The sequence below is a fragment of the Frankia sp. CgKIO3 genome, assembly GCF_977946435.1.
In genome coordinates, this window is the sequence record NZ_CDWTMO010000001.1 from 9,875 (window position 1) to 91,509 (window position 81,635).

Below are 81,635 nucleotides of genomic sequence, written 5' to 3' on the forward strand. Positions count from 1 at the left end.
GTCGCGACCGGCTCTCGGACGCCCAGCTCGACGATCTGCTCGATGCGGCGGTGAACTACTCCGATCGCCTCTCCCGCCTGCTGGAGAACATGCTCACGGCCGCCACGGCCACCGGCACGGACGAGACCACCATCGCCGATCTGCCGGAGGTCGTCCGGCACGTGCTCGCCACGCTCTCGTACACCGGGTCGCCGAGCAGCGTGACGGTGGATCTTCCGCTGGAGCTGCCGGTGCGGATGGCCCGACAGGCCCTCATCCAGGTGGTCGCGAACCTCGTCGACAACGCCCTGGTGCACTCCTGGCCGGGAGCGCCGGTACGGCTCATAGCCGGCCGGGTGGGCGACGAGGTCGTCCTGCGCGTCCGTAATCCCGGGCCCGATCTCGACCCCGACACCATCCGCCAGCTCTTCGAACTGTTCACCCAGCGGGACGGCACGGCGACCCGCCCCACGGACGGGGCCGGCATGGGGCTCTACGTCGTGCGACGCCTCGTCGAGGTACACGGGGGACGGCTGCGGATGTCCTCGGAGAACGGCGAGATCATCGTCGAGGTGGACCTGTGGGCGGCGACCAGCCTGGCGGCGCTCGCGCCGGAGCCTGAGGCGGAACTGCCGGTTCCGATGCCCCTGCCGCGCAGTATCCGGGTCGACGAGGAGCCGGGTAAGCCACGGCTTACCGGCGGGCCGCTCGCTGGTCCCCGGAACGACATCCGCTCGTTGCCCATGGACCGTCTCGGCTGAGCGGGGCGGGAAGACCGTTCCTCGTGCCGGGCTGATCCCCGTGCCGGGAAGGCGCCGGGACCTGCCCAGGCGGCGGCCCGATGGTCAGGCGTTCAGTTCTTGGCCGTCGATGTCGGGGTCGGGGCCGGGGCGGACGCCGGGGGCTTGGTGCAGGCCAGGGTCAACGTCACCGTCGTGGAATGGCGTGGGCGCTGTCCGGTGGGGGAGTACGCCGACACCTTACTGGTCTCGCCGTTGGCGCACGACCCGTTGACCGCGGTGGAGGTGAAGCCGGCGAAGCTGAGCTGCCACTTGGCGTCCGACTCGGTCATTCCGATGACGCCGGGTACCTGCGCGCAATCCTCGACCTGCAGGTTGATCGTGGTCGTTTTGGCGATCTTTCCCGACTTCGGGGACTGCTGCGCGACGGTGTCGACCGCACCGGCACCGTAACACCCGAAGGCCTTACTGAGGTGCGTGAAGCCCGCCGACCTCAGGGTGTGCTCCGCCGTGGTGAACGAGCTGCCCTCGGTGTTGGGAACGGTCGCCGTGCCGTCGTCGGTGGGCGACGGGGACGGGCTGCTCCGCGCCGTCGGGCTGTTCGTCGGCGTGGCCCCTGTGGGGCTAGCCGCAGCCGCCGTACCGGCGCCGGGGGAGGGAGATCCCTTCGCGCTGGGCCGCGGGGTCGCCCCGCCCCCGGAGAGGCTCGTCGGGTTGACCCCAACGGCCACGCCCGGAGCGGCGGCTCCGCTGGTTCCGAAGCCGGAACCGCCCGAGGCTGCCGCGGCGGACACCCCGGTGGGACCGTCCGCGCTCAGTTCCGCGCCGGTGCCCCCGCTGGAGGCGAGCGCCCAGCCGCCGGCACCGGCGACGAGGGCGACGACAAGGCCCGCACCCGCCGCGATCCGGCTACGCCGCCGCCGGTCGGCGGCCGCCCGCGAGGCGGCCGCGGCCCCACCGATCGGGGGGCCGGGTTGGTGGTTCGCCGGGATCGCCGACATGACTGTGTTCGTGTCCGCGGCCGGAGCGTCGGAGCGGGCCGGGATCCGCAGCGCCGGCTGTATGCCGGTCGGGGCGTCACCGTCCCACCCTCCCCGGCCGCCGGTGGCCGGGGCCATCCGGGTGCGCTCGACGCCGCCATCCCGTCCACCGGTCTTCGTGCCACCGGTCTTCGTGGCGGTGGTCAGCAGACTGCCCGCGATCTGCGTGTGCTCCAGGTCGGACCAGTCAGGCGCGGCGGATGCGCCGACCACGCCTCCCGTGCCCGTCGCCGCGGCCACGGCGGCGGAGCGCACCACGCGCTGCGTTCCCGTGGCGGGGGAATGATTGTCGGCCCGGGCCGCGGACGCGCCGGCGAGTGCGGAGAGCTGGATTCGGTTGTCATGGTCGGCATGGCTGCCTGGCCTGGACGCGTAGCCGGTCCCCCAACGGCTGGCCTCGAGCGCCTCGACCAGGTCCTCGGCCGCATCGGCGGCGCTCACGGGCCGCTGCCTCGGGGACTTGGCGAGCATTCCGGCCAGCACACCCCACACCGGCGCCGGCACACCCTGAATGGGCTGGGGCTGTTTTTCGCGGTGCGCCTGCAGGAGCTCGGTCGGGTTGGGGGAGTCGAACGGCGGCGAACCCGCGAGAAGCTCGTACAGCACGACTCCCGCCGAGTACACGTCCGCTGCCGGGGTCGGTGGCGCGCCCGTGCTCAGCTCGGGGGCCATGTAGAGCGGGGTCCCGATCGGTCCGGTGGTGCTGGTCCGGGACGAACCATTGATCATCTGGGCGATCCCGAAGTCGGTCAGGCGCACGATCGGATGAGCCGGATCGGAGGTGTCGATGAGTATGTTCTCGGGTTTGACGTCCCGGTGGATGACGTCGGCGGCGTGCACGCTGTCGAGCGCCCACAGGGTGCCGACGACGAGCCGGACCGCCTCCTCCACCGGCCGAGGCCCGAACTCGCGCAGATGGGCCCGCAGGTCGGGACCGTCAACCAGATCCATGACTATGGCGAGCACATCGGGTTCGTTCACCAGATCGCGTACGGCGACGAGATCCGGGCTGTCGAGGTCGATCAGAAGGTCCCACTCACGCAGGAAGCGCTCCACGATCTTGGGATCGTCGGCGAGCTCGGGGCGCAGCACCTTGATGGCCACGGGAGCACCGTCCGAGACGGCGGCGCCCCGCCAGACTTGGCCGGTCGTACCCTGCCCGAGTACCTCGTGCAGCACGTACCGCGAACCCAGTTTGCGCACCGCGCGTTGTCCCCTTCTTTGGCGCCGCCCGGGGCGGCCGAGCCTACGGCGGCGCCGCTGCGGGCGGCGGCGGCCCGTGGGCGGAGCCCGGAGCGTCATCCGGACGAGCGCACCAGTGCGCGGGCGAGCTGTATCGCTTGCACTAGATGCCAATACCCGCATGGGTCATCCGGCCTACTGTTCCGATCATCCGAGACGGATGACTCGAACAGGCTACGACGTAGGGCGGCGAAGCCGCGCGGCGGGGGATACCCCTGCGCGGTAGAGCCGCCGCCCGCCACCGGCAGATGTAGCCCGGGCAGTCGCGGGCGTGGGGTCCGAATGGGGGATTCAAAATGGCGAATGGCAAGAACGGCCGACGAAAAAGGTCTGGTCGCGTGTTTTGTGGCCGAGGAAAAGTTGTGGCGGTCCACCGTTGGTGACCGACATCCGGTGGTCGGCGGTTGGTGGCGGGTGGATGCAGGCGGGTGGGTGTGTCAGCCGACGGTCGGTGTCGAGAGCCGGGCCGCCGCGGGCGAGGACCGCCGCGCCGTGCCGGCGTCCCGGCGACCGGGTGAGCCGCTCCACCGGCCCCGACAGGGACACTGCCGCGATCACTGTTCCCGGGCCGTCGTGCACCGGGGCGGACACGGACGCCAACCCCCTCTCGCGTTCCCCGATGCTCTCCGCCCAGCCACGATCGCGCACCCGGCGGAGGACGGCTTCGTCGAACAGGGCGCCGGCGAGCAGTTCCGGCTCGGGATGTGCCGCGAAGGCGAGGAGGACCTGAGCGCCGGATCCCGCCGTCATCGGGAGCGTGGCGCCGACGGGCACGGTGTCGCGCAGGCCGCTGGCGCGTTCGGAGGCGGCGACGCAGTGGCGCAGGGCCCCGCGCCGCACATAGAGCTGGGCACTTTCTCCGGTCATCTCGCGAAGCTCGGTGAGAACCCGGCCGGCCCGATCCAGCAGGTCCCACGGCAGGGGGGTCGGGGTCCCGGCGGCGAGCCGCGGCCCGGGGACGAAGCGGCCGTCGGCGGTCCGGCCCAGGAGGCGGTGGACCTCGAGAGCGTGTGCCAGCCGATGCGCCGCCGCGCGGGTGAGCCCGGTTCGGGCCACCAGATCAGCGAGTGACGCCGGTCCCGCCTCGACGGCGGTCAGCATGAGGGCTGCTTTGTCCAGGACTCCGACTCCGCTAAGCTGTTTCACACATTGATACTGTCATCCCACATCATGAGACAACAGGCTGTGGGGCAGGGAAGCTCATCGCCACGCCAGAAGACAGGGAAGCTTATCGCCACGCCAGAAGAGGGGAGAATGGGTCGACCATGGGGCGCACACTTGCGGAAAAGGTCTGGGACGCCCACGTGGTGCGGCGCGCTGACGGCGAACCGGATCTGCTGTACATCGATCTGCACCTGGTTCACGAGGTCACCTCGCCGCAGGCGTTCGAGGCCCTGCGGCTGGCCGGGCGGCCCGTGCGGCGTCCGGAGCTGACCCTCGCCACCGAGGATCACAACGTCCCCACCACCGACACGCTGGCGCCGATCGCCGATCCGATCTCGGCGGCTCAGGTGGAGGCGCTGCGGAAGAACTGCGCCGAGTTTGGGGTGCGGCTGTACCCGATGAACGACCCGGGTCAGGGCATCGTGCACGTCGTCGGCCCACAGCTCGGGCTGTCCCAGCCCGGCATGACGATCGTTTGCGGTGACAGCCACACCTCCACCCATGGCGCGTTCGGAGCGCTGGCTTTCGGGATCGGCACCAGCCAGGTCGAGCACGTCCTCGCGACCCAGACATTGCCGCAGCGCAGGCCGAAGACGATGGCGATCACCGTGGCAGGCGACCTGCCCGTCGGGGTCACCGCGAAGGATCTCATCCTGGCGATCATTGCGCGGATCGGCACCGGCGGTGGTGCCGGCCACGTCATCGAGTACCGCGGTGCGGCGATCCGGGCCCTGCCGATGGAGGGCCGGATGACGGTCTGCAACATGTCTATCGAGGCCGGCGCGCGCGCCGGGATGATCGCGCCCGACGACGTCACGTTCGAGTATCTCGCCGGGCGGCCGCATGTCGCCACTGGTGCCGCTTGGGAGGAAGCGGTGGCCTACTGGCGTACCCTCGCCTCCGACTCCGACGCGGCCTTCGACCGGGAGGTCGTGATCGATGCCGTGAGCCTCACGCCCTACGTCACCTGGGGCACCAACCCGGGCCAGGCCGCACCGCTCGGATCGCTGGTTCCCGCGCCCGCCGACTACCCGGACGCGGCCGCGCGGGCCTCGGTCGAACGAGCGCTGACCTACATGGGCCTCACCTCCGGCACCCCGTTGTCCGACGTCGCCGTCGACACGGTGTTCATCGGATCGTGCACCAACGGGCGCCTGAGCGACCTGCGCGCCGCCGCCGACGTGCTGCGCGGCCGGCGGGTGAGCGAGGGGGTCCGGGTCCTGGTCGTTCCCGGCTCCATGGCGGTGAAGGCGCAGGCCGAGGCGGAGGGGCTCGACGAGGTCTTTCGGGCTGCGGGAGCGCAGTGGCGCAGCGCCGGCTGTTCGATGTGCCTCGGCATGAACCCCGACACGCTCCGGCCCGGCGAGCGCAGTGCCTCGACGTCGAACCGCAACTTCGAAGGCCGGCAGGGGCCGGGTGGGCGCACCCATCTCGTCTCGCCCGCGGTCGCCGCGGCCACCGCCGTGACCGGTCGGCTGACCGCTCCGGCGGATCTGTAGCGCGCCCGGCGTGGATCGTCGGTCCACGCACGACGGCGATCGTCGTTCATCCACGACTTCTTCGAGAGGGGAGCGTTTCCGCGATGGAGGCGTTCACGATTCACACCGGGCGCGCGGTGCCGCTGCGCCGCAGCGACGTCGATACCGATCAGATCATTCCGAGTGAGTGGCTCAAGCGGATCGAGCGGACGGGGTTCGGCGCCGGCCTGTTCGCGCAGTGGCGCGCCGACGACGGCTTCGTGCTGAACAACCCGGTGTACGCCGCGGCGTCGATCCTGCTGGCCGGCCCGGACTTCGGCACCGGTTCCTCGCGGGAGCACGCCGTCTGGGCGCTGCAGGACTATGGGTTCCGTGCCGTGCTCTCGCCCCGGTTCGCGGACATCTTCCGCGGCAACGCCCTCGGCAACGGACTGTTGCCGGTGCAGCTGCCGGCTGAGACGGTCGAGGCACTCACGTCCGCCGTCGAGGCCGATCCCACGATCGAGATCACTGTTGATCTCGTTGCGCGCGAGGTCCGGGGCGCGGGGCTGGTGGCCACCTTCGACCTCGACGACTTCACCCGCTGGCGGTTGATGGAGGGGCTCGACGACGTCGGGCTGACCCTTCGCCACGAAGAGATGATCATCTCTTTCGAGGCTGGCCGGCCCGCCTGGTCGCCGACCACCGCCTAACGCCCGGGGCTGTCACCCGGTCACCGGTGTCCGGGTGCGCCGGTTCCCGAGTACGCACCATCCGCCGGGACAGGGTCGGATCCGGTCCTGGCCGAGGGTTCACGGTGGCGCGTGTCATATCTCACATTCGGGAGGGTGAGATGGGTGGCGGGCGCATCGGGGGGAATTGATCGTCTCCGAGGGGGATGAATCGACTGTCGCGGCTGGCGTCCGGGCAGCTACCCATCGGAGTGGTATCGGCGAGGCCGGGGGCATCCGGCTACCAAAGGGTGACATTGCATCCAAACCGAAAGGCAATTCTCGCTACTGAACGTAATGAATCTGCCGAACGGGCTATGCCGGCCGGACCCTACGCATCCCCTCGCCCACCGGAGCGAACCCGTTGACGTGCGGGTTTGTGTGACGCGACACGCTCACGGGAATTGCCCTCGACAGTGGAGATGCCTACGGTGCAGCGCAGTGTGATGCCCGATCTGCTCCCCACCCCGCGCCCGCGGGGGGCGTCCGGAGGTTGTTGTGAACAAGTCCCAGTTGGTTGACCGCATCGCCCAGCAGATCGAGGGCGGGCGGTCGAACGCCACCAAGGCCGTCGACGCGGTGTTCGACGCCATTCAGGAGGCCGTCGCGAGCGGAGAGAAGGTGACCATCACCGGCTTCGGCGTGTTCGAGCGGGTGGAACGTGCCGCCCGCACGGGTCGTAACCCGGCGACGGGTGAGCCCGTGCACGTCGCTGCCTCGGTCGTGCCAAAGTTCCGGCCCGGCTCCGAGTTCAAGTCGAGCGTCTCGGCGAGCAACGACTGACCATCGGTGCGGGCGCCGGGCTTACCGGTGCCCGCACCGCATGGCGTCGGCCAGCAGGTCGTGCTGGTAGTCCGACAGGCGAACGTCGTCCGGCCCGGTCGTGCGTCGTTCCCAGTGGCCGTCGGACTGCAGCACCCAGGCGGACACCTCGTCGGAGAACGCGTGGTCGAGCATCTGCCGCAGGGTGTCTCGCCGGTCCGGGTGCGGGACGCGCACGAGTGCCTCGATACGACGGTCGAGATTGCGGTGCATCATGTCCGCACTGCCGATCCAGAACTCGCCGGACGAGGTGAACTCGAGGACCCGGCTGTGCTCCAGGAACCGCCCCAGGATCGAACGCACGTGGACCGTTTCCGACAGGCCCGGCACTCCGGGCCGTAGGGCGCAGATCCCGCGGACCAGGCAGTGCACGGGTACCCCGGCGATGGAGGCGTGATACAGGGCGTCGATCACCTGCTCGTCGACGAGGCTGTTGACCTTGATGCGGATCCCGGATTCCCGGCCCTCCCGGGCAGCCTGGGCCTCGGCTTCGATCCGCTGCAGGATGCCGTCCCGCATGTGCTGCGGGGCGACCAGCAGCGAGCGGTACTCCGTCTGCCGGCTGTAGCCGGTGAGGACGTTGAACAGGTCGGTGAGATCCGCGCCCACGTCCGGGTCGGCGGTCAGCAGCCCGAGGTCCTCGTAGAGCCGAGCGGTCTTGGGGTTGTAGTTGCCGGTACCCACATGGCAGTAGCGGCGTAGGCCGCCGTGTTCCTGGCGTACCACGAGGCAGGTCTTGCAGTGGGTCTTCAGGCCGATGAGACCGTAGACCACGTGGCAGCCGGCCCGTTCCAGTTCGCGGGCCCAGCGGATGTTGGCGCTCTCGTCGAACCGGGCCTTGATCTCGACGAGGACGACGACCTGCTTCCCCGCCTCGGCCGCGGCGATGAGGGCATCCACGATGGGGGAGTCCCCGGACGTGCGATAGAGCGTCTGCTTGATGGCGAGAACATGCGGATCGGCCGCCGCCTGCTCGATGAACCGCTGGACGGACGTGGTGAACGAGTCGTACGGGTGGTGGACGAGGACGTCGCCCTCCCGGAGCACGCTGAAGAAGTCCGGTGTCTCGCCCTCATCGGTCGTCAGCCGCGGATGTGTGATCGGGACCCGCGGCGTATCCCTCAGCTCCGGGCGGTCGAGGTCGTAGAGAGCCCACAGGGTCGACAGGTCGAGCAGGCCGGCGACCCGATGTACCTCGCGTTCGGTGATCTCCAGCTCCCGCATCAGCAGGATGAGCAAATCATCATCGATGTCGGCGTCCACCTCCAGGCGGACGGCGGGACCGAACCGGCGCCGGGCGAGCTCGCGCTCCAGGGCCTGGAGCAGATCCTCCGCCTCGTCCTCCTCGACCTCGAGGTCGGCGTTGCGGGTGACCCGGAACAGATGGGAGTCGATCACTTCCACGCCCGGGAACAGCTGGGAGAGATGGGCGGCGATCACTTTCTCCAGCGGGACGAAGCATGCGCTCGCCTGGGGGGCCAAGCCCCCCGGGACACCGGTCGTGCCCGTGGGCTCCACCGCCACGGGGATCAGCCGAGGAACGTTCTGGGGCACCTTCACCCGGGCGAAGCGGTCGACCTCCCCGCCCGGCTCACGGACCTGGACGGCCAGATTGAGCGACAGCCCGCTGATGTAGGGGAAGGGATGCGCCGGATCGACGGCGAGGGGGGTGAGCACCGGGAAGATCTGCTCGTGGAAATAGTGGTGCAGCTGATCACGCTGGGTCTCGGTCAGCTGGGACCAGAACCGGATGCTGATCCCGGCATGGGCCAGTGACGGCCCCACCTCTTCGGTGAAGCACCGCGAATGCCGCTGGGCGAGCTCGGCCGTCATCTTGCTGATGAGATCGAGTTGTTCCCGGGAGGTCAGCCCGTCGGCGGAACGGACGGCCAGTCCCGTCGCCTCGCGTCGCATCAGCCCCGCGACCCGGACCATGAAGAACTCATCCAGGTTGCTGGCGAAGATCGCCAGGAACTTCGCGCGCTCCAGCAGGGACGTGGACACGTCCTCGGCGAGCGCGAGGACCCGGGCGTTGAAGTCGAGCCAGGACGCCTCCCGGTTGATGAAGCGGCCGGCGGGCAGGTCGGACGGCGCCGGCTGGCGCGGCGCCTCCAGAGGCTCGAGCAGGCCACTGCGGGCCTTGCGCTGAGGCTGTTCAGGATGGGTCGCCAGCAGCTCGCTCATGCCTGTAGATGGTGCCAGCCCCCGATGGACTCGGCAGCGTCGATCCGGCATCTCTGACAGCGGGGGGCCGGATGGGACCCGTATCGCCGGTCTGGCCCCGATCCGGACGCTGGCAGAGACCGCGCGGCACGCGAGGTATCCGCCTACTCTTTGTGATATAGCGATCACGCGCTACGGTGTCGAGGGGTGCCGTCGCGCTCGTTTGTATCTTGTCGTGATGTAGCCGGCCGTTTCCGTGGTCCGGTCGGATCCCTCTGCCCCAGGCGGCCGACTGCCCCAGGCGGCCGGCGCAGGGGGAGGAGGACGGGACGAGGGATGCTCGTCGACGCCGCCGCGATCGCCGCGGTCCTGACCGCGACACTAAGTTGTGCCCGGGCCGGTCGCCGTCTCGGTCGAGTACGGGGCCGCTGGCTGGTATGGCTGTCCTTCGCGCTGACGACCTGGACGGTCGGGCAGGCCGGATGGATGCTGCACCGCTGGGACGGGGCATCGGTCGGAGGGCGGACCGCGACGGATGCCGGGTATCTCACCGACGTCGGCCAACTCGCCATGCCGGTCCTCGCGCTCGTCGCCTTCGCGGCTGTTCCCGCGGGTCGGGCGCGTCGATCACGACCGCGCGCGGGCGTGCTGGCGCCGGCAGGGATGGCTGGCCTCGCTGGGGGCACCAACCGCTGGCCGCCGAGTTCCCCGCGGCTCACCCGCGTCGCCGGGGCGGGCGGCGAGGGGGCGGGCGCCGCCTATCCGCGCGCCAGTCCGGCCACCGCGTTCGACGAGGTCATACTCGGCAACTCCCTGTTCCTGCTCGCCTGGTCCGGGGTGCTCGCCGGGATCGACGAAGTGGACTCCTCCCGCCCGCCGCAGCCGGTGGAGCATCTCCTCGCGGTTGCGCATCCGATCGTCGTGCTCCTGCTGATCCTCGTATTCCTGCACGTGGCAGGCTTCCGGCAGCCGGTGGATCTGCCCGCCATCGCGATCGCCGGAACCGGACTGGTGTGCCTCGCGGTCGTCGGTGTGTGGATCGTTCAGCTCGACGACGGTGATCCCACGATGACGGGTTCCTGCTCGGTCGCCGGCGCCCTGTTGATCGTTCTTGCGGCATCGCGTGCCGGCCGGGAGGACGGCCGGGAGAACGGCCGCCGGCCCCGCCGATGGCCTGTTCGCGGCGAACTGCTCGGATGGCTGTGGCCGGCGGTACCCTATGTCGCCGCGGCCGTGGTCGCGGCGCTTCTGCTGGGGCGGGCCCACGGCGGAGTCGTTCTCGATCCGATCGAGATCATCGGGGGTGCGACGCTCGTCCTCACCGTCCTCGTCCGGCAGCTGACGACCCTGCGGACGAGTCAGCGGTTGGCGAGCCGGGTCTGCGAGGCCGAACACGAGGTGCGGCACTGGACATCCCATGACCCGTTGACCGAGCTGGCCAACCGCACCCTGTTCCAGCAGCGGCTCACCGACGCCCTCGCCGCGAGCCGCCACGACGGCCGTGACGTGGCCGTTCTGTACTGCGACCTCGACGACTTCCGGGTCGTCAACGACAGCCTCGGGCACGCCGCGGGTGATTATCTCCTGCGCGCGGTCGGGCAACGGCTACGACACTGCGTAGGCACGTCGGACACTGTGGCGAGGCTCGGCTCCGACGAGTTCGCCGTGCTGTTGGACGGTGGGCGGGAACTGCCCGAGACCGTTGCCGAACGGGTCCTGGCCGCGCTGCGCCAGCCGGCGCCGGCCGCCGGTCACCTCTGGCCGGTCCGCGGGAGTGTGGGGCTGGTCGTCGCGCGTCGGACCCAGGAGACCACCGAGGCGCTGCTCCGGCGGGCCGACACAGCCGTCCACACGGCAAAACGAACGGGAAAGAACCGTCTGGTGGTCTACCGGCCCGGGCTGTGCCCGCCCAGCGCCGGCACGCACCTCGCCGACGCCCTCGCCACCGCCCTGCGCAGGGGAGGACGGTCGGCCGGCTTCGACGTGCACTACCAGCCCATCGTGCGGCTGCGCGATCGCAGTCCGGTCGCCTTGGAGGCGCTCGCCCGATGGACGGAGCCGGGGCGTGGACCGGTGCCACCGGGCACCTTTGTTGCGGCCGCGGAGGACGGCGGCATCGTCGGCGCCCTCGACGACATGGTCCTCACCCAGGCCTGCGCGGAGGTCGCCGTGGCGTACCCGGCCTCGGCACTGCGGCTGCACGTGAACGTCTCAGCCAGCAGGGTTGCCGACACCATGCTGCTCGACAGCGTCGCCCAGGCACTGGCGGCCAGTCGGTTCGACCCGGGCAGGCTGGTGGTCGAGATCACCGAAACGAGCCGGATCGACGATCTGCGCGGCGCACGCGAGGTGCTGAACGAGGTTCGTGCGCTGGGGGTGGCGGTCGCGCTCGACGACGTCGGTGCCGGCCACAGCACATTGGCCGCCCTCCATCAACTGCCGGTGGACGTCGTGAAGCTCGATCGGACGCTGCTCGAACTGCCCAGGGACGGACACCGGGTGGCGACGATGCGTCGATCGATGATCAGTCTCGCGCACGCCCTCGGTGCCGTCGTCGTGGCTGAGGGCATCGAGCGGGAAGGACAGATCGCCGAGCTCGAGGAGCTGGGTTGCGAGCTGGGTCAGGGATACTTCTTCGCCCGACCTGGTCCGCTCGCGTCGCTCACGATCCGGCGCTGGGTTCCGCCTACGATCTCCGGCGGTACGGACAGCCCTGGCTCCGCCGAGGTGCCCGGTTCGCCGCCGGGTCCGCCGGAGTCCTCCGCCGCGAGCGGGGAGTGATACCCGGCGGTCAGCGCCGCCCTGGTGGCCCAGCCCACCCCCAGGTCCCGGGCCTGCGCCAGATCCGCCAGCGTGTCGACGTCACGTCGCAGTCCCGGTACCGAGCCACCGAGGGTTCCCGTCAGATCCACCGCTCCGGAGCGACGGTGCGTGGCGTGACTGTGTGGTCCGAATGCGGGCTGCAGGATGGCGCCGGCCGACGCGGTCAGCAGAACGGTTCCCGTTCCGGCCGCGTCGGCGAGAACCGCGCGACGGTGCTGGCTCGCCTCGGACAGCGCCTGATGCAGCTCGGGGGGGCGCAGCGCGGGAAGGTCGGCGGAGAGGGCAGCCACCGCACGGGTGGGCCAGCGGGCCGAGGCCAGCGCGGCGCCGTGCACCAGGGCGGGATTGAGACCTCGGTCGGGTTCGTCCGGAATCACGACGAGCCGAGCACCCCTCGCAGCCGGGGAAAGGTCCGGTTGATCTGCGCCGATATAGTGGAGATTGGGGAGAGCCGACAGAGCGTGGTCGGCCGTCTGATCGTTCGTCACGATTATCACGGCGCCGACCAGACTGGTCTCGGACTCAAGTACCGCCGTCACCGTGTCCAAGGCCATCGCAAGGGCCAGCCGGCTCCGGTCGGGGCGGTCCAGCCGGGTCTTCGCCCGGGTGAGGTTCTTCAGCGGCAGCACGACTGTCCAGGACACTCCGTTTCGTGGGAGCCACACGAAGGCGACCATAGGCCATGCCGACCCCGTGGTGCCCCGGGTCCTCCGGGCGCGGGCTGAACGCCGGAGCCGTGGCGCGTCCCCAGCATGCGGCGCATCCTGCGTGGTACCCGTCAGATCGGCGTCTACGGTCAGAGTGAGGACGCGGCGGACGCGGCGGGATGCGAGGTGCGAGGTGTCCAGCCGGCCGGACGTCGGTACCATGCGCGCGATCCATCCGGAGGGCACAATTATTGTCGATTCCCGCCACAAGGTAGAAAACGCCTCGATCGGTGTCGCCTTCCTCGTACCCATCGTCGGGGTTGCGATCGCTCCCCGCGCTCGGCCGGACGTTTCCCGGGGGACGAGGTGAGACGGGCCGCGGTGCTTACGGCCGGGTCCTGGGGAAGCGTGTTCGCGAAGGTCCTCGCGGATGCCGGAGCGCGGGTCAACCTGGTCGCCCGTGACCCTGAGATCGTCCGGGCGGTCAACACCCGCCATGTCAATCCGCGCTATCTGCCGGCGATCCAGCTGCCGGACCGGGTGCGCGCGATGTCCGACGCGGGGGAGGCGCTGGCCGGCGCGGAGTTCGTGGTGCTGGCCGTACCGTCTCAGGCGCTGCGCTCCGTCCTCGCGGGATGGGCGCCCCTGATTGGGCCCGACGCCGTCTACGTCAGCCTGATGAAGGGGGTGGAGGTGGGCAGTCAGTTGCGGATGAGCGAGGTCATCACGCAGGTCACGGGCGTGTCGCCGGACCGGATCGCGGTGGTGAGCGGTCCGAATCTGGCGCCCGAGATCGCCGCCGAGCAGCCGGCGGCGACTGTGATCGCCAGTACCTCGACGAGCACGGCGGAGGCCGTCCAGGCGGCGTGCTGGACGGCCTATTTCCGCCCCTACACCAACACCGACGTGATCGGCTGCGAGCTGGGCGGAGCGATCAAGAACGTCATCGCGCTGGCTGCCGGCATGCTGGAGGGAATGGGTTTCGGCACCAACAGCCTCGCCTCGTTGATGACGCGCGGCCTGGCCGAGACCCTCCGACTCGGGGTCGCGCTGGGTGCCGATCCGATGACCTTCGCGGGACTGGCGGGACTGGGGGACCTCGTGGCGACCTGCGGCTCCCCGCTCTCGCGCAACCGCACCTTCGGCGAGAAACTCGGGCGTGGCCTTACGCTCGCGCAGGTGGAGGCCGAACAGCAGCAGGTCGCCGAGGGGGTGCGCTCCTGCCGCCCCCTGCTCGCCATGGCCGATGACCTGGGCGTCTCCATGCCGATCACCCGTCAGGTCGAACGGGTCCTCTATGAGGGTCTTCCTCCGATGGAGGCCGTCAAGGATCTGATGAGTCGGGAGCCGGGCCCGGAGTACCGGCTCCGTCTCTGACCTGCCCGCGCGCCTGACCTGCCCGCGCCTGGCCCGGCAGCACCATCGTTCCGGTCAGGCCGGGGCGTGGTCGGTGCCGGGGGGCGAACCCACGGCCTGCGTGTCGATGAGCGCTCCGATCGAGCGCAACTTACCCACCGGGCCCTCGTAACCGCGTTCGAGGAAACGGGTCCCGCGGATGACGCTGGTGCCGTCGGCCACCAGCGCGGCCAGCACGTAGGCAAAGCCGGCGCGCAGGTCGGGGATCGCCAGATCACCGCCGGTGAGGGAGGTCGGCCCGCTCACGACCGCCGAATGCTCGAAGTCCCGGGACGCGAACCGGCAGGCCTTCCCACCGAGGCACAGGGTCGACAGGGCGATGTCGGCGCCCATCTCGGCCAGCTGTCTGGTGTACCCGAACCGGTCCTCGTAGATCGTCTCGTGGATCACGGAGGCACCCCCAGCCTGGGTGAGCAGGACGACCAGGGGCTGCTGCCAGTCGGTCATGAACCCGGGGTGCACGTCGGTCTGCACATGTGACGCGGTCAACGGCCGGGCCCGGAAGAAGGTCATTCCCCGCGGGGTGACCTCGAACTCGCCACCGAGCCGGCGGAGGTGGTTGAGGAAGGTCGCCAGATGTTCCTGGCGGGCACCGACCACCTCCACCCTGCCGTCGGTGGCCACCGCGGCCGAGGCGAAGGACGCCGCTTCGATGCGGTCGTGGATCGGGGCGTGGGTGGCTCCCCGCAGTGCGCCGACCCCCTGCACCACGATCGTGCGGTCGACTTCCACGTCGACGAGGGCGCCCATCTGCTGCAGGAACATGATGAGGTCGATGACCTCGGGTTCCACCGCCGCATTCGAGATGACGGTCGTACCCTGTGCCCGGACCGCGGCCAGGAGCAGGTTCTCGGTCGCGCCGACGCTCGGGAACGGCAGTGCGACATGGGTGCCCCGTGCAGACCCAGCGTCTTGACCTGGACGGAACGTATCTGCTCGACGATCTCTGCACCCATGGCACGCAGGCCGGTGAGGTGGAAGTCGACGGGGCGCTTGCCGATCCGGCAACCGCCGGGCAGTGGGATCACGGCTTCGCCGACGCGGTGCAGGAGCGGGCCCATCATCAGGATCGGTATCCGGTTGACCCCGGAGTAGGCCTCGGACAGCGACGCGTCGATGATCTTTTCGGTGGCGAGTCGCACAGTGTGCTCGTCCAGCCACTCCACCTGAGTGCCGAGTTCGGCGAGCATGCTCAAGACCACGTCGACCTCGGCGATCCGAGGCACCCGGGTCAGGGTGCACGGCTCTGGCGTGAGGAGGGTGGCGACGAGCAGCTTGGTGACCGAGTTCTTGGCCCCGGACGCCTCGACCGAGCCGGTGAGCGGAGTACCGCCGACGATGCGGTACCATCTTCGGTCCGTGCTGGTGGATGGTACCACTCCCGAGCTGTGCGCCCCCACGGGCTACCTCCACGGTGATGATGCGGATGCGTGACGTGCGTCAGGTCACGTGCGGCGGGGCGATTGAATCAGACGCCACCGGCGCGGCCCGAGCCCGACTCTCAGGCCGCTACCTACGGTGACGATAGCCATGGTCTACCGGGCCGATCCCCGCGCCGAGCGGAAAGCCGCTGGCCAGGGCGCCACTGACGTAGGCCTTGGCGGACTGTGCGGCCTCGGCGTGACCACGCCCCTGCGCCAGGTGCGCGGCGATCGCGGAGGCCAGCGTGCAGCCGGTGCCATGGGTGTGCCGCCGGTCCAGGCGGGGGCTTCGGAGGACGACCTCGGTGGTCCCGTCGGTGAGCAGGTCGACCGCGTCGCCGGGAAGATGCCCGCCCTTCACCAGCACCCAGCGCGGGCCCAGGGCAAGCATCGCCTCGGCGGCTCTGGGCAGGCCGGCGACGTCCCGCACCTCCACCCCGGTCAGCAGACGTACCTCGTCGAGGTTCGGTGTGGCGATGGTGGCACGGGGCATGAGCTCCGTACGGACCACCTCGACCGCCTCCGGGGCCAGCAGGGGGTCGCCGTGCTTGGAGACGCTGACCGGATCGACCACGACGGGCACGTCGAGCCGCGAGAGCTCGGCGGCGACCAACGAGACCAGTGCGGCGGAGGAGAGCATCCCCGTCTTCACCGCGTCGACCCCGATGTCCGCCACGACCGCTCTGATCTGGGCTCGGACCGCTTCCGGAGGGAGATCCCACACACCATGGACGCCCAGGGAATTCTGTGCCGTCACCGCGACGATCGCACTCATGCCATGGACGCCGAGGGCGAGCATCGTCTTGAGATCCGCCTGGATGCCCGCGCCGCCGCCCGAATCCGATCCGGCGATCGTCAGTACGCGGGGCGGGGCGGGGCTCGGTCCCGGCGGCGGCTCGCTCCGGATACTCCGAGCGTTCACGTGTCTCCTATTCATCGCTCTGGGTAGCGTCGTCGTGGTTGCCATCACAACCGGGTACCGAGCCGACCAGCTGACCCCCACGATTGGGGTTCCGGATGAGGCCTGGCGACCCCTCGGTCGGTCGCCGCTGGCCGATCTGAGTAAATTCCTCGACCTCGGAGGCTCTCATCCGGGCCGTTTGCCTGTTATCTTCTGTCGGCCCGTAGTTCTGCTCGACGGGCTGTCGACGTCCGACGAGGGAGCGTCTGTGGTCCACGCGTACATCCTTATCCAGACCGAGGTCGGCAAGTCCTCCTCGGTTGCCAAGGAGATCGAGCAGATCCCCGGGGTCACTCAGGCCGAGGACGTCACCGGCCCCTATGACGTCATCGTCCGGGCGGAGGCGGCCACCGTCGACGACCTCGGGAAGATGGTCATGGCGAGAGTGCAGTCGGTCGACGGCATCACCCGCACGCTGACCTGCCCGGTTGTTCACTTCTGAGCTTCTCCGTCCCGACGTGGGTCAGGTCGGCTCCGGGACGGGGGGACCCGGTGACGCCGGTGGCGCGCCAGAATCGGGACATGGCCACCGGTGGTGAGCAAGCCGAGTGGGGCGGGCGCCCGGCACGGGGCAGGCGCCGGCCGGGGCGGTCAGGTCGGTCTCCGGTGTTCGTCGCCTCGTGGGTCCTGCTCGCGCTGGTCGGATGCGGCGGTCCCGGATCGATCCGGCTGACCAACGTGCCGATTCCCGCGGAGTCGGCCCGCTCGTCGTGCGTGGACCTGGTCCACGACCTTCCCCCGTCGCTCGGGGACGACCTCGACCGCCGGGCACTGGACCCCCCGCAGACCACGGCAGCGGCCTACGGCGCGACGCCGGTGGTGCTCACCTGCGGCGCGTCGGGTCTTCCGGCAAGCTACCGTCCCGATGCGATGCTGTCCGTCGTCGACGATGTGGGGTGGTTTGCCGAGGACCTGGGCGGGACGACGGTGCGCTATTCCACTCCGACGCGGCAGCCCCAGGTGGTTCTTATCCTGCCCGCCGACGTGCAGGCGTTCGAGGTACTCGTCTCGGTCGCCCCCGCCGTGCGGGCGCACAGCAGGTCAACGACATCCTGAGACGAGCTCCCGGCCATTCCGCCCGGCGGAACGCCTCTGCGCCGTCACGGGCCCGGGTGGCGTGAGGTGCCGGGCGGTCAGCGCAGCCCCGCTCCGTCGCGCAGGGCCAGCCTGACGAGCCGGTCCACCAACTGCGGATAGGTGACCCCGCTCGCCTCCCACATCCGCGGGAACATCGAGGTAGGGGTGAAACCGGGCATCGTGTTGACCTCGTTGATAATCACATGGTCGTCAGCCGTGACAAACATGTCAACCCGCGCGAGCCCGGCGCAGTCCAAGGCCTCGAATGCCGCGATTGCCACTCTCCGCACCTCCTCCCGTACCGCGTGGGGCAAATTGGCCGGGACGTCGAAGTGGGTGGCGTCGGACATGTACTTGGCCTCGAAGTCGTAGAAGCCGGCCGAAGATGTGACGATGATCTCGGCGGGCACGCTCGCCTCGACACCGGGGCCGTCCAGAGTTCCGAGGACCCCGCACTCGATCTCGCGGCCGACGATCGCCGACTCCACCAGGACCTTGGGGTCGCTGGCGCGGGCTGCCTTGATCGCGGTGTCCAGGTCCGCCCAGGCATCGACCCGGCTGATCCCGATACTCGACCCGCCGCGCGCGGGCTTCACGAAGACGGGCAGCCCCAGCCGTTCCTGGTCGGCCCCGGTGAGCGTGTCACCGGCCCGCAGGACGGCGTAGGACCCGACGGGAAGGCCGGCGGCCCGCAGCAGTGCCTTCATGTGTTGCTTGTCCATGGCGGCCGCGCTGGCGAACACCCCGGAGCCGACGTAGGGCAGGCCGGCCATCTCCAGGAGGCCCTGGACCGTCCCATCCTCCCCGAAGGGGCCGTGGAACAGCAGGAAGACCACGTCGATGTCCCCGAGGGTGTCGCCGCTCCCGAGGGTGCTCCTGGCAGCGTCGGGGCCGCCGCGGGGGCGGCGCGGCAGCAGACCGGGCGTCGTCGGATCCGCGGCCAGGACGACGCTCTCACCGCGGGCCGCGACGACGGCGGGCAGCCGGTCTCCCGTCACCGCGAGGGCGGTCGGGTCGTCCGGCAGCATGACCCAGCGGCCATGCATGTCGATGCCGACCGGGACGACGTCGTAGACGTCACGATCCAGGGCTCGCAGTACGCCGCTGGCCGATACACAGGAGATCGCGTGTTCGGTGCTGCGGCCACCGAACAGGAGGGCGAGCCGAATCCGACGCCTGGAGCCTGCCATGCCGGGATACTAACGGATCGGCAACGGATCGGCGTCGGTGACCGGCACCGTACCCGACGTGGATGTGGCCGTGCTCCGCCTCGACGTCCGCGGGAGGCCCGCGTCCGGTGTCGCCCCCTCCGGCCGGAGGGCTCAGGCGCGAGAGACCTTGCCCGCCTTGATGCAGGAAGCGCAGACGTTCAGCCGCTTGGGGGTCCCGCCCACGACCGTGCGCACGGTCTGGATGTTGGGGTTCCACCGACGGCGCGTGCGTCGGTGGGAGTGGGAGACCGACATACCGAAGCCCGGCCCCTTGCCGCAGACGTCACACACCGAAGACACGAGAAACACTCCGTCGAAGTAGTAGCCGAAGTCGAAGTAGTATCGGTCCCGGTAGGCGTGCCCGGGACGTCAGGGGACTCAGAACCAGGATCGTACGCAACCCGCAACCCGCAACCCCGACGGCGCCGCCGGGGGACGCGCGTAGCGATGACCCGCTTGAGGTTACCCCACCTTCTGTGGTCCAGATGATGCGGCGGGAGCCGGTGGGTCTCGGTACTGTCGGTGGTCCGGTGCACTATCGGTGATGTGGTCGACCTCGACACGCCCCTGAAGGCTCTCGTCGGCGCGCGTGCCGCCGTCCTCTTGGCCGATGGCCTGGAGCTGAGGCTGGTTGGTGATCTGCTGGGGCACCTGCCCCGCCGGTACCACGAGAGAGGCGAGCTGACGGACCTCGCGGACCTCGTCGTCGGTGAGACGGTGACGGTCCAGGCCCGGGTCGAGAAGACAGAACGCCGCCCGATGCGCGGCACCCGGAAGTCGATGGTGCGCGTGACGGTGACGGACGGCCGGCATTCACTGTCGCTGACCTTCTTCAATCAGAGCTGGCGGGAGCGTGACCTCCGTCCCGGGACGACCGCGCTGTTCGCCGGCAAGGTCGACGAGTTCCGCGGGCGGCGTCAGCTGACCAACCCGGAGGTCCAGCTCCTCGAACCCGAGGAGAACGGGGAAGCCGCCAGCGGTGCGCCGTTCGCGAACGCGCTGGTTCCGATCTACCCCGCCTCCGCCAAGGTGCCGAGCTGGACGCTGGCGAGGTGCGTCCGGCTGGCGTTGGACTCTCTCGATCCCGTCGAGGATCCGCTGCCGGACGATCTCCGCAGCCGGTACCGCCTGCCCGCTCTGGCCGAGGCCTTCCGGCTGGTTCACCAGCCCGCGAACCGTGGTGAGATCGCCTCCGGTCGTCGGCGCCTCACCTGGGATGAGGCGCTGGTGTTGCAGGTGGCGTTGGCCCAACGGCGTCGTGAGGTGGAGGCGATGGCGACGACACCCCGGCCGCAGCGTCCGGATGGTCTACTGACGGCGTTCGACGCCGCTCTGCCCTTCCCCCTCACGACGGGCCAGCGCGAGGTGGGGAAGACGATCGCGGCCGAGATCGGTCGGCCCGTTCCGATGCATCGCCTGCTGCAGGGAGAGGTGGGTTCGGGCAAGACACTGGTCGCCCTGCGGGCGATGCTCACCGTGGTCGACACGGGCGGTCAGGCGGTACTCCTGGCGCCCACCGAAACTCTTGCCGCTCAGCACAGCCGAAGCCTCCGGGAGATGCTCGGCGACCTGGCCCGGGCAGGAGAACTAGGAGCCGATCATCGGGCCACGCGGGTGACGTTGGTCACCGGATCGATGGGGGCGCGTGCGCGGCGGGAGGCTCTGGCGGAGATCGCAGACGGTTCCACCGGTCTGGTGGTCGGCACTCATGCCCTGCTGCACGATGAGGTGATCTTTAGCGATCTTGGTCTGATCGTCGTTGACGAACAGCATCGTTTCGGCGTCGAACAGCGGGACACGCTGCGAGCGCGTGGACGACGTCCTCCCCACCTTCTTGTGATGACCGCGACGCCGATTCCCCGGACGGTCGCGATGACCGTGTTCGGTGATCTCGAAGTCTCCGAGCTCACTGAACTGCCGGCGGGACGCTCTCCCATCGGGACGTTCGTGGTGCCGGCGAGCCAGAGATCCTGGACGGATCGGATGTGGGGACGAATCCGCGACGAGGTGGCCGCCGGGCATCAGGCCTATGTCGTGTGTCCCCGGATCGGTGCGAGCGGGGAGGATGAGTGCGGGGAGGATGACCCCGCCGGATCCTCGGCGGCTGGTCCGGATCCGCGAGCGTCCCGACCAGCTGCGACAGTGTGTGAGGTGCTGCCCCTGCTGGTGGATGGCGATCTTGCGGATCTCAGGGTTGAACCACTGCACGGTCGTCTCGCACCCGGGCAGCGGGAGGCCACCATGAACCGATTCGCGGCCGGCGAGGTCGACGTGCTGGTCGCCACCACCGTCATCGAGGTGGGAGTGAACGTACCGAACGCAACAGTGATGGTCGTCCTGGACGCGGACAGGTTCGGCGTGTCCCAGCTGCACCAGTTGCGCGGGAGGGTCGGCCGGGGCACCGCGCCCGGCTGGTGTCTTCTGCATACAGCGGCCGAGCCGGGATCCCCCGCCTGGGAGCGGCTCAGCGCGGTCGCCGCCACCAGCGACGGGGCGAAGCTGGCCCGTCTCGACCTCGCGCAGCGTCGGGAGGGCGATGTGCTTGGGGCCGCTCAGTCCGGCGGGCGACGATCCCTGAAGCTCCTGGAACTTCTTCGTGACGAGGACCTGATCCGCGACGCACGCGCGGAGGCCGGTCGCCTGGTTGACGACGACCCCGGGTTGGACCGGCATCCCGCACTGCGCCGGCTGCTCGACGCGGTTCTCGACGACACCAGTGTCGCCTTCCTCGAGAAGGGATGACCGGGTGGCCCGATGACGCGCATCATCAGTGGGACCGCGGGTGGTCGGCGGCTCGTGGTTCCACCCGGGACAACCACCCGTCCGACCTCGGAACGTGCCCGTGAGGGATTGTTCAACACCTTGTCGACCTGCCTGGATCTGCGGGGCGCTCGGGTTGCCGATCTTTATGCCGGATCTGGTGCGGTCGGTCTGGAAGCGCTGTCTCGGGGTGCCACTCATGCCCTTCTCGTTGACCGCGATCCGGTCGTGATACGCACTCTGCGGCGGAACGTGACAGCGCTGGGACTGTCGGGCGCGAAGATCGTGCAAGCCGTGGTAGAGCGTGTGGTGCAGAACGCCTTGGGTAATCCCTACGACATGGTTTTCCTCGATCCGCCGTACGCGATGCGCGACCCGGAACTCGGCGAAGTGCTGTCAAAGCTGCTGGCGGCCGCCTGGTTGACTGCGGACAGTGTCTGCGTTGTCGAAAGATCGCACCGCTCGGGCCCGGTCGCCTGGCCTGACGGGTTGTGTGCGCTGCGCGACCGGAGGTACGGGGAGGGCGCTCTCTGGTACGGTATTCGATCATGAGGAGGGCGGCCTGTCCCGGTTCATTTGATCCGATCACCAACGGTCATCTCGACATCATCGTCCGAGCGAGCAGACTCTTCGATGAGGTCGTGGTCGCCGTATCGATCAACAAGAACAAAGTCACCTTGTTCACCGTCGACGAGCGGATGGAGCTCATCAGGGAGGCCCTGCGTGATCATCCGATGGCGCCGTCCAACGTCCTGGTGGATGCGTCCCACGGGCTGATCGTCGATTTTTGTCGGAGCAGGGGTATCCAGTCGATCGTCAAAGGACTGCGTGCGGTCAGCGACTTCGACTATGAGCTTCAGATGGCGCAGATGAACAATTCGCTTGCGGGCGTGGAGACTCTTTTCATGAGCACGAACCCGCAATACGCTTTTTTGTCCTCCAGTCTGGTGAAGGAGGTCGCGCGTTACGGGGGTGATGTGTCGGGGCTGGTACCCGATGTGGTACTCAAACAGCTCCGTGAGCGTCTCGCTCAGTAACTCCCGCCGGGTGGGTAGCCGCCGACCGACTTCCGCCGGGCTCTCCCGCCGTTCCCGACCGTCCGGGCTCCGGGCCGGTCGCGGGGGGGGGTGAGCGGTGCCCGAGTGGGTTCCTGGGCGGAGGTCCGCCGCCCGCCGGGCTCGGGTGCCCGGAGATCTCGGCAGCCTGATCGGATCGTCCGCGGCGCCGATCGGATAGGCTAGGATCGCAGTAGCTGACCGGCTGGAGTCTGTTCGTCGATCCTCTGGGAGGGTCCAGGCCTCTGGGAGGGTCCAGGGCGCCGTCGATGCCGGGCCGCCTCCGTCGTCAGCGACGCCGGGTAGCTATACCACCACGAAGGCCCTGTTTCGGCCGGGCTTCCTGACATTGACGTAGATGTGAATTTGACTGCCGCGATGACTGGATCCCACTCTCGCCGTCGGACCCCGAAGGGTCCCCTTGTGCTGGACACCCGTGAGCTCGGTCGGCGGCCCGGGTCGATGCGGCTTGTCCGGGCGGAGGCGGAACTTCCCGCCGGTCTCGGAACCGAGATGATGTGGGTGCCGGCTGGCGCGAGCGCCACCTTGGACCTGCGTCTCGAATCGGTGATCGAGGGTGTTCTGGTCAGCGGGACCGTCGTGGCGCCGCTTCGGGGTGAATGTGCGCGCTGCCTGGACGACGTGTCTGAGGCCAGCATGGTCGAGTTTCGCGAGCTATTCTACTACCCTGACCGAGCCGTGGACCTGGGTGACGACGAAGACGCTCGGGTACTAATCGATGATCATGCGGACATCGAGCCCGTGGTGCGGGATGCCCTGGTGCTCAACCTTCCGCTGTCACCCATCTGCCGCCCGGACTGTGCGGGACTCTGCGTGGATTGCGGGGTGCGTCTCGACGATGTCGAGCCTGGACATTCCCATGCGCGATCCGACCCGAGATGGGCGGCGCTGTCCGCGCTGGCCGACAGCGGAGCAACGGGAACCGAGAAGGGTCGCACCGACCCTCATGAGAGCAAGGAGAAGGAATAGTGGCCGTCCCGAAGCGGCGCACCTCGCGCAGCAACACCCGGTCCCGGCGTTCGCAGTGGAAGGCCAAGGTGCCGACCCTCGCAAAGTGCTCGCGGGGGCACGTGATCCGGCCGCACACCGTCTGTGGCACGTGCGGCCGGTACAACGACCGTCAGGTGCTTGACGTCTGACCCGGTGTGACACGTATCGCTGTTGACCTGGTGGGGGAGGGGTCCCCTTCCGGGCCTCTCCTCGAGGCATTGCCCAGTGCGCTCGACGCCGATCCGCATCTGGTGCTCACTCTGGTGACATCCGGTGACGCCGTCCGGGATGACCTTGCTTGCCTGGGAATTGTGCCAGGCGAGCGCGTTCTGCTCGCCACGGCCGCTCGCGGCGTTTCGGCGGGCCCGGAGGCATTGCGTGAAGTGCGAGCACGTCGGGACTCCGGCGTCCGGGTAGCGGCGCGCCTGGTCCGCGACGGACATGCCGATGCGATGGTCTCGGTAGCCCCGGCCGAAGCCGTGGTCGCCTCGGCTCAGTTCACCTACGGTCTGCTACCCGGGGCGACGCGGGCCACCCTCGCCTCGATTGTCGGCGGGTCGAATGCCCCCGTCGTGCTGTGTGACGCGGGGGCGACGGTTGATGTGACGGCGGACGAACTCGCCCAGTTCGCGGTCGCGGGCAGCGCGTACGCCGCGGTTCGCTTCGCCGTTGACGCTCCTCGCGTCGGGCTTCTGACGGCGCGTCCAGCGCTCCCCGGCACCTTGCGGCGAGCCGCCGACGAGCTGCTCCGATCGCTTGATCTGCACTATGTCGGCCCGCTGACGGCTGATCGGCTCCTCGCGGCTCCGTGGACGGGCGAGCCGGGCGACGGCCAGAGGATCGATCATCGCCGCGGAGTCGACGTGGCGGTCACCGACGGATTCACCGGAGATGTCCTGATGTCCGTCATCCGGGGGATGCGATGGTGGGAATCTCATCGGGGTACGGGGCACCCGCCCAGGGCCGGTCTGGATCCGGGATGGGGAACGTTGGAAGATCCTGATGTGCGGGGGGGAACGATCGTGCTGGGGGTCGATGGTGTCGCGGTCCACGCGGAGCGGGCGCCGGGTGAAGCCGGCGACAGCCAGGCAGTCGGGCTGCTCGCGGCGCTGAGGGCGGCGTCGGCCGCGGTCCATGCGGACCTGGCTTCTCGGACCCGAGCGGCGATGGCGACCTTGGTGGCGCATCGCCGGGCCTTGGCCGGGCTGGTCGGATGACCCGCCAGTTGCCACCCCCGCCGCCGCGGGACGGCCTGATCGAGGTACTCGAGGTCGCCATCGACCCCGAGCTGCTCGACCGCGCACTCACGCACCGCTCCTACGCCTACGAGAAGGGCGGCCTGCCCACCAACGAACGCCTGGAGTTCCTGGGCGATGCGGTGCTTGGTCTGGTGGTGACGGCGGCATTGTTCATCCGCCACCCGGATCTTCCCGAGGGGCAGCTCGCCAAGCAGCGGGCCTCGGTTGTGAACATGCGGGCTCTCGCGGACGTGGCACGGGGGATCGGACCCACCGGGCTCGGTCCGTACCTACTGCTGGGCCGGGGGGAGGAGACCACCGGGGGGCGCAACAAGGCGAGCATTCTCGCCGACACCCTCGAGGCCATCATCGGGGCGGTCTATCTGTCCTCAGGCTTCGACGTGGCCTCCGGTTTCGTGCACCGTCTCTTCGATCCCCTGCTGGACGAGGCCGCCGGCCGGGGCGCAGGGCTTGACTGGAAGACCTCACTGCAAGAACAGACGGCGGTGCTGGCTCTCGGACCGCCTGAATATGTCGTCGAGGAGGCCGGTCCGGACCACGCGAAGCGGTTCACCGCCTACGCGAGGATCGCGGGAGAGCCACTGGGCGAGGGCGAAGGGGGAAGTAAGAAGGAGGCTGAGCAGCGGGCGGCCGCCGCGGCTTTCGCGGTTCTCGAGGAACGGTCGGCCCTGGGGCGGGAGGACGGTTCGGGCGTGGATGTCGTCGGCGGAGATCACGAGAAGTCCGCCATCGGCGGCCTCGATCACGATCGGGTCTCGGGCCCGTGAGAGCGGGTGATCACCCGTTGCCTCGATTCGCTTCCTCAGTGGTGGCGACAGGCTCAGCGGTGGCGACAGATTCATCGAGCCACGTCGAGGGTCCGGTGTCATCCCACTGACCCGGCCCGATGACCGGAGATCATGCCAGAACTCCCCGAAGTAGAGGTTGTTCGCCGCGGTCTGGAACGTGGTGTCGTCGGTCGCGTCATCGCATCGGTTGACGTCCACCATCCTCGTGCGGTGCGCCGTCATCTGGCCGGTGCCGCCGACTTCTCGGCGCTGCTCGTCGGCCGCCGGATAACGGCGGCACGACGTCGCGGCAAGTATCTGTGGCTGGTGATTCAGCCGCCGGTAGACCATGCGGCGTGCGCTCCGGTGGTTCCAGAAGAACCACCGGAGGAGGAATCAGCTGCCGTGCTGGCCGAGATGTCTCCGCCTGCCCTGCCCCCAGGTCATCCGGCCCAGGGGGATGCGCTGATCGCCCATCTCGGGATGAGCGGACAGTTGCTCGTCGTTCCACCCGCCACCCCCGACCAGAAGCATCTGCGGATCCGGTTCGTCTTCACGGACGGAGGACGCGAACTGCGATTTGTGGATCAACGTACCTTCGGTGGCCTGGCGGTCGCGGTGGGGGAAGCGGATCTGCCTGCTCCCGTCGCGCACATCGCCAGGGATCCCCTGGACCTCGCCTTCGACGAGCGTCTCGTCACGGAGAGGATGCGTCGACGCCGTACCGGCGTGAAGCGGGCCCTGCTCGATCAGACACTTGTCAGCGGGGTCGGGAACATCTACGCGGACGAGGCCCTGTGGGCCGCGAAGCTGCACTACGCGCGGCCGACCGAGACCCTCACTCGGGCGGAGGTCGGCAGGCTGCTGGATTGCGCGCGGACGGTGATGACCGCGGCTCTCGAGGCGGGCGGTACGTCCTTCGACCGCCTGTACGTGTCGGCGGACGGAGTCAGCGGGCTGTTCGAACGGTCGCTACAGGTGTACGGCCGTGCGGGTCGGCCGTGCACACGATGCGGAGACGCGGTGCGCCGGGACGCTTTCATGAACCGGTCGAGCTTCACCTGCCCCACCTGCCAGCCGCACCCAGGGCGGGCCAGATGGTAAGGTTAGATCACACGTTCGAATCCCGCGACTCTCGGGTGGGGTGCCGGGCGTGGCGTCCGCGATAGTCGGTGGGGAGCCAGACCTGCCGCGGCGTTCACAGTTATCGCCTCGTCCAGGGCCGAGACCGGGCTGCCGGGATCGGTGAGGCATCATCCGACACGTCGGTTGGCTGGCCTGCCCCCGACGCGACATGGACGGAGGCGCGATGAATCCGGATGCCCTGCTCGGTCGTATACGGAAGCTGTTGGCGATGGCGGAGGCGGAGGGGCTGAGCGAAGCCGCCCGCGAAACCTATAACAGCAAGGCAGCCGAGCTGATCGCCCAGTACGGGATCGACCGCGCGCTGGTCGAGGAGGCGTCGCCGCACCGCGTCGAGGCGGCTGACCTGGTGGTGGCCGTCGATTCGCCCTATGCCCGGGACAAGATCTCGTTGCTCGCGGGCATTGCCGCACCGCTTGGTTGCCGGCTCGTGTACCGGACCGAGCAGCGTGCAGTGGGGACGGGGCACTCCGCTCATCTGTTCGGGATGGATGCGGATATCCACCGCGTGCAGATGTTGTTTACCTCGTTGCTGGTCCAGCAGGCACAGGGGTTGGCTCTCGCCCGTCCACCACGCCGGGAGGACCCGCGGGCGTTTCGTCGGTCGTGGATGGCCGGCTTCGCGGTGGCGGTGGCGGAGAGACTGACCAGGACGGAGCGGATGGCCCGGGAGCGGGCGCAGACCCAGCAGAAGCAGACCCGGGAGAACAGATCAGACGGGCCCTCGACGACGCCGTCGGTGGCCGTCGTCCTGGCGAATCGAAGCCAGCGGGTGGATGCGCACCTGGCAAGCGTCTACCCCAGGTTGCGAGCGCCAAGGACACGCCAGCTCTCCGGGAGCGGCGGTCGTGCGGGCTACCAGGCCGGCGAGCAGGCTGATCTTGGTTTGGGTAACCGGGTGTCCAGCCGCGTCTCACCGGCGATCGGCATGAGGTGAATCGTAGGGGTGGTAGTTATGAGTGGTACTGACTACTATTTGCCGCCCGGCAGATTGGGCACCGCTGTCTGGGTAGGCCCTGCGGTACGCGGCGGGGCGTAGCCAGGACCAATAATCTTGTCTGCGCTGTCGACCGGCTCCGGGGTCACCTGGCGGTCACCATCGGTGCTCGCGTGCGGGGCGGGTAGCGTGCCGCCGTCCTGGGAGAAGTTCTGGCCGCAACCGCTGAGAAGGAGTGCCGAGCCGAGAGCTCCACACGCGAGTAGCACGGCAGCGGACCGGCGGCGGAAACGTGGCCGGTCCGGCCGTTCCAGTCGATGATCATCCTGCCGCCGTGTCCCTCTCGGTCGGCCTGCCATGTCTGGGAAGTATGTGGTATCCACAATGGCCAGTACCCTACCGTGCTGATGAGCGATGTATCCGCGGAGCAGAGGGAGTCCGGACACGCCGTGGTCCGATTCACTGCCCGGGTCGCCGGCCTTGTCCAGGGCGTCGGCTTTCGTGACTACGTGCGTACCCGGGGCCGGCGCCTGGGCCTGGTCGGATCCGCCACCAACCTCCCGGACGGGGCGGTCGAGGTGGTTGCGGAAGGGCCGGAGCCGGCCTGTCGTGACCTTCTGCACTTGTTGATGACGGGTCACACCCCTGGGCGGACGGACAGGGTGGAGGCTGTGTGGCAGGTGGCGCAGAGCGATCTGACCGACTTCCGGCGAAAGTGACTGGTTGCAGACGCTGTGTTGTCGGAACTGTCGTGGGAATGACCGTCCGCTTTTTACATGTTCACCGGACCGGCTCGGGAGCATGTGGCATGCTCTTGACTTTCGGTCACTCGACGTGGGAGCCTGGAGTCATTGTTTGGGGCGCACTCTGATCTATTCGGATCTTGTGCTGTCTGACACCCACTAGGTCACTCATCGTGGAGGACCATCACTATGGCGAAGGCCCTTTTTGGCCACGTCGGTTCCGGCGGCGGCTTGCGTCTCTCTTACGAGATGCGTCGGCTTCGTGCCCGTGTAGCGGAGCTCGAGGCAGAACTGGCTCGAGTACGTGAAGTCAACGAGGCGTTGGTGGGTGGTGTCGACGTGCCGGAGGATGTCCGGGCGCTCGACGCTGAACCGGCGTTCAGCTGAGCTGGCGGGGCGTTTCCCGGGGAGGCGCCCCCTCATAGTGGGTATGCCCGGTTACGTGGGCAAGGCTCCGTTTCTACGGGTGTCATGATCATCGAGGTCGCTGAGATCGTCGGATCGGTCGTTCTCTTGCCGGCTCGTCTCTGTCCAGTGATGTTGCCTGTGTGTCTCGGATCACTTTGGCGGCTCTATGCCCAGGAAGAGCCGGGCAACCTCGCTCCTCGCCTTTTTTGTGCTTTTTTCGGAGCGTAGCCTGCTGGGTGCTTCGGGTTGCCGACTAGGATGGCTCTGTCGAACGTCGGCTGAGTCCGGCCATCCCGGGTCGAGCCGGTGAACCCTTCCAGCGCTCCGGAGACTGGTGCATCTCAAGAACTTGACCCTGCGGGGCTTCAAGTCCTTTGCGAGCTCGACCTCCCTGCATCTCGAGCCGGGAATAATCTGCGTGGTCGGGCCCAACGGGTCGGGCAAGAGTAACGTCGTCGACGCCATCGCCTGGGTACTGGGGGAGCAGGGTGCCAAGGCCCTGCGTGGCGGCACCATGTCCGATGTCATCTTCGCGGGCACGCCCGCTCGCCCGGCCTTGGGGCGCGCCGAAGTACTCCTGACGATCGACAACTCGGACGGCGCGCTCCCCATCGAGTACACCGAGGTGACCATCGGGCGGCTGATGTTCCGCAGCGGCGAGAGCGAATACACGGTCAACGGTACCGGTTGTCGCCTGCTGGATATCCAGGAACTGATGAGCGACTCGGGTATCGGCCGAGAGCTGCACGTGATCGTCGGCCAGGGTCAGCTCGACGCGGTCCTGCACGCGCGCCCGGAGGATCGCCGCGCCTTCATCGAGGAGGCCGCCGGCGTCCTCAAACACCGTAAACGCAAGGAGAAGGCACTCCGCAAGCTCGAGGCGATGTCGGCGAACCTCACCCGCCTCACCGATCTGTCCGCCGAGCTGCGTCGGCAGTTGGGGCCGCTCGGTCGCCAGGCGGAGATCGCACGTAAGGCCGGTGTGATTCAGGCTTCGCTCCGGGACGCCCGCCTGCGCCTTCTCGCCGACGATCTCCATCGTGCCCGGGCCGCGATCGCCTCCGACCTCGCGGACGAGGAGGCATTGCGGGCGCGGCTGACGACCACCGAAGCCGCTCATGCCGCGGTCGCCCGCCGGGAGGAGCAGCTGCAGGCCGACCTGACGGCGATCGTTTCGCGCGCCACCGGCGCCCAGGAGACCTGGTACGCCCTGGCATCCCTGCGGGAACGGCTGCGGGGCACCCGTTCGCTCGCCGTCGAACGGGGTCGCCTGTTGCGTACCGCGGCCGACGACGTACGTGGGCGCCGCGACCCCGAGGAACTGGAACAGGAGGCCACGGCGGTCCGGGAGCAGGAAATCGCCCTCACCGAGCGGCTGGAGCGTGATCGGGACCTGCTCGCCGAGGTGGTCACCAGGCGTGCCGATCTCGAGGCCGCGCTCGCCCGGGAGGAGAAGGAACTGATCGCCGCGGCACGCGCGGCGTCTTTTCGCCGTGAGGAGATCGCGCGCCTTGCCGGCCAGGTGGAGGCTGCCAGGTCCCGTGTCACCAGTGCCGAGAACGAGATAGCACGGACGACCGAGGCACTCGACGCCGCGCGGGAGCGGGAGACCGAGACCTCGGCGTCACGTTCGGCCCTCGAGATCGAACTCTCCCGGATGGAGAGCGCACGGGAGGATCTCACCGAGCGGCACAGCGCGGCCGTGGCGGTGCATGCCGCTGCCGCCGAGCGGCTCGAGGTCCTGCGCGGTGAGGAGCGTAGCGCCGAGCGTGACCGCGCCTCCTGGGCTGCGCGACGTGACGCGCTGCATCTCTCCCTCGCGCCGGCCGACGGAGCCGCGGCACTGTTGAGGGCTGCTACCGGCGCGCAGACCGCGCAGACCGGGCGGGGCGCCTCGAACACGGCGGAGGACCCGGCTCCGGCACTGGATCCGACCCTCGAGGTGATCGGCCGGCTGGCCGGCGTCCTGAGCGTGACCGCCGGCGCGGAGGCGGCCATCGCCGCGGCGCTGGGCGCGGCGGCGGACGCCCTGCTCGTCGGCACGTCGGAAGATGCCATGGCGGCCTTTGCGTGGCTGCGGGAAACGGGCGCCGGCCGAGCAGCGCTGGTGGCCGCCGTCACCGTCGCGGATGAGCCTGACGCTTGCGCCGATCCCGCCGCCTGCGCCGGCCCTGTCGGCAGCGCGGCGACCGACCCGGGGGCGGCCAGCGCCGACGGTCCGCTCCCGGCCGGTGCCGTTGCCGCGCTGGATCTGGCGGAGATCGGTGACGACCGGTTCCGTACCGCCGTGTCGTCCCTGCTCGCCCGGACTGTCGTGGTCGAGGATCTGGCAGCGGCCGAGCGGGCCACGGCGTTGCGTCCCGACCTGCGGGTGGTCACCCGCGCCGGCGACGTCATCGGTGCGCCCCTCTCGATCGGTGGCAGCGCGAACCCGCCGTCTGCGATCGAACTGCAGGCCGCGGCGGACGAGGCCGAGGCCGGCGTGGCGGAGGCGACCCGTCGCGTCGAGTCCGCCCACGAGGCGTTCGAGCCCGCGCGTGCCGAGGTGACCCGGGCCCGTACCGCCATCGACGCGGCACTGGCGGCGCTGCACGGGACCGATGCCCGGCACCGGGCGCTGTCCGAGCAGATGGCGCAGCTCGATCGTTCGGGAGGGGCCGCGGCATCCGAGATCGCCCGATTGGAGGATACCCGATCACGGGCCGAAACAGCCCGTGATCGGGCATACGGAGCGTTGACCGAGCTCGAGGCGTCGCTCGCCGCGACATCTGAGCAGCCGGAGGCGGGGAAGCGTGCTCCGGATGAACGGGACCGGCTCGTCGCGGTCACCTCCGCCGTGCGCGCCGCCGAGGTCGAGGCCCGGTTGGCCGTCCGTACCAGCGAGGAGCGGGTGCGAGGCCTGCAGGGACGCGCCGACGGACTGATTCGCGCGGCGGCGAACGAGCGGGCGGCACGGGCCGCGGCGGCCCGTCGGCACGAGGTCCGCGAGCGGCAGGCGGCCGTCGCGACGGTGATGGGGGAGGCGGCCCAGGTCGCTCTCGACCGACTGGACCATTCGCTGGCTCGCGCCGCGGCGGAGCGGGAGGAGGCCGACGCACTGCGCAAGGCCGCCGAGACGGAGCTGGTCGGGGTGCGTGACCAGGGGCGCGCCCTGGCCACCGAACTCGCGGCGCTGCGCGACGCCGCCCATCGCGACGAGCTGGCCCGAGCGGAGAAGCGGCTGCGGGTGGAGACGCTGGAAGCCAAGGCTCTGGAGGAGCACGGCATCGACGCGGACGACCTGGTAGCGGAGTTCGGGCCGGGCACGCTGGTCCCGCCGGATGAGCCCGACGGCACCGCGGTGCCGTTCGATCGAGCCGAGCAGAGCGCCCGGGCTGCCACCGCGGAGAAGCAGCTGGCCCGGCTGGGGCGGGTGAATCCCCTCGCCCTCGAGGAGTTCGCCGCGCTTCAGGAGCGGGCGGTGTTCTTATCCGCGCAGCTCGAAGACATCAAGAGCACCCGCCGGGATCTTCTACTGGTCGTCGAGGAGGTTGATCTGCGGGTGCGTGAGGTCTTCGCCGTCGCGTTCGCGGACACCGCTCGTGAGTTCGAGATCGTTTTCTCGACGCTGTTCCCGGGCGGTGAGGGCCGGCTGGTGCTTACCGATCCTGATGACATGCTCACCACGGGCATCGAGGTCGAGGCGAGGCCGCCGGGAAAAAAGGTGAAGCGTCTGTCGCTGTTGTCCGGCGGGGAGCGTTCACTGACCGCACTCGCTCTCCTGCTCGCGATATTCCGGGCCCGTCCTTCGCCCTTCTACGTGCTCGACGAGGTCGAGGCAGCTCTGGACGACCGCAACCTCGGCCGGCTGCTCGATGCTGTCGAGGGTCTGCGCGAGAAGTCGCAGCTGATCATCGTCACCCACCAGAAGCGGACGATGGAGATCGCTGACGCCCTGTACGGCGTGGCCATGCGGGGCGACGGGGTGACGACAGTGATCAGTCAGCGGCTGCGGGAGCGGGCGGCGCTCTGACGCCGCCGCCCTCCCGCCGGGCGAGCGCCACGGCCTTGTGGCGTCATCTGTCAGGATCGGTACGTGGAGCTCCTCATCCTGATCGTCGTCATCGCCGTCGTCGTACTGGCCACCGTGGGCCTGGTGGCCGGCACGGCCCTGCGCCGACGCCCCCGCCGATCCGTCGAGGAAGGCCCGCGCCCGGGCGCCGACTACCGTCCCGGGGTCGGTGACGATGCCGAGGTACCCCGAGATTCGGCGACCAGGACGGTCGACGACATCGGTCTTCCCGATGTGCTGCCGCCGTCCCCGACGGAGACCGAGGGCGTCGGCGCCCCGCCCGCCGAGATACCGGCCGCGCCGGGGATCCCGGTCCAGGAGCGGATCCCGCCGGAGGCACCGCCGCCGGCCGCCGGCCGCCTCGTCCGGCTGCGCCTGCGGCTGGCTCGTTCGCAGAACGCGCTCGGTCGCGGATTGCTCTCCCTGCTGTCCGGCGACAATCTCGACGAGGACGCGTGGGAAGACGTGGAGGCGACCCTGCTCCTCGCCGACGTCGGGGTTACGGCGACCACCGAGCTGGTCGCCGCGCTGCGGGAACGCACGAAGGTGCTCGGTGCCCGCACGCCTGCGGATGTGCGGGCGATGCTGCGCGACGAGCTGCTTGCCCAGATCGGTACGACGACCGACCGATCGCTGCGCACGACGGCCCCGGATCGTCCCGCCGTCGTACTCGTCGTCGGTGTCAACGGTACGGGCAAGACCACGACCTGTGGAAAGATCGCGCGGCTGCTGGTCGCGGACGGGCGTACGGTCGTGCTGGGCGCGGCGGACACGTTCCGTGCCGCGGCCGCGGATCAGCTTCAGACCTGGGGTGAACGGGTCGGCGCGATCACGGTCCGCGGGGCCGAGGGGGGTGACCCCGCGTCGGTGGCGTTCGATGCGGTCCGACAGGGCACGCAGAGCGGTGTGGACACCGTGTTGATCGACACCGCCGGCCGGCTGCACACCAAGGCAGGCCTGATGGACGAGTTGGCGAAGATTAAAAGAGTGGTGGGCAAGCACGGTCCGGTCGATGAGGTGCTGCTCGTGCTCGACGCCACGACCGGTCAGAACGCGCTTGTCCAGGCACAGGTGTTCACGCAGGCGGTTGATCTCACCGGAGTCGTGCTGACCAAGCTGGACGGTACGGCCAAGGGCGGGATCGTCATCGCCGTGCAGCGCGAGCTCGGCATGCCGGTGAAACTGATCGGCTTGGGAGAGGGTCCAGACGATCTTGCTCCCTTCGAGCCGGAGGCGTTCGTCGACGCCCTGTTGGGCGAAGCTGGCTGATCGATCGAGTGGCCGCCGGATCGGCGAAGACCACAACGTGCTCAGCGTCAAGGCCTTCCGGTCGTTCGGCATGTGACCTAAGCTTCATCACTGAGCGGAGCTGTGGGGCTCCGTGGTCAGCCGCGCCATGTTCCTCGGTGTTCTCCTGGCCGGGGGGTGAGCGTCCGGCGAGGCGTCTCGCCCTCCTCAGCGCAGAGGGCGGGCCCGGCAGGTGAATGACCAGGTCGGTGTCCGTGCGGGCATGCCTCGCCGGGCCGCGCACGTCGCGTCCGCGTCGATCGGCCGATGCGTGACGTCGTCGGTTGATCGGACGCGGGAGTGTGCTGTCCTCGTCGTCGGGTGCGTACGCTGGTGCCTGCGGTCCGTCTGCGATCTCGGAGTGTGTGCGCGTGTTCGACACCCTTTCCAGCCGCCTCGACAAGGTCTTCGCGTCGCTGCGTGGCAGAGGGCGCCTTACCGATGCCGACATCGACGCCACTGCGCGGGAGATCCGGGTGGCTCTGCTCGAGGCGGACGTCGCGCTCCCGGTCGTCCGTGGCTTCGTGGCCGCGGTGAAGGAGCGTGCCCGCGGCGCCGAGGTCAGTGCGTCGTTGAACCCTGCCCAGCAGGTAATCAAGATTGTCAATGAGGAGCTCGTCGCGATCCTCGGCGGCGGCACGACGACGCTGCGGTACGCCAAGACCCCGCCGACGGTGGTCCTGCTCGCCGGCCTGCAGGGAACGGGTAAGACCACCCTGGCCGGCAAGCTCGGGCGCTGGCTCAAGGCCCAGGGTCACATCCCGCTGCTGGTCGCGGCCGACCTGCAGCGTCCGAACGCGGTCAACCAGCTGCAGGTGGTCGGGGCGCGGGCCGGGGTGGAGGTCTTCGCGCCCGAGCCCGGCAACGGGGTCGGGGATCCGGTGCGCGTCGCGCGCGACGCGCTCGCGCACGCGCGCCGGCAGGTCTTCGATGTGGTCGTCGTCGACACGGCCGGGCGGCTCGGCGTCGACGAGGAGATGATGCGGCAGGCGGCCGACATCCGCGACGCCGTCTCACCGGATGAGATTCTCTTCGTCCTGGACGCGATGATCGGTCAGGACGCGGTCGCGACCGCGAGCGCCTTCGCCGATGGCGTGGGATTCAGCGGAGTGGTCCTGACCAAGCTTGATGGCGACGCGCGCGGTGGTGCGGCCCTCTCGGTCGCCCAGGTGACCGGTCGGCCGATCATGTTCGCCTCCACCGGCGAGGCCCTGGACGACTTCGACGTCTTCCACCCGGAACGCATGGCGTCGCGGATCCTCGGTATGGGTGACGTCCTCACCCTCATCGAGCAGGCCGAGAAGGCGTTCGAGGCCGAGCAGGCCGAGGCCATGGCGGCGAAGATGGTCGCCTCCGAGTTCACTCTCGAGGATTTCCTCGAGCAGATGCTCGCGGTCCGCAAGATGGGCCCGATCGGCAACCTGCTCGGCATGCTGCCGGGTATGGGCCAGATGAAGGATCAACTGGCGCAGGTCGACGATCGGGACGTCGATCGGGTGGTTGCGATCATTCGGTCCATGACGCCGACGGAACGGCGTGATCCCAGGATCCTGCAGGCGTCCCGCAAGGCTCGGGTCGCGCGTGGATCCGGGGTCACGGTCACCGAGGTCAACCAGTTGCTGGACCGGTTCGCCGAGGCCCGCAAGATGATGCGGCAGATGGCCGGCGGCATGGGGATGCCGGGGGGGATGGGTCGAGCGAAGGCCGCCTCGGCTCGCAAGGCCGCGAAGAAGGGCAAGGGAGCCAGCCGCAAGGGTAATCCGGCGGCACGGGCGGCCCAGGCCAAGGCGCAGAAGTCCACTGCGCAGGAGCGGCTGGCGAAGGGCCCCGCGCTTCCGGACGGCATGCCGGATCTCTCGGCGCTGATGCGGCAGCAGGACGGCTTCGGTGGGATGCCGCCGCGCGGCCCCCGCGGGGGCCGTTGACCCGCGCGAGGCGGCCGTGGTGGATGCACGGGCTCCCCGGTCGTGCGCGGCGGTCACGATCTGGCAGACTGTAAGCTCAATACAGGCCCTGCCTGCCAGCGCCGGTGTCGCTGCCCTCATTCCTCGCGGTGTCGCGGTTCCTCGCGGTGTCGCGCGGGAGATGTGTGAGTGGTTGTCCGGCGCGGGTGCTTCCCACCACCGGGGCTCCATGCGCAGCCGTGGAAAACCAGTGGTCATCGACATGTCTGGAGCCGTTCGACCACCGTGGCAACCAAGATTAAATTGCAGCGTCTCGGCAAGATGCGCGAGCCGCACTACCGCATCGTCGTGGCCGATGCCCGTACCAAGCGGGATGGTCGGGTCATCGAGTCCATCGGGCAGTACCACCCCAAGTCCGACCCGAGCATCATCAAGGTCGACGCCGAGCGGGTGGGGCACTGGCTCTCGGTCGGTGCACAGCCCACCGAGCCCGTCCTCGCGATCCTCAAGGTCACCGGGGACTGGCAGAAGTTCAAGAACCTGCCGGCGCCCCCGCCGATGAAGGTCGCCGAGCCAAAGGCGGACAAGCGGGAGATCTTCCAGGCGGCCGCGCGGGCTGCCGCGGGCGCCGAGGACCGGCCGGCCACCACGCCGAAGAAGGCCAAGAAGTCCGGGTCGGCAGAGTCGGCAGAGGAAGCCGCCCCGGCCACGGACGCACCGACGACCGCGGGGCAGTAGGTGCTGGAGGCGGCCCTCGAACATCTTGTGCGAGGCATCGTCGATCACCCCGACGACGTCCGGGTGGACCTGAACAACGGTCGGCGTGGACGTACCCTGGAGGTGCGGGTGCACCCCGAAGATCTCGGGAAGGTCATCGGTCGGCGAGGCCGTACCGCTCGTGCGCTGCGCACGGTGATGGGCGGTGTCGGAGGCCGGGGCCTTCGGATCGACGTTGTCGATATGGATCATTAGCATCCGCCGATGTTGTCGCGAGCTTCGTCCTGATTGCTCGAGAAGTCGTGGCTGAGGAGATCGTCGTCGGGCGGATCGGCCGGCCGCATGGCATCCGCGGTGAGGTCACGATCGAGATTCGCACCGACGTGCCCCACCGCAGGTTCGCCGTAGGGGCAGTCCTCGGTCGCGAAGGGGGCGGAACTCCGCTCACCGTCTCCGGTGCTCGTTGGCACTCGGGTCGCCTGTTGCTTCACTTTCGCGGGGTGGACGATCGTGGCGCCGCGGAGGCGCTGCGCGGCGTGCTCCTGGCTATCGACGCGGATCAGGCGGGATCGCCGCTCGACGACGATGCCGCCGACGGCGAGGCCGTGGAGATGTGGTGGGATCGGGACCTGGTCGGCCTGCGGGCGGTGACCACGGCGGGCATGTTGTTGGGGCACGTCACCGACATCATTCACTCCCCTGCGGGAGACCTGCTCGCGATCGGCGGCCCGGACGGTGGCGAGCATCTCGTCCCCTTCGTCCGTGACATCGTGCCGACCGTCGACCCCCCCGCCGGCCGGATCGTCGTGGATCCGCCGCCCGGCCTGCTCGATCTCGATTGACTCGGGTCCTGCGCCGGAAGTTGGCTGCGCCGCCTCGGCCCGGTCTTCGGCTGGCGGGCAGGTCGGGTTTCCCGGCAGGCAGCCGATACCTCTGAGAACCGATATCTCTGAAAGCAGCCGATGCGCGCCGACATCGTCACCATCTTCCCGGCCTATCTCGAGCCACTGCGTCTGTCGCTCGTGGGCCGGGCCCAGGAGCGCGGAACCCTGCAGATCCATACACATGATTTGCGGATGTGGACCACGGATGTTCATCGCACCGTGGATGACGCCCCCTACGGGGGAGGCCCGGGAATGGTCATGCGGCCCGAGCCCTGGGACGCGGCGTTGTCGGAGATCACCGCACGAGTGGCCGGTAGCCGGCCCCGGGTCGTCGTGCCGACCCCGGCGGGGACTCCGTTCACTCAGCGCTATGCCGAAGAGTTGGCGCGCGAGCCCTGGCTGGTGTTCTGCTGCGGGCGCTACGAGGGTATCGACGCCAGGATGATCGAGACCTGGGCCGATGACGAGATCTCCATCGGAGACTATGTGCTGGCCGGGGGCGAGGCCGCGACTCTGGTGATTCTCGAAGCGGTTACGCGGCTGCTGCCCGGAGTCCTCGGTAACAGTGCCTCGGTCGTCGACGACTCTTTCTCCGACGGCTTGCTGGAAGGCCCGGTCTACACCCGTCCGCCGGTATGGCGGGGGGCCGAGGTGCCGTCCGTTCTCCGCTCCGGCGATCATGAGGCGATCGCCCGCTGGCGTCGTTCCCAGGCGCTTCGTCGTACCCTGTTGCGGCGCCCGGACCTCCTGGAACGCCGCGAGTTCGCCGAAGCGGACCGAGCCGTACTCGCTGCCGCCGCTGCCGAGGCGGCCGGGCGGATGGTGCCGGGCCCCCACCGAGGGGACTGGCCTGATCCATCGTCGTGACGTCGAGGGGTAGGGCGGTCCGGTCTCTCTCCTAGGTGTGGCACAGTAGGATGCAGTGTCCGTCGGTTTGTGACCGGTTCGGGCGGCCTCGGGTCGCATGTCTTCCCCGCGGGACACCTCGCGGTGATTGCGTCCACCCATGCCGGCCAGATCGGCCTCGACCATGGATTGTCCGTCTCGGTGCGTTCCGGGGCCGCGGACGATCCATTCTCAACTCTTCAGGAAGCGACTGCCATGCACACCCTGGACAGCCTCGACGCCGAGTCGCTGAGGACCGACGTGCCCGAGTTCTGGCCGGGCGACACCCTCAAGGTCCACGTGCGGGTTGTCGAAGGAAACCGTCAGCGCATCCAGGTCTTCCAGGGTGCCGTCATCCGCCGCCAGGGTGGCGGGGTGCGGGAGACCTTCACCGTCCGTAAGGTCAGCTTCGGCGTGGGCGTGGAGCGGACCTTTCCCCTCCACAGCCCGATCGTCTCGAAGATCGAGGTCGTGAGCCGCGGTGACGTCCGACGGGCCAAGCTGTACTACCTGCGTCAGCTGCGCGGTAAGGCTGCCAAGATCAAGGAGAAGCGTGAGCCGGTCGCGCGCTGAGGTTACCGCCACCCCGTGACGCGTCCGGATTCTCCATCCGCGACTTGCCGGTTGCCCGTGCAGGTGCCGTCGCCGTTGATGGAAGAAGATAGGCGGCACGGTCCGCAACGCTGTCGCAAGGTGCGGCTGGTGGCACGTCGACCGGTCCGATGAGGTTTGGCGGTCGATCCTGCGAGGTGGCGGCGTGAACGCATCCGATCCCAGTGGGCCTCGGGTACCGGGAAGGACCGAGTGCGGCCAGCCGGACGGCGCGCAGTCGAGCCCTGCGACCGAGCCAGACGGCCCGAAGGACCAGGCGCAGCCCGACAGTCTGGAAGCCACCGGTCGTCGGGTTGCCCGGCCCGAGGCGGCGCGGGCCCGTGGCCGTGGCTCGTTCCTCCGCGAGCTCCCGGTCCTTGTGCTGATCGCCTTTCTGCTCGCCCTGCTCATCAAGGCTTTTCTGGTCCAGGCGTTCTGGATCCCCTCGGAGTCGATGGAACGGACACTGCTCGTCGACGACCGGGTTCTTGTCAACAAGGTCGTCTACCACTTCCGCGACGTGCACCGGGGTGAGATCGTCGTCTTCAACGGCAAAGGAACCGGATTCGATCATGCCGAGTCCGTCGTCCCGCCGCCGAGCAACGCGTTCAGCAGGTTCGTTCGTGGCGCGCAGAACCTGTTGGGTCTCGGGGCTCCGAGCGAGACCGACTTCATCAAACGCGTCATAGCGGTCGGCGGCGACACGGTCGCGTGTTGCGATACCGCGGGCAGAGTCTCGGTCAACGGCCATCCGCTCGACGAGCCGTACGTCTACCAGAACGACTATCAGCGGTTCGGCCCGCTGACCGTCCCGGCTGGCTACCTGTGGGTGATGGGTGACCATCGCGGGGCCTCCTCGGATGCCCGGCAGAACGGGCCGATCCCGAAGCATGCGGTGGTGGGACGGGCCTTCGTCCGTGTCTGGCCACTCGGCCGGTTCGGATTCCTGGGCGTTCCAAACGATTTCGCCGGGATTCCCGTCGAGTCGGTGGTGCCTCCGGCTCCTCGTGCGCCGGCCGGGTCGGCTACATCAGCCGGGTCGGCCACATCAGCCACATCGGCCGCGTTGTCTTCCGCCGACGACGCCGCGGTGCCGCTGCCGGGCTCCCCGGCCACGGATGACGCATCCCTGTTCGCCCTTGCCGTGCTAATCCCCCCGGCGTGGACCGCCACCCGTCGGCCCCGCCGGATGCCACGAGGCCCCACGCGCACGCGCGCGTCAGGGACGGCTCGGCGCCGCGGTCCGTCATGAGACACTACGGTGCCGCTCTTCGCCGGGATGCGGGGCTGTTCGGTTACGAGCGCGCTCTGAACAGGCATGGTCTCGGTCCGGTCGCAGGGGTCGACGAGGCGGGTCGTGGGGCATGCGCCGGACCCTTGGTCGTCGCCGCGGTGATTCTGGCTCCGGAGGCTCGTCGACGGCTGGCGCGGTTGGCCGACTCCAAGCTCCTGACCGAGCAGATCCGTGAGAGTGTTTTCGAGGACGTGACGGCCGCCGCCGAGGCGTGGTCGACCGTCGTCATCTCCGCGGCCGAGATCGATCGGGTCAGCCTGCACGTAGCCAACATCACCGGAATGCGACGCGCGGTGGCGCGCCTGCCTGTGCGCCCAGGGTACGTGCTCACGGATGGATTCGCGGTCGCCGGTTTCGGAGCGGAGTCGTTGGCGGTGGTGAAGGGAGACCGGGTGGTCGCGTGCGTGGCGGCAGCCTCGGTCGTGGCGAAGGTGACGAGGGACCGGATCATGCGTGCGTTGCACACGCGCTATGCCGAGTACGATTTCGCGCAGCACAAGGGATACGTCACCGCGGCCCACGCGGCGGCGCTGGCGCGCTGCGGACCGTGTGACGAGCATCGGATGTCGTACGTCAACGTGGCTGCGCATGCGGCGACGACGAGGGAAGCACGATCATTGCGGCTGGAGGACAGGGTGCTTGTGACCAGCCGGCATGGCGTCACGGAGACTGTATGAGCGCGGAAGACCTCGAGAAGTACGAGACCGAGATGGAGTTGCAGCTCTATCGCGAGTACCGCGACGTGGTGGGGCTTTTTTCGTATGTGATCGAAACCGAGCGCCGCTTCTACCTCGCGAACGACTACCAGATCGAGGTCAGGAACAGCACGGACGGCGAGGTCTTCTTCGAGTTGATCTTACGGGACGCCTGGGTGTGGGACATGTTCCGTCCTGCGCGTTTTGTTAAAAATGTCCGAGTAGTCACCTTTAAAGATATCAACGTCGAGGAGTTGACCAAGGCCGAGCTCTGACGCCGACTCTCGGCGTCACGCTTTCCAGCCCCGGCCGCTTGATCGCTTCGGCGTTTTGATCGTCTCGGCGGTATGTTCGGCAGATCGGCATCTCATTCCGGTCGGTCGTCGCCTGGATCGACAGTGCGAGTCGGCCCGTCACCGAAGCCCGTGATGCCCCGCTGAGATGTCCGCCCAGCTCGTTCCTGTGGAGAAACCCTCGCCATCCACATATCGATCATGTGGATGGCTCTCCGGCCCGCCCACGTCCACGCTGGTCACGACCGGCGGGCACCCGTCCCCCGGCGAACGGGAGCGGCGATGCGGGCAAAGGACGCACTGGGCAGGTTCGGCGAAGATGTCGCCGCCCGCCATCTGGCGGCGGTCGGCGCCGAGATCCTCGACCGTAACTGGCGCTGCCGCGAGGGCGAGCTCGACCTCGTTGTGCAGGACGGTGAGAGCCTGGTGTTCTGCGAGGTCAAGACCCGATCCGGGACGCGTTACGGATCGGCCGCCGAGGCCGTCGTGGGTCGCAAGGCGGCTCGGATCAGACGCCTGGCTGTCCGATGGCTCGCAGAGCACCCCCACGCCTCGTCGTTGGTGCGTTTCGACGTCCTCCTGGTGTCCCGCCCTCCGGCGGGTCCGGTTCGTGTCGAGCACATCCGGGGAGCGTTCTGATGGCCCTCGCGCGGGCCCGGGGGGTGGCGGTCGTCGGGGTCGAAGGTCACATCGTCGAGGTGGAGGCGGATCTCGCCAATGGTCTTCCGCGGCTGACTCTCATCGGTCTGCCCGATGCCGCGTTGCATGAGTCGCGGGATCGGATTCGCGCCGCGATCGTGAACTCGGGCCAACGGTGGCCTGATCGGCGCATCACGCTCGGGTTGTTCCCCGCCACCCTCCCGAAATCGGGCAGTGGTTTCGACCTGGCTATGGCGGTGGCGATCCTCACCGCGGCCGGTGTGGTGCCGCGCGCCGCCCTGCTCCGTCGGGTACTCATCGGCGAGCTGGCGCTGGATGGCCGGGTGCGCGGTGTCCGCGGGGTGCTCCCGGCGGTACTTCGGGCGGTGGCTGCCGGTATCGAACGGGTCGTGGTACCGGCGGGCAACGCCGCCGAGGCGGCGCTGGTACCGGGCGCGGTGGTAGAGCCCGCTGTCGATCTCACCAGTGTGCTGGCGCTCCTGCGGGGAGAGATCGCCGCCGAGCCCGTGGCGGCCCCCACGGCCGAAGCTGCCTCCACCGACGGTCAGGTCGGGGATCTGGCGGACGTGGCGGGGCAGAGCAGGGGCCGGCTGGCCGTCGAGGTCGCGGCGGCCGGTGGCCATCACCTGTTCATGCAGGGGCCGCCCGGCAGTGGCAAGACCATGCTGGCCGACAGACTGCCCGGGCTGCTGCCGAACCTCGGTACCGAGGCCGCTCTCGAGGTGACCGCGGTCCATTCGGTCGCCGGCCTGCTGCCCGCGGACTGCCCGCTCGTCACCCGACCGCCGTATCGTAGTCCGCACCACAGCGCGACCCCGGCGGCACTCGTCGGGGCAGGCTCGACGGTGATTCGGCCCGGGCTGGCCAGTCAGGCGCACCGGGGCATCCTGTTTTTGGACGAGGCGCCAGAGTTTACCCGTCAAAGTCTCGATGCGCTACGTCAACCGTTGGAGAGCGGCGAGATCGAGATCGCCCGCGCTCGCGCGACGACACGGTTTCCCGCCCGCTTCCAGCTGGTTCTGGCCGCGAATCCCTGCCCGTGTTCGAAGGCCCGTGGCCCACGCGCGGTGGGCTGCGAGTGCCCGAGCCTGGTCCGTCGGCGCTATCTGGCCCGTTTGTCCGGGCCGCTCCTGGATTGGATCGACATCCAGGTGGCGTTGAGCGCTCCCAGCCGGGCGGAGCTACGGGCGGACCGTGGCCAGGGTGATTCGTCCGCGGTCGTCGCGGCGCGGGTCGCCGCGGCCCAGGAGGCGACCCGGGTCCGGCTGGCCGGAACGCCGTGGCGGCTCAACGCGGAGGTGCCGGGGCCGGCGATGCGCCGACTGTGGCCGCTGCCGGCGAGGGCGACGGCCGTGGCCGAGCGGGCATTCGAAAGAGGCCTGCTCACCGCGCGCGGTCTCGACCGTGTCCTGAAGTTGGTGTGGACCTTCGCCGATCTCGCCGGACGGGGCACGCCCGGTCCCGAGCAGTTCGGTGCCGCGCTGGATCTGAGATTGCCCGGGTGGTCGGCATGAGCATGGGAGGCCCCCGTGGGGACGCTCCTGACCGTGACGTGAACCGTGTCGCGCAGGAGACCGTGTCGCGCAGGAGGAAGAAGCCGCATCCGGTGCCGTCTTCAGGGAGTGGGACATGAGCTCGACGACTCCGCCGGATGCCCGGGGGGCGGATCCCGGTCCCGCGCCCGGGAGGGTGGCACCGGGTGACACCGACTGGTCGGATCCCGAGCGGTTGGCCCGTGTCGCCCTAGCCCGCGTCTTCGGCCCGGAACATCGTCGCGTGGCCGTCGAGGTCAGGCGCCGGGGTGCGTCCGAGGTGTGGAATGCGCTCCGGGCGGCGCACCCGAGTGTCGATCCGGTTCGGGACCTGGACGCGGCATGGCGCGCCGGCGCCCGGCTGGTCTGTCCCCAGGACGCCGAGTGGCCCCTCGAACTGGATGCCCTGGACCGTTTTCGGGACGAGGGAGACGGTTCGATGATCGGCACTCCACTGGCTTTGTGGGTCCGTGGTCCGGTCAACCTGAGCGAGCTCCCACCCCGGGCGGTCACTGTCGTGGGCTGCCGGACCGCGACCAGCTACGGGCTGTACCTCGCCGGAGAGATCGCGTTTGCGATGGCGGAACAGGGATGGGCCGTGGTGTCGGGAGCCGCGTTCGGCATTGACGCAGCAGCACACCGGGGGGCGTTGGCCGCAGCCGGATCGACGGTGGCGGTGCTCGCCGGGGGTGTCGACGTTCCCTACCCGACTGCCCATGTGGAACTGCTGGAGGAGATCGCCTGTACCGGGGCGGTAGTCAGCGAGGTGTCGCCGGGCACGCCTCCGTACCGACGCCGATTCCTCACCCGTAATCGCATCATCGCGGCTCTGTCCCGGGGGACGGTCCTGGTTGAGGCGGGCCACCGTAGCGGCGCGCTGAACACGGTCGCCCACACCCGTAGGCTCGGTCGTCCCGTCATGGTCGTTCCGGGACCGGTGACCAGCGCCATGAGCGCAGGCTGTCACCGGCTGCTCCGGGACTTCCGTGAACAGACGGTCCTGGTTACCGGAGCCGAGGACATCAGGGAGGAAATCGCGAGTATCGGATCGTTCGCACAGCGGCCGGCGAGCGGGGATGGCCCGCGGGACGGGTTGTCCGAGGCGGTGCGCGAGCTTCTCGACGCGATGCCGGCCCGCGCTGCCGTCGGGGTGGCTGTGCTGGCGCGCCGCACCGGCCTGCGCCCCGAGGCGGTGCTGGCGATGCTGGGCCCACTCGCGGTGGAGGGGCTGGTCGAGAACGTGGCGGGCGGTTACCGCCTCACGAATCTGGGCCGAGCGCCGTCGAACCCGTCCCATCCCGCCACGTCCGGCAGGCGGTCCGGTACCCGACCGGGTGCCGCCCACGGCGGGGCCGATCGTTCCCCGACGCGCAGTACCGCGGATCCGGGACTCGACGGCGAAAACCCCGATGGGGAGACCTGAGGCAGCTTGGGTGCAATGTCCTCGGGTGCAATGTCGCGGACGCCGCGGCGTCTTGACGAGAACCGCCGATGCCGCCACGGTCGTCGCATGGCCCTGCGAGGCGAGAGCACCGAGGAGCCCGCCGACGGTCGACTTCCGCCGCGGCAGCACCCCCGATCGACGCGTGGATCAGACGCCCGGCCAGGCGAGATAGTCGAGACACCCGAGTCCGGCTGGGAGACGGCGGTCGCGGGTTTTCTCCGCCATCTCACCGCGGAGCTGGACCGATCTCCTGAGACCGTGCGTGCCTACACCGCCGACCTCGCTAACCTGCGCGCTCACGCGGAGCGGATGGGCTGTTCGGTCCTCGCCGACCTCGATCTGGCGCTTCTGCGGAGCTGGCTCGCCTCGATGCGCGCCGCCGGGGCGGCGCCGGCAAGCCTGGCCCGGCGCGCCTCGATGGCCCGGGTCTTCTCCTCCTATGCGGCGCGCCGTGGCTTCCTCGACACCGACGTCGCCGCACGGCTCGTAGGTAACCGTACGGTCAGAAGGGTGCCTGAGGTGCTCACCGCCGCGGCCGCGCGTCAGCTCCTTGAGAACCCTTCGCCTGATGTGTCGCCCCCGGGCACGTCGCAGCCGTCCGGGCTGCCGGACTCGACGGCAGACTCCGAGCGGGCCGTACGGCGGGCGGTGGAGCTGCGGGACGCACTCGTTCTCGAGCTCCTGTACGGCAGCGGAATCCGGGTGTCCGAGCTGTGCGGTCTTGACCTGGGGCACATTGATGACAACCGGAGGTTGCTGCGGGTTCTCGGTAAGGGCGGCAAGGAGCGCAGCGTGCCGTTCAGTGTGCCGGCGGTGGCCTCCCTGCGGTCCTGGCGATCAACGGGACGGCCGCGGCTGATGACCGCCCGTAGCGGGCGTGCGCTGCTCCTCGGCCTGCGCGGAGGTCGCCTCGACCCGCGCACGGTACGGCGGATTCTGACGACGAGGGTGGCGGCCGGTGTTGCTCCGGCCGGTCGGACTCCGCATGGTCTGCGACATTCGGCGGCGACGCACATGCTGGAAGGCGGGGCCGATCTGCGCTCCGTCCAGGAGTTTCTCGGCCATGCAAGTCTCGCGACCACGCAGATCTATACCCACGTGACGCCGGAACGGTTGCGCGCGGCCTTTGAGCAGGCTCATCCCCGGGCTTGAGAGAAGGCCGGGGACCCAGGGGAGCGATCTGCTAGGGGGAGGAGGGGCAGGAGGCGGGGCGGAGTTCTGCGGAAGAACAGCAGAGGATTGAGGTAGTCCGTCCGGCGCAGAAGCCCCCAGTGCAGGCATGCGGCCACCGGACAGCCTGGATGGCCATCGCTCATCCAGCCGAGCAGGTCCCCGGCTCGGACCGCGGTTCCGGGACTGATCGCCGGCGTCAGTGGTTCGTAGGTCGTGCGGAGGTCGCCATGCGTGACGGTGACGATGCCGCGGTTCGCCACGGACCCGGCGAAACTCACCACCCCGTCGGCTGCGGCGAGAACCGGGGCGGCCGGAGAGGCTTTGAATTCGTAATGAAGTAATTAATGCAAGCCAATATGCGTCTTCGCAGGTCACGGGCTCGCGAGGATCCCGAAGTGAACAAGTTATTTCATTCCGAATCCTTTGAGGTCGATTCCGCGATGACCCGGTCCGTAGGGCGAAAGCGGGCGTTCGAAACCGCGGCTCACCGTGACGGCCCCCGACAACGTCCATCGCAGAGCCCGGACCCTGCCGCCGTGGGCCGGCGGTGCCGCGGAGTTCTCCGGTCCGACGTCGCCGGGTGGCGGGTCCGGGTGCTCGTCCCCTTCTCCGCCGCCCGGCGGGCCGGCGGCCGGCGGGGTCACGGCCGGCCGCGTTCGTTCCCCGGCTCGGCGGTCCGCCGGCCGGGGAGATCGTGGGGCGGAGGGAGGCCGGACGGTGGGAGTCGCCGGTCGTCGAGGTGACGAGGTTGCCTTCGGCGAGGGGGCGCGAGGCGAGGGGGCCGGATGCGCCGCCGGCGTCGACCGCGCTGTGGACGGAGCAGGTGTCGTCGAGGGTTCCGCCGACGTGCCGGGGGTGAGCCTGAGAGGAGGTGGGACCGGGGTCCCCACCACGGCCCGAACCTGGCTGACCCCCAGGGCCTGCTCGATGACGTCGTGGCGGGGCGCGGTACCGAACCCGTCACCGGGGCCGAGCCCACCGGCGGAGTCGGTCGCACCGGACGGGGCGGACCGCCCGGGCTCGGACAAGGGCTCGGACAAGGCGGTGGTGCTCCGTTGCGGATCACGTGCGGCCAGGACGAGGTGTGGCCCGTCGGCGTGCGGCTTGATCGGCATCGTAGTGGGCCGTCCCAGGGCGATCAGGATGGCGACCACCGGGATGACGAGCCAGAGCGGGTCGAAGCGTGGCAAAGGGGGCATGACGGTGACACCTCCGGGTCCGGGGGAGGCGCGGCGGCCGGACCCGGTCCAGGTCCGCTCGTCCGGCCGCCGCTGTGCCGATCCGAGGGGGGAGCGGACCGGCCTCGTCCACGGTGCGGCGTTTTGGTGCCGTTGGGTAGACCGGCCGTGTGATCTGTGGATAACTCCCGCCGCATGCTGTCGGTGCCCGCGCTCTGTGGACATCGCCGGCCGGTCCGTTGATCCGATCCGATGTGGTCGCCCGATGGATCCTCGTACCCGGCAGGTATCATCGCTCGCAGGGCCCGTCCACCGGGCCCAGTTCGCACGCCCACTTCCGATGATCCGATCCGGATCATCGGAAGGGTCTCCTCGGTCCGCCGCACAGCGACGGCCACGACCAATCGGGCGTCAGGGGCTGCCGTCGTCAGATGGCGCCGTCACAACCGAGGCGTCCCGGCCCAGGCCGGGCGGGAAGGAGCGACGTCCGATGGCCGTCGTCACCATGAAGCAGCTGCTGGAGAGCGGTGTGCACTTCGGGCACCAGACCAAGCGCTGGAATCCGAAGATGAAGCGGTACATCTTCACCGAACGTAACGGCATTTACATCATCGACCTGCAGCAGACGCTGTCCTACATCGACCGCGCCTACGACTTCGTCAAGGAGACCGTGGCGCACGGTGGGACGGTCCTGTTCATCGGGACGAAGAAGCAGGCCCAGGAGGCAATCGAGGAACATGCGGCCCGAGTCGGGATGCCGTACGTCAAGGAGCGGTGGCTCGGTGGCATGCTGACCAACTTCTCCACGGTCTACAAGCGTCTTCAGCGGCTCAAGGAGCTCGAGGAGATCGAGGTAACCGGCGGCACCGAGGTGCGCACGAAGAAGGAACAGCTCGTGCTGACCCGGGAGAAGGTCAAGCTCGAGCGCACCCTCGGCGGTATCCGCGACATGAGCCGGGTGCCGAGCGCGGTGTGGGTCGTCGACACGAAGAAGGAGCACATCGCCGTCGGTGAGGCCCGCAAGCTCGGCATTCCCGTCGTGGCGATTCTCGACACGAACTGCGACCCGGACGAGGTCGATTACCCGATCCCCGGCAACGACGACGCGATCCGCAGCGCTGCGCTGCTCACCCGGGTGGTCGCCGATGCGGTCGCGGACGGTCTGATGGCCCGTGCGGGCGCCTCGAGCTCTGCCGATGCCAAGCCCGAGCAGTCTGCGGGTAAGGAGCCGCTCGCCGAGTGGGAGCAGGCACTGCTGCGTGGTGAGGCACCTGTCGAGGCCCCGGGTGCGGTGGAGCCGGCGACGGCGGGGCCCGCGGACGGGACACGACCGGACGCCGCGGTCGGCACCACGGTCTGACCCGCTACCGCGTCTCATTCGCCCGCGGTGATGGCGATCGACCAGCGGTGACATCGTGTGAGGAAGACGGTGGTTCCCCGAGTCGGGTCGGGGACCACCGCTCCCGAATGTCAGGCCTGGTTCCGGTGGTCGGACCCGGGCCCCGGGCCGCTCGGGTGGGCGCTCCCGCGACGCCCGAAGGGCACCGCGGGGCCGGGGCCGGTAGAACTACGACAGCATCCAGACCCACACCGACGAGAAGAGCACCATGGCAGAGATTTCAGTCGCTGACATCCGGAAGCTCCGGGAGCTCACCGGCGCTGGGATGAGCGACGTCAAGAAGGCGCTGGTCGACAACGCCGGGGACTTCGAGAAGGCCAAGTCCTGGCTGCGGGAGAAGGGCAAGGCACAGGTCGCCAAGCGTGCGGCACGCAGCGCCGCCAACGGCCTGGTCGAGTCCTACCTGCACCGGACCGGCCCGCAGCTCCCGCCTACCCTCGGCGTGCTCGTCGAGCTTCGCTGCGAGACGGACTTCGTGGCCAAGACCGAGGACTTCAAGCAACTCGCCCGCGATCTCGCGCAGCACATCGCCGCGGCGGACCCGCTGTATGTCACCGCCGAGCAGATCCCGAACGAGGTCCTCGAGGCGGAGCGAAAGATCTACGAGGCCGCGGCCCGCGAGGAGGGCAAGCCCGAGCAGGCGATCGCGAAGATTGTTGAAGGACGTGTCAACGGGTATGTGAAGAGTAGCGTGCTGCTTGACCAGCCATGGGTGAAGGACGGCAAGGTGACCATCCGAGCTCTGCTTGACCAGGCCGGCGCGTCGCTGGGTGAGAAGATCGAGGTCGGTCGGTTCTCCCGGTTCAACATCCGCCAGGCCTGAGCGTCGTCGGATCGCCGGCTCCCTGATCGGGCGGCCGGCGGCTCCGAGGCTTCTCGGTGGGTGCGGTGGTCCGGCACGCCACCGGCATCGGGATGGCCACGCCTCGAGATGACAAGATGATGCTTCCCGGCCCGGTCGGCGTGCCGTGTCGGCCCAGGTCAGCGGGGACGCCGTGGTAAGGCACACTGCATGCGGCGGCTGTGCGATCTCGGTCAGGCGAATCCGGGACCGGGCGGGACGGCTTCGCCTCTGGGACGACGAACTCGGCTGCGCTCGGCCGAACTGCGATGATAACAGGACCGGCGCCCGGTGGACGCCGGCGGACCAGGAACAGACGGAAGGAAATGCGGTGATCGACGACACGCTTCTCGAGGCCGAGGAGAAGATGGAGAAGGCGGTCTCGGTCGCCAAGGAGGACTTCGCGAACATCCGCACGGGGCGTATCACTCCCGCGGTCTTCTCCAAGATCCTGGTGGATTACTACGGCGCTCCGACACCGGTGCAGCAGCTCGCGTCGTTCCATATCCCGGAGCCGCGTATGGTGATCATTACGCCTTACGACAAGTCGTCTCTGGGGGCGATCGAGAAGGCTGTGCGCGATTCCGATCTCGGGGTCAACCCGAGCAACGACGGCACGATCATCCGGTGTGTTTTTCCGGAGCTGTCCGAGCAACGGCGTCGCGATCTTGTCAAGGTAACTCGGACTAAGGCCGAGGAAGCCCGGGTGAGCATCCGCAACGTCCGACGTCACGCCAAGGACACGATCGATCGGATCGTGCGGGACGGCGATGCCGGCGAGGACGAGGGCCGGCGGGGTGAGAAGGATCTCGACGAGGCAACCCACCGATACGTCGGGCAGGTGGATGAACTTCTTCGGCTCAAGGAATCGGATCTTCTCTCGGTTTGATCATTCCTGCGTCCGTTCTCGATGCCGGCCGCCTGCTCCGATGTTCGATTCCCATGGTCTCGGAATCGTCTGGACGGTCCCCGGATCCGCGCATGACGCGTGCGCGATGCGGCGGTCGCTGCCCACGGCCGGGCGGCCATGACGACTGTCGACGGCCGCGCGGTGGCTGAGTCCGGGTCATCCGCGCCGCCGGGATCCTCGCATGGGCCCGGTAATCCGCTTGAGTCCGGTAATCCCCGCGGGCCCGGTAATCACGGTCGGCCCGCCGGGATGGTGCCCCGGCCCTCACGTGCCGGCCGCAACCTGCCGGCCGCCATCGGTGTCGGCATCTTTCTCGGTGCCGTCATCCTCGTTCCGCTGTTCACCCTGCGGGTGATCTTTGTCGGGGTGATCAGTGTTGCGATGGCCCTGGGCACCCACGAGGTGGTCCGCGCGATCCGACTGACGCAGGTACGGGTTCCCCTGGTTGCCGGGGCGGCGGCCATGCCGGTCGTCGCGTACGTCGATGGGACCACCGGCCTGCTGCTGACTCTCGCCGGCACCATCGGCGTGGCGGCGCTGGTCCGTGCTTTCGGGCCGTCCACGGGTCTGCTCCGCGACGTCGCCGGCGCCGCCTTCGTGGCCGGCTACATCGGCTTTCCGGCTGGCTTCGCCGCGCTGCTCACCGAACCCTCCGATGGTCGCTGGCGAGTCGTCGCCTTTCTGGGAACGGTGGTGGCCAGCGACGTCGGTGGTTACACGGCCGGTGTCCTCTCCGGCGGTCGGCACAAGATGGCCCCTACCGTCTCCCCGGGGAAGTCGTGGGAGGGATTCGTCGGTTCGGCGGTGACCTGTGTGATCGTCGCCGGGATCGTGCTGGCCTGGCCGCTGGGGGCCGAGGCCTGGCAGGGCGTTCTGCTCGGGCTGGCGGTCGCGTGTACCGCGACGATCGGCGACCTGGGTGAGTCCCTGCTCAAGCGCGACATCGGCATCAAGGACATGAGCAGTCTGCTGCCCGGCCATGGTGGCCTGATGGACCGCTTGGACTCGTTGTTGTGCACCGCCCCGGTCGCCTGGCTTCTGATCACTTCCTTCCTGAACTGATCGGAACCGGGTTCAGCCGACCGGTCTCGCCTCTCGTGGGTCCCTTCGGACAGATCCGTGCATTCGTCTCGGTCGCGGTCACCTGGCAGACTGGATCCGCGATGACTGCCACGACCGCCGAATCCGGACGTCCGGACCAGCCCTCACCTGCCGAGGCGGGCTGGCCCGTGCGGCTGACGCTCACCCGGCGAGCGGGCCGAGTGCCGCGCCACCTCGCCGACCTGACCCGTCAGGAACGACGTGACGTCGCGGTGTCGCTGGGGCAGCCGGCCTTCCGCGCCGATCAGGTGGCCCGGCACTATTATGCCCGGTTGATCGCCGCCGATGAGCCCGAGGCGATGACCGACCTGCCGGAGCGGGACCGCCAGCCGCTCCTCGACGCCCTGCTGCCGAGGCTGCTCGTCCCGGTGCGGACGCTGAGCTGCGACGACGGTCTGACCCGCAAGACGGCGTGGCGGGCCGTGGACGGCGCATCTCTCGAGTCTGTGATCATGAGATATCCGGGTCGCGCGACGGTCTGTGTGTCGAGCCAGGCGGGCTGCGGCATGGGCTGCCCGTTCTGCGCCACCGGTCAGGGCGGGCTGACCCGCAACCTGTCGACCGCGGAGATCGTCGAACAGGTCGTGCACGCCGCCCGGGTTCTTCAGCGCCGTGAGCTCGCGGGCGGCGCGACCAGGTTGTCGAACGTGGTCTTCATGGGGATGGGCGAGCCGCTGGCGAACTACGCCGCGGTGATTGTCGCGCTACGCCGCCTCACCGCTCACCCTCCCGACGGGCGGGGCCTGTCGGCGCGCGGCCTGACGGTCAGCACTGTCGGCCTCGTTCCGGCGATCCGTCGCCTCGCCGGAGAGGGCCTGCCGGTGACTCTGGCGGTGTCCCTGCACGCCCCGGACGACGTTCTGCGGAACGAACTCGTCCCCATCAACACCCGTTGGCCGGTGGCCGAGGTGCTCGCGGCCGCCTGGGAGTACGCCGAGGTGACCGGCAGACGGGTAAGCGTCGAGTACGCGCTGATCGATGGGGTCAACGATGACGTGGAACGCGCCGACGCCCTCGCGGACCTGCTCGTAGGCCGGCTCGCGCATGTGAACCTCATTCCGTTGAATCCAACCGGTGGATCCTCATGGCGCGCCAGCGTCCCGGCCGGCCAGCGCGCGTTCGTCCGCCGGCTCCGTGACCGCGGCATCGTGACGACGGTGCGCGACACCCGGGGCCGGGAGATCGCGGCAGCCTGCGGACAGCTTGCGGCCGAGCCGGCCGGGAAGCCGGAGCGGACGGACCAGCCGGAGCAGGTCGGATCCGACCGTCCCGCCGAGTTCGGTGGCGCGGGGAGCGCGACGTCTGACGGTGACCGTGTCCTTCGGTAGTCCGACGAGCCGACGCCGGGGGGCCTCCCGCCCGGATATCCGGGCGACGAACACCGTATGGCTGCCGATCACGGCCGCTGCCGGGGTGTTGCTGCTGCTCCTGTGGTACGCGATGTCCCAGGAGCCGGGGCCGGCGAAGACCTCGGCGACCCAGGCCGCTCTCGGGGCGTCCGGCGGCCGTGCCGCCGGTGCCGCCGTGGCGTCGGCCATACCGTTGCCCACGGTCCCACCACCCCCCGAGAGCGGCTGCGTCACCGGGAAGACCCTGCCGTCCGGGATCGGTACCCGCACGCTGCGGGTGGGAGGAGCCGAGCGCGGCTACGTCCTCGCCGTACCGGCCGCGGGTCCTCGGGTCAGGCCACTACCGCTGATCTTCAATTTCCATGATCTGAACCAGGCGCCGGAAGATCTGGAAGCGTACACGCGGCTCGCCGATCAGGGGACGAAGGCGGGCTTCGTGGTCGCCGCCCCGATCGGGATGCAGGGGCGGTGGAACTTCACCAGATCGAAGGCGGTGGGACCCGACGACGTGCTCTTCGTCGGCGCGCTGCTCAACGACCTCGTCGGTCAGATGTGCCTGGAGGCGGGACGCGTCTTCGCCGTGGGCTACGCGGACGGCGCGAACATGGTGCTCACGCTGGCCTGCGCGCTGCCGGGCCGTCTTGCGGCGGCGGTGACCGTCGGGTCGAGCGTGCTGCCCGGCTCCTGCGCCAAGCCCGCCACCAACGTCCTGGAGATCCATGGGACCTCGGACCAGATCGCGCCGTATACCGGCGGAGGCGCTTCGCGGCCGGCCCCCTTCACCGGAGTCGTCGCCCAGCCCGTGGAGGACCGGCTCGCCCGGTACGCCTCCGCTCTGGGCTGCAGCGGAGCCCGCCAGACCTCCCGGGACACGGCTGCCTGGCAGCGCACCGTGTGGAGCGGCTGCCCAGCCGGCCATGACGTCGGGCTGTTGGCCATGCAGGGCGCGGGGCACACCTGGCCGGGGGCGCAGGCACGTCCGGCGCTGGGTCCGACCTCCGTCAGCCTGAGTGCCACCATCGTGGCGTTGACCTATTTCGGTTACACGCCTACGTCCGCGACGAGTGGCCTGCCCGGCCCTGCCGTCTCCGCCGGTCCCGCCAGCCCGGGCGTCGCCACCAGTCCGACTCCCGCGGCACCGGCGGCTGGATCCTCTGGACCCGCCGCATCCTCCGGACCCGCCACCACGTCGGCGTCGTCCGCCTCCCCGGATGCCATCCCCGGTGCCGAACCGTCCGGGCAGCCGGCAACCGGCGCCACACCTTCTTTCTCGCCCGGCCGGGGATGAGCAGACGTCGGAGCCGTCGTCGACGTGACCGACCGGGCCGACGTGCCACCCGGATCGGGGTGGCCGATCGGGGTGGGCGGCGACCGCAAAGTCCTGCCCACCAGACCTGACGAAACGTAGTTGTCACCGGACCCATTGCGCATCTTCGGGTGGCACCTGTCATGAACCAAACAGGGCGGTGCCGAGCGGTCGGTGGGCCTGAGAGAATGGGTGACGTGGTGGAGGCTTCGATCCTGCGTGAGGTTGTCCTGCTCGGGTCCACCGGTTCGATCGGAACCCAGGCGATAGATGTCGTACGCCGCAACCCGCAGCGGTTCCGGGTGGTGGCGTTGATGGGCGGCGGGTCCCGGGTGGACCTGCTCGCCGCTCAGGCACTGGACCTCGGCGTCCAGGCCGTGGGAGTGGCGGCGGCCTCGGCCGCTCAGGACCTCCAGTTGGCCTTCTTCGCCGAGGCGTCGCGGCGGGGCTACCGTCGGGGTGAGTTCCCCGTGCCAAAGATTCTCGCCGGTCCCGACGCCGCGAGCGAGATCGCGGCGTGGCCGTGCGACATCGTCCTCAACGGCATCACCGGCTCGGTCGGGTTGGCCCCGACGCTCGCGGCGCTGGCCGCCGGCCGGACGGTGGCGTTGGCGAACAAGGAATCGCTGGTCGCCGGGGGGCCGTTGGTGCTCGACGCGCTCGGTGGCGACCCCGACCGCCTGGTGCCGGTGGATTCCGAGCACTCCGCACTGGCGCAGTGCCTGCGGGGCGGGCGACGGGACGAGGTACGCAAGCTGGTGCTGACCGCCAGCGGAGGTCCCTTCCGCGGGCGCCGCCGCGACGAGCTTGCCGCCGTTACCCCGGAGCAGGCGTTGGCCCATCCCACCTGGGATATGGGACCCCTGGTGACGATCAACTCGGCGACCCTGATGAACAAGGGGCTCGAGCTGATCGAGGCGCACCTGTTCTTCGGGGTTCCCTACGACGACATCGAGGTCGTCGTGCACCCCCAGTCGTTGGTGCACTCGATGGTCGAGTTCACCGACGGCTCGACGATCGCTCAGGTCTCCCCGCCGGACATGCGGCTGCCCATCGCGCTGGCGCTCGGCTGGCCGGACCGGGTGGCGCAGGCGCAGCCGCCGATGGACTGGTCGCGGGCGCAGGCGCTCACCTTCGAACCGCTGGACGAGGTGGCGTTCCCGGCGGTGGAGCTCGCCCGCACGGCCGGGCGGCGCGGCGGCACCGCCCCCGCGGTCTTCAACGCCGCGAACGAGGAGGCGGTGGCCGCCTTCCTCGCCGGGCGGCTGCCCTTCATCCGTATTGTCGACCTGGTGGCCGAGGTCATCGCCGAGCACGAAGTGATCGATCATCCCAGCGTGGAGGAGGTGTTCGCCACCGAACGGGCCGCGCGGGCGGCGGCCGGGCGGCTGATCCGGCGCGAGACCGAACGGGACATGGTGTGAGTCGCCCCCCCGGCGCCGAGAGGGCGGTCTGATGGAGCTTCTCGGCATTGTGGCGTTCGCACTGGCCCTGCTGGTGTCGGTCGTCGCGCACGAGGCCGGGCATTTCGTGACGGCCCGGCACTACGGTATGAAGGCCTCCAAGTTCTTCGTCGGTTTCGGGCCGACTATCTGGTCCTGGCGACGGGGGGAGACCGAGTACGGCATCAAGGCCATTCCGGCCGGCGGTTTCGTCAAGATCGAGGGGATGACTCCGCTCGAGGAGATCGATCTGGCCGATGAACCCCGCGCCTTCCACAATGCGCGGGCGCGAGCCCGGCTCGTGGTCATGTCGGCTGGTTCTTTCGTGCATTTCGTCATCGCCATCGTGTTGGTCTACGGAGTGCTTGTCGTCCTGGGCACGACCACGATCAGCGAGTCGAGGGTCGGCGCGACGAGCTGCGTCGCCACGACCGCGACCTGTTCCGGACCGGGGCCGGCCGCGGCGGCCGGTCTGCGGCCGGGCGACCGGATCGTCAGCTTCGGCGGAGTTCCGGTCACGACTTGGGCGCAGTTCACCCGGCAGGTGCGTGCGCACGGAGCGGGGCCTGCGGTGATGGTCGTCGAACGGGACGGCCGCACCCTCACCCTCACGCCGAACCTGGTGGAGGTCAGGCGCGATCGGGAGACCGGGCAGGTGGGCGACGACCGGGTCGGCGCCTTGGGCGTCAGACCGGGAACCGAGACAGTGCACTACAACCCGATCGAAGCCGTGCCCCGCACCTTCGATGTCATCGGGTCCGGGTTCACCGGTATGTACGAGACGCTGACCGGCCGGATCGGTGATATCGCTAATATCTTCAGCGACGACCGCGACCCCCAGGGTTTCATCAGCGTGGTGGGAGCGGCGCGTATCGGTGGTGATGTGGTCTCGGCCGAGGGCAGTTCGGCCGTGGACCGGGTGCGGAATCTTCTCATTCTGGTCGCCGCGATCAATCTCGCGGTCGGAATTTTTAACCTGTTGCCCCTACTCCCGTTGGACGGCGGTCATATTGCCGTGCTGGGCTTCGAGCAGGCCCGGCATGGCCTACGCAGGCTCCGGGGTTATCGCGGTCCGGTACAGAAGGTGGATTTCGCCAAACTGTTACCAGCCACGTACGCCACGGTCGTCGTACTGCTCGGGTTCAGTCTGCTTGTCCTGTCCGCCGACATTGTCAATCCCATTCGCCTGAATCAGTAATTCCGTATGAACATGCGCGACGGTGTGCCTCCTGCCTCCTGCCTCCTGCAGCCGACAGGCCGAGTCAGTCGCACGTCGATCTTCGTCTCCGATTCGCCAGTGAGGACAACGTGACCGTAACTCTGGGCATGCCAACCGCTCCGGCCCGTCCGCTCGGCACGCGGCGGCACAGCCGGCAGATCCACGTGGGCAACGTCCCGGTCGGGGGTGACGCTCCGGTCTCCGTTCAGTCGATGTGCACCACGTTGACGTCAGACGTCAACGCCACGCTGCAGCAGATCGCACAGCTGACAGCGTCGGGATGCCAAATCGTCCGGGTCGCGGTGCCAAGCCAGGACGACGCTGACGCCCTCGCCGCGATCGCCCGCAAATCCCCGATCCCGGTGATTGCCGATATCCATTTCCAGCCCAAGTACGTCTTCGCCGCGATCGACGCGGGCTGCGCCGCGGTCCGGGTCAACCCCGGCAACATCAAGGCTTTTGACGACAAGATCGGGGAGATTGCTCGCGCGGCGAAGGCCGCCGGCGTTCCGATCCGGATCGGGGTCAACGCGGGTTCGCTCGACAAGCGGCTGTTGGCGAAGTACGGCAAGGCCACGCCGGAGGCGCTGACGGAGTCGGCCCTGTGGGAATGCTCGCTGTTCGAGGAGCACGACTTCCGTGACATCAAGATCTCGGTGAAGCACCACGACCCGGTCGTCATGATCCAGGCGTACCGGCTGCTCGCCCAGGCCTGCGACTACCCGCTGCACCTCGGTGTCACCGAGGCCGGGCCGTCCTTCCAGGGCACGGTCAAGTCCGCGGTCGCCTTCGGGGCCCTGCTCGCCGAGGGAATCGGTGACACGATCAGAGTGTCGCTGTCGGCACCGCCGGTCGAGGAGGTGAAGGTCGGCACCGCGATCCTGGAGTCCCTAGGACTTCGGCAGCGTAAGCTCGAGATCGTATCCTGCCCCTCCTGCGGTCGGGCTCAGGTTGACGTCTACACCCTTGCCAATCAGGTCAGCGCCGGTCTCGAGGGCATGGAGGTCCCGTTGCGCGTCGCCGTCATGGGCTGCGTCGTGAACGGGCCGGGCGAGGCCAGGGAGGCCGATCTCGGCGTCGCCTCCGGGAACGGCAAGGGTCAGATCTTCGTCCGAGGTGAGGTCGTGAAGACCGTTCCGGAGGCACAGATAGTGGAAACCCTCATTGAGGAAGCCATGCGGCTGGCCGAGGCGATGGCGCCGGACGGCACCCCGTCCGGCGAACCCTCGGTTTCCGTGGGTTAACGTTCGACCGGATGGGCCTACCTCTGCGGTCCGCGCCGACCCGTCTGCTTGACGACAGGGATCTTCCGGCCGTCCGCGAGCTCTTGGCCCGCAACCCGGTCGCCGATGTGTTCGTCGCATCTCGGGTCGAGGCGGCCGGGCTCGACCCGTGGCGTCTCGGCGCCGAGATGTGGGGGCACACCGTGGATGGCTGCCTGGTCGCTCTGTGTTATTCCGGCGCCAACCTCTGGCCCGTGGCGGCAGGCCCCACCTCGGCGAGACTGTTCGCCGAGCGGGCTCGCCTGCAGGGACGGCGCTGCTCGTCCATCGTCGGCGTCTCCTCCTCCGTGACGGCGATGTGGAAGCATCTGGAGCCGACCTGGGGGCGGGCCCGGGAGGTACGGGCCGACCAGCTCCTGCTCGTGATCGACCGCCCGCCGCGGGTCGCCCCAGATCCGGCGGTGCGCCCGGTGCGCCCGGACGAGCTGGACGTCATCCTGCCGGCCTGCATCGCCATGTTCACCGAGGAGATCGGGGTGTCCCCGGTGCTCGCTGACGGCGGTGCCCTCTACCGCGCCCGCGTCGCCGAGTTCGTCGGTCAGCGGCGTTCCTTCGCCCACATCGCCGACGGCCGGGTGCTGTTCAAGGCCGAGATCGGCGCCGTCGCGGGCGACGTCTGCCAGATCCAGGGCGTCTGGGTCGACCCGGCGCTGCGTGGGCGCGGCCTTGGCGCCGCGGGAACCGCGAGTGTGGTCGCGCTGGCGCGGGCCGCCTTCGCCCCACTGGTCAGCCTGTACGTCAACGACTTCAACCATGCCGCCCGCCGGGTCTACGACCGGGTGGGCTTCCAGCGGGTCGGGACCTTCGCGTCGATCCTGTTCTGATGTTGATCTTGTCCTGAGATCGATCCCGGTCTGAGACCATCCCGGACCCGCTCCGATGGTGTCCGGGGCCTCTTTGATCCCCAGCAATGTCCGTTTTGTCGGCTATGTGCATCTGGCCGGTCAAAGATATTGCAGAACGATGTCATCGCGATGAAGTCACATGGCCAGGATGGGCACCATCTGGCATGCTTACCATCCCGATGACTTCGATCGACATGCATGGCGCGGGCGTCAGCCTGCGTGAGGGGGTATCTATGAGACCGAGCAGACTGTGGCGTGCAGCGACGCCACTCATCGCCGCGGGGGCGCTCGTACTGGCGGTGGTGGGCTGCTCGAGTGACGACGGGGACTCCCAGACGGTCGCCTCGGACGGCCAGGTCACCGGCACCCTGCGGCTCGGGTACTTCCCGAACCTCACCCACGCGCCAGCTCTCTACGGCGTCGAGAAGGGGATCTTCGCCAAGGACCTCGGTTCTGGAGTCACGCTCAAGACGTCGACCTTCAACTCCGGCGTGCAGGAGGCGGAGGCGATTCTGTCCGGCGCCATCGATGCCGGCTATATCGGTCCCAACCCGGCGGTCAACAGCTTCATCAAGTCGCACGGGGAGGCGGTTCGGATCGTCTCCGGCGCCACCTCGGGTGGTGCGTCGCTGGTGGTCAAGCCTGAGATCACCTCCGTCGCGCAGCTCAAGGGCACCACGCTCGCCACCCCGAGCCTGGGCAACACCCAGGACGTGGCGTTGCGGTACTTCCTCAAGGAGAACGGGCTGAAGACCGACCCCCAGGGCGGGGGTGATGTCTCCATCAAGCCCCAGGACAACACCGTGACGGTGGACGCCTTCGCCAGCAAGGCCATCGACGGGTCCTGGGTGCCCGAGCCGATAGCCTCCCGGCTCGTCGCCGCGGGGGGCAAGGTGCTCGTCAACGAGGCCGACGAGTGGCCGGAGACCAAGGGCCAGTTCGTCACGACGGTGCTTCTGGTGAGCACGGACTACCTGAAGAAGAACCCGGAGATCGTCCGCCGGCTCATCACGGCGAACGTGGAATCGATCAACGCGCTCAACGCCGACCGTGACGCCGGCGCGAAGGTCACCAACACGGCACTGGGCAAGCTGAGCGGCAAGCCGCTGTCCGACAAGATCCTCACCTCGGCCTGGAAGGGGCTGACCTTCACTCCGGACCCGATCGCGGCGTCCCTGTTCACCTCAGCGAAGCACCAGGAGGAGCTCGGCCTCATCGAGAACCCGAAGCTCGACGGTCTGTTCGATCTGACGGTCCTCAACGAGATCCTCGCCAAGCAGGGCACACCGACGGTCTCCGACTCCTGACCCGCGGCACCCCCGGTAGCCGGGCCGGCTGAACCTCGGTCCGAGACCACAGGGCGACGACCGGACCGGGGTGTCGATCATCGATGCCCCGGCTTGGTCCATCCGTCCGTCCGTCCATGCACACCGGCCGCATACACCGCGACGGGGGAATGAACCATGACCGCTGTACTCACCGACACCGCTGTACTCACCGACACCGCGCTGCGCATCCACCGCGTCAGCCGGGTCTTCGGATCCGGGCCCGCCAGCGTCAAGGCGCTCGACAACGTCTCCCTGGATGTCCGGGCGGGCGAGTTCGTCTGTCTCCTCGGTGCGTCCGGCTGTGGGAAATCGACCCTGCTCGCCCTGATCGCCGGTCTCGACCAGCCCTCCGTGGGCGTCGTTGACACCACCGGCCGGCGGGTCGGGATGATGTTCCAGGATTCGGCGTTGCTGCCCTGGCTGACGGCGGGCGGCAACGTGGAGGTGCCGCTGCGGCTGCGGGGGATCGGCAAGGCCGAGCGGCGGGACCGGGTCGAGAGCCTGCTCGCGATGGTCCGGCTGGCCGGCCTGTCCGCGAAGCGCCCCCATGAGCTGTCCGGCGGCATGCGCCAGCGGGTGAGCCTGGCCCGGGCCTTCGCGCAGGAGGCCGACATCCTGTGCATGGACGAGCCGTTCGGTGCGCTCGACGCGATGACCCGCGATCTGCTCCACGACGAACTCGAACGGATCTGGCGGGAGACGGGGGTCACCGTCATCTTCGTCACCCACGATGTGCGCGAGGCGGTCCGGCTCGGTGACCGCATCGTGCTGCTGTCCTCCCGGCCCGGCCGGGTCGTGGAGATCTTCGACGTCGATATCGACCGCCCCCGCCGGCTCGACTCCACCCACGTTTCGGAGCTCGCCACCGAGGTGACCGCGCGGCTACGCGAGGAGGTTGGCCGCCATGGCCACTGACGTCAGCGTCCCCAGCCGTAAGAGTGCCGGGCGCGTCGAGGCCGGCGAGCCCCTCGACGTCGACGTGGCCCTCGCCGGCCTCGACGCGCTGGACATCCCGACCGCGCAACGGCGGCCGTTCGCGGCCCGCGCCTGGGCGGCCACCTGGCCGAAGCTCGGCGCTCTGCTCCTGTTCCTGCTGTTCTGGCAGATCGTCGTCTGGAGCGGCTGGAAGCCCAGCTATGTGCTGCCCGGGCCGGGCGAGGCGCTGGGCGAGTTCGTCGACCAGCTGGGCAGCGGACACTTCTGGGACGCTCTGGCCCGCACCCTGGTCCGGGCCCTGGAGGGATACGCCCTCGCCGTGCTCATCGGCACCGTGGTCGGGATCGCGGTGTCCCGCTTCGGGGTCCTGCGTACCGCGGTGGGATCGTTCATCACCGCGGTGCAGACGATGCCCTCGATCGTCTGGTTCCCGCTCGCCGTCCTGCTGTTCAAGCTCAGCGAGTCCGCGATCATGTTCGTGGTGGTGCTCGGGGCGGCGCCGTCGGTGGCCAACGGCGTCATCTACGGCGTGGACTACGTGCCGCCTCTACTGGTCCAGGTCGGCCGCAGCATGGGCGCGCGTGGTCTGTCCCTCTACCGGTACATCGTGGTACCGGCGGCCCTGCCCTCGGTGCTCGCGGGCCTGAAGCAGGGCTGGGCGTTCGCCTGGCGCAGCCTGATGGCCGGCGAGTTGCTGGTCATCGTTCCGGGGCATCCGTCCGTCGGGGCCGACCTGCAGAATGCCCGCGAACTGCTCGACACGGTCGGGGTACTGGCCTCGATGATCACGATCTTCGTGGTCGGGGTGCTCATCGATGCCGGATTCAACGCGGTGGACCAGCGGATGCGGCAGCGCCGTGGGCTGGTTGCGGAGGATACGACGGCGGTCCGGGCGGCTCGGCGTCGCCGGGGCGGCAGCGCCGGCGGGTCCGCCGCGGCTGGTACAAAGGAAGTGGCGGCGGTCGGAGCCGCCACCACGGCCACCTCCTCCGCCGACGGCGGCACGGACGCCCCCCATCCCGAGAGGGCTGGCTGAGGAAGTCCCCGATTCCCCGGCCGGCAGGTTCGTTGGCCGGCAGGCTCGTTCGACCGAGCCGGCGGCGGGAACAGCGCCCGTTGGCGCGGGGCCGCGCCTCGCCCGCTGCCGACCCGGCCCACCCATTCGGCGAGGACCGGCGGCAGAATGGATGCATGCAGATCTCCGCTCGCGCCGACTACGCATTGCGCGCACTCCTGACGTTGGCCGCGAGCAACGGTCGGCTCGTCAAGGGCGAGGCGCTTGCCGCGGCGCAGGATCTGCCGCTGCGCTTCCTCGAGAACATCCTCACCGATCTACGCCGGGCGGGGCTGGTCCAGAGCCGCCGGGGCGCGGACGGGGGATACCAGCTGAGCCTTCCTCCCGACCGGATCACCATCGCCACGGTGATCCGGGCGACCGACGGTCCGCTCGCCAGCGTGCGAGGCCGGCGTCCCGAGGACACGAACTACGACGGCGCGGCCAAGAACCTGCAGGATGTGTGGATCGCGGTTCGGGTGAACCTGCGGCGGGTGCTGGAGGCCGTGACCCTCGCTGACGTGGCGAGTGGTCAGCTTCCGGACATCGTGACCACCCTCGGCGGCGACCCCGACGCGTGGGTCACCCGCTGACGGGAGCGGCCCGCTTCCTGGAGCGGGCCCGGCCTCCCTGGACACCAGGTCACGTCCCCGGTAGCGCGCGGCTCGCGGCCGCCAGCGGCATGCCGGCCGCGATGCGGGCCCGCTGCGCGCGTACGGCGGTGCCGGTCAGCGCGTCCAGGGCCAGCGCACGGACGTCCCCGACGAGCACGGTGACGGCGTCGTGGGCCGCCATGGCGCAGGCGTCCTCGATCCTGGCCAGGAGGGCCAGTGCCGCCCCGATTCCCTCCGGTGCGACGGGGAGTCGATAGGCGGGCAGTGCCGGTGGCGCCTCCCCGCCGCGGGCCCGGATCGCGGTGATGAGGTCGTCGCGCAGCGCCTGGTGCGCCAGATAGCTCAGTCGTGCGAGCTCGCGCGCCTGCGCCGCGGCCGGGCCGAGCGGCGCGAGGGCACCTCCCGCCGCCGCGGCGGCGTAGACGGCGGCATACGTGGCCGTGAGCATCGTGACCAGCGCCGCGACACCCGCGGGATCCGGGTGGTCGGTTGCGGCGGTCGATTCCGTGGGGGTCGCCGACGCCGGATCGCCCGGTGGTGTGCCGGCGGTCATCCGGACACCCGGCTCGCAGAGAGGGCCAGCAGCTCCGCATGTGCGGTCCCGGCGGCGCACATGCTCGCCAGCAGGGACGCGAGCGGACCGCCCGCGCGCAGGCAGTCGGTGCGGGCCGCGTTCGTCGCCGCACCCTCCATCCCGGTCAGGGAGGCGATGGTGGCGGCGCGGGCCGTGGGTGACTCGTCGACGAGCTGCGCCGTTCCCGCCGTCCCGGCGCCGTCGCGCCCGATCGTCCGGGTCGGCATGGCCGCCTGGGTCGGTATGGCTGCCTGGGCCGGCGTGGTCGGTGCGGAGCCCGGGAACTGTTCGGCCAAGGTCCGGAGCTGGACTTCGTGATGGGCCCGCAGCGTGTCGAACAGGGGACGCAGGGACGGGTGGCGCTCGGCCGCCGTCCGGTATGCCGCGGCCAGCGCGGTCGCCCGGACGGCGGCGGCCCTCGCCGCCCGGCGGTCGTCGCCGCCCAGGCCCACTGCGGGACCGGTCCGGTTCGTCGCGACCGTGGTGCTGCACCCGGCGGCCTCGAATCCGGTAAATCCGGCAAATCCGGTGAGGGTGAGGCCGGTCAGCCCGGCGAGGACCCGTCGTCGGGAGGCGTGGGTGAGGTTCGCCGGATCCACCGTCGCAGCTTCGCACATCCCCTGCTGTCGTCCGGATCGCCGTGTGGTCCGCGCGGCCTGATCCGGTTACCCCCGGGTCGCGACGGACTCCGGTCGGGGCGGACGTAGGCTATGGATCTCACCCGGGATGCCGTTCGCCCCTGTGACGGCCCAGCCCGGCGGGACCGTCGGCGGTCGGTCCTCGTTGTTCGACGGTGCCGCAGGTCGGGTCGACGAGGGTCGCACGGCTTGATGGCGCCGGCCGAACCTGGGTATCGCCCCCGGGAGATGACAATGTGGCGGCCGGCCTACGGCGTGGGGAGCGGCGTCGTGGGTCCGGCGGATGATCAGGCATCGCGGATGCGGGAAGGGACGGTCGAAGTGGCAGGGGCGGGGGAGGCCGGCCGCGCGCGCGACCGGAGCCCATCCGGATCGGCCCGCGGGCGCGGCGGCGTTCGGACGGCGCTGCGGGCTCGGCTGGCGGCCGGCTTCGCCGACGCGGGTTTCGATCTCGAGGATGTGACGGTGGCACGGGCCGGATCGCGCAGCGTGGTGCGGGTGGTGGTGGACCGCGACGGCGGAGTCGACCTGGACGCGGTCGCGGACGCCAGCCGGCTCGCCTCCGAGCTGCTCGACGCCGCCGAGACCAACGGCCAGGGCCTGGTCGCCGGGCCTTATGTTTTCGAGGTCACCTCACCGGGCGTCGAACGGCCGCTGACCGAGCCTCGGCACTGGCGCCGCGCGATCGGCAGGCTTGTCACGGTATGTGATCGAGACGGCATCGTTCTCGCCGGGCGTGTCCTCTCCGCCGACGAATCGGGGGCGGACCTGGCGGTGGCGACGGATCCCGCGCGGCCCGGACGCCCCCCGCGCCGGCGGCTTGCGCGGGTGACCTTCGCACAGGTGGCCCGGGCTACTGTCGAGGTCGAGTTCTCGGCCGAGGCGTATGATGATCTTTCTGTCGAGTCGGTGGAGACGCCGTCTTCGTCCGCCGCGTTGGTGGAACCCGGCGAGACAGCCGATCTCGGGTCTGGGGAGCCGAGCGACGATCTTCCGGCGGCGCCGGGGAGGGAATCCTAATGACGACGGCCGGGAGGCCGGCCCCCGGGGCGCGGCCGGTAAGGAGATGACCCGGTGAAGCTCGACGTGGCCGCGCTGCGCGGAATCGAGCAGGAGAAGGACATTGCCTTTGACACCTTGGTGCAGGCGATGGAGACGGCACTGCTGACGGCCTATCACCACACGGCCGGGTCCGCGCAGGACGCCCGGGTGGTGATCGACCGGACGACCGGAGATGTCTCCGTCCTCGCCCGGGAACGGGGTCCGGACGGCACCAGCCGGGAGTACGACGACACCCCGGCGGACTTCGGGCGGATCGCGACTATGACCGCTAAACAGGTGATCATGCAGCGGCTGCGCGAGGCCCAGCAGGAGGTCACCTACGGCCAGTACGCTGACCGGGAGCACGAGATCGTCTCCGGTGTGGTGCAACATCACGAACAGCGGGCCGGCTCCAGGGTCGTGCTCGTCAATCTCGGCACCGTCGAGGGTGTCCTGCCGCCGGCCGAGCAGGTTCCCGGCGAGCGGCTCGAGCACGGTGACCGGATCAAGTGTTATGTGGTGCACGTCGCGCGGGGGCAGCACGGACCCACGGTGACGTTGTCCCGCACCCATCCCGAGCTGGTGAAGGGGCTGTTCCGGCTGGAGGTGCCCGAGGTCGCCGACGGCACCGTGGAACTCGCCGCGATCGCCCGCGAGGCTGGGCATCGCAGCAAGATAGCGGTGCGGTCCCGGGTGGCCGGGGTCAACCCCAAGGGCGCGTGCATCGGGCCGATGGGCAGCCGGGTGCGTGCCGTCATGGCCGAGCTGCGGGGCGAGAAGATCGACATCGTCGACTGGTCGGCCGACCCGGCAACCTTTGTCGGGAGCGCGCTGTCCCCGGCCCGGGTGGCCCGGGTCGAGGTGACGGACCCGGCGAGCCGCTCGGCGCGGGTGGTGGTGCCCGATTACCAGCTGTCGTTGGCCATCGGTCGCGAGGGGCAGAACGCCCGGCTCGCCGCCCGGCTGACGGGGTGGCGCATCGACATCCACTCTGACACCGAGGACTCCGGCGAGGGCGGTGGGAGCGGATCCGAACGGGGCTCCGCTGGTGCGCCTCGACGATCGGGACCAGCTGCGGTACCGTGGCGATCGCCTGCCGCGGGTGGCCATTCTCGGGGCCGAGCGGGATAGACTTGCGATGGCGCGTCGTGCGGAGCCCGTTCGTACCTGTGTCGGATGTCGAAGCCGTGCGCCGAGTTCTGACCTACTGCGTATCGTTGTAGAAGGCGGCGAGCTTCTGCCGGATGCTCGTCGTCGGATGCGCGGTCGGGGTGCGTACGTGCATCCCGATCTTGCATGCCTCGATCTCGCGGAGCGTCGCAAGGCGTTCCCACGAGCATTGCGGGTGTCGGGCCCGCTCGGATCGAAGCAGGTCAGGCTGTATCTGGAGCGGCTTTGCCCGCGGTAGCCGGTCCCTCCGGGGCCGGTCCGCCGTAGTCGCGCCAGGCACAGGGAGATATCAGGCACAGGAGATACCAGGTAAAGATGGATGGATGGAACGGGCGGACCGCGGCAGCGGGCCGGCCGGGTCAGACGGAGTGGGTACCCGCGCCAGCGGCACCCCCTCCCACAGGCGGCGCCAACAGACGTCGACAGGGAAGTCAGGTCGAGACAGCGATGACCGCTCAATGAGCACCCAGCCATGATCACGACCAGCAGGTAGCGAGGTCACGCGGGCACGGACCGCGGGCCGAACGAAGGAGCACCGTGGCAGGAAAGGCCCGCGTACACGAGCTCGCCAAGGAGCTTGGTGTCGACAGTAAGACCGTGCTCGCCAAGCTCAAGGATCTCGGTGAGTTCGTGAAGTCCGCTTCGTCCACTGTCGAGGCACCCGTCGTCCGCAAGTTGAAGGAAGCGTTCCCCGCCGACGGCGCACCCACCTCCCCGGGCCGGACCACCGGCCGTCCGGGACCGCCGGGCAGCGGTGCCCGTCCGACCTCGCCGCCCCGTCCTGGTCTGGCGCCGCGGCCCGGTCCGCGTCCGGTTCCCGGGCGGCCTGGTCCCGCCGGCCGGCCTGGTCCAGTGACCCCGGCGCCGTCGCCCGCGTCCCCGCCGGTACCGGCCTCGTCGGTGCAGGCTTCCCCGGTGGAGGCCTCGCCGACGTCTGCACCCGCCGCTCCCCGTCCGGCCGCGGCCTCCGCCGTACCCGCGCCGCCGCTGCCGTCCGCGCCGTCCGCCCCTTCCGGGCCGCGACCCGGGCCGAGCGTTCCGCGTCCCGGTGCACCGCAGGGCGGTGGCCGCCCGCGTCCCGGCACCCCGGTTCCTCCCTCGGGTCCCACCGCTGGCGGTCCCACCCCCGGCGGCCCCCGGCCTGGCCCGCGCCCCGGACCCCGGCCGGCTGCGCCCGGTAACAACCCCTACACGACGCCGTCCGCCGGGCCCCGTCCATCCGCTGGGCCGCGCCCGTCCGCTGGGCCGCGCCCGTCGGCCGGTCAGTCGGGTCCGCCGTCGGCGTCCACTCCCCGGCCCAGCGCCCCGGGGCCGGGCACCCCCAGGCCAGGCACCCCCCGGCCGGGTGGACCGCGACCCGGTGGCGCCGGCGCCGGTGGTCCACGGCCCACTCCCGGCGGGATGCCGCCACGCCCCGGTGGCCCACGGTCCGGAGCGGAGGGTGGCATGCCGCCCCGCCCAGGTGGCACCGGGGGGCCGCGCCCCAACGCGAACATGTTCCAGCCTCGACCCGCCGGTGGCCCTCCCGGGCGCCCGGGAGGTGGGGGCGCTCCTGGTCGTCCCGGTGGCGGCGGTCCGCGTCCCGGCGGATTCGCCGGGCGGGGTGGCGCGCCCGGTCGTCCCGGTGGCAGCGGCGGCGGTGGCGGTGCGCCCGGTCGTCCCGCGGCCGGCGGCCGTGGCCGCGGTGGGACCACGGCGGGCGCTTTCGGCCCCGGTGGCCGTGGTCGCCCCGGTCGCCAGCGCAAGTCCAAGCGCGCGAAGCGGCAGGAATGGGAGAGCGGGCTCGAAGCGCCGCGCATGGGCGCGATGGTGCCCCGCGGCAACGGGCAGGCCATCCGGCTTCCGCGTGGCGCCTCACTGGCCGATTTCGCCGACAAGATCGATGCGAACCCGGGCGCTCTGGTCCAGGTCGTGTTCACCCAGCTCGGCGAGATGGTCACCGCGACCCAGTCCTGCACCGACGAGACGCTGCAGCTGTTGGGCGTCACGCTCGGTTACGAGGTCCAGATCGTCAGTCCGGAGGACGAGGACAAGGAGCTCCTCGAGAGCTTCGACCTCTCCTTCGGCGGGGAGTACGGCGACGACGTCGAGCTCAGCTCCCGGCCGCCGGTCGTGACCGTCATGGGTCACGTCGATCATGGTAAGACGAAACTGCTGGACGCCATCCGCTCCACCGACGTGGTCGGGGGCGAGGCCGGTGGTATCACCCAGCACATCGGTGCCTACCAGGTGCGGGCCAAGGTCGACGGCGACGAGCGTCCGATCACCTTCATCGACACTCCGGGCCACGAGACCTTCACCGCCATGCGGGCCCGCGGTGCGCAGGTGACGGACATCGTGGTCCTGGTCGTGGCCGCCGACGACGGGGTGAAGCCGCAGACCATCGAGGCGCTGAACCACGCCCAGGCGGCCGGCGTCCCGGTCGTGGTGGCGGTCAACAAGGTCGACAAGGAGGGCGCCGACCCGGCCAAGGTACGGGGCCAGCTCACCGAGTACGGCCTGGTGGCGGAGGAGTACGGCGGCGACACGATGTTCGTCGACGTCTCCGCCCGCAACCGGACGAACATCGACGGCCTGCTCGAGGCGATCGTCCTGACCGCCGACGCCTCCCTGGACCTACGGGCTCCGACCGAGGTCGAGGCGCAGGGTGTCGCCATCGAAGGCCGGCTTGACCGGGGCCGGGGTCCGGTGGCGACCGTGCTGGTCCAGCGCGGCACGCTGAGGGTCGGTGACTCGGTCGTCGCCGGCGAGGCGTTCGGTCGGGTTCGGGCGATGCTCGACGAACACGGTGGTCAGGTGGTCGAGGCGGGCCCGGCCCGGCCCGTCCAGGTCCTGGGGTTCACCAGCGTTCCCGACGCCGGTGACAACTTCCTGGTGGTGCCCGAGGACCGAGTGGCCCGTCAGATCGCCGAACGTCGTCAGGCCCGCGAGCGTAACGCGGAGCTGGCGCTGAGCCGAGGCCGTCCGACATTGGAGACGATCCTCGAGCGGATGAAGGAGGGCGAGAAGACCCAGCTCAACCTCATCCTCAAGGGCGATGTGTCCGGTTCGGTCGAGGCGCTCGAGGACGCCCTACTCAAGATCGATATCGGCGACGAGGTCGGTCTGCGGATCATCGACCGTGGGGTCGGTGCGATCACTGAGACCAACGTGATGCTGGCGTCGGCTTCCGACGCGGTCATCATCGGCTTCAACGTCCGGCCGCAGGGCAAGGCGACGGAGTTGGCCGACCGTGAGGGCGTCGAGGTCCGCTACTACTCGGTGATCTACCAGGCCATCGAGGACATCGAGAACGCCCTGAAGGGCATGCTCAAGCCCGTCTACGAGGAAGCGCAGCTCGGTACCGCCGAGGTTCGCGAGGTCTTCCGCGTGCCGCGGATCGGCAACGTGGCCGGCTGTCTGGTCCGTTCCGGCGTCATCCGGCGGAACACCAAGGCCAGGCTCATCCGCGACGGCGTCGTCGTGGCCGACAACCTCACGGTCGAGTCGCTCAAGCGTTTCAAGGACGACGCGACGGAGGTCCGCGAGGGCTACGAGTGCGGTATCGGTCTCGGGTCGTTCAACGACATCAAGATCGATGACGTGATCGAGACGTTCGAGCAACGGGAGGTTCCCCGCGCCTGAGCACGCCCGCGACCGGTGACGATCGAGCTGCCTGCTCGATCGTCACCGGCGGTGTGTGCCCGGCGGCGGGAGACGACCATGTGGATCGGAACCCTCAACCTTGATCTGCTGCTCGGTGACGTGCACTCGTTGAAGGAGAAACGGTCGGTGGTGCGGCCGATCGTGGCGGAGCTGCGTCGCCGTTTCGCCCTCAGCGTGGCCGAGACCGGCCATCATGATCTGTACCGGCGAGCCGAGATCGGGATGGCGGTCGTCGCCGCGGACCGGGCGCACTGCGTTGAGGTCCTCTGTTCCTGCGAGCAGCTGGTGGCCCAGCGACCGGACGTCGAGGTGCTCGCCGCGCGGGCGCGCTACTTCTCGGCGGACGACGCGGACGACGAACCGCATGCACCCGGCGAACCGCACACACCCGGTGCATCTGCCGCGGTGAGCGTGCCGCCGACGGGACCGGCGAACGAGGAGGTGGACGGTGGCTGATCCGGCCCGGGCACGGCGGCTGGCCGTGCGTATCCGCGAGGTCGTGGCGTCCATGCTGGAGCGTGGCGTCAAGGATCCTCGACTCGGCATGGTGACCGTCACGGAGGTGCGGCTGACGCCGGATCTGGTCGACGCGACGGTCTTCTACACCGTCTACGGCGATGAGACGGCGCGGCAGGCGTCGGCCCAGGCGCTCGAATCCGCTCGGGGGCTGCTGCGCAGCCAGGTCGGCCGGGCCACGGGGGTGAAGGTGACCCCGACGCTCACCTTCGTTCATGACCGGCTTCCCGACGACGCCCAGCATCTGGAGAAGCTGATCAGCGTTGCCCGGGAACGCGACGCGTATCTGGCCGAGGTCCGTCGGGATGCTCGCCCGGCGGGCGACGACGATCCCTACCGCCGGCCGCGCTCCGCCACCGACGAGCCGGATGAGCCCGATGAGCTGGGCGAGCTGGATGAGGTGGGCGAGTATGGCGGGACGGCCCGGCAGGAGGGATGACGGGTACGGGCCCGGGACACCGCGGTGACAGGCACGAGACAGCGGCGATGGGAACTGACGATGAGCGATGCGACCGATCTCGTGGACCCGTCGGCGGCGCCGGTCAGCCGCTCCTGCCCGGGCGGTGCCGGTCCGACCGGTGATTTCCAGGCCGCGGTGACCGCACTGACCGGCGCGATCGACGCCGGTGACGACATTCTGCTGATCGCCCACGTGAACCCCGACGGGGACAGTCTCGGATCGGCGTTGGCGCTGGGGCTCGCGCTGCGGTCGCTGGGCGGAAGACCGCGGGTATCCTTCGACGCCGATCCCTTCGTCGTTCCCCGGGTGCTTCGCTTCCTCGCCGGTCAGGATCTGTTGGTGGCTCCCGAGGCCGTCACCGGCCGGCCGGGTCTCGTGGTGACCCTGGATGCCGGCAGCCGGTCCCGGCTGGGCAGGCTCGCCAACACCACGGCCGGTCGCCGGGTCCTGGTCGTCGACCACCATGCCTCCAACACCCGGTTCGGCGATCTCAACCTGGTCGACCCCGAGGCGGCCTCGACCAGCGCCATGGTCGTCGACCTCATCGATGCCCTGGGCGTGCGGCTCGACCGGGACATCGCGACAGCGATCTACACCGGTCTGGTGACCGACACGGGATCGTTCCGTTTCGCCGCGACGACACCGGCGGTGCACCAACTGGCCGCCCGGCTGCTGGCCACGGGCATCCGTCCCGACCTGATCAGCCGTGCCCTGTGGGACACCCACCGCTTCGGCTATCTCAAGCTACTCAGGGAGGTTCTCGACCGCGTCCGGCTGGAGCCCGAGTACGACCTCGTCTGGTCCTGGTGCAGCCAGGCCGATCTGCGCGCCGCGGGACTGGAGTACGACGAGATCGAGGGGCTCATCGACACGGTGCGCACCGTGTCGGAGGCCGAGGTCGCCCTTGTCTGCAAGCAGGATGGTGACGTCTGGAAGGTCTCGGCCCGTTCCAAGGGGGACGTCGACGTCGGCGCGGTCTGTACGGCTCTCGGTGGTGGCGGCCATCGCTTCGCCGCCGGATTCTCCCGCGGGACGACGCTCGACGAGCTGATGGGCGTGCTCCGGGACGCGCTGGCGCAGGCTCCGCGCCTGGGAGGCCCGGGGAACGCGGCCCGGAGCCCGCGGTGAGCACCCGGGGGGGATCCACCCGGGGACCCGCGCGGCCGGGGGGAGCCGCATCCCGCCGGGGATCCGGGACCGGTCCCGGGCCACAGGTCGACGGGCTCGTCGTCGTGGACAAGCCGGCCGGCTGGACGTCGCACGACGTCGTTGCCAGGGCGTGGCGCATTCTCGGGCAGCGCCGGATCGGCCACGCGGGCACCCTCGATCCGATGGCGACGGGTGTGCTGGTGCTGGGAGCCGGCCGGGGAACCCGCCTGCTCGGGCATCTCGCCCTCACCGGCAAGGCGTACGACGCCACGATCCGGCTCGGCCGGACTACCACGACCGACGACGCCGAGGGCGCGCCGGTCGAGGACCGTCCGGTGGACGTCGACGCCGACCGGCTCACCCGGGCCATGGCCGCCCTCACCGGGGTGCTCGACCAGGTTCCCGCCAGCGTGAGCGCGGTCAAGGTGGGCGGGGTACGCGCGTACGCCAGGGTCCGGGCCGGCGAGGTGGTCGATCTCGCCCCACGCCGGGTGACGGTCCACCGCTTCGACCTGCTGGCGCGGCGGGCCGCGGGCGATGGGGCGGTGGACCCGGCCGGAACCGATCTGGAGGTCACGGTCGGTTGCTCCAGCGGAACGTACGTGCGGGCGCTCGCCCGTGATCTCGGGGCGGCGTTGGACTGCGGGGCGCATCTGACCGCCCTGCGGCGCACCGCCGTTGGTCCCTTCGACCTGGCGGGCGCAGTGACTCTCGACACGTTCGCCGAGCTGGGGCCGCGGGCGGTCACGTCGCTGACCGACGCGGTCGCGGCCGGCTTCCCGCGCCGCGACGTGACGGCGGAGGCGGCGGCGGACGTGTCCCATGGCCGGCGGTTGCCCCCGGTAGGACGGCCGGGCACGTACGGCGTCTTCGGTCCCGACGGGACCGTGCTGGCCCTGGTCGAGGAGACTGAGCGTGCGGTCCGGTCGCTCGTCGTCTTCGCCCCGGTCTAGTCTGGCGGCACCCGGCCGGGGCTCGGCGGCCCGACAGCGCCCCACGAGAATGTCCTAGGCTTCGCACGTGCGAACGTGGCGAGGGGCGGAGAACACGCCTGTCGAGTGGCGGGGCGGGGTCGTCACGATTGGCTTCTTCGACGGGGTGCACCTCGGGCACCGGCAGATCATCGGCCGGGCGGTTCGGCTGGCGCGGGAACGCGGTGAGCGTTCGCTGGTGTTGACCTTCGACCCGCATCCCGGTGAGGTGCTGCGACCCGGCAGCCATCCCGCCCTGCTCACGACGCTGCGTTTCAAGGCCGAGCTGTTGGCCGGAACCGGGGTGGACGCGCTCTGCGTCGAGCCGTTCACGCTGGAGTTCAGCCGGGTCTCCCCGGCCGACTTCGTGCACGGGATACTGGTCGAGCGGCTGCGGGCGAGCGTGGTCGTGGTGGGGGAGAACTTCACCTACGGTCACCGGGCCGCCGGGACGCTCGCGACGCTGTCGGAGGCGGGCGCCCGGGAGGGATTCGAGGTCGACGGGGTCCGTCTCGTCCGCTCCGGCGAGCAGGTGCTTTCCTCGACGGCGATCCGTGCCCGGGTGGCCGAGGGCGACGTAGCGGCCGCGGCGGCCGCGCTGGACCGGCCGCACCGGGTCGAGGGTGTCGTCGTGCACGGCGACGCGCGTGGCCGCACCATCGGCTATCCTACGGCGAACATCCAGGTGACGCCCTGGGCCGCCGTTCCGGCGGACGGCGTGTACGCGGGCTTTGCCTGCTGGTCCGGCCGCCGTCAGCCCGCCGCCATCTCGATCGGCACGAATCCGACGTTCGAGGGACGCGACCGGCGCGTCGAAGCGTTCCTCCTGGACTTTGACGAGGATCTCTACGGCGAGTACATGGCCTACGAGTTCACCCATCGGCTGCGTCCGACCCTGCGCTTCGACTCGGTGGCCGAGCTCGTCACCCAGATGGCCGCCGATGTGGAGGCCACCCGCGCGGCAACCCTGCTCGTCTGAACTCGTCTGAACTCGGCTCACTCCGCCGGGGGCCGAGCGGTTCCCCTCGGGTTGATAAGCTTCCCGGTCAGGCGGGTGCGGTGTGTCCGGACCGGACGGCGATGATGCCGAGGTCCGGTGATCGGTCCGGGTGGGGAAGACCCCGGACGCGCGCCGTCCCGAAACAGAAGGAGAAGGTGGAGCGTGCCGCTCGCGAGCGACGTCAAGCAGAAGATCATGTCCGATTACGCCACCGTCGAGCGGGACACGGGCTCGCCTGAGGTGCAGGTCGCGATGCTGACTCGTCGGATCAGTGACCTGACCGAGCATCTCAAGGCGCATAAGCACGATCACCACAGCCGCCGCGGTCTGCTGCTGCTCGTCGGCCGTCGCCGACGGCTGCTGAACTACCTGGCGAAGACGGATATCAACCGATACCGCGCTCTGATCGAGCGACTCGGGCTACGGCGATAGCGCGAAGAGGGAGCGGCCCGGGCGGGACGCTCCCTCTGACGCATTGGGGGTAAGTACCGAATGCGTCGAGCCGTCGGCGGAGTCGTCCGCTCGGCGGTGTGGAGGACCTGGCCGGGTCCATGGTGGTGCGAGCCGCCGGTCCTCGGTCGTGGTCGCCGGGATGGGTACGGGCACCGGACCCGGGGGCTTCGACTGAGCACCGGCATCCTCGTTGGCATGGACCCGGCCGCAGAAGAGGATCGGCCGCGTGGATCCGGCCGAGGAAGAGGATGGAGTGGTTCGAGTGGACGACTCGATACATGCGGCCGAAGCGGTCATCGCGACCCCGGCCGGAGACCGGACGGTTCGGTTCGAGACTGGGCGTCTCGCCAAGCAGGCCGCTGGCTCGGCCGTCGCCTACCTGGGCGACACGATGGTGCTCTCGGCGACGACGGTTAGCAAGCAGCCCAAGGAACAGCTCGACTTCTTCCCGCTGACGGTGGATGTCGAGGAGCGGATGTACGCGGCCGGGCGCATCCCCGGCTCGTTCTTCCGGCGGGAGGGCCGCCCCAGCGAGGACGCGATCCTCACCTGCCGGCTCATCGACCGGCCGCTGCGGCCGTCGTTCGCCAAGGGGCTGCGCAACGAGATCCAGGTCGTGGCCACCGTGCTCGCCCTGGATCCCGACACCCTTTACGATGTGGTCGCCATCAACGCGGCCAGCGCGTCGACGACGCTGTCTGGCCTGCCCTTCACCGGGCCGATCGGCGCGACCCGGGTCGGGTTCGTCGATGGCGAGTGCATCGCCTTCCCGACCCATGCGGAGCTCGCTCGGGCGACCTTCGACATGGTCGTGGCCGGTCGGGTGATCGAGGACGGCTCGGACGTCGCGATCATAATGGTGGAGGCCGAGGCGACCCCGGGCACGGTCGAACTGCTCGCGCACGGCGCGCCGGCTCCCACCGAGGAGGTCGTGGCCGCGGGCCTCGAGGCGGCGAAGCCCGCCATCCGTGAGCTCTGCCGGGCCCAGAACGAGCTGGCCGCGCTCGCCGCGAAGCCCGCCCGGGAGTTCCCCGTCTTCATCGACCATCACGACGACGTGCTGGACGCGCTGTCCGCGGCAATCGGCGACGAGCTGTCCGCCGCGCTGCGCATCCCCGGCAAGGCTGAGCGCGAGAACGAGCTCGACCGGGCCCGCCAGCTCGCGGCCGAGAAGGTGGCCTCCCAGTTCGAGGGGCGGGAGAAGGAGATCGGCGCCGCCTACCGGGCACTGACCAAGAAGCTCGTCCGCTCCCGCATCGTGACCGAGGGCGTGCGCATCGACGGTCGCTCGACAACCGAGATCCGCGCGCTGTCAGCCGAGGTCGACTACATCCCGCGGGTACACGGCTCGGCGCTGTTCGAGCGGGGCGAGACGCAGATCCTCGGCGTCACGACCCTGGCCATGCTGCGCATGGAGCAGACGGTCGACACGCTCAACCCCGACCGCACCAAGCGGTACATGCACAACTACAACTTCCCGCCGTACTCCACCGGCGAGACCGGCCGCGTCGGTTCGCCGAAGCGCCGAGAGATCGGCCACGGGGCACTCGCCGAGCGGGCCCTGCTCCCGGTGCTGCCCAGCCGCGAGGAGTTCCCCTACGCGATCCGGCAGGTATCCGAGGCGCTGGGTTCGAACGGGTCGACGAGCATGGGCTCGGTGTGCGCGAGCACCCTGTCTCTGCTCAACGCCGGGGTACCGCTTAAGGCGCCGGTCGCCGGGATCGCGATGGGCCTCATCCACGCCGACGACTCCTACGTCACCCTGACCGACATCCTCGGGGCCGAGGACGCCTACGGGGACATGGACTTCAAGATCGCCGGCACCCGGGACTTCGTCACCGCGCTCCAGCTCGACACCAAGCTCGACGGCATCCCGGCCTCGGTCCTCGCCGCGGCGCTCCAGCAGGCGCGCGGGGCGCGGCTCGCGATCCTTGACGTGATGGCCGAGGCCATCGGCAGCCCGGACGAGATGTCCGCTCACGCCCCGCGGGTCATCTCCGTCAAGATCCCGGTGGACAAGATCGGGGAGGTCATCGGACCCAAGGGTAAGATGATCAACCAGATCCAGGCGGACAGCGGTGCCGAGATCACCGTCGAGGACGACGGGACGATCTACATCGGCGCGGTGGACGGTCCGTCGGCGGAGTCCGCCCGGTCGGCGATCAACGCGATCGCCAACCCGCAGATGCCCGAGGTCGGCGAGCGTTATCTGGGGACGATTGTGAAGATCACCAATTTCGGGGCCTTCGTCTCGCTCACCCCGGGCCGGGACGGCCTGCTCCACGTCAGCAAGCTCAAGACACTCTCCGGCGGTAAGCGGGTGGAGAAGGTGGAGGACGTCCTGACGGTGGGTCAGAAGCTCCAGGTCGAGATCACCGAGATCGACAGCCGCGGGAAGATCAGCCTGTCCCCGAGCGCCGAAGCCGCCGAAGCCGCCGACGCGGCGGTCGCCGCCTCCTGACGGCCCGTCGTGTCCGACACTCCCACGCCCGACCTGACCTGCTCCGCGGGGACCGCCGGCGCGCCGCGGAACAAGCCGGTTCCCGGCTCCCGGGCCGCGCACCTGCTCGCTGGCGGGGTCGGTGGCGAATCGTTGCTGGACGGCGCGGTGCGCCGCACCGTGCTCCCCGGCGGTCTGCGGGTCATCACCGAGCGGGTCCCCGGGGTGCGCTCGGTCGCGATCGGCGTCTGGGTCGGGGTGGGCTCGCGCGACGAGACGCCGGTGACCGCCGGATGCTCCCACTACCTGGAGCACCTGCTGTTCAAGGGCACGCCCAGCCGGGACGCGTTGACCATCAGCGCGTCGGTCGAGGCGGTCGGCGGGGACATCAACGCCTTCACCGGCAAGGAGTACACCTGCTACTACGCGCGGGTGCTCGACTCCGATCTCGCGATGGCCGTCGACGTCATCGCCGACATGGTCACCAACTCGCTGGTGACGGCCGACGACGTCGAGGCCGAGCGTGGCGTGATCCTGGAGGAGATCGCCATGTACGAGGACGACCCGGGTGACCTCGTCCATGACGTGTTCGCGGAGGCGATGCTCGGGTCGTCGGTGCTCGGCCGCCCGGTGCTCGGGACGACCGAGTCGATCGAGGGGCTGGGCCGGGAGACCATCGCGGACTACTACCGCTCCCGGTACATCCCGCCGGCGATGGTGGTCTCCATCGCCGGCAACCTGGCGCACGACCGGGCGCTGGCGCTGGTAGCCGAGGCGTTCGCCGACCGTCTGACAGTGAGCGCCGAGCCGTTCGAGGTACGTGGCGGATCGTACGACTACCCGCAGCCGCCCGGCATCGTCGTGACCGACCGGCCGACCGAGCAGGCGCATCTCGTGCTCGGCACTAGGGGACTGTCCCGGCACGATCCGCGCCGTTACACGCTCGGCGTGCTGTCGACGGCGCTAGGCGGTGGGATGAGCTCGCGGCTGTTCCAGGAGATCCGGGAGAAGCGGGGGCTGGCGTACTCGGTGGGTTCGTTCGCCTCCCACTTCGCCGACGCGGGCCTGTTCGGCGTCTATGCCGGATGCGCCCCCAAGCGTGCCGATATGGTCCTCGAGCTCGCCCGTGAGCAGGTACGCCAGATCGCCGAGCACGGGATCAGTGCCGAGGAACTCGACCGGGCCCGTGGGCAGAACCGCGGCTCGATGATTCTCGGCCTGGAGGACACCGGATCCCGGATGAGCCGCCTCGGCAAGAGCGAGCTCGTCCACGGTGAGGTCCTGCCGGTCGACGAGATCATAGCCCGGGTGGGCGCGGTCACCCTCGACGACGTCACCACGATCGCGCGGGAGCTGCTGGACCAGTCCTGGGCCCTGGGCGTTATCGGACCCTTCGACGACCACGACTTCAGCGCCGCCGTCGCCCGTTAGCGGCTCTCCTCCCGAGAGGTTCGAGGTTCACTGAATGTCCGACCCCGACTCCCGCCCGGTAGCCGGTGCTGTCCCGGCAACCGGGATACCGGCAACAGGGATAGCAGTGGGGGTGCTCGGTGCACGGGGACGGATGGGGTCGACGGTGTGTGCTGCCGTCGAAGCCGCCGCCGACCTGGCGCTGGTCGCGGCCCTCGGCGTCGGCGATGACCGTGGTGCGCTCGCCGCGGCTGACGTCGTCGTCGACTTCACCACCCCGGACGCGGTGATGGACAATCTCCGCTGGTGTGTCCAGGCCGGCAAGCACGTCGTCGTCGGCACCACCGGCTTCGACGAGCCGCGGCTCGCGACCCTGCGTGGCTGGCTGGCCGCGGCACCGGGGGTCGGGGTGCTCGTCGCGCCGAACTTCGGGGTAGCCGCCGTGCTGATGATGACGTTTGCTGCCCGGGCCGCCCGGTTCTTCGACTCGGTGGAGATCGTCGAGTTGCACCATCCCGGCAAGGCCGACGCGCCAAGCGGCACCGCCCGGCGTACCGCGGAGCTGGTCGCCGCGGCGCGTACCACCGCCGGGTTGCCGGTGGCCGGCCCGGACGCGACGACCGCCGCCCTCGACGGTGCCCGCGGCGCCCGGGTCGACGGCGTGCCGGTGCATGCCGTCCGCCTCGCCGGGCTCGTCGCGCATCAGGAGGTCCTGCTCGGGGGCGCGGGGGAGACCCTCACCCTGCGACATGATTCCTACGACCGCACCTCGTTCATGCCGGGGGTGCTGCTGAGCGTGCGGAAGGTCGGCGAGCGACCGGGACTCACGGTCGGTCTGGAGTCGCTGCTCGACCTGGACTAGCGCCGCGGGCACTTCGGGGCAGGTGTCTGCTGTCACCACGGGCCGCGAAAGATAGGTTTCCGGGTGCGGTCGGACACGTTAACCGTCGTTTCCCGGCGGGTACCCGTAGCATCTTCGGTATCGATCTTGGTGCGACGTTCAGCTGCCTGGCCCGGGTGTCCGGTTCCGGCGAGCCGCAGATCGTGCCGTTGCCCGACGACGCGCGGACGCTGCCGAGCGTGGTGCTGTTCGTGGGGGCCGACGACTACATCACCGGGGAGACCGCGCGGCGGCTGGCCCGGGCGCGCCCCGACGACGTGTGCTCCCTGGTCAAGCGGCGGATGGGGGACGGGGACTGGCGCTTCGTGACCCGCGGCGCGGCCTGGTCGGCGCCGGCCGTCAGCGGTCTGATCCTCAAGGCGCTGGTCTCCGACGCCGCGCTCACCACCGGCGAGCCCGTCGAGGACGTCGTGATCACCGTTCCGGCCTACTTCGGGGACGAGGAGCGCCGCGCGACGGTGCTTGCCGGCGAGTACGCGGGGCTGAATGTCGTCGGCGTCATCAACGAGCCGACCGCGGCGGCGCTGTCCTACGGCTTTGCCCGCTTCGAGATCGGTGCACGGCGTATGCTCGGTGGTCGCGGCGGAGGAGGTCGCGCTCGTCTACGACCTGGGCGGCGGTACGTTTGACGTCACCGTGGTCGAGCTCGCCGACCGGCGGGTGTCGGTGGTGGCGATCGACGGTGACCATCAGCTGGGCGGTGCCGACTGGGACGAGAAGGTGGTGCTCTTCCTCTGCGACCGGTTCCTCGCGGCCCATCCCGGCGCCCGGGACCCGCTCGACGACGGCGAGACCGCCCAGGCGCTCGCGCTCGCCGCCGAACGGGCCCGCCGGGAGCTGACCGACGTCGCATCGATGACGGTCCTGGTCGAGCACGCCGGGTTGTCCACCGAGGTCACGCTGACCCGCGACGAACTCGAACGGCTCACCGCCGGTCTGCTTGACCGGACGATCACCCTTACCCGGGTCGCGGTCGACGCCGCGCGGGCCCGAGGGGTGCGGGGGGTGCGGGGGGTCGACCGGATCCTGCTCGTCGGCGGCGCGGCGCGGATGCCGGCCGTGGCCAGGCGCCTCGCCGCCGAGTTCGCCGTGCCCGTCGAGTTGACCGATCCCGACCTCGCCGTGGCCCGCGGGGCCGCGATCTACGGGGAGAAGAAGGCGCTGGAACGCCTGGTGGCCGCCGACCTGGTGACCCGCGGTCAGCTGGTTGACGGGGCTGCCGTGGACACCGCCGCCCCAGCGGACCTGGACGCGGCGTGCCGGCGGCTCGCGAGCGTCCTCGGCCTGCCCGCCCAGCGGGTGCGCCGCACCGTCGAGGTACAGGTCGTCAACGTTGTCTCGCGTGGTTTCGGGGTGTTGGCGTTGAACCGGTTCGGTGAACAGGGGGCAGTCTTCCTGGTGCACCGCAACGACCGGCTTCCGATCGCCGTCCGGCGCGCGTTCGGGACGGTGCGCAACGACCAGGACGCCGTCACCGTCTACGTCGTCGAACAGGCCGGTGGTGTCGAATCGGCGCGTATCGAGGACAACAAGGTCATTGCCGAGGCCGAGATCACGGGTATCCCGCCCGGTTTCCCGGCCGACTCCCAGATTGAGATCATTTTCCGGATGGGTTTCGATGGGATCCTGGAGGTGACGGCGACGCATGAGGGTCTCGTCGACCGGCCGCTCACGGTACGGGTGGAGACCTCGGCCGCGTTGAGCCAGGCCGACGTCGCCCGCGAGCGGGAACAGGTGGCCCGGGCCCGCTGGGAGCGCGGCGGCCCGGGTGGTGCGCCGAGCGGATGGATCTGAGGGGCGCGGCGATGCGGTCCTTCGACTCCAACGACTACCGTCGCCGGGTCCTCGCCGTCGTGCACAGCCGGGGCGGGGCCGAGCACAGCGATCCCTTCGAGATCTACGACATTCCGCTCGACGAGGTGGACACCCTCGACGACGCCGCAATCGAGGCCAGGACCGCGGATGTCTGGGCGTTCTGGCAGCGCAGCCGGGACCACCCCCGCTACCGAGGAGTGATTATCGGTCTGCTGGGGCTGCACGCGGAGCTCGTCGCGGCACTGGCGACCCGTACCGCG

The 81,635-nt window shown here is 69.8% G+C and carries 70 protein-coding genes and 5 pseudogenes; 63 read left to right on the top strand and 12 right to left on the bottom strand.

The features are described from left to right. A partial coding sequence (locus AC08OJ_RS00065; protein WP_476594792.1) for a sensor histidine kinase occupies positions 1–740 on the top strand: 740 nt, incomplete at its 5' end. A gap of 92 nt (positions 741–832) precedes the next feature. Here the strand turns inward: AC08OJ_RS00065 and AC08OJ_RS00070 are convergent. After that, positions 833–2,962: a protein kinase domain-containing protein gene (locus AC08OJ_RS00070; RefSeq protein ID WP_476594793.1), complete on the bottom strand. Its 2,130-nt coding sequence runs from the start codon at positions 2,960–2,962 to the stop codon at positions 833–835. 330 nt (positions 2,963–3,292) lie between these two features. Next, positions 3,293–4,147, bottom strand: a complete 855-nt coding sequence (locus AC08OJ_RS00075; protein ID WP_476594794.1) for an IclR family transcriptional regulator — start codon at positions 4,145–4,147, stop codon at positions 3,293–3,295. Between the two features lie 119 nt (positions 4,148–4,266). On the opposite strand from AC08OJ_RS00075, the gene leuC reads away from it, so the two are divergent. The 3 genes from leuC (at position 4,267) to AC08OJ_RS00090 (ending at position 7,136) form a co-directional block, all read left to right on the top strand. Continuing rightward, positions 4,267–5,664: a 3-isopropylmalate dehydratase large subunit gene (leuC, locus tag AC08OJ_RS00080; protein ID WP_476591567.1), complete on the top strand. Its 1,398-nt coding sequence runs from the start codon at positions 4,267–4,269 to the stop codon at positions 5,662–5,664. Between the two features lie 83 nt (positions 5,665–5,747). Continuing rightward, positions 5,748–6,335, top strand: coding sequence for a 3-isopropylmalate dehydratase small subunit (gene leuD, locus AC08OJ_RS00085; RefSeq protein ID WP_476591568.1), 588 nt, complete (start codon positions 5,748–5,750; stop codon positions 6,333–6,335). A gap of 516 nt (positions 6,336–6,851) precedes the next feature. Continuing rightward, the gene (locus tag AC08OJ_RS00090) at positions 6,852–7,136 is read left to right on the top strand and encodes an HU family DNA-binding protein (RefSeq protein WP_011437995.1); all 285 of its coding nucleotides are present in this window, start codon (positions 6,852–6,854) and stop codon (positions 7,134–7,136) included. A 21-nt stretch (positions 7,137–7,157) separates the two neighbouring features. Here the strand turns inward: AC08OJ_RS00090 and AC08OJ_RS00095 are convergent, their stop codons facing one another. Then, positions 7,158–9,359, bottom strand: coding sequence for an RNA degradosome polyphosphate kinase (locus AC08OJ_RS00095; RefSeq protein ID WP_476591569.1), 2,202 nt, complete (start codon positions 9,357–9,359; stop codon positions 7,158–7,160). A gap of 315 nt (positions 9,360–9,674) precedes the next feature. On the opposite strand from AC08OJ_RS00095, the gene AC08OJ_RS00100 reads away from it, so the two are divergent. Then, a complete protein-coding gene (locus tag AC08OJ_RS00100; protein ID WP_476594795.1) occupies positions 9,675–12,119 on the top strand; it encodes a putative bifunctional diguanylate cyclase/phosphodiesterase in 2,445 nt (814 codons plus the stop codon). An 86-nt stretch (positions 12,120–12,205) separates the two neighbouring features. Here the strand turns inward: AC08OJ_RS00100 and cofC are convergent. Beyond that, positions 12,206–13,120: pseudogene (gene cofC / locus AC08OJ_RS00105) on the bottom strand (2-phospho-L-lactate guanylyltransferase); the annotation flags it as partial. A gap of 54 nt (positions 13,121–13,174) precedes the next feature. Between cofC and AC08OJ_RS00110 the strand changes: the two are divergent. Beyond that, a complete protein-coding gene (locus AC08OJ_RS00110) occupies positions 13,175–14,185 on the top strand; it encodes an NAD(P)H-dependent glycerol-3-phosphate dehydrogenase (protein WP_462186117.1) in 1,011 nt (336 codons plus the stop codon). Here AC08OJ_RS00110 and murA read toward each other — a convergent pair. Then, positions 14,133–15,624, bottom strand: a pseudogene (gene murA, locus AC08OJ_RS00115) (UDP-N-acetylglucosamine 1-carboxyvinyltransferase). The gene AC08OJ_RS00110 and the pseudogene murA sit on opposite strands and share 53 nt — an antisense overlap. Before the next feature lie 109 nt (positions 15,625–15,733). Next, a complete protein-coding gene (thiD, locus tag AC08OJ_RS00120) occupies positions 15,734–16,567 on the bottom strand; it encodes a bifunctional hydroxymethylpyrimidine kinase/phosphomethylpyrimidine kinase (RefSeq protein WP_476591571.1) in 834 nt (277 codons plus the stop codon). A gap of 247 nt (positions 16,568–16,814) precedes the next feature. Here thiD and AC08OJ_RS00125 point away from each other — a divergent pair, with 247 nt between their 5' ends. Both AC08OJ_RS00125 and AC08OJ_RS00130 read left to right on the top strand, forming a co-directional pair. Further along, positions 16,815–17,048, top strand: coding sequence for an Lrp/AsnC family transcriptional regulator (locus AC08OJ_RS00125; protein ID WP_011437987.1), 234 nt, complete (start codon positions 16,815–16,817; stop codon positions 17,046–17,048). Between the two features lie 164 nt (positions 17,049–17,212). Further along, a complete protein-coding gene (locus AC08OJ_RS00130) occupies positions 17,213–17,662 on the top strand; it encodes a DUF3515 family protein (protein WP_462186113.1) in 450 nt (149 codons plus the stop codon). A 77-nt stretch (positions 17,663–17,739) separates the two neighbouring features. Here AC08OJ_RS00130 and AC08OJ_RS00135 read toward each other — a convergent pair whose 3' ends face one another. Continuing rightward, a complete protein-coding gene (locus tag AC08OJ_RS00135) occupies positions 17,740–18,873 on the bottom strand; it encodes a D-alanine--D-alanine ligase family protein (RefSeq protein ID WP_476594796.1) in 1,134 nt (377 codons plus the stop codon). A 132-nt stretch (positions 18,874–19,005) separates the two neighbouring features. Continuing rightward, a complete protein-coding gene (gene rpmB / locus AC08OJ_RS00140; protein WP_011437984.1) occupies positions 19,006–19,194 on the bottom strand; it encodes a 50S ribosomal protein L28 in 189 nt (62 codons plus the stop codon). A 246-nt stretch (positions 19,195–19,440) separates the two neighbouring features. Between rpmB and recG the strand changes: the two genes are divergently transcribed. The 26 genes from recG to AC08OJ_RS00270 all read left to right on the top strand — a co-directional run bounded on the left by recG (position 19,441) and on the right by AC08OJ_RS00270 (position 46,366). Then, positions 19,441–21,636 carry an ATP-dependent DNA helicase RecG gene (recG, locus tag AC08OJ_RS00145; protein ID WP_476594813.1) on the top strand — a complete coding sequence of 732 codons (2,196 nt, stop codon included), beginning with the start codon at positions 19,441–19,443 and terminating at the stop codon, positions 21,634–21,636. A 12-nt stretch (positions 21,637–21,648) separates the two neighbouring features. Beyond that, positions 21,649–22,206 (top strand): 16S rRNA (guanine(966)-N(2))-methyltransferase RsmD, encoded by a 558-nt coding sequence (rsmD, locus tag AC08OJ_RS00150; RefSeq protein WP_476591573.1) that lies wholly within the window; start codon positions 21,649–21,651, stop codon positions 22,204–22,206. After that, the gene (coaD, locus tag AC08OJ_RS00155; RefSeq protein WP_011437981.1) at positions 22,203–22,691 is read left to right on the top strand and encodes a pantetheine-phosphate adenylyltransferase; all 489 of its coding nucleotides are present in this window, start codon (positions 22,203–22,205) and stop codon (positions 22,689–22,691) included. The genes rsmD and coaD overlap by 4 nt, the downstream gene beginning before the upstream one ends. Positions 22,692–23,087: 396 nt before the next feature. Continuing rightward, positions 23,088–23,699, top strand: coding sequence for a YceD family protein (locus tag AC08OJ_RS00160; RefSeq protein WP_476591574.1), 612 nt, complete (start codon positions 23,088–23,090; stop codon positions 23,697–23,699). Next, entirely contained in the window at positions 23,699–23,869 is a 171-nt protein-coding gene (rpmF, locus tag AC08OJ_RS00165; protein ID WP_011437979.1) for a 50S ribosomal protein L32, read from the top strand. The genes AC08OJ_RS00160 and rpmF overlap by 1 nt, the downstream gene beginning before the upstream one ends. Before the next feature lie 6 nt (positions 23,870–23,875). After that, on the top strand, positions 23,876–24,937 hold the full coding sequence (locus AC08OJ_RS00170) for a phosphate starvation-inducible protein PhoH (protein ID WP_476591575.1): 1,062 nt from the start codon (positions 23,876–23,878) through the stop codon (positions 24,935–24,937). After that, on the top strand, positions 24,934–25,746 hold the full coding sequence (rnc, locus tag AC08OJ_RS00175) for a ribonuclease III (protein ID WP_462186108.1): 813 nt from the start codon (positions 24,934–24,936) through the stop codon (positions 25,744–25,746). The genes AC08OJ_RS00170 and rnc overlap by 4 nt, the downstream gene beginning before the upstream one ends. A gap of 132 nt (positions 25,747–25,878) precedes the next feature. Continuing rightward, the gene (mutM, locus tag AC08OJ_RS00180) at positions 25,879–26,850 is read left to right on the top strand and encodes a bifunctional DNA-formamidopyrimidine glycosylase/DNA-(apurinic or apyrimidinic site) lyase (RefSeq protein WP_476591576.1); all 972 of its coding nucleotides are present in this window, start codon (positions 25,879–25,881) and stop codon (positions 26,848–26,850) included. Positions 26,851–27,055: 205 nt separating this feature from the next. After that, on the top strand, positions 27,056–27,826 hold the full coding sequence (locus tag AC08OJ_RS00185; protein WP_476594797.1) for a DUF2786 domain-containing protein: 771 nt from the start codon (positions 27,056–27,058) through the stop codon (positions 27,824–27,826). Positions 27,827–28,233: 407 nt separating this feature from the next. Beyond that, the gene (locus tag AC08OJ_RS00190; RefSeq protein ID WP_035731396.1) at positions 28,234–28,545 is read left to right on the top strand and encodes an acylphosphatase; all 312 of its coding nucleotides are present in this window, start codon (positions 28,234–28,236) and stop codon (positions 28,543–28,545) included. 213 nt (positions 28,546–28,758) lie between these two features. Further along, the gene (locus tag AC08OJ_RS00195; RefSeq protein ID WP_476591578.1) at positions 28,759–28,956 is read left to right on the top strand and encodes a hypothetical protein; all 198 of its coding nucleotides are present in this window, start codon (positions 28,759–28,761) and stop codon (positions 28,954–28,956) included. Between the two features lie 355 nt (positions 28,957–29,311). Next, positions 29,312–32,989 carry a chromosome segregation protein SMC gene (smc, locus tag AC08OJ_RS00200; RefSeq protein ID WP_476594798.1) on the top strand — a complete coding sequence of 1,226 codons (3,678 nt, stop codon included), beginning with the start codon at positions 29,312–29,314 and terminating at the stop codon, positions 32,987–32,989. Between the two features lie 63 nt (positions 32,990–33,052). Beyond that, on the top strand, positions 33,053–34,297 hold the full coding sequence (ftsY, locus tag AC08OJ_RS00205; protein WP_476591580.1) for a signal recognition particle-docking protein FtsY: 1,245 nt from the start codon (positions 33,053–33,055) through the stop codon (positions 34,295–34,297). Positions 34,298–34,686: 389 nt separating this feature from the next. After that, complete coding sequence (gene ffh, locus AC08OJ_RS00210; protein WP_476594799.1) at positions 34,687–36,240, top strand: signal recognition particle protein; 1,554 nt, start codon at positions 34,687–34,689, stop codon at positions 36,238–36,240. 264 nt (positions 36,241–36,504) lie between these two features. Beyond that, positions 36,505–36,957 (top strand): 30S ribosomal protein S16, encoded by a 453-nt coding sequence (gene rpsP, locus AC08OJ_RS00215; protein WP_476591582.1) that lies wholly within the window; start codon positions 36,505–36,507, stop codon positions 36,955–36,957. After that, positions 36,958–37,191 (top strand): RNA-binding protein, encoded by a 234-nt coding sequence (locus AC08OJ_RS00220; RefSeq protein WP_476591583.1) that lies wholly within the window; start codon positions 36,958–36,960, stop codon positions 37,189–37,191. A 47-nt stretch (positions 37,192–37,238) separates the two neighbouring features. Next, complete coding sequence (gene rimM / locus AC08OJ_RS00225; protein ID WP_476591584.1) at positions 37,239–37,778, top strand: ribosome maturation factor RimM; 540 nt, start codon at positions 37,239–37,241, stop codon at positions 37,776–37,778. A 120-nt stretch (positions 37,779–37,898) separates the two neighbouring features. Continuing rightward, entirely contained in the window at positions 37,899–38,687 is a 789-nt protein-coding gene (gene trmD, locus AC08OJ_RS00230) for a tRNA (guanosine(37)-N1)-methyltransferase TrmD (protein ID WP_476594800.1), read from the top strand. Positions 38,688–38,921: 234 nt separating this feature from the next. Beyond that, positions 38,922–39,278, top strand: coding sequence for a 50S ribosomal protein L19 (gene rplS, locus AC08OJ_RS00235; protein ID WP_462187772.1), 357 nt, complete (start codon positions 38,922–38,924; stop codon positions 39,276–39,278). 184 nt (positions 39,279–39,462) lie between these two features. Next, the gene (gene lepB / locus AC08OJ_RS00240) at positions 39,463–40,548 is read left to right on the top strand and encodes a signal peptidase I (protein WP_476594801.1); all 1,086 of its coding nucleotides are present in this window, start codon (positions 39,463–39,465) and stop codon (positions 40,546–40,548) included. Then, positions 40,545–41,267 (top strand): ribonuclease HII, encoded by a 723-nt coding sequence (locus tag AC08OJ_RS00245; RefSeq protein ID WP_462187770.1) that lies wholly within the window; start codon positions 40,545–40,547, stop codon positions 41,265–41,267. The genes lepB and AC08OJ_RS00245 overlap by 4 nt, the downstream gene beginning before the upstream one ends. Continuing rightward, entirely contained in the window at positions 41,264–41,560 is a 297-nt protein-coding gene (locus tag AC08OJ_RS00250) for a DUF2469 domain-containing protein (RefSeq protein ID WP_011437963.1), read from the top strand. Before AC08OJ_RS00245 ends, AC08OJ_RS00250 begins: the two co-directional genes overlap by 4 nt. 300 nt (positions 41,561–41,860) lie before the next feature. After that, positions 41,861–42,217, top strand: a complete 357-nt coding sequence (locus AC08OJ_RS00255; RefSeq protein ID WP_476594802.1) for a YraN family protein — start codon at positions 41,861–41,863, stop codon at positions 42,215–42,217. After that, positions 42,217–43,752: a YifB family Mg chelatase-like AAA ATPase gene (locus tag AC08OJ_RS00260; protein ID WP_476591588.1), complete on the top strand. Its 1,536-nt coding sequence runs from the start codon at positions 42,217–42,219 to the stop codon at positions 43,750–43,752. The genes AC08OJ_RS00255 and AC08OJ_RS00260 overlap by 1 nt, the downstream gene beginning before the upstream one ends. Positions 43,753–43,867: 115 nt before the next feature. Next, complete coding sequence (gene dprA, locus AC08OJ_RS00265; protein WP_476594803.1) at positions 43,868–45,193, top strand: DNA-processing protein DprA; 1,326 nt, start codon at positions 43,868–43,870, stop codon at positions 45,191–45,193. 15 nt (positions 45,194–45,208) lie between these two features. Further along, the gene (locus tag AC08OJ_RS00270; RefSeq protein WP_476591590.1) at positions 45,209–46,366 is read left to right on the top strand and encodes a tyrosine-type recombinase/integrase; all 1,158 of its coding nucleotides are present in this window, start codon (positions 45,209–45,211) and stop codon (positions 46,364–46,366) included. Here AC08OJ_RS00270 and AC08OJ_RS00275 read toward each other — a convergent pair. Further along, positions 46,351–46,704 (bottom strand): annotated as a pseudogene (locus AC08OJ_RS00275) (M23 family metallopeptidase); the annotation flags it as partial. The gene AC08OJ_RS00270 and the pseudogene AC08OJ_RS00275 overlap by 16 nt on opposite strands. An 87-nt stretch (positions 46,705–46,791) precedes the next feature. Beyond that, on the bottom strand, positions 46,792–47,586 hold the full coding sequence (locus AC08OJ_RS00280; protein WP_476594804.1) for a hypothetical protein: 795 nt from the start codon (positions 47,584–47,586) through the stop codon (positions 46,792–46,794). 469 nt (positions 47,587–48,055) lie between these two features. On the opposite strand from AC08OJ_RS00280, the gene rpsB reads away from it, so the two are divergent. The 14 genes from rpsB to AC08OJ_RS00350 all read left to right on the top strand — a co-directional run bounded on the left by rpsB (position 48,056) and on the right by AC08OJ_RS00350 (position 63,171). After that, complete coding sequence (rpsB, locus tag AC08OJ_RS00285; RefSeq protein ID WP_476592395.1) at positions 48,056–48,925, top strand: 30S ribosomal protein S2; 870 nt, start codon at positions 48,056–48,058, stop codon at positions 48,923–48,925. A 247-nt stretch (positions 48,926–49,172) separates the two neighbouring features. Beyond that, complete coding sequence (locus AC08OJ_RS00290) at positions 49,173–49,787, top strand: translation elongation factor Ts (RefSeq protein ID WP_476592394.1); 615 nt, start codon at positions 49,173–49,175, stop codon at positions 49,785–49,787. A gap of 349 nt (positions 49,788–50,136) precedes the next feature. After that, positions 50,137–50,694 carry a ribosome recycling factor gene (gene frr, locus AC08OJ_RS00295; RefSeq protein WP_476592393.1) on the top strand — a complete coding sequence of 186 codons (558 nt, stop codon included), beginning with the start codon at positions 50,137–50,139 and terminating at the stop codon, positions 50,692–50,694. A 270-nt stretch (positions 50,695–50,964) separates the two neighbouring features. Continuing rightward, a complete protein-coding gene (locus AC08OJ_RS00300; protein ID WP_476592392.1) occupies positions 50,965–51,777 on the top strand; it encodes a phosphatidate cytidylyltransferase in 813 nt (270 codons plus the stop codon). Positions 51,778–51,878: 101 nt separating this feature from the next. Next, positions 51,879–53,144, top strand: coding sequence for a dual-specificity RNA methyltransferase RlmN (gene rlmN / locus AC08OJ_RS00305; protein ID WP_476594805.1), 1,266 nt, complete (start codon positions 51,879–51,881; stop codon positions 53,142–53,144). Next, positions 53,131–54,453 (top strand): CE1 family esterase, encoded by a 1,323-nt coding sequence (locus AC08OJ_RS00310; RefSeq protein WP_476594806.1) that lies wholly within the window; start codon positions 53,131–53,133, stop codon positions 54,451–54,453. The genes rlmN and AC08OJ_RS00310 overlap by 14 nt, the downstream gene beginning before the upstream one ends. Positions 54,454–54,659: 206 nt before the next feature. Beyond that, complete coding sequence (gene dxr / locus AC08OJ_RS00315; protein WP_476592389.1) at positions 54,660–55,895, top strand: 1-deoxy-D-xylulose-5-phosphate reductoisomerase; 1,236 nt, start codon at positions 54,660–54,662, stop codon at positions 55,893–55,895. Positions 55,896–55,926: 31 nt separating this feature from the next. Next, entirely contained in the window at positions 55,927–57,111 is a 1,185-nt protein-coding gene (locus AC08OJ_RS00320) for a M50 family metallopeptidase (protein WP_476594807.1), read from the top strand. Positions 57,112–57,221: 110 nt separating this feature from the next. Further along, positions 57,222–58,376 (top strand): flavodoxin-dependent (E)-4-hydroxy-3-methylbut-2-enyl-diphosphate synthase, encoded by a 1,155-nt coding sequence (ispG, locus tag AC08OJ_RS00325; RefSeq protein ID WP_476592387.1) that lies wholly within the window; start codon positions 57,222–57,224, stop codon positions 58,374–58,376. A gap of 11 nt (positions 58,377–58,387) precedes the next feature. Beyond that, positions 58,388–59,239, top strand: a complete 852-nt coding sequence (locus AC08OJ_RS00330; RefSeq protein WP_476592386.1) for a GNAT family N-acetyltransferase — start codon at positions 58,388–58,390, stop codon at positions 59,237–59,239. 254 nt (positions 59,240–59,493) lie between these two features. Continuing rightward, positions 59,494–60,567, top strand: a complete 1,074-nt coding sequence (locus AC08OJ_RS00335; protein WP_476592385.1) for an ABC transporter substrate-binding protein — start codon at positions 59,494–59,496, stop codon at positions 60,565–60,567. A 156-nt stretch (positions 60,568–60,723) separates the two neighbouring features. Then, complete coding sequence (locus tag AC08OJ_RS00340; RefSeq protein WP_476592384.1) at positions 60,724–61,503, top strand: ABC transporter ATP-binding protein; 780 nt, start codon at positions 60,724–60,726, stop codon at positions 61,501–61,503. Then, positions 61,493–62,560, top strand: coding sequence for an ABC transporter permease (locus tag AC08OJ_RS00345; RefSeq protein ID WP_476592383.1), 1,068 nt, complete (start codon positions 61,493–61,495; stop codon positions 62,558–62,560). Before AC08OJ_RS00340 ends, AC08OJ_RS00345 begins: the two co-directional genes overlap by 11 nt. 155 nt (positions 62,561–62,715) lie before the next feature. Continuing rightward, entirely contained in the window at positions 62,716–63,171 is a 456-nt protein-coding gene (locus AC08OJ_RS00350; protein WP_462185778.1) for an RrF2 family transcriptional regulator, read from the top strand. A gap of 49 nt (positions 63,172–63,220) precedes the next feature. Here the strand turns inward: AC08OJ_RS00350 and AC08OJ_RS00355 are convergent, their stop codons facing one another. Further along, positions 63,221–63,745: a DUF4439 domain-containing protein gene (locus AC08OJ_RS00355; protein ID WP_476592382.1), complete on the bottom strand. Its 525-nt coding sequence runs from the start codon at positions 63,743–63,745 to the stop codon at positions 63,221–63,223. After that, positions 63,742–64,383: a hypothetical protein gene (locus tag AC08OJ_RS00360; RefSeq protein WP_476594808.1), complete on the bottom strand. Its 642-nt coding sequence runs from the start codon at positions 64,381–64,383 to the stop codon at positions 63,742–63,744. The genes AC08OJ_RS00355 and AC08OJ_RS00360 overlap by 4 nt, the downstream gene beginning before the upstream one ends. A gap of 321 nt (positions 64,384–64,704) precedes the next feature. Here AC08OJ_RS00360 and rimP point away from each other — a divergent pair, with 321 nt between their 5' ends. The 15 genes and pseudogenes from rimP to AC08OJ_RS00435 form a co-directional block, all read left to right on the top strand. Next, on the top strand, positions 64,705–65,424 hold the full coding sequence (rimP, locus tag AC08OJ_RS00365; RefSeq protein WP_476594809.1) for a ribosome maturation factor RimP: 720 nt from the start codon (positions 64,705–64,707) through the stop codon (positions 65,422–65,424). Between the two features lie 54 nt (positions 65,425–65,478). Beyond that, positions 65,479–66,576: a transcription termination factor NusA gene (nusA, locus tag AC08OJ_RS00370; RefSeq protein ID WP_476594810.1), complete on the top strand. Its 1,098-nt coding sequence runs from the start codon at positions 65,479–65,481 to the stop codon at positions 66,574–66,576. Positions 66,577–66,583: 7 nt separating this feature from the next. Continuing rightward, complete coding sequence (locus AC08OJ_RS00375) at positions 66,584–66,853, top strand: YlxR family protein (RefSeq protein WP_462185773.1); 270 nt, start codon at positions 66,584–66,586, stop codon at positions 66,851–66,853. A 299-nt stretch (positions 66,854–67,152) separates the two neighbouring features. After that, entirely contained in the window at positions 67,153–70,239 is a 3,087-nt protein-coding gene (gene infB, locus AC08OJ_RS00380) for a translation initiation factor IF-2 (RefSeq protein WP_476594811.1), read from the top strand. Positions 70,240–70,317: 78 nt separating this feature from the next. After that, positions 70,318–70,716 (top strand): DUF503 domain-containing protein, encoded by a 399-nt coding sequence (locus tag AC08OJ_RS00385; protein WP_476593260.1) that lies wholly within the window; start codon positions 70,318–70,320, stop codon positions 70,714–70,716. After that, positions 70,709–71,215: a 30S ribosome-binding factor RbfA gene (rbfA, locus tag AC08OJ_RS00390; protein WP_476593259.1), complete on the top strand. Its 507-nt coding sequence runs from the start codon at positions 70,709–70,711 to the stop codon at positions 71,213–71,215. Before AC08OJ_RS00385 ends, rbfA begins: the two co-directional genes overlap by 8 nt. 60 nt (positions 71,216–71,275) lie before the next feature. Next, positions 71,276–72,364 carry a DHH family phosphoesterase gene (locus AC08OJ_RS00395; protein WP_476593258.1) on the top strand — a complete coding sequence of 363 codons (1,089 nt, stop codon included), beginning with the start codon at positions 71,276–71,278 and terminating at the stop codon, positions 72,362–72,364. Continuing rightward, positions 72,361–73,338 carry a tRNA pseudouridine(55) synthase TruB gene (gene truB / locus AC08OJ_RS00400; protein ID WP_476593257.1) on the top strand — a complete coding sequence of 326 codons (978 nt, stop codon included), beginning with the start codon at positions 72,361–72,363 and terminating at the stop codon, positions 73,336–73,338. Before AC08OJ_RS00395 ends, truB begins: the two co-directional genes overlap by 4 nt. A 67-nt stretch (positions 73,339–73,405) precedes the next feature. Beyond that, entirely contained in the window at positions 73,406–74,335 is a 930-nt protein-coding gene (locus AC08OJ_RS00405) for a bifunctional riboflavin kinase/FAD synthetase (RefSeq protein ID WP_476594812.1), read from the top strand. Positions 74,336–74,518: 183 nt separating this feature from the next. Beyond that, positions 74,519–74,788 (top strand): 30S ribosomal protein S15, encoded by a 270-nt coding sequence (gene rpsO, locus AC08OJ_RS00410; RefSeq protein ID WP_462202578.1) that lies wholly within the window; start codon positions 74,519–74,521, stop codon positions 74,786–74,788. A 283-nt stretch (positions 74,789–75,071) separates the two neighbouring features. After that, positions 75,072–77,270 carry a polyribonucleotide nucleotidyltransferase gene (locus AC08OJ_RS00415; RefSeq protein ID WP_476593263.1) on the top strand — a complete coding sequence of 733 codons (2,199 nt, stop codon included), beginning with the start codon at positions 75,072–75,074 and terminating at the stop codon, positions 77,268–77,270. Positions 77,271–77,279: 9 nt separating this feature from the next. Next, positions 77,280–78,680 (top strand): M16 family metallopeptidase, encoded by a 1,401-nt coding sequence (locus AC08OJ_RS00420; RefSeq protein ID WP_476593255.1) that lies wholly within the window; start codon positions 77,280–77,282, stop codon positions 78,678–78,680. 106 nt (positions 78,681–78,786) lie between these two features. Next, on the top strand, positions 78,787–79,521 hold the full coding sequence (gene dapB, locus AC08OJ_RS00425; protein WP_476593262.1) for a 4-hydroxy-tetrahydrodipicolinate reductase: 735 nt from the start codon (positions 78,787–78,789) through the stop codon (positions 79,519–79,521). Between the two features lie 110 nt (positions 79,522–79,631). Beyond that, positions 79,632–81,354 (top strand): annotated as a pseudogene (locus tag AC08OJ_RS00430) (Hsp70 family protein). Positions 81,355–81,365: 11 nt separating this feature from the next. Continuing rightward, a pseudogene (locus tag AC08OJ_RS00435) lies at positions 81,366–81,635 on the top strand (hypothetical protein); the annotation flags it as partial.

Bases quoted from the DNA above. Each gene is read 5' to 3' on its own strand.
- rsmD (WP_476591573.1), top strand. From the start codon at position 21,649: ATGACGCGCATCATCAGTGGGACCGCGGGTGGTCGGCGGCTCGTGGTT.
- rpsB (WP_476592395.1), top strand. From the start codon at position 48,056: ATGGCCGTCGTCACCATGAAGCAGCTGCTGGAGAGCGGTGTGCACTTC.
- AC08OJ_RS00095 (WP_476591569.1), bottom strand. From the start codon at position 9,359: ATGAGCGAGCTGCTGGCGACCCATCCTGAACAGCCTCAGCGCAAGGCC.
- trmD (WP_476594800.1), top strand. From the start codon at position 37,899: ATGCGCGCCGACATCGTCACCATCTTCCCGGCCTATCTCGAGCCACTG.
- AC08OJ_RS00160 (WP_476591574.1), top strand. From the start codon at position 23,088: ATGACTGGATCCCACTCTCGCCGTCGGACCCCGAAGGGTCCCCTTGTG.
- AC08OJ_RS00195 (WP_476591578.1), top strand. From the start codon at position 28,759: ATGGCGAAGGCCCTTTTTGGCCACGTCGGTTCCGGCGGCGGCTTGCGT.
- AC08OJ_RS00375 (WP_462185773.1), top strand. From the start codon at position 66,584: ATGGCGCGTCGTGCGGAGCCCGTTCGTACCTGTGTCGGATGTCGAAGC.
- AC08OJ_RS00345 (WP_476592383.1), top strand. From the start codon at position 61,493: ATGGCCACTGACGTCAGCGTCCCCAGCCGTAAGAGTGCCGGGCGCGTC.
- AC08OJ_RS00335 (WP_476592385.1), top strand. From the start codon at position 59,494: ATGAGACCGAGCAGACTGTGGCGTGCAGCGACGCCACTCATCGCCGCG.
- AC08OJ_RS00340 (WP_476592384.1), top strand. From the start codon at position 60,724: ATGACCGCTGTACTCACCGACACCGCTGTACTCACCGACACCGCGCTG.
- rplS (WP_462187772.1), top strand. From the start codon at position 38,922: ATGCACACCCTGGACAGCCTCGACGCCGAGTCGCTGAGGACCGACGTG.
- rlmN (WP_476594805.1), top strand. From the start codon at position 51,879: ATGACTGCCACGACCGCCGAATCCGGACGTCCGGACCAGCCCTCACCT.
- AC08OJ_RS00395 (WP_476593258.1), top strand. From the start codon at position 71,276: ATGAGCGATGCGACCGATCTCGTGGACCCGTCGGCGGCGCCGGTCAGC.
- mutM (WP_476591576.1), top strand. From the start codon at position 25,879: ATGCCAGAACTCCCCGAAGTAGAGGTTGTTCGCCGCGGTCTGGAACGT.
- AC08OJ_RS00270 (WP_476591590.1), top strand. From the start codon at position 45,209: ATGTCCTCGGGTGCAATGTCGCGGACGCCGCGGCGTCTTGACGAGAAC.
- dxr (WP_476592389.1), top strand. From the start codon at position 54,660: ATGGGTGACGTGGTGGAGGCTTCGATCCTGCGTGAGGTTGTCCTGCTC.
- AC08OJ_RS00360 (WP_476594808.1), bottom strand. From the start codon at position 64,383: ATGTGCGAAGCTGCGACGGTGGATCCGGCGAACCTCACCCACGCCTCC.
- coaD (WP_011437981.1), top strand. From the start codon at position 22,203: ATGAGGAGGGCGGCCTGTCCCGGTTCATTTGATCCGATCACCAACGGT.
- AC08OJ_RS00100 (WP_476594795.1), top strand. From the start codon at position 9,675: ATGCTCGTCGACGCCGCCGCGATCGCCGCGGTCCTGACCGCGACACTA.
- AC08OJ_RS00350 (WP_462185778.1), top strand. From the start codon at position 62,716: ATGCAGATCTCCGCTCGCGCCGACTACGCATTGCGCGCACTCCTGACG.
- AC08OJ_RS00300 (WP_476592392.1), top strand. From the start codon at position 50,965: ATGGTGCCCCGGCCCTCACGTGCCGGCCGCAACCTGCCGGCCGCCATC.
- AC08OJ_RS00250 (WP_011437963.1), top strand. From the start codon at position 41,264: ATGAGCGCGGAAGACCTCGAGAAGTACGAGACCGAGATGGAGTTGCAG.
- AC08OJ_RS00185 (WP_476594797.1), top strand. From the start codon at position 27,056: ATGAATCCGGATGCCCTGCTCGGTCGTATACGGAAGCTGTTGGCGATG.
- AC08OJ_RS00260 (WP_476591588.1), top strand. From the start codon at position 42,217: ATGGCCCTCGCGCGGGCCCGGGGGGTGGCGGTCGTCGGGGTCGAAGGT.
- AC08OJ_RS00385 (WP_476593260.1), top strand. From the start codon at position 70,318: ATGTGGATCGGAACCCTCAACCTTGATCTGCTGCTCGGTGACGTGCAC.
- leuD (WP_476591568.1), top strand. From the start codon at position 5,748: ATGGAGGCGTTCACGATTCACACCGGGCGCGCGGTGCCGCTGCGCCGC.
- AC08OJ_RS00280 (WP_476594804.1), bottom strand. From the start codon at position 47,586: ATGCCCCCTTTGCCACGCTTCGACCCGCTCTGGCTCGTCATCCCGGTG.
- dprA (WP_476594803.1), top strand. From the start codon at position 43,868: ATGAGCTCGACGACTCCGCCGGATGCCCGGGGGGCGGATCCCGGTCCC.
- AC08OJ_RS00330 (WP_476592386.1), top strand. From the start codon at position 58,388: ATGGGCCTACCTCTGCGGTCCGCGCCGACCCGTCTGCTTGACGACAGG.
- leuC (WP_476591567.1), top strand. From the start codon at position 4,267: ATGGGGCGCACACTTGCGGAAAAGGTCTGGGACGCCCACGTGGTGCGG.
- AC08OJ_RS00255 (WP_476594802.1), top strand. From the start codon at position 41,861: ATGCGGGCAAAGGACGCACTGGGCAGGTTCGGCGAAGATGTCGCCGCC.
- AC08OJ_RS00290 (WP_476592394.1), top strand. From the start codon at position 49,173: ATGGCAGAGATTTCAGTCGCTGACATCCGGAAGCTCCGGGAGCTCACC.
- rimP (WP_476594809.1), top strand. From the start codon at position 64,705: ATGCGGGAAGGGACGGTCGAAGTGGCAGGGGCGGGGGAGGCCGGCCGC.
- rnc (WP_462186108.1), top strand. From the start codon at position 24,934: ATGACCCGCCAGTTGCCACCCCCGCCGCCGCGGGACGGCCTGATCGAG.
- AC08OJ_RS00245 (WP_462187770.1), top strand. From the start codon at position 40,545: ATGAGACACTACGGTGCCGCTCTTCGCCGGGATGCGGGGCTGTTCGGT.
- AC08OJ_RS00135 (WP_476594796.1), bottom strand. From the start codon at position 18,873: ATGGCAGGCTCCAGGCGTCGGATTCGGCTCGCCCTCCTGTTCGGTGGC.
- AC08OJ_RS00320 (WP_476594807.1), top strand. From the start codon at position 55,927: ATGGAGCTTCTCGGCATTGTGGCGTTCGCACTGGCCCTGCTGGTGTCG.
- AC08OJ_RS00190 (WP_035731396.1), top strand. From the start codon at position 28,234: ATGAGCGATGTATCCGCGGAGCAGAGGGAGTCCGGACACGCCGTGGTC.
- AC08OJ_RS00355 (WP_476592382.1), bottom strand. From the start codon at position 63,745: ATGACCGCCGGCACACCACCGGGCGATCCGGCGTCGGCGACCCCCACG.